Source organism: Massilia sp. CFBP 13721 (genome assembly GCF_014842025.1).
Lineage (GTDB): Bacteria > Pseudomonadota > Gammaproteobacteria > Burkholderiales > Burkholderiaceae_D > Telluria.
In genome coordinates this window covers 115,344-230,686 of record NZ_JACYUY010000006.1, presented here as the reverse complement: position 1 = coordinate 230,686, position 115,343 = coordinate 115,344, and the positions used below count along the sequence as shown (strand labels likewise).

Here is a 115,343-nt window from a genome sequence, read left to right as displayed (position 1 = left end):
TCGGCGCGATATGCCGCCTCGTCCTTGCGCTTCTTGCTGCTCGCCAGATTGGCGAAGGCACTTTGCTCATCCAGCTTGGCGATGCGCGTGGCGCTGGCTTGGAAGTTCAAGCGCAGCGGGCGCTCGACGGTGATCTTAACGAAGCCAAACTCGCGGTTATCGAAGAGCTTGCTGCAAATCCGACGCTCGGGCTTACCCGCCACCAGCACTTCACTGTCTGCATCGTGGTCGTGCTCGGCGTACAGGCGCACCAACTCTTTGATGTGGTCATCCGAAAGTTCATTGCGCTTGTTGCCCAGGCTCTTATCCATTTTCTTGAAATGGCGCGTGCCATCGATTAGCTGCACCTTGCCCTGGCGATGAACTGGCTTCTTGTTGGTAACGATCCAAACGTAGGTATAGATTCCGGTGTTGTAGAACATCTGGTCTGGCAGGGCCACGACAGCATCCAGCATGTCGCGCTCGATGATCCAGCGGCGGATATTGGACTCTCCTGACCCGGCGTCACCGGTGAACAGGGGTGAGCCATTGAACACGATGGCGATCTTGGAGCCGTCGCCACGGACGTTCTTGCCATCGATCATTTTGGGCGGCTGGTGCATTTTCGAAATCATGTGCTGCAGGAAAAGCAGTGATCCATCGTTGATGCGTGGCAGGCCCGCGCCAAAACGACCGGAGAAGCCTTGGCCTTCATACTCCTCGCGTACGAAATCTTCTTCGGGCTTCCACTCCACACCAAAGGGTGGGTTGGCCAGCATGTAGTGGAATTTCTTGTTAGGGTGGCCGTCATGCGGCACAAAGCCATTGGTCTTGTTCTTGGCGTCCTTGATGCCCAGGGTGTCGCCATAGATCAGGTTGTTGATCGGCTCGTCCTTGATGAGCAGGTCGGAGCAGCAGATGGCGTAGGACTCGGGGTTGTATTCCTGCCCAAACAACTCGATGTGTGCATCCGGGTTCAACCCGTGTGTGAAGCCGTCGCCACAGATAAACTTCTCCGATTCGGACAACATACCGCCGGTACCCGCTGTGGGGTCATACACACTACGGTAGATGCCTTTCTCGTAGATGCCGTCCTCTCCGGTGAACAGCAACTGCACCATCAGGCGAATGACTTCACGCGGGGTGAAGTGATCCCCGGCCTCTTCGTTGGCCTGCTCATTGAACTTACGAACCAGCTCTTCGAACAGGTAGCCCATCTGCAAATTGCTAATGGCCTTGGGCGAGAGGTTGATGTCTGCGGAGCAGAACTCTTTGATGATCAGGAAAAGCCGGTTCGCCTCGTCCAGCTTGGCGATCTCGGTTTCAAACTCGAATTTGTCGAAGATGTCGCGGGCACGCGGCGAGAAGCCCTGGATATAGGCGATCAAATTGCCAGCAATGTTGGGAGCATCGCCCAGCAGCTTCTCAAACGTGAAGCCGCTGGTGTTGAACAGCTCCTGCTTGCGATCGGTGGCGGCGATGCGGGACAGCGCCTTTTCCAGCGCAGGGCCGGTGATACCTTTGTCTTCCAGGCGCTTCTTTTCGTCCAGCACCTTCTGCTTGTTTTCGGCCAGCACCAGATCGAAGCGACGCAGAACAATCAGCGGCAGCATCACGCGGCGGTACTGCGGCGGACGGTAGGGGCCGCGTAGCTTGTTGGCGATGCTCCAGATGAAGCCGACTAGGTCTTGGTGTTGTATGTTTTGCATCAATAATTCCGAAAGCGATTTGGTTTCTTCGTTTGACCTTGCTCCCGTATGGCTGTACGCGAGCCTTACATTTTCGTGTCAATACCTGGTCCGTAAAGCGCTGAGAGCGAGGGTTTCCTTGAGGGTTTGATCATTCCCACGGTCTGTGTTCACACTCCTCTTAGAGCGCCTTGAAGTCTAGCAGACCAGCATTTTTGTGACCATGAGGAAATAGGACCGACAACTAATACTTCACGACGACATCAAAAAAATAGTGCTATAATGCAACTAAATTTACAGCATTTACTTCCACAAGAGAGCACTATGGACCAAGACTTAGTAAAGCCAGCGCTTGCACCAAGCGACCCAAGGGATGGAGTCTTCCCTGGCGATTGGGCAAAAACCCGAAAATGTAGTTCCCACGCGAGCCGATCCTGAATCTAGACAGATTTCGTGTATATATAATTTTGATGGTTGAACCCAGCCAAAGCCCAAGCCCTAAAAAGGTCTTGGGCTTTTTTCATTCTACAAAAAGGGAATCGCACTAATGATTAACATCACCGCAAAACCCACCTGGCAATGGTCAGGCAAGAACACCTCAGCACGTTCGCTCAGCGCACGAACCAGCAGCTCGAGCACCTCGGCCCTTAAGCACGCGTTGATGCCACGTAGCCTGGACCTGAACTTCTCGCTGAAGTATCGGCGCTAATCCAACTGCATATCCGCTACCGCTGACAGTGCCGCATAGGCGGCGCTTGCCCAGCTTCAGCCACAAAGGCCCATGACATCAACATGTCATGGGCCTTTTCTTATTCGTAGTAACTACATCGAACAACTGGAGAGAAAAATGAGCAAGAACACTCCCCCAAGTAAATTATCCGAGAGCGTCCAACCGTCCAGCCCCACAAGCGCGAGTGTCGAGGTCGCGCTTACTCCATTCTGGCTTCTCAATGCTGGAACGGCCAAGAAGCTGGGCCAGCACAGCGCTGGCGTTCTCAATTATCACGTCCTCGCGGACAACGACCGCCGTGGCCTCCTCATCGCAGTAACGCGAAACGAAGGTGGCGGCTACTTCAGTCGTGAACGGGTTCCCTTCCGCACCATCGTGACGTGCCTAGAAAAGTACAAGTCGGGCACGCCCTTCGTGTCAAAGGTACTGAAGGATGTCTTCGTATCAAAGTCGGCCAACAACTCAGGTTTCATGTCCGCCGTGTTGCACGCGCTCGGCTTGCTCGCATCGGCACCCCAGGCTAAGACTCAGCACGTCGTTACCGGCGACTGGGCCTCATGGGAACAGGCCATGCTCGCTGAAACTGGCACGTGCATCGAACTGCCAAGCGAACTTGATGGCACAAAACCGGTTGAGAGCGATGCCGTACTGGGAGATAAGCAACACAGGAAAACGCTCGAAATCGCCACGAAAAAGCCTCAATAATGGCAAGCGGTTTGGTGACTACAGGGCCGGATCTTGCCTCGCTCGCCGCTGCCGAACGGCTGCCACAAGGGCTGCTGCACTGGATGCTTGGCGTTCACGGCCTCTACATCTACGGGGGGCTGCTCAAGAGGATCATCGATCCGGCCTCCACCGTCCCCCTCGGTGACGTGGACGTGATCGCGCTCGACGCCAAGGTCATGGAGGTCATGACCGAACGGTTCGGTATCGTCTTCAGGCGGGTGAACACGACCATTACCCGCACGCCCTACTTCATCGGAAAGGCAGGGCACGGTGACGCCAAGATCGTTCACCTCGCACTGCTTCGCTCGCACGAGCAAGCGTTGCGATACGTGATGAACAATCAGCTGGATATCGATCGCCTCGCCTTGTCGAACCATCACATTTTCTATGATCCAAATTTTGACCTCGGCGCGCTGTGCGACGCGATCCGAGCGAAGCGCGCGACCCGCGTCCAGGGCACGCGCGACATGACCCTCTTTGCAAAAAACCGGCCGCAGATCGAGCATCACTACGAGGTACGCTTGCGACGCAAGGGGTACACCGTGATCGACTGATTTCCTCAACCACGATAACAAAACAGGAACCATCTTGCCCGCCACCATTTACGTTACCCCGGCGTCCCTTGCCACAATGCTCTTGATCGCCCCGCTCGACTACTACGACCGCTGCACCCTCTCGGACGACCCCGCAACCGATCCGACCCACCGGGAAGGATACTATCTCAAGGACCTTTCATTCCTGCCCGTTTCCGTCCTGCCCGACGCCGCGCACATCGCCTTGCGGCTCGATGCCGACGCTGCCGAAGTGACGTTCCCGACTGAGCTGCGCGGCTGCATATTCGAGCGCGCGCCGCACCTGCCTCCCGACTACCAGCGCATCATTGCGTATTGGTCTGGTTCACCGATCAACGCGAACTCGGACTGCGCCGTGTACTACCAATGCCCGGCCCAGCGCTACGAAGTGTCCCTCGCAGCGCTGAAAGCCAGTCCGGAGTTAATTGGCAGGCGGGACGGTACACCGCTTATCGACGCCCTCCTTTCCGAAGGCGTCGTGGTTTCCATCGCCGGTCTGGGCGCGCTGATTGTGGAGGCTGCGGACGACGATTTCGTCTCCGTCGAGCTGCCTATCGATGACGACCTGCTCGGGCTGGACAACGGCGGCTTCCTCGCTGAGAAGCCCTACGACGTGACCTCGGCGCGTGTCGAACGAATCTTCCTGCGAGTGGCCGACATTAGGCGTTCACCCAATCCGCAATGTCTTTACATTGACATCTTGCGCTACGAGGAATTGGACTATGGTTTTTATTACTAGCTTGGCAGATCAGCAACATCGCACACGCTGCGAACGTCGCGTCCCATGGCACCTCCCCATATCTTGGGGCAAGCAGGTGCTGAGCAAACTATCCGCATGGTACTTCCTTCAGGACGCTTCCAGCAGTACCGCACAGTCCTGACTGCACGTGCTAACGCCTTCACCCTCTGACGGACAGCACAGCGAGGCAATGGACGCACGGTCGCTTCGGACATCTTCTCAGCGGGCGGGAGGTTCGTTCAACAAATCAGGACAAAGTACCTCACGATCATGTGCAAGACCAAGGCTGACAAGATGAACACACTGCAACCGCTCCGACCGCTCTATAGTTGCCGCAGGGAATCTTAAATAATGCTAACATTCAGCTGCATTGCTTTCCAGAACCATTTCCAGGGATCGACCATGACGAAATCAAAAATTTGCATAACGCCTCAACGTTCTGTAAGCGGAACGCCAAGACCAGCACCGAGTAACGAAAGAGACGGCGTCTTCCCAGGCGATTGGGCTCCGGTCCGAAAAAAGTAACTCCAGCGGGCTGACCCGGAGTCGGGGGGATCATCTAACACATGGCATCTATACCTCAAAATCCCCATGATAGAGATGTCATGGGGATTTTCATTTGCGCTCCGAAGTCGGTACTGAAATTGAGCTTCCTACTATTGGCAATAGCGGCGCCGTAACCGATGCCGGACCGAAACTGCACCGCAACAAAACACTGTCGCGGCGACATGGCGACACGGCGACACGGCGACACGGCGACACGCCAGTCTCACCATGCCGCAGATCTGTGACCAATTAAGGTCGCCGTGTCGCCGTGTCGCCCGGTATTTCAACTACCGAAGGACGATCACCGGGCGATTTTTTGAAGTCCTCGTAAATCCACTTATGGAAACGTACCTCTCGCAATGAAAGACGCTCCAGCGCATAGTCATGCTTCATCAACCGTGTCTGAAAGGGAGACGGCGGCACTGTAGTCGTCCACTGTGACCGCGCGTGCCGTGCTTCGGCAGCTTCATGGAATTTCGTCAAGAGCGAATCCAATACCTGCTGGGCAGATTCCAGACGCGGCAAGGCGGTCGCTTTGTTGTGCCGCTTTACCAATTCAGACAACGTGGCTGTTAACGCAGTCGCGTTTGTCGTTCCGCACCATTCAATGAACGGATGCTCACCAGCAAGTGTGGAGTAGGGAATTATCTGGCTCGGAAGCTTAGTTCCGTAATTGCAAAGTACCTCGTTGTCGTCTGCGTCTTCCTTTTGCTTCCTGACGGTCACTTCGCCCGACGTCAAGGACAGCAGCGCTACTCCGCTTTTTGGCACCGAAAAACCCATCAGGTCATGCGTGAACAGGACACTTTGCAATGGCAGGCCGACCATACGACCACATTTCTCCACAAACGCGGCGACGGTCGTCGTTGGAAGCCTTGTACAGAGTTCAATGCCGTGGACATCTTCATGCTTTCCGGTCTCAACATCATTGCCTCGATAAACCTGAAAATTCAGCAGTTTCGAGCAGACTTCGTAGCCCACTAATATGATCAGCTGACGCTTCTTGCCTTCTCGCTTGTCGCGACTAAATTGGGTCACCAGCGACACAGCACGTAAGCGCAACTGGCACGCCATAGGATAGCTACCCATACGGCAATCTTGCGTCAATGTCTTTTCGCTCCCCCTCACCCACTCACCGCGCGCCAGATCCGAATAGAAGGTCTGGCGCGCGCGCACAGGTAGCCCCAACCCTTCGCCCCACTGGTAAAGGCATGAAGGCGTCTCACCCGTGAGTTCGGAAAGCTCCCTGGCAAACGCAACGACGAGATCGCGATTAATTTTTTCGTCTGAATTAGACGATTTCGTAACGCTCAAATCTATCCCCTGAACGACTTACCTGACGCATGCTAAGAGCCGCGATCATAGAATATAACTCACTGATTGTATTCATCTTTTTTCCAATGAAATACTTTACCATTGCCCTTAAAGTCCGTTTCACCAAGGCTTTTCTTGACACTAAATGGAGCGAAAAATGAATCGAAAGATGAGTATGAAGGAAGCGCTGGAAAAGAGCAAAGCACGGCGCGCCAATCAAGAACAGACCAATGCCAAAAACGAGACGAGCTGCGAACAGGACGCTGCGAACGATCCCAATGTCGATACTGCGAAAGATCAATCTGAAGATCATCTCTATGTCACCAAGAGCGATGCCGAAGTCCAGCCCGAAGCGTCGATAGCGAAGAAGAAATCGCTGACCATGAAGGAACTGCTGAATGCCAAAAACGCAAGCAAGCAGCACCGCGCAGTTGCGCTCGCGCGAACAGCGCAACACCGGGAACATCAGGATGAGCCTATCGAGGCTACCGAAGCGAAGGCCGAACAGTCGTCGCAACAGGACGAGGATGATGACGAACCCGCTGAGCCGATCGAAGAGATGGATATAGCAGAAACTCCGCACCGTTCCACCGGGAAAAAAGCGCCACGTCCAGCTGCTTCGACAGCAATCGCACCGGTTCAGAAAAAGCCCTTCCCCGTCGGCGCTTTCGGTAGCCTGGCCCCCGTAATCATGCTGATGGCGAGAGCAGTCCAGGTAAGCGCAGAGATGGTCGCCTCGGCAATGATTGGCGCGATTTCTGCGCTCGCCCAAGCCCTCATCAATGTCTCGCCAAAAAAATCTGGCGTGGGCTGCCCCGTTACGATCAATCTACTCATCATTGCCCTGTCGGCTGATCGTAAGTCCTCTACGATTTCCGCCGTCATCAAACCCATTCTGGCGGCGATCAGCCGTGCGACAGATTGCCGTCGCCACATGCTGATCCAAGACGTCACTGTCGATGGCATGGTCATCGGCCTTATCGATCGATGCCATTCCCAGTTGTTGATCGCTCCTGAGGGGGCCTCCCTCTTCGGCGGGCACGCAATGAGCCCTGACAATTTGGGCAGGTTTATGGGAAACGTGTCCTCCCTGTTCTCAGGTGAAGCGCTCACTCGTACGCGGGCTAAAGAACACAGCTATGCGGAAGATCGCCGTCTGAGCTTGCTGGTATTTGTCCAGCCAGTGATCGCTATGGACTTCTTGAGTTCGCCGTTGGTGATGCAGCAGGGTCTGGGAAATCGCTTTCTGTACAGCCAGCCGCAGTCACTGGTCGGGACACGCAAGTTTGATGATATCGAACTGGATGAGGAGCCAGTCTACAAGGAGTACTGCGAGAAAATCACGAAGCTGGCAAACCAGCAGTGGAAGATCAATCCGCACACCGGTGGTGTCGATGCTAGAACCGTGCGCTTGAGCGACGACGCTAAAGCCGCATGGGTCAAATACTACGATGAGATGGAATTGGCGATAGCGCCCGGTGGCGACATGGCGACACACGCCGGATACGCCGGTCGCTACTCGGAACAGATCTTGCGGCTGGCTGCCCTGCTCGCGATCGCGGACGATCCCAATGTAGTTACCATCGGCGAAGAAACCATGCTGAATGCGATTGAGATTGGTAGCTACTACATGGATTCCGCCATGAGCGCCTTCAACGTCGCGCCAGCCAACAAGGATGAACTGGATGCGGGCACCCTGCTGGACTGGATCCGCAGTAAGCAGGAAGAGCTCGGCATCGCTGGCATCCCAGTCCGCATGATGTACAGGGTTGGCCCTCGTTGCGCACGTCCTCAAAAGCGTACCAAGGCATTGCTGGACCTCCTTGAGTCCCGTGGTGAGATCAGCAAGTGCGACAAAACTATCGTGTACGGCTCGGATAACAAACGCTCGAACGAAAACTACGCCGTGACCGGACTGTAGCCGTCTTCCTCGAAATGACAAGGTTCCGCGTGGTCTAAATCCGGCACCTTGTCCCCCTAAGAGAATGCACCCCGGCGCCATCGCCAAAACACAAAATTTTGGGTTGATGTCGCCATGTCGCCAAGGTCGCCACACCGCACAGTGAGCGACTGAGGTCGGTAGCGCCGAAAGCCGGGTACGCGCCGTTTTGCACCGTAGTCCGACACTCTGGTCGCGCATCCAGCCTCCCCAGGGCCACCCAGGGCCAAGCTGCACACCTTCACTTTCTCCTATGAACCAACCGCAGCCATGCGCCATCGCAGGCCGACAGTCGCGGACCATATCCGAACGGCTTTGATCGCCCTACAAGCACCGACCACTTTCCCATGCTAGACAACACCAAAGCGAATCATGAATAAACCCACTTTACCCAAACCAGCATTGTTCCCCATGGGCCAACTCGCCGCCACGCCCGGCGCACTCAAGGTACTCGAAAAGCACGGCATCACGCCTTTGCGATTGCTGGCGCGGCATGCCATCGGGGACTGGGGTGATATCGGACTAGACGACGCCAAGACCAACGCCGATGCGTTGCGCTTTGGCGCGCGCCTTCTATCACGCTACCGGCTGACTGAAGGCGTCAGAATTTGGGTGATATCCGAGGCCGACCGCTCGGTCACGACCGTACTGCTCCCGTCGGACTATTAACCGGATCGCCGCCGAAAATGCGGCCTGCGCTTTTCGAGCGGCCAGCATTGTTGTCGCCGTGTCGCCGTGTCGCCAATTCCGCCACACGCCAAACCGCAGCTGGTTGGCATCACTCACCGACCCGATTAATTCCGAAGTGGCGACAGGCGACACGGCGACAAAGCCCGGGAATGGACCGAAACGTAAGCGCGACAGCCTCGGCCGCAAACACCTCACTTTGCATTGAACCACGCCAGCGCTAGAAGAATACAAGTTCAGCCCCGGCGAAACCTTGCCCGGTTCTAGGGACTTGGAAGACTAGGTTCGCCCGCCAAACCATCACCGACGTAATTTCTGCACGCAAAGTTAGACAAATTCGTAATGCGGCAATCGGTTTCGCAAGTGACTCTCCTGACCCAAATCCACAGCAATAGAAATCGACTTCAACCCATTGATTTCGTTAGTATTTTTTGGCCTGCACTATTCCACCCTAGCCCGTAAAGTCGGTCTCAGCAACACCTGATCGGCACTAATTCCTTACGAAAACGCATCCAGAAAGGCATCAACATGGCAGTATCCATCAAATGGACCAAGGCGGCACTGGAGAAGCTGGCAGCGCACGTCCAGGGCGCAAAGTCCAGCAACTACGAAATCACTGACCCGCAGACCGCAGGCCTGAAACTTCAAATCGGCACGACGGGTCGAAAGTTTTTCTGGTTCCGCTATACGTACCGTGGCGAAAAGCTTGCTGTACGCATTGGCGAGTTTGGTCCCATCAGTATCGAGCAAGCGCGTTCAGCGGCGCAGCAGCACCGCGCCACGCTTGATCTCGGCGGCAATCCTCAGGACGCCAGAATGCAGCAGAAATCTATGCCGCTCGTGCGCGAGTTCGCTGACGAGTATATCGAGCAGGCAAAACTGACCAAGATCACGTACAAGAACGATATCGCAAAGTTCCGCGACCACGTCCTGCCTGTGATTGGCGATCTCCGTCTTTCCGATGTCTCCCCCCGTGATATCCAACTGCTGCTGGGAGGCCTGAAGGGCAACCTATCGCCAGCGACCGTCAACCGCGTTCACGCGCTGCTGAGCGTATTCTTCAATCTGGCCGTGTCGTGGAAACGTATCGCGCATTCGCCCTGCGCCAATCTGAAAAAGCTCAAAGAGGCAAACCGTAAAGATCACTTCATGTCGCCGAGCGACATTCGGCGCATCCTGGCGGCGGCCCCCTTGGACATGAACCCAGTAGCCGCCAGTGCGATCTCCGCCTTGATTCTCACCGGCCTGCGTCGTGAAGAAATCCTGCAGAGCCGCCATGAGCACTTGGACTTGGAAAAGGGTTCCCTGTTTCTGCCCAAGACGAAGAATGGGCGCTCGCGCCATGTGGTCCTCAACGATGCTGCCATCGCCGTCTTTAAGAATGCGCCACGTGTGGCGGACTCGCCGTGGATCTTCCCAGGCAAGAACCCGGCGAAGCCACTCAACAATCCGACCAAGGCGTGGCATCGTATCCTTACTGCGGCGAAGGTTGAACGCTGCAGGCTGCACGACTGCCGTCATGCTTTTGCAAGCATGCTCGTGAACGAAGGTGCATCGTTGTATCAAGTGCAGTTGCTTTTAGGACATGCATCCAGCGCTACGACTCAGCGCTATGCCCACCTCGCGTCGAGCACGCTGCGTAATACGTCGCAGCTTGTCTCGAATCTCGTCAACGAAGCTTGATCTCCTTGAAAACCTAAAGGGCTGCGGCTAAATGCCGCAGCCCTTTTTTTATTGCTACTCAATCGTTGCGGGCCTCCTCGTGAAGATGAGGTGTTACCCGAAGACCTACCAAAGATTTTGCGCAATATGATTCAGTTGATTCTTGATCTTGTCCACAGACGGGTTCACATCAGTTTTAATTCGGTTTATACGCGCCGAGTCGCCTGGATTCATCAGTGCAATCGGTTTTGAAAGTGCCGACGACATGCGTCCCGATCCCAGGTAATCATCTGACAGCACGATGTGATTATCAGGATTCGCTGTCGTGAAATGAGCGATATTTCTGCTAACGATATCTCTAACTTCTTCCAAAAAGACTTTTGTCTGCTGATTTGGCTCGTTCCTAGCTCCTGCCCGTGTCGTCCAACCGCATCCCGTGAGTACAATCATCTGAATTTTGGGAGCATGCTGGTCTGCGGGCATCACCCGGCGGAACTCGCTAGAAGGATTGCTCAATGTCTTTAGCAACAGTGATAACGAGTTAATAGACTGCTTATCTGTCCTTACCGGAACCACTAATGCGTCAACCGCGTGCCACGCTAGATGTGTACAACCAGAAAAGAACGGTGAGGTATCGATGATAACTTTATCAGTGCCCGTTTCTTGCTTCTCACGCAATATTTCTGTTTTTAATGAATAAAGAAGCGTATCGATAACTGTTACTTTCTGGGGACCCGTCAATTGATTCGCCCCTGCTACAGCGTTCGCCATCTGCGACGGGAGCGTGTACAACTCGCTAGACGATGGCATGAAAAAGCTGTTTTTCCCTCTAAAAAATGGATTGGTAGCTGATATATTCTGTGCAACACGACTTGCCCTCCCAAGACCGTTAAAAAAATACGGGAGTAGCATATCGTTGACCGTAGTGGATACATTCTGGTAATAATTATTATCGTAAAAATACGATAAATTTCCTTGGGGGCACGTATCAACCGCTAGTAAATTATCGGTAAGAAATGAAATGTTGAAAGATAAAGATGTCTTACCGATGCCTCCGCGCAAGTTGCACATCGCATAGCTATCAAACTTCGGCAGGTTCAGAGCCACGGCATTACCGACAGAAATATCGTTCTGGCGCGCGATGATGGTGTTAATTTGCGATGTCATATGTTCCCTAAGAAGATTAGTTCTCCATATTCTACACCAATCATTGGACTTTTACATAAAAGTGGTGGAACTAATTTCTGATTTTGTCCGAAAACCAAGTTCTAGGTGCAAAAATGCATTTCGTAATCCGCAGCTCCGTGGATTTCACAGGAATCAAGGAATGAAAGGATGACTTGGCGGCGTTAGAATACTGGCCCGCGCTCCGGTTGCCTGTCTCCCACCTGTCCCGGTGCTGGATTCCTATGACCTGGCTGTCCTGTAGTCCGCCGTTGCCTGAACGAAGTCCGCCCAGCGCCCTTTTTCCGGTCCAAAACTTCGCCTGTCCATCTCCGGTCCGCCGGTCTAAAAAAACTCCGCCAGCCGTGGCATATCCGCGACGACGCAAAGTGTTGCGGCGCGGACTTATCGGACGGAACCTCCAAAGCCGATACTGTAAGGTTTTCCTTGACGCAGCTGCTCACCGGGCTCAGACTTAGTATCTACCTAACGGCCTAGGGCTCACGCTGATGCCTGAGGTAGAGCCGTGTTTTGAAAATCCTTGTGTCGGTGGTTCGATTCCGCCCCGGGCCACCAAGAATTCAGCAGTAAGCAAAACGCCACCTTCGGGTGGCGTTGTTATTTGCAGTTTCGAAATAAGCCAACAATGATCTTGCAAGGTCATGTTGTTGTTTTTCGCTTCTACAACGATATTCCTATCGCGCGAACACTCGGTCGCCGACAAATCATTCAAGCGGTCATTCCTTGACGGCGATCACTGGGAAACACAAGCTGATTTCCCCTATTGTAGGCTTCCAGGAAACGGTCAAGCCCATGCTCGCCACCGTTCACGGCACGCCTCGCCGCTTTCAGATCGTCGAGGAGAATTGCTTTTTGAATTTTCGTTCGCGCTTTTTTGATGAACGCTGCTAGGATGCGCGCTGCAATCTCAGGTTCAAGGGCCCTGTCGGGATTTGTCAACAGATCGGGAAGCGATAATAACTTGCTAAAATCAGTGTAATTTCCTTTTCCAGTTAACTGAATAAAACCGCGCCCTTTGTATTTCTCTCCATCGCCATGCGCATTATTCCCCAGACTCCCCCGATTCCGGTAATCGTATAAACCGAACTTATTGTCAAGGCGATATTGACTGACCAATGTAGTCATGACATTTCCGATATCGCGCAATTGTGAATCTGAAATATTTGACACATCGACGGGTCGTAAGGTGTTTAACCGGGACTCGTCTTCTTCAATCGGTCTAAAGCCTGCCGTCTCTGCACGGATAGTTGCGTAAGCGACCAATTTCATTTTTACGTCGATCAGTCCGGCATCATTCAACGCTTGCTCAACTAATGGGTAATACTTGACTACATTTTTTTGAGAACTGGATTCAGGAAACATTGCAAGGACAATCTGTAAACCCCACGGAATAAACTCCATCATCGTTCTCCTCTGAACTTGCTGGCTTCAAACAAGGTAGATGCACATCGAGCGGATACCGGCTTAATCTTCCATCGTTGCGGCATGGCAGACTTTAAGTGCAAAAGTTGGTAGCTGATGGTATGAAAGTTCATACCTGACATCAGTATTGTCCTGGCATACTAAGCTGTCAAGCACGTTTTACGCTTGGCGTCAAACAGCTTTTTTCAACATGAGCTCAAAAAATTTTATCCCGAAGGTCCGATTCTTACCCAGTCGCTAAGAACAGTAGCAAACAAAAAGCCCACACATATAGGTTGGCGCTTTGCTTCTAGAATCAAAATCTCGTGTTATTGAACGAGAAGAAGGAGGAGGCGATCATTACCAACAACCTGTTTCGGACAGCGTAGCGCAAGTACAGAGCACCGGTTTGGCAATGTCCGGCAACCGCCAGCCGAACAACCTCACTCCTTCTTTTCTGTAAAATCACCCTCGATCACCATGTCATCGCTACTTTTACGAGGACGTTGTCCACCCGTAAAATTGAACACAGACGATAGCATCCGATCGAATAGCGCCTTCCTCAGCCAGGGGAAAGTCAGCAGAAACACCGTAGCGAAACCTGTGAATAGCGCCGGCACGGTGTCGCCGCGCGACAGCAGGGTCACCAGGCAGAGTGCGAGCAGGCATAGGACGAGTGGTCGACGGGCAGGTTTCGGCAACAGGCCGACAAGGCGCAGCTTGCCATTGCGTACCGAGGGGAACCTGGCGAACACCATGCCGAGAAGCAAGCCGGCCGCGAACCGGCCTGTGCCGAGATAATCGGCCAGCACCCCGACGACCAGGAAGCCGACGTAGGTCAGCGTGCTGGCCAGGGCCGCCAGCACCAACAAGAAGACAGCGAGCGTCAGCTTTGGCTTGCCGGTTACCGCTCTGATCATAAAACGTAGAATTTGTGTACTCCTGCAAATGGCATTGGAAAGATGTCGCAAATTCTAACAGGACGCACCCCGCACAACTTCGCTCGACCAGTAGCGCCACGCTTTCCGCCCTCGCCTCCGTTCCCTGGGGCTGCCAACAACGGCGCCACCTTTGGGTGACCTTTTTCCTGGGCAGGACAAACACGCGCACGATATGAGGCGTTGTCCGACACGCGCGTTTCGTGTTTGGATTTGCTGTTAGATTATTAATAGCTCAACACTTACAACCCTTTATTGACCAGCGCATCACCATGAAAACCTTCCACTGCGACAAGTGCTCACACCAGATATTTTTTGAAAATACCCTCTGTTTCAACTGCCAGAGTACGCTCGGCTACCAGCCTGCCACGCGCAGCGTCAATGCCTTCGAGCAGACCGAAACGGGTCAATGGCGCAGCCTGCACCGCAACGCCGAGGGCAAGCTCTATAAACAGTGCGCCAATTATGTCCAGCACAACGTCTGCAACTGGATGCTGCCGGCGGACGACCCGCACGACTTGTGCGAGTCGTGCCAGCTGACCGTCGTCATTCCAGCGCTGACGTCGGAAAAAAACCACATCCTCTGGTCGCGCCTGGAAGCGGCCAAGCGCCGCCTGCTGTTTTCGCTGGCGACGCTGAACCTAACGCCGAAGTCGAAGGAAACAGAGCCGGAAACGGGCCTGGCCTTCCAGTTCCTGGAAGACGGCGTGTCGGACCAATGCGTCATGACCGGCCACGACAACGGCCTGATCACCCTGAACATTGCCGAAGCCGACCCGGCCGAGCGCGAACGCACGCGCGAGCAGATGCATGAGCGCTATCGCACGCTGCTGGGGCACTTCCGCCACGAAAGCGGGCATTATTATTTCGACCGGCTGGTGGCCGACAGCGAATGGATCGACGAATACCGCACCCTGTTCGGCGACGAGCGCGAGGATTACGGCGATGCCCTGCAGCGCCACTACAAGGAAGGTCCGCCAGCCGACTGGGAGTCGCGCTTCGTGAGCACCTACGCCAGTTCGCACTCGTGGGAAGACTGGGCCGAAACCTGGGCCCATTACCTGCACATGCTCGATACGCTGGAAACGGCGAATTCCTGCGGCCTGGCACTGCATCCACGCAAGAAGGATGAACCGGCGCTCGACAGCGTGACCCTGCCCACGAAAACCGATGCGCTGGACGACATCCTGAGCGACTGGTTTGCGCTGACCTACGTGCTCAATAGCCTGAACCGCAGCATCGGCATGCCGGACTCGTATCCGTTCACGCTCAGCACACCGGTGCTGGAGAAGCTGGGATTCGTGCACAAGATCGTGCGCGCGCAGATGAAGGCGCCGGCGGCAAAGTGAAGCAATCCGCCTGATGCCAGGCAGTTACATCACGTTTCAGCCGGAGAACGAAGCGCAAACCCGTAAGGTGGGCGGCTCCACCGCTTCAGTCATACGAACCAGTGACGTTTGCGCCGCCCACGCGTTCAACCAACCGGCGCTGGATCGCGACGTTTCAGCGTGCTGTTGAACGCGTGGGCGGCATCCAAGCAGCGGACAAGCATGCGCCCAGGTATAGCCGCCCACCTTACGGGTCTGCGCATTCTTCCTGGAAAAATCGGCTTGACTGACTGGTATTGGGCAATCAGCCTGGCGCTGCCTCGAGCAATTCGACCGTCACTTGCATCGCATGCGGCGCCAGTGCCGGCCCGAACTGGTTAAAAATCGCCACGTCGGCGGCATCGTGTCCATAGGCGACGGTCACGCGGCCGCCGCGCGGCGCGTCCTGGGTCGGGTCGAAAGTGTACCAGCGTCCGCCCACCCAGGCCTCGAACCAGGCATGCAGGTCCATCGGCGCCAATTCGTGCAGGTAACCCACCACCATGCGTGCCGGAATGCACAGGGCGCGGCACAGGGCGATGCCCAGGTGCGCCAGGTCGCGGCAGACGCCTTCGCGGCGCGCATTGATCTCGGTCGCCGCCATGTGGCCCTGGCTCGACGCGCAGTCAAAACGTACCTCACGCCGGACCCAGTCGCAGATCGCGGCGACCTGGTCGTATCCGGGGGCGGCGCTGGCGACGATGGCGCTGGCCATGTCCAAAAACCGCTCGGATTCGCAATAGCGGCTGGGCAGCAGATAGGTCAGTACCCCATCGGGCAGGTGCTGCACCTCGTCGAAGGGTGCGCCGGGGGCGACGTCGATGGCGTCCGCCGTCATCACGTCGGCCGAGGTGTGGATCGAGAATTCGCCCGGCGGCGCAACCAGGCGCTGGCACAGGTTGCCGTAGGCATCGGTGAATTCGAGCACCGGCACGCTCGGGCTCAGGGTATAGGTTTCGCGCCCCACCTATTGCTGCGCACCGCTGCGCGGACGCAGCATCAGGATGAACGGCGTCGGCCTGGGGACGGTAAACGTGAGCTTACAACTGGTACGCAGCCACATGGCAGGCTCGCTTTCCATGTCCGGGTAGGTGCACCACGCTGACGCACACGCGGCCGCCGTTCATCATTGCGGTGCGCTGCGCCATCGTTTGGTGCGTCGGCTGTTCAACCCGCCTGCACTTGCGTTTGGGTCTGGGTCTGGGTCTGGCTTTGCGTCTGAGTCTGAGCCTGAGATACGGCCGGCGCCGTTTCGACCGGTGCGGTGTCGGTCGATTCTTCAGGCAGTTCCGGCGCCACCGGCAGCAGGAAGTCACGGCCGATGCCATTGCCCAGTTCCGCAATCGAGGCCAGGAAGCGCGTCAGGAACTGATGCAGGCCCTCGCTGAGGATGTCCTCGATCTGCGCCGATTGCAGCCGCGCATACAGCTCCTCGGCGAGGCGCTCGGTCTCGTGCGACAGGTCGTTGCGCACTTCCTGCAGGTTGGAGACAACGCCGCACAGGCAGGCGACCAGCGAACGCGGCATCTTCGGGTCGAGGATCAGCAGCTCGGCCACCCGGTTCGGCGTGATGGCGTCCCGGTAGACCTTGCGATAAGTCTCGAATGCAGACACCGAGCGCAGCAGCGCGCCCAGGTAATAAAATTCGCCCTGCGCCTCATCCTGGAAGGTGCCGGAACCGAAGAACCGGAACTTCACGTCGAGGATGCGCGCCGTATTGTCGGCCCGTTCCAGGAAGGTGCCGAGGCGAATGAAGTTGAATGCTTCGTCCTGGAACATGGTGCCCAGCGTAACGCCGCGCGACATATGCGAGCGGTACTTGACCCATTCCAGGAACTGGCCCGGATTGTGTTCGAACGTACGGCTTTTCAGGTGCTGCTGCAGCGCCAGCCAGGTCGTGTTGACGATTTCCCACACTTCCGTGGTCAGGGTGCCGCGCACGGCGCGCGCATTCTCGCGCGCGGCGCGCAGGCAACTGGCGATCGAGGACGGGTTGTCCGGATCGCGCACCATGAAGTCGAGCACTTCCTTCTGGGTCAGCGAGGCATATTTGGCATCGAATTGCGACTGCAGTTCGGACACGCCCAGCATCGTGCGCCAGCCCTGCTGCTCGGCCTGTGCCGATTGCGGCATCAGCGAGTACTGGACGCGCACGTCGAGCATGCGCGCGGTGTTTTCGGCCCGTTCGGTATAGCGGGCCATCCAGAACAAATGATCTGCGGTGCGGCTCAACATACTAATTCTCCAATATCCAGGTATCTTTTGTCCCGCCGCCCTGGGACGAGTTGACCACCAGCGACCCTTCGTTCAGCGCCACCCGCGTCAGTCCACCCGGCACCATCGACACGGTCTTGCCCGACAAAACGAACGGGCGCAGGTCGATATGGCGCGGCGCGATGCCCGCTTCCACAAAGGTGGGGCACGCCGACAGCGCCAGCGTCGGCTGGGCGATATAGCCTTCCGGGTTGGCCAGCAGGCGCGCGCGGAAGGCCTCGATCTCGGCCTGGGTCGAGGCCGGGCCAATCAGCATGCCGTAGCCGCCGGCGCCGTGGACTTCCTTCACGACCAGTTCGGACAGGTTGGCCAGCGTATAGTCGAGCTGCTCCTTTTTCCTGCACTGGTAGGTCGGCACGTTGTTCAGGATCGGCTTTTCGCCCAGATAAAACTCGATCATGTCGGGTACGAACGGGTAGATCGACTTGTCGTCGGCGACGCCGGTGCCAATGGCATTGGCCAGGCCGACCCGGCCGGCCTGCACCGCGCGCAGCAGCCCCGGCACGCCCAGGGTGGATTCCGGACGGAAGGCTTGCGGATCGAGATAATCGTCGTCGATGCGGCGATAGATGACATCGACCCGCTGCGGTCCGCGCGTGGTGCGCATGTAGACGGTGTCGTCGTCGACGTACAAGTCCTGCCCCTGCACCAGCGCCACGCCCATCTGCTGGGCCAGGAAGGCGTGCTCGAAATAGGCCGAGTTGTACATGCCGGGCGTCAGGACGACCACGGTCGGATCGTCAATGCCTTGCGGCGCCGCCGAGCGCAGATTGTCGAGCAGCATGTCGGGATAGTGGTCGACCGGCGCCACGCGGTTGCGCGCGAACAGTTCGGGGAACAGGCGCATCATCATCTTGCGGTTTTCCAGCATGTAGGAGACGCCGGACGGCACGCGCAGATTGTCTTCCAGCACGTAGAACTCGCCCTCGCCCGCGCGCACGATATCGACCCCGGCGATGTGGGCGTAAATGTCGGACGGGACCTTGATGCCATGCATGGCGGGCCGGTACTGCGCATTGTTCAGCACCTGTTCGCGCGGGATGACGCCGGCCTTCAGGATGGCCTGGTCATGGTAGACGTCGTGCAGGAAGCGGTTCAGCGCAGTGACACGCTGCACCAGGCCGGCGCGCAGCTTGGCCCATTCGGCGGCGTTGATCACGCGCGGAATGATATCGAAGGGGATCAGGCGTTCCTTGCCGGCATTGTCGCCGTACACAGCGAACGTGATCCCGACGCGTTGGAAGTTCAGCTCGGCTTCCGCCCTTTTTTGTTCGATCAAATTCGGCGGCTGTTGCGCGAGCCACTTGGCAAACGCGGTGTAATGAGGCCGTACAGTTTCCCCATTGGAATACATTTCGTCGTAAAAGTTCGGCATCGTCTCCTCCATGGAGGAATAGTATCAAGAAACGTGCCAACCTATGGTCGAAATGGCAATTCAATCGGAACGCGGGTAATCATGTTTAAATAGCAGTATTACATCCTTACAATTGCTCCCACAAAATTGGGCCCGCACCGTTGGACCATTTATTGCTCTACCTGATTGCGCCCCTATCGAAAGGCAGTACCGCATGGCTATCCGTATCGCGCTCCATCACAAAACCAGCTACCGGTACGACCGGCAGGTCACGCTATCGCCGCATGAGGTACGCCTGCGCCCGGCACCGCATGCACGTACCCCGATCCTGTCGTATTCGCTGACGGTCGAGCCAGAGCAGCACTTCATCAACTGGCAGCAAGACCCGTACGGCAACTACATCGGCCGTTTCGTGTTCCCGGAAAAAGCGGACAAGCTCGAGTTCACGGTCGACCTGGTGGCCGACATGACGGTCATTAATCCCTTCGATTTCTTCGTCGAGGAATATGCGCAAACTTTTCCGTTCGGGTACCCAAAGCAACTCACGACGGAACTGAGCCCCTACCTGAAAATGGAGCCGCCCGGCCCGCTGCTCACCGAATGGGTGGCGGCGGCACGCCGTGATCTGCTCGAGTATTCGATGGGAACGAACGACTTCCTGGTGGCCATCAACCAGCGCCTGCAGCGCGACATCGGCTACCTGCTGCGCATGGAGCCGGGCGTACAGACGCCGGAAGAAACCTTGCAGTTGCGCTCGGGCTCCTGCCGCGACAGCGGCTGGCTGCTGGTGCAGATCCTGCGCGAATTCGGACTGGCGGCGCGCTTCGTGTCCGGTTACCTGATTCAATTGCGTGCCGACCAGGAAGCGCTCGACGGCCCCAGCGGCACCGCCGTCGATTTTACCGACCTGCATGCGTGGACCGAGGTGTACGTGCCCGGCGCCGGCTGGATCGGGCTCGACCCGACCTCGGGCATGCTGACCGGCGAAGGCCATATTCCGCTCGCCTGCACGGCGATGCCGTCGTCGGCGGCGCCGGTCACGGGCTACACCGACAAGGCCGAGGTCGAATTCTTCCACGAGATGACGGTCACCCGCATCCACGAAGACCCGCGTGTGACCAAGCCGTACACGGAAGAGGACTGGCAGAAAATCGACCGCCTCGGCCAGCAGGTCGACGCCGACCTGCAGCGCCAGGACGTGCGCCTGACCCAGGGCGGCGAGCCGACCTTCGTCTCGATCGACGATATGGACGGCCCCGAATGGAACACCCTCGCCCATGGCGACAAGAAGCGCGAGCTGGCCGGCAACCTGATGCACCGCCTGAAAAACCACTTCGCGCCGGGCGGCATGCTGCACTACGGCCAGGGAAAATGGTATCCGGGCGAGCCGCTGCCGCGCTGGGCGCTGAACATTTTCTGGCGTGTCGACGGCCAGCCGATGTGGTTCGACTCGAACCTGTTCTCGGACGAACACGTCGCCGACGGCTATGGCCCAGATGATGCCGGCCGCTTCATCACGGAACTGGTGAAAATGCTCGGCCTGCCCGACGGCAGCGCCATTCCCGCCTACGAGGACGTGCTGCAGCAGGCGCGGCGCGAAGAGGCGCTGCCACGCAACCTGGATCCTTTGCAGGCCGACCTGAAGGCGCCGGAAGAACGGCGCCGCCTGGCGCGCCTGCTCGGGCGTGGCCTGGGCACGGTGGCTGGCTACGTGCTGCCTTTGAAAGCCAAGGACTACGACCCGAGCGTCATGCTCGGCACCAACTGGCAAACCTCCACCTGGCCGATCCGGCGCGAGCACCTGTACCTGCTCGAGGGCGATTCGCCGATCGGCCTGCGCCTGCCGCTGTCCACGCTGCCCTGGGTGCTGCCGGAAGAACGCGATCCCGAGTTCGACGTCGACCCGTTCGCGCCGCGCGGCGCGCTGCCGGCCGCGGAAAAGANGGAGGAAGAGAAAAAGAACAGGCGCCCGGTCCTGGGCGTGGGCGGCAAGGCGGCGGCCAAGCCACCGGCCAACCCGGCGGCCGCCGCAGCGGCCGAGATGGCGGCCAAAGCAGCGACTAATGCAGCCAAAAGCGCAGTCGCCAAGGTGAAAGCACCCGTCGACCCGAGCGCGCGCGAAGTCATCCATACCGCGCTGTGCGCTGAAGTGCGCGCAGGCCGCCTGTACATCTTCATGCCGCCATTGAAACGCATCGAGGATTACCTGGCGCTGGTGACGGCGATCGAAAACACCGCCGCCAAGCTGCAGATGAAGCTGCGCCTCGAAGGCTATGCGCCGCCGCGCGACCCGCGCATCAAGCTGCTCAGCGTCACGCCCGACCCTGGCGTGATCGAGGTGAACATCCATCCGGCGGCGTCTTGGTCCGAGCTGGTCTCCAACATGACGACCCTGTACCAGGAGGCGCGCCTGACCCGCCTGGGCACCGAGAAATTCATGCACGATGGCCGCCATACCGGCACCGGCGGCGGCAACCACGCCACCCTGGGCGGCGCCACGCCCGAAGACAGCCCGATGCTGCGCCGGCCGGACCTCCTGAAAAGCCTGATCACCTACTGGCAGGTGCATCCGGCGCTGTCGTACCTGTTCTCGGGCACCTTCATCGGGCCGACCAGCCAGGCGCCGCGGGTCGACGAAGCGCGCGACGACAACCTGTACGAACTGGCGATCGCCTTTCAGCAAATGGACAAGGTGCTGCCGACCATGTACCCGGGCGACAAGCCGTGGATGGTCGATCGCCTGCTGCGCAACCTGCTGGTCGATCTGACCGGCAACACGCACCGCTCCGAGTTTTCGATCGACAAACTGTATTCGCCGGACGGCCCGACCGGCCGTCTTGGCCTGGTCGAATTCCGCGCCTTCGAGATGCCGCCGCACGAACGCATGAGCTTGCTACAAATGCTGCTGCTGCGCGCGCTGGTGGCGCGCTTCTGGAACCAGCCGTTCCAGGCCAAGCTGGTGCACTGGGGCACCGCGCTGCACGACCGCTGGATGCTGCCGCATTTCGTCGCCCAGGATATCCGCGACGTGGCCAAGGATTTACGTGCTGCCGGCTATGCCTTCGAGGACCACTGGTTCGAGCCCTTCATCGAATTCCGCTTCCCGCGTTTCGGCACCGTCGTCTACGAAGGCGTCGAGATGGAGCTGCGCCAGGCGATCGAGCCGTGGAACGTGCTCGGCGAGGAAGTCACCGGCGGCGGCACCGCGCGCTACGTCGATTCGTCGGTCGAACGAATGCAGTTGCGGGTGCGCGGGCTGACCGATGGCCGCCACGTCGTTGCCTGCAACGGCCGCATGCTGCCGCTGCATCCGACCGGCATCCCGGGCGAATACGTGGCCGGCGTGCGCTTCCGTGCCTGGAGCCCGTGGTCGGCCCTGCACCCGAGCATCGGCGTGCAGGCGCCGCTGGTGTTCGACCTGGTCGACACCTGGAACGGCCGTTCGATCGGCGGCTGCACCTACCACGTGGTGCATCCGGGCGGGCGCAACGAGACGGGTTCGCCGGTGAATGCGAATGCCGCCGAGGCACGCCGCTTCGCGCGTTTCTGGCCGCATGGCCATACGCCGGGTCCGATGACGGTGTACAAGGAAGAGCATAACCCGAGCTTCCCGATGACGCTCGATTTGCGCTGGCAGCCGTATTGACGTATCGTTCGGTTCCCACTGCCCAGCCGCGCTTCATGCTCAACCAACTACTCGCCCGCTATTTGGCCGCGCCGGATGGCTACGATGAAATGCTCGACGCGGCCAGGGTGCCGCGCGCGCACTGGCGCGCCCTGCTCGCCAGCCTGGAGCACGAAACGCCCGACGTGATGCGCCAGCGCACGGAGATGGTGCAGCGCCAGATCCGCGAAAACGGCGTGACCTACAACGTCCAGGTCGACGCCGTGGGCACGCAACGGCCGTGGGACCTGAACCCGCTGCCGCTGATCCTGCCGCATGAGGAGTGGAGCGGCATCGAGGCGGCCGTGATCCAGCGCGCCACCTTGCTTAATAAAATCCTCGGCGACGTCTATGGCAAGCAGGACATGCTGCGCGAAGGCTTGCTGCCGCCGGCGCTGATCCACGGCCACGCGGGCTTCCTGCGCCCCTGCCACGGCATGCGCCACCATGACGACGTCGCCCTGCATTTTTATGCGGTCGACCTGGCGCGTGCGCCCGACGGCCGCTGGTGGGTGGTGGCCGACCGCACCCAGGCGCCGTCGGGCGCCGGCTACGCCCTGGAAAACCGGTCGATCCTCACGCCGATCTTCCCCGACCTGCTGCGCGAACTGAAGGTGCGCTCGCCCGCCGGGTTCTTCCGCACCATGCACGACAGCCTGGTGCACTGGGGGCGCCTGTGCGCGGCCAGGGGCGACGCCCCGAGCCCGCTGCGCGAAGGAGAGATGCCGCTGATCGTGGTGCTGACCCCAGGCCCGAGTACCGAAACCTATTACGAACAGGCCTATCTGGCACGCTATCTCGGCTTGCCGCTGGTCGAAGGCGAGGACCTCACCGTGCGCGACGGCGTGGTCTACCTGAAGACCCTGGCTGGCCTGCACCGGGTCCACGTGATCATGCGCCGGGTCGACGACGAAGACTGCGATCCGTTGGAACTGCAAAGTTCGATGCTGGGCGTGGCCGGCCTGACCCAGGCCGCCCGGCGCGGCAATGTGCTGGTCGCCAACAGCCTCGGTTCGAGCCTGCTCGAATCGGGCGCGCTGTTCGGCTTCCTGCCGGCGCTGTCGCGGCGGCTGCTGGGCGAACCGCTGAAAATGCCGTCGGTGGCCACCTGGTGGTGCGGCGAGCCACCGGCACTGGAAGCGGTGATCGCCAGGCTGGACCGGCTGGTGATCAAGCCCAGCTTTTCCCAGCTGCGGCCGTTTTCCGTGTTCGGCCAGGATTTGACCGGCGATGCGCGCGCCGCCTTCATCGCCGACCTGCGCGCCAACCCGAACAATTACATCGCCCAGGAAGTGGTGCGGCTGTCGCAGGCGCCGGTGTGGACCGATGCTGCCGCATTGGGCACGGCGTCTGGCGCGTCACCTGGCGCGGGAACTGGTGTAGCACCGGGCCTGCAGGCGCGCGCCATCGGCCTGCGCGTGTTCGCCTGCGCCACCCCGAACGGCTATGTGGTGATGCCGGGCGGCCTGACCCGCGTTGCCACCGGGCCGGATGCGCGTGTGCTGACGATCCAGCGCGGCGGCGCCAGCAAGGATACCTGGGTCCAGGCGCGTGCCGGGGCCGAGCAGCAGCGCCTGCAAAAACACAGCATCCGCGGCGAAGACCTGGTACGCGAAGACACCAGCCTGTCGAGCCGGGTAGCGGAAGACCTGCTCTGGTTCGGGCGCCATACCGAACGCTGCGACAATATCTGCCGCCTGCTGCGGGTCGCGCTCACGATCCTGTTCAACGTGCCGGTCGACCAGCGCGGCGCGGAATGGGCGACGGTCGAGGCGCTGTGCGGCTGGTTCCAGCTTGTCGATACGGAGCCGGCGCCGGACGCGCCCGGCGCTCCGCCCGCCATCCCCCCGACCGATGCCGAGATCGAGTCGGCCCTGCTGCAGGCGGTGGTGTCCCCCGCCGTTCCCGGCCTGGCCAGGCAACAGCAGCAGTTGCACCGGATCGCCGGGCAGCTGCACGAACGCTTCTCGGCCGACAACTGGCGCGCACTGCACCGGATGGCGCAGCCCGCCGCCGCGCCAGGCAAGCGGCCGTCGCAGTCGGAAGTGATGACGATCCTCGACGACGCCGCCAGCGCGCTGATGACGCTGGCCGGGTTCGCGCTCGACGGGATGACGCGCGATCTCGGCTGGCGCTTCATGTCGCTCGGGCGCCGCCTGGAGCGCCTGCAATTCCAGTGCCTGGTGCTGCAGCGCGCGCTGGCCATGGACGCCAACGGCAGCCTCGACTGGCTGCTCGACCTGTCCGACAGCAGCATCACCTACCGCGTGCGTTACCGCGCCCAGCCCGAGTGGCTGCCGGTGCTCGACCTGCTGCTGTGCGACGAATCCAATCCGCGCTCGGTCCTGTTCCAGATGGGCGGCATCCTGGGGACCCTGAACAAGGTCGCACAAACCCACGGTCCCTGCGGCGAAGAACTACTAGCGCCGCTCAAGGAAGAGGTGCTCGCGCTACGGCCCGACGCCGACCTGAAGCATGGCAATGCCAGGCTGGGCGACTTGTTGAGCCGGATCGAGCTGGCCAGCGCGGCCCTGTCCGAGCAGATCAGCGTACAATTTTTCAGCTATACCGACCAGGGCCAGCAAAGGAAGCGCGCATCATGACCGATTTTGCGGCGGGCGCTGCAGTGTGCGCGCGCTATCGCGTGGTGCATGAAACACGCTACCACTACCAGAGCACGGTCAGCCTGTCGCAGCAATACCTGCACCTGGCGCCGCGCTCGTTCGCGTTCCAGCAGACCGAATCGCACCTGGTCTGGCTCGACCCGGCCGTCAACGAGAACAGGGAGGGCGTCGATTACTTCGGCAATGGCACCCGGCACGTGTCGATCACCGTGCCGCACGACAGCCTGCTGGTGCATGCCGAATCGACGGTCGCCCTGCGCGCGCGTCCCGGCCTGGCGCAGATCGCCGGGACGCTGCCGTGGGAAAGCGTGCGCGACATGATGGGCAAGGAAAAAAGCGCGGCCACGCTGGAAGCCTGCCGCTACCTGTACGCCTCGCCCCACGTCACCTGCTTCCCGGCGCTGCAAGCCTATGCGCGCCTGAGCTACACGCCCGGCCGGCCGCAACTCGACGCGGCGCTCGACCTGACACGGCGGATCTTCGACGACTTCGAATTCGACGACAAGGCGACCGACATCTCGACCCCGCTGGAACAGGTGCTGCGCATCCGGCGCGGCGTTTGCCAGGATTTCGCCCAGCTGATGATCGGCTGCCTGCGCAGCCTCGGCCTGCCGGCGCGCTACATCAGCGGCTACATCCTGACCCACCCGCCGGCCGGCAAGCCGCGCCTTGTCGGCGCCGACGCCTCGCACGCCTGGGTGTCGGTGTATTCCCCGGCGCTGGGCTGGGTCGATTTCGACCCGACCAACCGCTGCCTGGTGCAGCACGAACACATCACGCTGGGCTGGGGACGCGATTTCAGCGACGTCACGCCGATGCGCGGCATCGTGCTCGGCGGCGGCCAGCAGGAACTCGACGTGCAGGTGACGGTGACGCCGCTGCCGCTGCCCGGCGCGCTCTAAATCGCGTTACAGACTACAACCGCGCCAACAACTCGGCCTTCTTGGTCTCGAATTCCGCTTCGGTCAGGATGTTCCGGCTGCGCAGTTCGGCCAGCTTGTCGATCGTCGCGAAAATATCCATGTCGCCGACCATGCCCGGATTGGACGGCTGCGCGGCGGCAGCGGCCGGGGCTGGTGCTGGAGGTGTGGCCTGGCTCGCTTCCGGAACTTGCGCCACGCCGTCGACCGACACGACCGGCAGGCGCGCCACATCGATCAGCCCATATTGGCTATTAAAACTGAGCGAGCCGCCATACGATTGTTGCTGCGAAAAGCCGCCGATCTGGTGGTCTTGCGTGTCGTAAATTGTGACCCGGCCATTGACCTCAATCGCCAGGCGCCGCGCCTGGGCAAAGTACGCGTAGCGCACACCGTTTTGCGCGCCCGTGCTGTTCGGCCAGCGCAGATCGGGTCCCCACCAGTCGCCGCTGCCGGATGCCGGCGCGACGAACAGGCTCGCGCCGCTGCCGGACGCGCCGGTGTTCGGCGCACCACCCGAATAGTTGTTCTGCTGCTGGCCGCCCTGGCTTTGCGACTGAAAGCTGCCGCTCCGGATCAGGTCCGGTTGCGTCGCCACCAGCTGCGCCAGTTCGGAACACAGGTTGTTGATGGTGTTCTTGAGATTGTTGTTGAACATGTCCGACACCATCGTCATGCCGCCACGCATCCACTGGCCGGAGCCGGCAAATTCCGGATGGTTGAACTGCGCCATGCTGCCATTGCCGTTGATGACCGATTGCAGCATGCTCAGGACCGCCTCCGTGCTGTACCCATAGCGTTGGGCGATGCCGTCGATGATCTGCTGCCCGGCTGGGGAAAGTTGTTGCATGCTCGTCTTCCTGAAGTTGAATGTGCCGCCGCGGTGTGCCCGGCCCGATTGCCAGGCCCGCGAACCAAGGTGTTAACAAGATAGCACGCACCTTCAGTACGTGACGCAGCGCAGCACTCATCTCGTGATGTCGCCATACTTCCGCTTGACCTTCCCACGATGGGAATGTGTACGCTGGCAGTCAGTCGAACACATATACAGGATCGAAGCATGAGCGTCACAAGCAAACAGTTGCCAGGTACTGGTGGGCCAGCCCTGAGCCTGCCGATCGAGGGCATGACCTGCGCTTCCTGCGTCGGACGGGTGGAAGCGGCGCTTCGGAAAGTCGAGGGCGTTGGGAGCGTTACAGTCAACCTTGCAACAGAACGCGCCGAAGTCCGGCCGAGCGGGAACGGTACAGTCGACCGCGTGGCGCTGGTGCAGGCAATCGAGAAGGCCGGATATGATGTCCCCGCGCAGACGGTCGAGCTGTCTGTCGAAGGCATGACCTGCGCTTCTTGCGTCGGGCGGGTCGAGCGTGCGCTCCAGGCCGTCCCTGGCGTTGCCCAGGCCACGGTCAACCTGGCAACTGAACGCGCTACGGTTCGCGGCATGGCGGCGCCTGACGCGCTGCTGGCGGCAATCGACAAGGCCGGTTATGAAGCCCGGTTGCTCGACGCGGTTGCGGGCGCTCCTGAAGAGGACACCTCGGCAAGGAAGGATGCGGAGCGGCTGGCGCTCAAGCGCGATCTGCTGCTCGCAACGGCGCTGGCCCTGCCCGTCTTCATCCTCGAAATGGGCTCGCACCTGATTCCGGCCATGCACCACTGGGTGATGGACACCATCGGCAAAGGACCCAGCTGGACCATCCAGTTCGTCCTAACCACATTGGTGCTCCTGATTCCTGGCCGTCGCTTTTACACCAAGGGTTTCCCGGCACTGCTGCGGCTCGCGCCGGACATGAATTCGCTCGTCGCGGTCGGTACGCTGGCCGCATACGGGTACTCGGTCGTCGCCACCTTCGCCCCTCGCCTGCTGCCGGCAGGTACGGTCAACGTCTATTACGAGGCGGCCGCCGTGATCGTTGCGCTGATCCTGCTCGGACGCTTCCTGGAAGTCCAGGCGAAAGGCCGTACCTCACAAGCCATCCAAAGACTGGTGGGCCTGCAGGCCAAGGTAGCCCACGTGGTGCGCGATGGACGCACGAGCGATATCCCGATCGGCGATGTCGCTGCCGGCGACCTGGTCGAGGTGCGTCCGGGCGAGCGCATTCCGGTCGATGGCGAAGTGACGGAGGGGGACAGCTACGTCGACGAATCCATGATCAGCGGCGAACCGGTGCCGGTCAGGAAAAATCAGGGAAGCGCGGTCGTGGGCGGGACCGTCAACCAGAAAGGTGCGTTGACCCTGCGCGCCACGGCCGTCGGCGGGCAAACCGTCCTCGCCCAGATCATCCGCCTGGTCGAGCAAGCGCAGGGCTCGAAGCTGCCGATCCAGGCGGTCGTCGACAAGATCACCATGTGGTTCGTGCCGGCGGTGATGCTTGCCGCGCTCATCACTTTCCTGATTTGGCTCGTCTTCGGACCCTCGCCGGCGCTCAGCTTTGCCCTGGTCAATGCCGTAGCGGTGCTGATTATCGCCTGCCCCTGCGCGATGGGACTGGCGACGCCGACCTCGATCATGGTCGGGACCGGGCGCGGTGCGGAGCTCGGTGTGCTGTTCCGCAAAGGCGAAGCCCTGCAGCTCCTGAAGGACGCCCGGGTTGTGGCGGTCGACAAGACCGGTACCCTGACCGAGGGCCGGCCAGCGCTGACCGACCTGGAAGTGGCTGCTGGATTCGAACGCAGGCCGGTATTGGCAATGATTGCAGCGGCAGAGTCGCGTTCCGAGCATCCGATCGCCCGCGCAATCGTGCTGGCCGCCGAGCGGGAAGGCATCGATCTCCCTGCGATAACGGGATTCGACTCCGTGACGGGCATGGGTATTCGCGCCATCGTCGACGGCGCACGTGTGGAGGTGGGGGCTGACCGCTACATGCGCTCGCTGGGCATCGATGTCGATCGTTTCGGGCAAACGGCCGAGAAGCTGGGCCGGGAAGGCAAGTCTCCGCTGTATGCCGCGATCGATGGACGCTTGGCAGCGATCGTTGCCGTTGCCGATCCGATCAAGGCGACGACACCGGCCGCCATCGCTGCCCTCCACCAGCTGGGCTTGAAGGTGGCAATGATCACCGGCGATCACGAATGCACGGCGAAGGCAATCGCGGCCAGCCTCGGTATCGACGAGGTCGTCGCCGAGGTGCTGCCCGAGGGGAAAGTAAAGGCGATCCAGCGGCTCCGGGCCGAACATGGTGCCGTTGCGTTTGTCGGCGACGGCATCAATGACGCGCCGGCGCTGGCCGAGGCCGACGTTGGCCTGGCGATCGGCACCGGTACCGATATCGCGATGGAAGCAGCCGACGTGGTGCTAATGTCCGGCAACCTGCAGGGCGTCCCGAATGCGATCGCACTATCGAAGGCCACTATTGGCAACATCCGGCAAAACCTGTTCTGGGCCTTCGCCTACAACACGGCGCTCATCCCGGTCGCCGCCGGGGTGCTCTACCCGGCCTGGGGCCTGCTGATGTCGCCCGCTTTTGCTGCGGGCGCAATGGCGCTGTCCAGCGTATTCGTGCTTGGTAACGCACTGCGCCTGCGCGGCTTTGTACCCCCACCCAGTAGCTCATAAGGAGACCGGCATGAACATTGGTGAAGCATCGAAAGCGTCAGGCGTCTCGGCAAAGATGATTCGCTACTACGAGGACATCGCACTCATTCCGCCCGTGGCGCGCAGCGAATCGGGCTACCGCGCCTATGCCCGCAACGACGTGCATCGCTTGCGCTTCATCCGGCGCGCGCGCGACCTTGGGTTTTCGGTGGCGGAAATCAGTGAACTGCTTGGGTTGTGGGACGACCGGTCGCGCCAGAGCGCCGACGTCAAACGCCTGGCCCAGGCGCATATCGTTGAACTCGAGGACAGGATCCGGCATCTGCGCGAGATGGCGGATACCTTGCAAGAGCTGATCAGTTGTTGTGCCGGCGACGATCGGCCGGACTGCCCCATCCTGGCAACGCTGGAAGATCCTGCCAAGGAAGAGGCGGAGGAGACGGTGCAGGAAAAGGCCAAGGCCGGCATTCCGGCGCGCGACCGGCTGCGCGGCAAGGCATCGGCTCGCAAGTAGCCCATGCCTCGCCCCATCGTCTTGTAGGCGAAATCCGAGGCGGCGCGTGTCGTCGCGTCGATGCACATATGGCTCATGGCGCCAACGACCGTCACGAATCCGTGGATCTGGACGCCGTCCGTCCCTTGCGTAAAGAACGGCACGTCCGGATCCGCGGATTCGTGGCGGATGCTGACGACCATGTCGCCTTGGCTCTTGCGAGGAGCAAAGCCGGCCGCGATCATTGAAGCAATCCAAAAACGTTCAGAACTTCAGGATTTCCCCATCCGCCGGAATGCGTACGCGATCCCCGATGCCATGTTGTTTGACATGCTCCTTCAATTCCTTGCGGCTGAGCGTCATATGGTTGATGGCATCCATATGCGTGGCAACGATGATCGCCTCCGGCATGAGCTGGTACGCATGAAGTACATCGTCCTTTCCCATGATGATGGAACCTGCGTACCCGACCATGCGCGCATCCCCGGCATTCAGGATGATGACCTCGGGCTTGAACTTTGCCAGTGCCTGGTCGACGTCGCTACGCCAGACCGTATCGCCGACGACGTACATGGTTTTCGTCCCCGGTGCCCGGAAGACGATGCCCATGGCCTTGCCCAGCGCCTCGGCCAACGGTTTTTTCGCGTACATGTCATCGGTACCGTGCTGGCCGCCGGTCCGGGTCAGTTGCACACCGTCGAAGACGGTATTCTCATCCATGATGCGGACATTGGTGAAACCCTGGCCGCGAATGAGTTTGGCATCGGCTTCATGCTGTACGAACAAAGGAATCGCCTTCGGAATGAAGCGATGATCGCCACCGTCCCAATGGTCGAGGTGGGTATGGCTCACAATCACCGCATCCACGCCCTTGACGACTTCCTGCGCAGGCATTGGCAGTTCGATGAGCGGGTTGCGCAGTTGGCTGTTGAAAGTCCCCTCAAAGCCTGGATACGTGCCCTTTTTCGCCAGGAAGGGATCAAGAAGAAACGTCTTTCCTGCGTAGGCAATCTTCGCCGTCGCGTTGCGGATCTGTTGAACCTGGACCATGTGCTTCGTCGCCGCTGGACCGGCCAGGGGGGCCGCATGGGCCGGCAGGCTTGCTGCCCCCAGGGTCAGGGACAGGACGAGAACCAGCGCTTTCAGTCGTTGCATGTTGTTGCTCCATGAGTGTGGTTGGTAGCAGCATTGTGGCGGCGCAGCGCCCGCAGTAATATTGACCCGCATGCCAAATACCGATGCTTTCGGGCCACCACATGAGTTTGCAGCCATGAATACGAAACCACCAGTTGTCGCCCTGATCATGTATCCCAATTTCAGCCCGTTTCATTTCTCCGTGCCCTATCTGGTGTTCAGCATGGAAATGGCCGAAAACCGTTTATTCGACCTGAAGATTATTTCTCCAGGTGCCCAGCCCCTGACTGCCGAGCGTGCCATGACGGTACAGCCGGACGGTGGTCTGGAACTGGCGGAAACAGCGGATATCCTGGTTATCCCAGGGTGGCACGACCTGGACGCGCGCCCTGCTCCAGAGCTGGCGGCTGCGCTGACGCGCGCACATGCGAGGGGTGCCCACGTTGTCGGACTTTGCTACGGCGCCTATGTACTTGCCTATTCGGGATTACTCGACGACAAGCGCGCGTCCACCCATTGGATGGCCGAAAAAGATTTCTGCTTGCGTTTCCCGCGCGTGCGGCTCGATATGAACGCACTCTATGTCGACGAGGACCGCTTGATTACCTCGGCAGGCACGGGTGCGGGACTCGATTGTTGCTTGTATCTGGTACGTGCCTACCATGGGCCGAAGATCGCTAATAAAGTTGCGCGAACCATGGTTATTCCACCCCATCGCGAAGGTGGTCAGGCGCAGTTCATCGAACAACCCGTGGCCGCCTCCACGCAGGATTCGCAAGTCAACCGGCTGCTCGACTACTTGCGTGAAAATATCGGCAAGCAGCACAGCATCGATGACCTGGCGTCGAGGGCAGCAACGAGCCGACGCACATTTACGCGTCATTTTCACAAAGCGACGGGCATGACGCTGGTCGACTGGCTGGTGAACGAGCGCTTGCAGCAAACGCGCGAATTGCTTGAAACGACCTCGATACCAATCGAACGAATCTCGGAACTGACCGGCTTCCAGACGCCGCTGTCGTTGCGGCAGCACTTCAAAAAACGGTTCCAGGTGAGCCCGAGGGATTGGCGCAGGACCTTTGGACAAAAAACAGTCGCGTAGCCGGGCCAACATCGCCGGTCCTTCAAACGACCGCTGCATGCTGGCCCAGGCTTTTCGACTCAAGGCCCGGGATTCGGATTGTCCGGCAAGGAGGGAATCGCACGCAGGTATTCGTACATGGCGATCAGCTCCAGTTCCGTCTTCTTGCCATACGCCGGCCAGGGCATGACCTGGAGGATGGCGCCGGTCGGATCCCTGGGATTGCGCCCGGTGCGCATCAGCTGGATGAACTCGCTGCGTGTCAGCCCCGCCGGCCGTCCCGCATTGTCCGGGGTGATGTTCGGTGCCGTGATTTGCGGCCCGAACTGGCGGCCGCCGGACAGGTATTCTTCGGCATTGAGTCGTTCCGGTTCGCCGCGGAACGGGTCGCCGCCGGGTGAATAGGTCGGGCGGCTGTGGCAGTCGGCACAACCGTTGGTGTTGATGGCGTAGCTTCCCAGGCCCACCAGCTGGCGATCCTTGTCCGCCAGGTTCAACACGACTCCAGGCGGCACGATGGCGTAGCCGCGCTTGACGGGATTTTCGCTGTCGAGGAAATCGCGCAGGCTGTCGGCACCTGCCGTCACGGACAATGCGACCGATGCAATCAGCGCGGCCGCCAGCAAGACGCGCCGCTGCGTTCTCAAAGGATTTTTCATTGTTCACCCCTTAGCCGGACTGGAGATTACCCGCAAGCGATTGCAGGAATCGGTAACTCAGTCTAGTCGCGGCACGCAGCATCGCCGCGGCTTCGGGACAGGGTTTGAGATTTATCAATCGGGGCTGCTGCTGGACTACTCAAGATCAAGGTCCATTGACCACTTTGCACAGAAAGCGCGATCTTGCGCAGCCCTGGCTTCCTTCGGCGAACCTTGAGGGTGAGTTGGGCCTCTAATGGCGACATTCATGGCCCCTGGAGTGGCAATCCGGCCGTCCCGGCCGCCCGCCCGCGCTTTGAAGTCAATTATTTGCCACCCTGCGCCTGCGCCATCTCGAGCGCAGGCAAGGTCACCGTCAAAAAGGAGGATACTTGCCCGATCAGGTCGGCGGCCTGCTGGCGTACCTGCCCCATCTGCAGCATCGACAGCTCGGCCTGGCGCACCGCCTGCTGGATCAGCGTGCGACGCTGGACCAGCGCGTCGAGCAAGGCCGCATCGGGCGAATTACCGGCAAGTGTCGAGACGACGGCAAGCGCCACCAGATGCAGGTTCAGGTGCTGCGCCGACGCTTCCAGGTCACGCATGGCGACTTCGCTGTCGGCCAGCAGTTGCAGGAGCTGGGCGCGGCTTGCCGTCAGCGCCGGCTTGTGCTGGGCAGGCGACGTCGGGCGGCGCAGCAGCCGGCCGAACATGCCGCTCGGCGCCCTGGTGCTCTCGAGCGCGGCCTCGATCTGGGCGGGCACCCCCATTTGCGCGAATTTGAGGACCAGTTCCGTCACCGGCTGGAGCAGCGCGGCGTGCTGCGCCAACGGCTCCTCTCCCCATTGCGTGACCAGAGAGAGCTGCACCGGCAGGATGCGGCGGAACAGCGCGGCCAGGCGCCCTTCGGCCTGCGCGAACACGGCGGGATAGTCGGTGCGGACGGTGGCCAGCGCGTCGCGCACCGCTGGATGGTCTTCGCTGTCGAACAGCGCCGCGGGCGCGGCCTTGCGCATCAGGCTGGACGAGGCCGGCGCCGCCGGAAGGTCGTCGAACGACAGCGCCTTGGGCGGACCGGCGGGAGCAGGCGCCGCATCCTGCACGTCGCCGAAGTCGAACGCCTGCACGGCCGGAGGTTCGGCCGGAGCGGAGTCAGGCGCCGGCTCTTCGCCGAAGTCGAATGCCTTGGGCGTCATCGCTCACCCGGCGTCAAGGATGGTCCTCAGACGGTGCCGCCGAGCTTGCGGATGAACGTCGCCAGGTTCAACTTGAAACCGGCGCCGACGGCCTGGAAGCGCCATTCGCCATCCCTGCGGTACAGCGAGCCGAACTGCAGCGCGGTCTTGTCCGAGTAGTCGGCGTCGAGGTCGTATTCCGCGATCGTTTCGCCGGTGTCGTCGTTGTAGACCTTGATATAGGCGTCGTTCACGCTGCCGAAGGTCTGCTTGCGCACCTCGGCGTCGTGGATGGTGACCACGATCGGCATTTCGACAATCGTCGGATCGACCCGGGCCAGGTCGACGGTGATGACTTCGTCGTCGCCATCCTTGTCGCCGGTGCGGTTGTCGCCCGAGTGCACCACCGCGCCATCCGGAGACGTGGTGTGGTTGTAGTAGACGAAGTGGGCGTTGCTGAGCATGACCGGGTCGTCGTTCGCATCCTTCTTGCACAGGAAGACCGACGAATCGAGGTCGAAGGCCTGGCCCGCGGCCGCGTTGACCTTCCAGCCGAGGCCGATCCGAACGCGTTTCAGGCCCGGTGCGGTTTTTTCGAGGTTGATGCGGTGGCCGGTTTCAAGCGTCGTCGCCATGACTTTCCCTTTATGTTTACGATGGTGTGAATGCTTATTTTCGCTGATTAGGCCATGGTCGGCGAAAACCGCGTAATCAACTCGCGCTCGAGTTCCTGCAGCTTCGGCAGTTCATCCTTGCGGCGCTGCTGGCCTTCGTTCGAGATCTGTTCGAGCTTGTCGAAGGCGGTAATCAGCTGCGTCTGCACGTGCTGGGCGGTTTCCAGGCTGACCAGCGAACGCTGCTTGGCGCGCGCCACCGTCTCGGTATTTTCCAGCAGCATGTCGGCCTGGGCGCGGAAAGCGGCGTCGGTGGCGTCGTAGGCGGCATTCGCGACCGCCGCGCTCTGCTTGGCCTCCAGTTGCAGCAGGTACAGCGAAAACACGTTGCGCCAGGCCGGAATCGAGACGTTGACGATATCGGTAAACGTGTCGGTCAGGGCGCGCGCATTGTCTTGCGACAGGCGGATTTGCGGCACCATCTGCGTGGCCATCAGCATGGCGCGTTTCAGATCGTCGATGCGCTTTTCGAGGCGTTCGAGACGGCGCTTGAGTTCGGTCGCCTGCTGGGCCTCGAAAGCATTCGTCGGCGCGGCTTGCTGCGCCACCGCCTGGCGCAGTTTTTCCGCCCAGGCTTCGCCCTTCTGCACGTCGGCAGCGAGGCCCTGGTAGTAGCCTTCCAGGCCCTTGTACATTTCGTCGAAATCGTGGATGCGCGCCCGGTGCACGTTGGCATGGCGCGTCATTTCCGCCACCAGCGTGTCCATGCGCGACTCGACCACCTGGTACTGCGACAGCATCTTTTCCTTCACCGAGCCGAACATGTTGGTCACGCGCGACATCAGCCCGCCCGAGCGCAGCTTGGCCGGGTCCAGGCCCTTGGAGGTGGCGATCAGTTCGTTCAACTGGGTGCCGAACACGTCCGCATCCGACGCGCGCACGGTGCCGAGCAGCTTGGCCGAGACCTTGGCCACGCCGGCGCCGGTGTTGCCGCCAAGCGACTCGATCGCCTTGTCGTCGATACCGGAGATATCGACACGCACTTGCGGCGCCACGCTCGCCTCCGGACGCAAGGCAGGCAGCGCACCCTGCACAGGAGCAGGATTCAGGACAGGATCCAAGAGCGGCGGCAATGCCGGCGCAGGCGCCGCGGAAGTTGCCTTCGCTTCTTCGTCGGAGGAAAACAGCGGTTTCATAAGGTTCCTTCAAGTGTGAAGTGACAATATGAATAGCTTACCACCGGACAACTCGGCTGAGCTAGCTCCCCTTTCAGCCAGTGCTAGGCCGCAGCGGCCACGACCAGCACCGGAACCGGTACCGCCACCGCGACCGCCTGCTTGACCTCGGCGCCGGCTCCCTGCCCTTCAAACCGGTACCCGTCCGCATCATGCAGTTCCCATTCCCCTTCGCCCTTCAGGCGCAGCACGTGGGTATGGTGGCGCAGCACGGCGGCGCGATGGGCGATGCTGATCAAAGTGGTGCCGCTCGCACGCAGGCGCGCATACAGCGCCGTTTCGTTGGCGCTGTCGAGCGCGCTGGTCGCTTCGTCGAGGATGACGATGCGCGGCTGGTGCACCAGCACCCGGCCGAACGCCAGGCGCTGCTGCTCGCCGACCGACAGCAATTTTTCCCAGTCATGCACGGCATCGAGCCCGCCCACGCGCTCGGCCAGACGCGGCAGGTGGACTTGCGCGAGGATGTCGAGCAATTCGGCATCGCTCAAATCCGAGTGCGCGCTGGGGTAGATCAGCTGGCTGCGCAGCGTGCCGGACTGCAGGTAGGGTTGCTGCGGCAGGAAGAAGAAATGGTCTAGCGGCGGATGCTGGATCGTGCCGCTGCCGCGGTCCCACAAGCCCGCGATCGCGCGCAGCAGCGAACTCTTGCCGCAGCCGCTGTCGCCGGTGATCAATAGCGCATCACCCGGTTTCAGCACCAGGCTCAGTTCCTTGATCAGCACCCGCTCGGATTGCGGCGGGTACAAGGTCAGCGCTTCCAGTGCGAGATGGGCGCCGGGACGCGTCCGGATGCGCGGCGGCTGGCTGTCGGCACCCGCCTGCGGCGCATCCGGATCCGGCAGCAGCAGCGTCGACAAGCCTTGCAGGCGGTCGATGCCGGCCACGAAGCGGCTCAGGCTCTCGAAGTTATCGACAATCATCCCTACGGCGCCGAGCACCGCCGTGAATGCGCCGGCCGCCTGGATCGCGCGTCCCACTTCCAGCTGGCCCGACAGCACGCCGTCAGCCAGGATCACACCCGGCAGCACCAGCGTCAATTGGCTGAAGGTGCGCTGGAACAGGTTCAGCGAGCGCTGCTTGCGGATCAGCTTTGCATAGTTGCGGATCACCTTGCCGAACTTGTTGTCGATGTGCGCGCGCTCCTGCGCTTCGCCGCGGTAAAAGGCGATCGATTCGGCATTCTCGCGCAGGCGCATCAGGCTGAAGCGGAAATCGGCCTCGAGCCGCAGCTGCCAGAAATTCAGGTGGATCAATGGATTGCCGAAGACGTAGAGGGCAACCACGGTGCCGATAAAGGCGTACAGCGCCAGCACGCCGACCAGCACGCTCGAAATCGACCACAGCACGGCGCTGAAGGCGACCAGCTGCATCAGCGAACCCAGGAAAATCAGCAGGAAGTGGATCGACCTGCCCGTAAACGTGTTGATGTCTTCGCTGATGCGCTGGTCCGGGTTGTCGATCTCCTTGTCGGCGCCGAGCGCGTAGTACTTGCGCCCTTTCAGGTAACTGTCGAGGAAACGGCTGGTGAGCCAGCGCCGCCAGTGGTTGGCGAAGCGGTCGCGCATGTAGTAATAAAAGGCGTAGATCGGCACCGCGAAGGCGAGAATGAACAGGCAGGCGCGTACCGAGGTCCAGAAGCGGTCGCCGTTCTTGCCGGCCAGCGCCGAGGTCATTTCGCCGGCCTGGTCGTTGAGCATGACGGCGAACTTGGTCTCGGCCAGCATCAGCACGATCAGGAGCAGCAACAGCAGCCAGGCCTGCCGCTTTTCTTCCCCCAGCCAGTACGGCTTGGCGACATTCACGAACTGTTTCCAGGCGTCGAGCGACAAGGGCGCGGCGCGCGGTTTTTCGTCGGGGTCCGCCGGGACTGCATCGGTGGCGGCATTGGTGCTGGTGGCGGTGTTCATGGTCTTTCCCCGGGAAACTATGTTCAGTACGTACACCCCAGCATACGACGCGGCACCGGGCCGTTCAGTGCGGAAACAGACATAGCAGTGAGCGCAAACGCGCAGGGGACCGCTACAATCCTCGCATGAAAATGCGCAAGAAATCCGAGCTGCCAGTGAAACAGTGCGCGCACTGCACGCTGCCTTTTACGTGGCGCAAGAAGTGGGAACGCGACTGGGGAGGCGTGAAATACTGCTCGGAACGCTGCCGGCGCGCCGCCAGGCCGGCGGCGGGAGAAGGTGACGCAAGCTGAAAAGCGGACGATGTTGCTTCACAACAGGTGTGTTCCGAATCCACGACAAGCGCGTGTCAGTGCGATATAGTGATGCGTTGCAGCAATTTTAGATGCAAGTGAACAACATCACGCATCTGCTTCCAAAGGCATTGCGTGGCTCCCCTCACCGATATTGCGCACTGGCGCGCCCACATTTTCTCCCGTCTGCTGTCGATCGTGCTGGTGCTCGGCATCGGCACGGCGATTCCCAGCATGGCCCTCGCCTTCCAGGAGGGACTGTGGGCGCTGATCGCGGTCGACCTGGTCGCCATCGGCTGGCTGGTCGCGATCTGGCGACTGCGCGGCTGGTCCTACCGAACCCGCGTGTTCAATTTCATCGCGATCGTCTTCCTCGTCTCGACCGGCATGATCGTCAATGTCGGCCAGGTGGCGCAGATCTATTTGGTCGCGCCGCCCGTGTTCGCGGCGATCCTGCTCGGACGGCGGCCAGCGCTCGCCGCGCTTGGTCTTGCCGCCTTGCTGGTCTTCGGCCTCTCGCTCGCTGGCCACGTCAGGGCGGAACTCGGCGCCCTGCCAACCCGGGCGCTGGTGCCGTCGCTGATGGTTGCACTCAACTTCCTGTTCATCGGCGCCCTCATCACGGTGTCGTGCAGCACCCTGCTGCAGAAGCTGGCCACGTCGTTCGGCGAACTGCACGCGGTCGCGGAGTCGATGGAAGAAAGCAGGGACGCCATTCACCGCCTCGCCTACTACGACGTACTGACCGAGCTGCCGAACCGGCGCTACCTGCTCGAACGGCTCGACCTGCTGCTGGCCGAGGCGCGCGCGGCTACCGGCACGGCCCAGGGCGCGGACTGGGGCGCGGTCATCTTCATCGACCTCGACCATTTTAAATACGTCAACGACGCGCGCGGGCATGCCACCGGCGACGCCCTGCTGCGCAGCGTCGCGGCGCGCCTGTCGCACCTGATGCGCGACGGCGACACGGTGGCGCGCATCGGCGGCGACGAGTTCGTGGTGCTGCTGCCGCGCATCGGCCATGATCACGACAGCGCCGCCACGGCCGCCCTGGCCGGCGCCAACCGCCTGCGCCATGCGCTGCTCGATGCGGTCGAAGTGGACGGCAACCGGTACAAGGCCTCGGCCAGCCTGGGCGTGACGCTGCTGTCCCCAGGCGGGCAAAGCGCGCACGACCTGCTGCGCGAGGCCGACACCGCCATGTACCAGGCCAAGGCGCGCGGGCGTAACGGCGTGGCCCTGTTCGAAGCGACCATGCGCGCCGAGGTCGAACAGCGCCTGACCCTGGAGCGCGACCTGGCCGGCGCCATCGACCGCGGCGAACTGGCGCTGTACCTGCAGTTGCAATGCGACACCGCCGGCGTGCCGGTGGGCGCGGAAATGCTGATGCGCTGGCAGCGTGCCGACGGCAGCTTCGTGCCGCCGGACGTGTTCATTCCGATCGCCGAGGCAAGCGGCCTGATCGTGCCGCTGGGCCAATGGGCGCTGCACCAGACCTGCCTGGCCTGGCGCCGCCTGGACGCCGCCGGCCACCGAATGCCCCTGTCGGTAAATGTCAGCCCACTGCAGTTCGGCCAGGCCGATTTCGTCGAGCAGGTGCACGGCGTGCTGGCGCGTACCGGCGTGCCTGCCGATGGACTGATCCTGGAACTGACCGAGGGCCTGCTGATCCAGGACCGCGAGGGGACCATCGCGCGCATGCATGCGCTGGCCGCGACCGGCATCCGCTTTTCGATCGACGATTTCGGCACCGGCTACTCGAACCTGGGATACCTGAAGCGCATGCCGCTATATGAGCTGAAGATCGATAAAAGTTTTGTGCGCGACACACCGGACGGCGCCGACGGCGACGCCATCGTCTGCTCGATCCTGGCGATGGCCGCGCACCTGCGCCTGCGCGTGGTGGCCGAAGGCGTCGAGACGCGGGAACAAGCCGATTTCCTGGCCGCTAACGGCTGCCCGAGCATGCAGGGCTACCTGTTCGCGCGGCCGCAGCCGCTGGCGCAGGTGCTCGCCGGGCTGGACGTCCCGCTCGCGCTCGCCGCTTGAGCGCTGCGCATGGCGGGATGCAATAATGAGGTCCATTGCCCCTTCCAACCCAGCGGAGAATCCATGCCCCACATTGCCGGTCTCGACCACGTCCAGGTCGCCATTCCACCAGGCGCCGACGCCGCCGCGCGCGCCTTCTACGGCGGCGTGCTCGGCCTGGTGGAAATCCCGAAACCGGCGCCCTTGAACGCCTCCGGCGGCATGTGGTTCCTCACCGGCGCGACCCAGCTGCACATCGGCAGCCAGACCGACTTCGTGCCCGCAAAGAAGGCGCACCCCGCCTTCATCATCGACGACTTCGCCGGCTACTGCGCCTTGCTGCGTGCGTGCCAGGTCGCCGTGCGCGAGGAAGCCACGGTCGCGGGCCGGCGCCGTGCGGGCATCGAAGACCCGTTCGGCAACCGCATCGAACTGATCGCCCAGTCCTGACGCCTGTCGGCGCCTTTTACAGCTCATCCATTCCGGGTAGCGTAACTGACTGATTATTCAACAATGTAATTTTCAGGCACATGATTTGCTAAGTTCCATGTCGGCAGGCGCGCCCGCGCCTGCATGCCAACCACAACAGACTGGAGACGACATGCACATCCCCCGCAGCTTGCGCCGTTCAAGCGCCACCGTCCTCGCCGCCATTGCGCTGGGCGGCCTGGCCCTGCCGGCGTCGGCCACCACCATCCTTTTCGTCGGCAACAGCTTTACCTACGGCGACCCCGCCGGCGCCCAGCCGCCCCACGTCCAGAGTTACCGTCCCAACACGGTCACCGACCTGAACGGCTCGAACATCGGCGGCGTGCCGGCCCTGTTCAAGGCCATGACGCTGCAGGCTGGACTGAACTATGACGTCAGCCTGGAAACCCAGGGCGGCTCTGGCCTCGATTTCCACTACAACAACCGCTACAACACCATCGTCAAGCCCTTCGACATGGTGCTGCTGCAAAGCTACAGCACACTCGACGCCGCCAATCCGGGCAATCCGGCAACGCTGATCCGTTATTCCGGCCTGCTGGCCGACGCCTTGCGCGGACAGAACCCGAACGTCGACGTGCGCCTGACCGCCACCTGGTCGCGCGCCGACCTGACCTACCGGAATACCAGCAGCCCCTGGTACGGCGACTCGATCTACGCGATGGCGCAGGACGTGCGCGCGGGCTACGACGCGGCCGATGCGGCATCCGCCAACATCAGCGACGTCATCCCCGTCGGCGAAGCCTGGAATCGGGCGATCGCGGGCGGCCTGGCCGACGCCAACCCGTACGACGGCATTGGCCCCGGCCAGATCAACCTGTGGGCGCCGGATTCCTACCACGGCAGCGTGTATGGCTATTACCTGGAAGCGCTGACCATCTTCGGCAACGTGACCGGACTCGATCCGCGCTCGCTCGGCGGCAACGAGTACGTGGCACGCGACCTCGGCATCGACGCCGCCACCGCGATCGCCCTGCAAGGATTCGCCGCCGCGCAACTGCAGGCGGAAGTACCCGAGCCGGGCACGCTGGCCATGTTCGCGACGCTTGGCGGGCTGATGTTTGCGGTGCGCCGCCGCAAGGTGGGAGGAGTGGCAGGGGCGCGGATCTGACGGGGTTGAATACCATTCGGTGACGCTGAGTTTTCCAAGGAAGAATGCTCAGACCCGTAGGGTGGGCGGCTATACCTGAGCGCGTGCATTCTTGCTGCGTAAATGCCGTCCACGCGTTCAACTACACGCTGAAACTTCGCGACGAATCTCCGACTGGTTGAACGCGTGGGCGGCGCCAGCGCCGCTGGTTCGCAAACTGAAGAGGTGCAGCCGCCCACCTTACGGGTCTGCGCATCATTTTCGACGTGCGCCTCCGTATTAATTTCGTCCGACGCGCTAAGCCAGCACGATACGGTCGCGCCCCGCCTCCTTGGCCTGGTACAGCGCGTGGTCGGCGCGGCTGATGACCTCGGCAAACGGCTCGCCGGCGCGGCGCGTGGCCAGGCCGGCCGAGAAGCTGATGCGCTTGCCGTCGAGGCCCGGCACCACCATGGCGTGCACGCGCTCGGCCATGCGTTCCAGCACCGCGCGCGCATCGTGGGGGGCGGCGTCGGGCAGCAGCAACAGGAATTCCTCGCCACCCCAGCGCGCCAGCACGTCGTTGGCGCGCAGCGAGGTGCGCGCCGCCGCCGAGAAGCAGCGCAGCACGGCGTCGCCGGCGGCGTGGCCGTAACCGTCGTTGACCTGCTTGAAAAAGTCGATGTCGAGCAGGGCGATGCAGGTGGTTAGGGAACCAGTCTTGCGGCGCTCCTCGGCCGCGAGCACGTCGTTCATGTGGCGGCGGTTGACCAGCGAGGTGAGTTCGTCGACCGTCGCCAGCACGCGGATGGTCGCCAGTGCGTCGGACAATTCTTTCTTCTGGCGCTTCAGGCGCGCGCGCAGTTTATGCATTTCGCCGCTCAGGAGCGCGGTCGACATCAGCGCGCCGGCCAGGTAGCCGAAGGTCGCCAGTTCGGTCATCGGCGGAAAGCGCAGCGGATCGCGCGCCTGCAGCCACCACATGACCGCCCCCATGCCGACGATCGCGGCGGCCGACAGCATCAGGGTCTGGCGCGGACGCAGGGCGAACATGCAGAACACGATGATCACCACCGCCATGGCCAGCATGGCCGCACGCAAGGGTCCGGCAATGGCATAGGCCCAGACGCTGCAGACCAGCGAGAATACCGCCTGCGCCACCGCCAGCTGGTCAGGCGCCAGCCGGAGGCGCGCGTTAGCGCGGATCAGCACATAAAACACGCAGGCGCCGCAGGCGCCGAACACGATCAGGCCATGCGCCGCACCGGCATTGCTCAGGCCCTGCCCCACCTGCAGCAGCAACAGCAGGATGCAGACCACATACAGCACGCAGGTGGCGGCCCAGTACTGAAGCATGCGGTGCAGGCCGGCGTCGGACCCGCACAGCAGATCGGCAATCCGCCGCAGCATGCTCAAGCGGAGACCCCGGTGAAAGGGATGCGCATCTGCGGCAATGCATGCGTGGCGTCGTGAAAAGTCGGATACGTCATCGTGGTCGAAGTGTGGCCGCCGTCCCGGTGGAACTGGCGAAAGCATTGCAAACGGACGGGTCAAACTTTACCGAAGAGGAATATACAAGTCGATATATTTACATCGAGAAATGCATGAGTGAGGATTTTCGTTACCGCTCGACAACAAAGCCGATCGTTCTCTGCGCATGCGGCTGCGCGATCGCGCCGAAGATGCCGGGCACACTACTTCCTGCCCCAATCGTCCCGCGCCGCAGGCCATCGCCGGCGGACACGCCCATGCCTATCTTGCCGCTCGATTGCGCCGTCGATCGGACGTGAACAAATACAATGACGCACTTCTATTCGAAAGGAACTACATGGAATTGCTCGACAAATTGAAATGGCGCTATGCCACCAAGGCGATGGACCCGACGCGCAAGGTGCCGCAGGATAAGCTCGACCGCATCATCGAAGCGGCGCGCCTGGCGCCGACCTCGTCCGGCCTGCAGCCCTTTGAAATCCTGATCGTGAACAATCCGGCGCTGCGCGCCCAGATCCGCGAGGTCGCCTGGAACCAGGCGCAGGTCGTCGACGCCTCGCACCTGCTGGTGTTCGCCGCCTGGGACGACTACACGCCGGAGCGCATCAACCACATGTTCGACCTCACCAACGAGGTACGCGGTTTCCGCAACGAAGGCTGGGAAGCCTACCGCCAGCAATTGCTCGCGACCTACCCGAGCCGCGGCGCCCAGGTGAACTTCGAGCACGCTGCGCGTCAAGCCTATATCGGCTTCGGTGCGGCGGTCATCGCGGCCGCCTTCGAGGAAGTCGATTGCACGCCGATGGAAGGCTTCGATCCGGCCGCCGTCGACCGCATCCTGCACCTGGGCGAACGCGGCCTGCGCAGCGCGGTCATGCTGCCGCTGGGCTACCGCAAGTCCGAGCAGGATTGGCTGGTCGACCTGCCGAAAGTGCGCCGCCCGCTCGGGCAGTTCGTGAGCGAGATCGACTGATCGGGGTTTGCCGGAAACCGCTGGCCGGGATCGACGGCGCGCACGTGCCGCGCCATGGTCTCCGGCAGTTTCTCGCACACCGCCATCTCCTCGCAACTAGTGGCGGTCCGCGCTCCCGTTCTTTACTTTGCTGTTTGCGTACACCCACGTGTATTCAGCGCCGAACAGGAAAATTTGCGCAGAATAATAGAACCACGCGACCAGGATCACAAACGAGCCGGCGGCGCCAAAGCCCGAGTCCACGCTCGATTTCGCAAGGTACAAGCCGATCAACGATTTGCCTACGTTGAACAGCAAGGCTGTTACCGCGGCCCCCATCCAGACATCGTGCCAGGATATCTTTGCGGTTGGCATGAGCTTGTAGATCATCGCAAACAGCACTGTAAAGAGGGCGAACGACGCGATGAAATTCAACACGTTTGCCAAAACGCTTTCCGCTGCCCCGCCACCCAACCATTCGCTCGTCGCAGCGAGCGCTGCGCTGACGACGAGTGAAATCATCAGCATGAAAGCAAGTCCGAGAACCAGTCCGAACGATAATACGCGGCTGCGCAACCAACCCCACAGGCCAGACGGTTTCGCTTTCTCCGGCACCTCCCAAATACGATCCAGATCAGTTTGCAGCTCGGCGAAAATGGCAGTTGCGCCGAGCAGCAACAGAACACCGCCAACGATACTGGCGACAATCCCGGTGGACGGTTCACGCGCCGCTTGCAGCAAGTCCTGCACGGCCGTCGCTCCGTCCTCGCCCATGATGCCTTGAAGCTGCGCGATAATGGCTCCTTGCGCAGCATCCTGTCCGAATACCATCCCGGCAATCGCGATGATGAGCACCAGCAGCGGTGCCAATGAAAACAGCGTGTAATACGACAGCGCCGCCCCCATACTCGGCGCGTAATCGTCCATCCATGCGTTTGCCGCCGCCGAGATGATTTGCCATTGCCTGCCAATCCAGCTCGCCGAGGTGTGCTCGAACCGTGGACGCGGCGGCGCGCTCGTGGCAGTTTCCACTTTCTTCGCATCGGATTTGCCGTCCTCCGAACGCTTCGGAGGATAGGTTGTTCGTTCCTGGACCGGGGCGGGTGCGGCGGGTGCGGCGGGTGCGGCGACGCCGGCATTGCTCATGGCCGAGGCAAACGACGCCAGCAGGGGTAGAAGAAAACTACCCGTCTTCACGAGGTCGCCAGTACCGTCGCTGCGTTCTAGCGCTCTATAAGATATACCGGTCTTTTTAGCGGTCTTTTTGCGCCTGACGAGCGCATAGCCCGCCGCTGCGATGCCCAGTACAGCGGCGCCACGCACATACCGGGAAGAAAGCACGTCTGACGCTTTCGATGTGAACGCGTTGCATTGCGCATTCGTTCGCGACTCGGCAGCAGCTAGGTAGGTATCGGCTTCATGCTTTTCGTGAGCGGTAGCGGTCATGTTGTCCTCGTATGGTGGCATTCGTGCCGGGTTGCCTGGCGTGACGGCGTAATGGCGCATTCAGGTTCCTGTATGGCTCTCAGGTGATCCGACATGCGATCTCATTGAACCTTCACCATACGCCTTCTCTCAGGAAGGTTCAGTACGGTGACTCACGGTGCAAATCTCCATACCGCGGCAATCCGCATGGGTAATATGGACAGTGTTGTCCTACATCGCTGGCCGCCAAAGGACTATTCGTGCGCGCCAGGTCTAACATGGAGCCACATTTCATGGCAAGGGGACCAGCATGTCGATGCAAAATAAAGGCGCGGACGTCAAGGGGCCTGATGATCACCAGGGCGCTCGTACTGATACGGGTAGCGCCGATAGCGTCAGCACCGGCGACCCTGGCGCCATCGGGGGATCGGTTGCGGGCAAAGACGGCCAGCAGCCCGTTCAGCAGGACAGCCAGCAAGGCGCAATGCCCCCCAGCCAGACCGATGACGACCAGTACGACCAAGGCACCGTGCAGCGCGAGCCCTGAGCGCTCCCGGCTGGTTTGGTAACGGCACGCGCATGCAGGCGTAACCGCACTGGTTCAGCGCAAGCTGCTACAGGCACCGGGCGCTTGATTCCAATCGTGGCGGCTGGTGCGATCGGGTGGCATACGCAGCCGCCCTCACACCGCCGCCACTGCCCGCGCATCACGCATCATGCGCCGGATCGTCACGATATTCACCAGCGCAATCACCACCTCCAGGGCGGTGCCGCCGACCGAGCCCGCGATCACATTATTCACGATCCACAACCCGGTCCCGCACAGCATGGCCAGGCGCATACGCACACCCTCCATCAGGAACAGGGCCAGTGTGCCGATGCAGGACGCGCCCAGCGGCAGCCAGTCGGAGGCGCGTGTCGCCAGGGTCGCTCCCAAGGCCAGGTTGGCGGCGATGACGAGGAAGGCCACCCATGTCGAGCGCGTGTACAGCGCCAGCACCGAGCGCAGCAGCGACATGGTCGAGCTGGCGACGGCGGTCGGGCGGCCGAGCAGGTAGAAATGGACGATGTAGGCGAAACACTCGGCCGCCATATACAGTTTGAAGCGGCGATCATCCTTTTGCATGAAGGAACTTACGCCGAGCACGAAGGCGGCGTAGCCGACCAATTGCGCGGGAGAAAACCAGTCGATCGTCATTGAAACGGTTCTTTGAAAAGGCAGGCGAGCCCGAGGGCTGCATTGATTGGCCGGCGATTATACCGGGCACCTGCCGCGCGTTCGGGAACGCGCAGCTTTGCTAGAGTAGGCAAAACGCTCACCTCGCAAAGGAGGAACCGACATGAACATCCTGATGGTACTGACCTCGCACGACCGCCTCGGCGACACCGGCAAGAAGACCGGCTTCTGGCTGGAAGAGTTTGCCGCGCCCTACTACCTGCTCAAGGATGCGGGCGCGCAGCTGACGCTGGTCTCGCCCCAGGGTGGCCAGCCGCCGCTGGACCCGAAAAGCGACGCGCCCGATGCGCAAACGGAAGCGACGCAGCGCTTCAAGGCCGATCCCGCGGCGCAGGCGGTGCTGGCGGCCACCGGCAAGCTGGCCGACGTCGACGCCGCCAGCTTCGACGCCGTGTTTTATCCCGGCGGCCACGGTCCGCTCTGGGACCTGGCCGAGGACCGGGACTCGATCGCGCTGATCGAAGCGATGATCGCCGCCGGCAAACCGGTCGCGGCCGTCTGCCATGCGCCGGGCGTGCTGCGCCACGTAAAAGGCGCCGACGGCAAGCCGCTGGTGAATGGCAAGCGCGTGACCGGCTTCACCAATACCGAGGAAGAAGCGGTTGGATTGACCCAGGTCGTTCCCTTCCTGGTCGAAGACGTGCTGGAGGAAAGCGGCGGCCTCTATTCGAAAGTGGACGACTGGCAGCCCTACGCCATCACCGACGGCTTGCTGGTGACGGGCCAGAATCCGGCCTCGTCGGAAGCGGCGGCGCAGGCCTTGCTCAAGTTACTGGCGTAAGGGTGAAGCTCACGACAGCGACAGGCTGAGGATCGCCTGCAGGTCGTCCGCATCGAGGGTGGATGCCAGGCCGCCCTCGGGCGCCAGCAAGGCGTCGGCCAGGGCGCCCTTGCGGCGCTGCAGCTCCTGGATCTTTTCCTCGAGCGTGCCCCGTGCGATCAATTTATACACGAACACGGGCTGCGCCTGGCCGATGCGCCAGGCGCGGTCGGTGGCCTGGTTTTCGCTGGCCGGGTTCCACCACGGATCGTAATGGATGACGGTGTCGGCCGCCGTCAGGTTCAGGCCGACGCCGCCCGCCTTCAGGCTGATCAGGAATACCGCGACCTGGCCGCCCTGGAATGCCGCCACCGGCGCGGCGCGGTCGACCGTCGAGCCGGTCAGCAGCGCGTATTCGACGCCGCGCTTGCGCAATTCGTCTTCGACCAGCGCCAGCATGCTGGTGAACTGCGAAAACACCAGCACCTTGCGTCCCTCGCTGAGCAGGGTATCGAGCAGATCCATCAGCGTGTCCAGCTTGGCCGAGCCGGCTTCGCTGGACGGGCGCAGCAGGCGTGGATCGCAACAGACCTGGCGCAGCTTGAGCAAGGCCGAGAGGATCACGATCTGGCTGGCGGCCAGCCCCTTGCGGCCGATTTCGTCGCGCACCTTGCGGTCCATCGCCACCCGCACCGTCTCGTAGAAGTCGCGCTGGGTGCCGCCCAGGTCGATCGGCAACACGATCTCGGTTTTGGGCGGCAATTCGGTGGCGACCTTGTCCTTGGTGCGCCGTAACATGAACGGTTTCAGGCGCCGCGTCAGCAGGTTGGCGCGCGCGCTGTCGCCGTGCTTCTCGATCGGCTTGCGAAACTGCGTATTGAAGGCCTTTTCGTCGCCCAGCAACCCCGGCATGAGGAAATGGAATTGCGACCACAATTCGCCGAGGTGGTTCTGTACCGGGGTTCCGGTCAGGCACAGCCGGTGGCGGGCGGACAGCAAACACGCCACCTGCGCCGCCCGGGCGCGGCTGTTCTTGATGTACTGTGCTTCGTCCAGGATCAGCAAGTGGAAACGCTGCTTGCGCAGCGCCTCTTCGTCGCGGCACAGCAGGGCATAGCTGGTCAGCACCAGATCGGCGCCGGCAACCTGGTCGAACAGCGCCGCCCGCTCCTTGCCATGCAACAGCAGCACGCGCAAACCCGGTGCGAAGCGCGCCGCCTCGGCCTGCCAGTTGCCCATCAGGCTGGTCGGCGCCACCACCAGCGCCGGCGCGTCGAGCCGGCCGGCCTCCTTCTCCACCAGGATGTGCGCCAGGGTCTGGACGGTCTTGCCGAGCCCCATGTCGTCGGCTAGGATGCCTGCGAAGCCGTATTCGCGCAGGAACTGCATCCACGCCAGTCCATCCTGCTGGTAGGCGCGCAGCGTGGCCTGCAAGCCGGCCGGCGCCGCGACCGGCGTGATGCCGGCAAAACCATCGAGTTTGCGGCCCAGTTCGCGCAAGCGTTCGCCGCCCAGCCAGCGCAGCTGCGCCGCCTGTTCCAGCTCGGCCAGGCGCGCGGCGTCGGTGACGGGCAGGCGCAAGGCATTGCCGCAGTGTTCGCTGAAATACAATTCGCCCAGGGTGGCGAGGATCGGCTTGATCCGTTGCCAGGGCAAGGCAACGCGCGTCATGGCAGTCAAGTCGACGATGACTTCGCTATCGTCGGCGCGCGCGGCCAGCGTGGCCGGGCTGAAATCCCGCGGTGCATTGCGGATCATCTCCACCAGCAGGGGCAGCAGGGCATGGCGCCGGCCGTCGACCAGGATGCCGAGTTCGAGGGCGAACCAGGCGCCTTCGCCCTCCCCCTTGCCCTCGCCTTCTTCGTTCAATTCGGCATACCAGTCCTCGGCCTCGGCGACGTCGTAGCGATAATTACCGTCCTTTTCGATGCGCCAGCCGGCGGCCTCCAGGCGCGGCAGTTCGTGCCGTGCAAAGGCGAGCCAGGCCGCCTCATCAGGTAATACCAGCGTATCTTCCCACTCATCGAGGGCGGAGCCTGGCGCCGGCGTCGTAAAGCCGAGGCCGGCAAGCATGGCCATGGCCGCCGCTTCCGCGTGCATGTCGCGCTCGACCAGTTCGACCGTGTCGCCCACCATCCTGCGCAGCACCGCTTCGTCGCTGTCGCCGGTCTCCATACCGTCGTAATCGAAGCTCAGTACCACGTGATCGTGCCAGTGCCGGCCGCCATGGCGCAGGCGGGCCGGGTAGCTGTCGAGCAGCAGGCAGGGCGTCGGCGCGATGCCGGTGCGATGTTGCGTCGGTAGTGCTTGCGGCGGGGGCAGCAGCCGGTCCATGCCTGCCTCGACCATGCGGCGCGCGATCTCCCCGCGTTGCTCGGCACGCAGGTGCGGCGCCTGCGCCACCAGGCCCAGCAGCGCAGCCGGGGGCAAGGCTGCGAGCTGCGCGGGCAGCGTCAGTTCGCCCAGCATGTTTTCAGCGACATACAACACCGGTTCGGTCGGCAGCACATAATCGACCGGGTCGCCCTCGTCGAAGCACCAGCCCAGCGCCACCGACGCGCCGGCATCCTCCCGCGCATGCCAGTCGAGCCGGGCGCTGCGCGACGCGCCGGGACGCAGTTCAATGAAACGGCCGCGGTGCAGGTCGGGAGCGGCAGGTGACCACAGCAGCCGCTCGCTTGCGCACAATGCTTCCAGCAGGCGGGCGCCGAGGCGGCCTGCCGGCTTGACCTCGTTGATGTAGGTGCCTGTTCCCAGGCCAACCGCCATGCGCAGCAGCTCTTCCTCGTCAGGCCCGACATAGGCTAGGGGCACGACCAGCAGGGAAGCGATGTTGTCCACAGTGGCAAGGCCGCCGATACTGCCATCCTTGCGCAGGCGTGCCTTGCATACGAGCAGGCGCAGCAATCCGTCACGCGTGTCGGGAACGAGCGCGTAGCGCACGGCGACGCCCGCATCCGCCACCCGGACCGCACTCCCCGGCGCCAGCGCATTTACCTGCGCTACTCGCTCCAGCCAGCGCTCGGCCTGTGCGGGCAAGGTGCTTGCGGCCAGTGCGGACTGCTCTAGGCTGTGCAGCAGCACCGCCACGACATGCTTGCAGTTATGGTCCATCGGACAACTACAGTCGCCGTCGAACCTGACGCCACGGGCGCCGGCGACGAGATGGACGCGCTGCTGATAGACGCTGTGGCCGCTGCCGGCTACCCTGCCATCGATCCTGTCGCCCTCGCGGCGCACCCCGAGCACCATGCCATCGCGGTTATACGCCTCGCCCCGGGCGAAGGTTCCTGCATCAAACTGACGCGCGATATCCGTGAAGGAAAAATCCATGGTCGACAAGGCAAAAATCGAAATAAGGAATTATCGCCGATAGCGCGATTGCGTCCTCGTGCCAAGCCACGGCGCAGGACAAAGCCAGGCCGGTATGTCGATTTTCTTTACAACAAGTCACCACGCCCAGCAGTATTGACGCCAAGGTATTGATACTAAACAATATATTTCTCTGGCACAGCAATTGCTCATATGCAGGAATACAATCACACAGGGGTGTTCCATGTTTTCCTTCCAGGCTTCCAAATTCCTGAAACTCGCCATCGCGGGGATTGCACTCGCTTCCCAGGCCGCCTTCGCAGCGCCGGTATCGTTTTCCGGCGAACTGACCGCATCGGACCCCAAGTTCAACCGTCCGTTCACGACGAATGCTCTCAGCGGCGCCGGTACCAATGTGGCCTATGACTTGTACAGTTTTCATGTGAGCGCCAACGGTATCTATTCGATGGAAACGACCTCGTTCAACTCGTCCCCTTCCGATACCTTCCTGGCCTTGTACCAGGGTGCTTTCAACGCGGCGTCGCCGCTGGCCAACCTGCTGACCGTGGATGACGACAGCGGCGCCGGCTCGCTCTCGTTGATCAACCAGGCACTGCAAGCCAACAACCAGTACTTCCTGGTAGTGACCTCGTATAACAACAACCAGTTCGGCACCTATACCGGACGCTTCGATACGGTGAGCGGCGGCGGCCAGGTAACTCTCGGCGCGCTCGTCGTCAACCAGGTGCCGGAACCGGGCACGCTGGCGCTGCTGCCGCTGGCTGCGCTGGGCGCGGCCCTGGCGCGCCGCCGCAAGCGCGCTTGAGGCCGCACTCCGGAAGCGGAGTAAATTAACTCCGATTCTAGAGTAACTAAGCTAAACGATAATGCCACCGTCGGCTGGCGTTATCGCTTTAATGTTGCTCAGGTAAACATAGGACAGTATGTCGACTTTATTTACAAGAAGTCACATCGCCCAGCAGTATGTATGCCAAGGCATTGATACTAAACAATATATTTCTCTGGCACAGCAATTGCTCTAAGCTGAGAACACAATCACACGGGGGTACCATGTTTTCTTTCCAGATTTCCAAATTCCTGAAATTCGCCATTGCAGGCGTCGTACTGGCTTCCCAGGCTGCATTCGCAGCACCGGTAACGATTTCCGGTGAACTGACCGTATCGGACCCGAAGTTCAACCGTCCGCTCTCGGCGACTTTGCTCAGTGGCGTCGGCACCAACGTTGCCTACGACGTGTTTGGTTTCTACGTGAGCGCGAACGGTACCTATTCGATTGAATCGACCTCGTTCAGCGCCCAAGGTTCCGATACTTTCCTTTACGTGTACCAAGGCGCTTTCAATGCGTCCTCGCCCCTGACCAACCTGCTGGCCTACGACGACGACTCCGGCGTCGGCTCCCTGTCGCTGATCAACCAGGCACTGCAAGCCGGCAACCAGTATTTTCTGGTGTTTGCCGCGTATTACAACAATGATTTCGGCACCTATACCGGACGCTTCGATACGGTGAGCGGCGGCGGCCAAGTAAGCCTTGGCACGCTCGTCACCAACCAGGTGCCGGAACCGAGCACGCTGGCCCTGCTGCCGCTGGCTGCGCTGGGCGCGGCCCTGGCGCGCCGTCAGAAGCGTGCCTGAGGACATACTCCAGAATTGGAGTATGCTGACTCCGATTTCGGAGTGACCGAGCTTGAACGACAACGCCACCTTGCGGTGGCGTTGTTGTTTCGATCTGCCTGTGCAATTGCAGGTAATTGCCCAGGCCGTTCCTGCTAACGCAGCACTTGCAATTTGGTCTTCTTTCCCTTGCGATAGGTGTACAGCGTCAGCGCGGCATTTTTCAAATCGCCCTTCGGATCGAAGGCGATACTGCCGGTGACCCCCTCGTGTTTTACCGCGGCCAGCGCCGGCAGGTATTTCGCGGGGTCGCTCGAATTTGCCGCCGCCATCGCCTGCGCGAACACCATCACCGCATCGTAGGCGTAGGGCGCATAGGTCTGCACCGGCAGTTTGAAGCGCTGCTGGTAGCGCTGGTTAAATGCATTCAGGCCCGCTTCCTGCGCGGCATCGACCCCGCCTGCCACCACGCAAAACACCTTGTCGTCGACCAGCGCGTCGCCGGCCAGTAGCGGCATCTTTTCCGAGCAGACGCCGTCGCCCGACACCAGCTTCGCGCGCAGCCCGAGCGCCTTCATTTGTTTCAGCATCGGGCCAGCCACCGCATCCATGCCGCCATAAAAAATCACGTCCGGATCGCGCGCGCGGATCTGGGTAAGAATCGCATTGAAATCGGTTGCCTTGTCGTTCGTGAACTGGCGGCTGACGACCGTGGCCGCCGGTCCCGCCTTCTTGACGCCCTTGACGAATTCATCAGCCAGCCCTTGGCCAAAGGCGGTGCGGTCATCGATCACGGCGATCTTTTTCGCCTTCAATGTGCCGATCGCATACGTGGCCAGCGTGCGCCCTACCAAATTGTCATTGGCGACCACGCGGAAAGCCGTTTTAAAACCCTGGTTGGTGTACAGCGGCGTGGTGGCGGCCGGCGAAATTTGCGGGATGCCCGCGTTCGAATAAATCTTCGAGGCCGGCACCGTGGTGCCCGAATTCAGGTGCCCGACCACGGCCGCCACCTTCGCATCGACCAGCTTTTGCGCCACCGCCGCGCCGGTCTTCGGGTCGGCCGCATCGTCCTCGGGCTGCAGCACCCACTGCACCTTGCGGCCGCCCAGCACGATCCCCTTCGCGTTGAGCTCGTCGATCGCCATGCGCGCGCCGTTTTCGATGTCCTTGCCCTGGTGGGCGCCGGTGCCGGACAGCGGCGAAGCGGTGCCGATTTTGACTTGCAGGAGCTTGGCGGGTGGTTGGGCGTGGGATGCGGCAGCGAGGGCGAACAGGGAGGCGGCGGCGATGGCAGAGCGATGCATGGCGGGTTTTCCGTGGACGGTGCGGTTGATTGTACTGCCGGGCCGCTTGCGACCTCGCAGGCAATCGTGCGTCATTGTTTAATTAATCCCCGTTACTGAATATGCGGTCAAAAATATTCTGTTTTTTCTAAATTCTTTTGTGCAATAATTTATTTATAACAATTAGCTGGCGCCGCCGGCATTGACAAGGGGATGGAAATGAACAAAGAGAATATCGTACGCACTGCTTGTGTATTGGCGACGACCGCGCTATTGGCAAGCCTGACTGGTTGCGCTTCGATCGTCAGTGGCACCAACCAAGTCGTTTCTGTCGAAACAATCAGCCCTGCGGGAAAACTCGACGGCGCCACCTGCAAACTGCAAAATGACAAAGGCGTGTACTACGTTACTACGCCCGGTACGGTCACGGTGCATCGCGCTTACGGCGATATGAACGTTACCTGTGACAAGGCTGGCATGGGCTCGGGTGTGGCAAGCTTCAAATCCTCGACCAAAGGCATGATGGCCGGTAATCTCCTGTTCGGCGGCGTGATTGGCGCGGGGGTCGACGCTGCGTCCGGTGCAGCCTATGATTATCCAGCGCTGCTCCAGATCATGATGAACGACAGCATCAGCACTGCCGTTGCGACCGCATTGCCTGCGGCGGCGGTGACCGGCGGATCGAAATAAGCATTCCGGATTTCGCGAAGGACGCCCATTGCCCGGATTAGCATTTTCAACATCTGGACATAACCTCAACCGTACAGTTAGGAATGACGGCAAGAACCCTTGAGTCCACGGCTGACTTCAGGTAGTGCTATGGGCAGGTCTGAATGTTCGACCTGCCTTTTCTTTGGTTCTCCTTTGATAAAGCACCTCATTTGGCATCCCAGTGATGAATGACTTTACTCAGGCTGGGCCCGAAGCAGAATAGGCATGCCTGCTGGAATAGCGTGGTCCACAAAAATAATGTGAATATGAACTTCGCCATGATCGCCAAGTATCTGTGCTGGGACGACAAATCATTGGTGGCAGGCCTTTGGCGCTCTGTTGGTGTTGGCGCATGCACTGCGGCGTTACTTTCCCTGTTGTCTGCTCTGCTGTTTGCATTGATGGACCTCGCCAACATCGGCGGTCTGGCAGGAACTGGAATCTTCGAGGGTGGCTGGATATTCACCTTTTTTGCTGCGGTTATCTGGGCGCCACTTTGGGAAACATTGATAGCTCAACTGGTCCCGATCAGCCTTTTTATGAGGTTTGGTGCGCGGCCATCGATAGCGGTGTTAGGTAGCGCGGTGCTGTTTTCCGCCGGACATGTGGCTTATGGTGGGGGCATTGGACAGGGCTTAGTGACTTTCGTAGCAGGTCTGCTCATGGCCAGTTTATTTGCTGCAAATGCACGTCCGGGGCCGGGGCGCGCCTTTCTATTCACAGGAACTGCCCATGCGGCTAATAACGCGCTTGTCATACTGCTCTCGTTTGGACTCGGCTTCTAGTCAGGCTAGTCCGGCGAACAGCACTGCCAATACTGGTTTTGTTTTTCTGATCAGTATCATGGCATTGTTTGGGTCGTAAGCTGATACCAACTCGGCGATTATTGGACATTACAAAAAAAAACGCCAACCCTCGGGTTGGCGTTTTCATTGCTATCCGTTGGAAGCAGAGTCCGATCAAGCGACATTCACCGATTCCGCGTCACCCTCCACACCGTATTCGCCAGATCATCCGCCACAATCAGCGCCCCGCGCGGATCGACCGTTACACCGACCGGGCGCCCGCGCGTCTTGCCGTCGCCATCGCGGAAGCCGGTAACGAAATCGACTGGCTCGCCAGCAGGACGTCCATCGGCGAACGGTACGAAGATCACCTTGTAACCCACCGGATTGGAACGGTTCCAGCTGCCGTGCTCGCCGACGAAGGCACCATTGGCAAATTTGTCCCCCATGGCCGGCTGCGAGAAATGCAACCCAAGCGCGGCGACGTGCGAACCCAGGCTGTAGTCGGGCTTGATGGCGGACGCGACCTTTTTCGGATTCTCCGGTTTGACACGCGGATCGACGTTCTGGCCCCAATAGCTGTAAGGCCAGCCGTAGAAGCCGCCTTCGCGCACCGAGGTCAGATAGTCGGGCACCAGATCCGGGCCCAGTTCGTCGCGTTCGTTGACCACCGACCACAACTGTCCGGTTTGCGGATGCATCGCCAGCGCGGTCGGATTGCGGATGCCGGTCGCGTATGGCTTGTGCGCGCCGGTGGCCGCGTCGATTTGCCAGACCTCGGCGCGATTCAGTTCGGCTTCCATGCCGCGCTCGGTGATGTTGCTGTTCGAGCCGATACCGACGTACAGGAAGCGGCCATCGGGACTGACGGTCAGCGACTTGGTCCAGTGGTGATTGATTTCGGACGGCAGTTTGGCGATGCTGGTCGGCGCGCCGCCGGCTTTCGTTTGCCCTTCCTGGTAGTCGAAGCTGACCAGCTCATCCTGGTTGGCCACGTACAGTTTATTGTTCGCAAACGCCAGGCCGTAAGGAGCGTTCAGGTTCTCGGCAAACACGGTTTGCAGCTCGTACTTGCCGTCGCCGTCGGCATCGCGCAGCAAGGTCAGGCGGTTGCCGCTCTTGACCTTGGTGTTGCCCTTGGCCTTGATGTAGCCGGCGATCACGTCCTTCGGCTTGAGCTTGGCCGCGCTGCCGCCGCGCCCTTCCGCCACCAGGATGTCGCCATTCGGCAGCACCAGGGTCTGGCGCGGAATCAGCAGATCGGTCGCGATGGCCGTGACGCTGTAGCCTTCGGGGACGGTCGGCTTTTGATCGCCCCAGGCCGTCGGTTCGGCGATCTTCATGCTCGGCAGCAGGCCGCGTTGCGGTTCCGGCAGTTTGGGGTCGGGTCCGCGCGCCTGGATGGCGACGCCGTCTTCGCTGCACGCGCCGAGCAGCAGTGTCATGCCCAATAATGCCAATGTGGTCGAGCGCTTCATTGCACACCTCCCTTGCGGCCGCTCAGTCCCACCCAGGCCGACAGGCAGATCAGCAGGAAGACGATGGCGGACAACACCAGGCCCGACGGCATGACGGCCCAGGCATCCTTCGCATGTTGAAAAGCATTGACCAGGCCCAGCACCCAGGTCACCAGCAGCGCCAGGAAATAGGTCAGCGGCTGTCCCGCCTTGTGGCGGGCACGGATCAGGTTAACCAGCGCGAACAACAGCGCGAGCCCGCTGCAGAGTAAACCGCCGGCAATCAGCCAGGAAGCAAAATTGCTCCACTGGATCTGGTATGAGTCGTTATAGGCCATATCGCTCAGCAGGGCGCCAAGGAACAGGGGAACGGAGCCGCCAAGCAGGATCGCATGGAGCGGGCCTGGTGGGTTCCGGTAGGTCGGGTTGCCAATGGTGGCGGAAGACATGGAAAGGTCCTTGATGGTGGTTTGATATTTAAATCATAACGATCATCCGCGTGGCATGTCGCAGCGTTGGTTCCAGCGAAATAACGTCAATACATAAAAAACGCCAACCCTCGGGTTGGCGTTTTCCTTATTCCAGCTCAGGCTATTCAAGCCGCCTGGTCCAGCGTCGGATAATCGATATACCCTGCTGCGCCCGGCACATAGAACGTCTGCGGGTTCGGTGTATTGAATGGCGCATTCAGTTTCAGGCGCTGCACCAGGTCCGGGTTGGCGATATAGGCGCGGCCAAAGGCGACCGCATCGGCACGGCCCGATTCGACGGCATCAAGCGCCATCTCGCGGGTATAGCCATTGTTCGCGATATACGTACCCTTGAATGCCTGGCGCGCCCAGGCGAAATCGAAGCCGGGAATGTCGCGCGGGCCGCCGGTGGCGCCCTCGACGAAGTGGATAAAGGCGATGCCGCGCTTGTCCAATTCTTCGACCAGATAGCCGAACACGGCTTGCGGGTTGCTGTCCGCGAGATCGTTGGCGGGCGTGACCGGCGACAGGCGGATACCGACGCGGCCGGCGCCAATCTCGGCCACCACCGCGTCCACCACCTCCAACGCAAAGCGGGCGCGGTTCTCGATCGAGCCGCCGTATTCGTCGGTGCGCTGGTTGGCGCCGTCGCGCAGGAACTGGTCGATCAGGTAACCGTTGGCGCCATGCAGCTCGATGCCGTCGAAGCCGGCACGGATCGCATTCGCGGCGCCGCGGCGGTATTCGGCGACGATTTCCTTGATTTCCTCAGTCGCCAGGGCGCGCGGCTGCGGCGCCTCGACCTTGCCGGCGTGGGTGTAGGCGGTCACTTTCGGCGTCACGGCCGAGGGAGCAATCGGCTGCACGCCGCCGGTGAGATTCGGGTGCGTCACGCGGCCCACGTGCCAGATCTGGGCGACGATCTTCGAGCCGGCTTCGTGCACGGCCTGGGTGATCGGCTTCCAGCCTTCGACCTGCTCGTCGGAATAAATGCCGGGCGTGGCCATGTAGCCTTTGCCGAGCGGCGAGACTTGCGTGCCTTCGCTGATGATCAGGCCGGCGTTGCTGCGCTGGCGGTAGTACTCGACGTTCATCGGGCTGCCCGGGATGTCGCCGGCGGCTTCGTCGGCGCGGCTGCGGGTCAACGGGGCCATCACGACGCGGTTGGCAACTTCGATGTCGCCGATACGGGTGGGCTCGAAAAGTTTGTGGGTCATGATGGGTCCATTTCTGATTGGCATTATCGGGCCGCCGGTCGCTGAGCTTTCAATGAGCCATCGCCGGCGGCCACTACAGTTGCTACTATAGATATTCCTGGCACCTGCGGGTAGACCGCACGAATGATATGATTTATTCCTGACAGGAATAGAAAGGATCAACATGGACCGTTTGCGCTTGATGGAAACCTTTGTCCGGGTGGTCGAAACCGGCAACTTCTCAGCCGTCGCGCGCGAGGAGCGCAGCACGCAATCGGCCATCAGCAAGCAGGTGCAGGCGCTGGAAACCATGCTCGGCGCCAAACTGCTGGTGCGCTCGACGCGCAGCCATGCGCTCACTGAAGCGGGCAAGCGCTATTACGAGCGCTGCCGGCAAGTGCTTGACACGATCGAGGATGCGCGGGTCGAAGTGCAACGCACCGAAAACGAGATCTCGGGCGTGCTGCGCGTGGCGGCGCCGGTGTCGTTCGGGCGCCTGCACATCGTGCCGCGCCTGAACGCGTTTTTCGAGCGCTATCCACGGTTGAAAATCGACCTGCAGCTGGATGACAGTTTCGTCGACCTGGTCGTGGGCGGCATCGACGTCGCCTTCCGCGTTGGCGAACTGAAGGACAGCCGCCTGATCGCACGCCGCATCGGCACCGCCCACCGCGCCGCCCTCGCCGCGCCCGCCTACCTGGCGCGCCACGGCGAACCGCAGACGCCGGATGCGCTGCGCAATCACCAGTGCATCGTCTACACCGGTCTCGCCAACGTCAACGAGTGGAGTTTCCAGGACGAGGACGGCGCCCAGCACACGGTGCGCGTGGGCGGCCATTTGCAGTCGAACAGTTCGGAGGCGATCCGCCAGGCCGTGGTCGAAGGCCTGGGCATCTGCTACACGCCGCAATGGGTCTATGGCGACGATATCCGCGCCGGCCGCGTAAAACCGATCCTGACGCGCTACCGGCTACCGCCGCTGCCGCTGAACGTGGTGTTCCAACCTGCACGGCGGCCTTCCCTAAAAATCAGCCATTTCGTTTCGTTCTTCGCAGAAGAATTTGCGCGCGATCCGGACATTTCGCCGATGCTGGCGGCGGATGAGGCGCCGCACGATGCGCTGGGCAAGCTCAGTGCCGGCTATTCCGCACCATTTAAAACCTGACGTGCCCGAATCGACGCACGTGATGCCGTGACAGTCGTCCACAGTTGTCTACCACATGGGGCTTGCCATCACAACAATAATGCTTCTACACTGCTCGATGCGAATCAGCCGGAAAAATAGTCCGATCATCGACAAAAGCCAGGATCAATCAATCTCATGCGCCGACGCCTTCTTTTGTTAGCTTGCGCCTTGCGCGCCCTGTTCGTGTCCCGTCCTGCTTTGTCTTCGGAAGAGCCAAAGCCATCCGCCACACCGGCGCCGAAGAAATTCGCCTTGCCGGGCGAGGCGATCCGCGACCTCGTTCCCATGTTCGGTGGTGCACTCGCGACAGACAGAATCATGGTCGATGCGCAGAAAGTCGGCTATATGTACCGGGAAAAGCCGGCCAACCCGCAAGATACCGGCTGGCGCTTCTTTTCCGGCGATGAGGATCAGGCCTATCTCGACGACCTGCGCCATACCGGAATCTATGCCGTCAACACAGTGGCCAATTATGATCCCGACATCATTCCTTATGTTGCAACCGCTGCCCCATGCGCGTTCGAAAAGATTCCGGGAACGACAACATATCGGCGCGTAGAGTAGCCCGGACAGGTCCGGGCCTGCTCGTCACGCCAGCCACGGCGCGAAAATCAACACAGCACTTGCAAAGCGCCGCACATCGGCGCACGATTATTAAGCCAACCATACGAAGGAGACCAGCATGATCAAGGTGAGCGTGATGTATCCGAATGGCCCCGACGCCCGTTTCGACGAAGTGTATTACTGCGACCGGCACATGCCGATGGTGAAGGAGCTGATGGGCGAGCATTGCAAGTACTACACGGTCGACCGCGCGATCGCGTCCGGCACGCCGGATTCGAATGCACCCTACATCGCCATGGGCCACCTGTTCTGCGATTCGGTTGATGCCTTCCAGGCCGGCTTCGGTCCGCATACGAAGCAGATCATGGGCGACATTCCCAACTACACCAACCAGACGCCGGTGATCCAGATCAGCGACGTGCTGGTCGGGTAAGCGCACGGTCCGGCGGCGCCATGATCGCTCCCCTTGCCTGTGCGGTCCTGACGCTGCTGTTGCTTGGCTGGATGCTCCGCGTTAATTCGAAGGATCGCAAGATGCTGGAGAAGGAACTGGAAGACGCGTTCGCGGACGATCCCGGCGCGTAGTCCGCAGCGCATCAAGTTGTTAGCAATGGCAACCGGGACTGCACGTGTTCCGGCGCGCGGGGTATGCTGTCGCGAATCGACTTTCCGCCATGCCGCTGATGCTTCGCCTCCATTTCACGTCCCTCCTCGCCGCTGCCGCCCTGCTCCCTGGCGGCGGCGCCCACGCCCAGAACGAACCCCGCCTGATTGCCCTGGTCAACGCCTACCGCGCGGCGCCCGGCGACTGCGGCGGCGCCCGTGACGCGCCCGTGCCGGGCCTGAAGGAAGATGCGGCGCTGGGACGGGTGCGCATCGGCACCGGCTCGTTTCCCGAATACGAACTCGAACGCGTGGGCTACGACGCGGCCCAGGTCGAGATCATCCATACCCGCGGCGCGCCGGATGCGGCCAGCGTGATGGAGACGATCCGCCAGCCCTACTGCCGCGTGCTGGCCAGCGCCGCCTGGCGCGACATCGGCGCCAGCCGCCAGGGCGACGAATGGACCATCGTGCTGGCACGGCCGCTGCTGCCGATTAACCTGCCCGAGCAGGAGGTGGTGGGGCGCGCGATCCTGGACGCCGTCAACGCCGCGCGTGCCGTCGTGCGCACCTGCGGTGAATCTACCTACGGCGCCGCGCCGCCGCTTGCCTGGGACAAGGCGCTGGGCGCGGCCGCGCTGGCGCACAGCCGCGACATGGCGGCGCGGCGCCACATGGCGCACGAAGGATCGGACGGCAGCCAGGCAGCCACGCGCGCCACGCGCGCCGGCTACAACTGGCGCCTGGTCGGCGAGAACATCGCCGCCGGACAGACCTCGGCCCAGGAAGCGGTCGATGGCTGGATCGAAAGTCCGGGCCACTGCGCCAACCTGATGAATCCGCGCTTTACCGAGATGGGCGCGGGCTATGCGATCAGCCGCGCGAAAATGCCGGGGTTTGTGTATTGGACCCAGGTGTTCGGGGTGCGCAAGTAGGATGGGGCATTCTTCGTTCAAGAACAACGCACAGACCTGTAAGGTGGGCGGCTCCACCTCTTCAGTTTGCGGGCCAATGGCGTTTGCGCCGCCCACGCGTTCAACCATCTGATGATTTGTCGCGAGGTTTCAGCGTGCGGTTGAACGCGTGGGCGGCGTCCAGGCAGCGGGCAGGCAGGCTCGCAGGTATAGCCGCCCACCTTACGTGTGTGCTCATCTGTCTCGAAACGAAGGCATGTAGGGTGGGGCCGCAATGACGAGCCCACGCGTGAACGATGAGCAGACGCGGCTCTCGATAGGGCCAACGTAGTGCATACGTCACGCGTGGGCACAGGGGCGCCCACCCTACGCCTTTACCAGAAAATCACACGCTCTTCCGGCTTCAGGTACATCTTGTCGCCGGCCTTGACGTCGTAGGCTTCATAAAAACCCGGGTGGTTGCGCATGCTGCCGTTGACGCGGAATTCCGACGGCGAGTGCGGGTCCGACTTCACTTGCGAGATCAGGGCGGCGTCGCGCGCCTTGCCGCGCCGGGCCTGGGCCAGGCCCATGAACAGGCGCTGTTCGGCGGTGAAGCCGTCGATCACCGGCGCCGGTTTGCCGTTCAGCGAAATGGCATAGGCGCGGCTGGCCATGATGGCGCCGGCATTGTCGGCGATGTTCTCGCCCAGCGTCAGTTCGCCGTTCACGTTGTAGCCGGCCAGCGGGCTGTAGGCGCCGTACTGGGCCACCAGCACCTTGCCGCGCGCGGCGAATTTTTCCGCGTCCTCTTTGGTCCACCAGTTGCGCAGGTTGCCGTCGCCGTCGAACTGCGAACCCTTGTCGTCGAACGCGTGGCTGATCTCGTGGCCGATCGAAATGCCGACCGCGCCATAATTGATGGCCGGTTCGGCATTCGCGTCGTACAGCGGATACTGCAGGCGCGCGGCCGGGAACACGACTTCGTTCAGAGTCGGGCTGTAATACGCGTTCACCGTCTGCGGCGACATGCTCCAGGCGAGGCGATCCACCGGTTTGCCCAGCTTGTCGATGCCATACTGGTGGCCAAATTCGCGCGCGCGCATGACGTTGCCGACCAGGTCGCCCTTGGCGATCTTCAGCGACGAGTAATCGCGCCACTTGTCCGGATAACCGATCTTGGCATTCATCTTCGACAGTTTCACTTGCGCCTGCTTCTTGGTCTCCGGGCTCATCCAGTCGAGTGTCTCGATCCCTTCGCGGAAGGCGATCACGAAATTCTTCACCATCGTTTCGACCTGCTGCTTGCGCTCGGCCGGGAAGTGGCGCGCGACGTATTCCTTGCCGACGATTTCGGCGAGGTCGCGGTTGACCTGGGCGATGGCCAGCTTGTCGATGGCGCGGTTTTCCTTGGTCCCGGCCAGCACGGCGCCGCGGAAGGCGAAGCTTTCGTCGACAAACGGCTTCGAGAGATACGGCGCGTAGCTGCTCAGCAGGCGGAATTCGAAGTAGGGTTTCCAGACTTCGAGCGGCGTGCCGGCGATGAGTTTATCCAGCCCGGCCAGGTAGCTCGGCTGGCTGACGATCAGCGAGTCGACCTTGCCCTGCACGCCGGTGCCCTTCATCCAGGCGCTCCAGTCGAAGCCCGGCATCAGCTCCTTCAACTCGGCCAGCGAGCGCTTGTTGTAGCGCTTGACCGGATCGCGGTTCTCGACCGCGCTCCACTGCACGCGCGCGATCTCCGTTTCCAGGGCCACGACCTGGGCCGCCTTGGCGGCGGCGTCGGTATGGCCGGCCAGCGCCAGCATCTTTTCGACGTGGACCTGGTACTTGTCGCGGATATCCTTCAGGCGCGCTTCATCCTGCAGGTAGTAGTCGCGGTTCGGCAGGCCCAGGCCCGACTGGCTGACCGAGACCACCAGGCGGGTCGAGTCGCGGTTGTCCTGGCCCACGTACATGTCGAGCGGAGCGCCGGCGCCGATGCGCGAGAAGTGCGCCGCCAGCGATGCGATGCCGCGCTTGTCCTTTAACGCTTTGACGCGCGCCAGTTCGGCGTTCAGCGGCTGGATGCCGAGCGCGTCGCGGCGCGCTTGGTCGACATAGCTGGCGTAGTAGTCGCCCATCTTCTGCGCGCCCGAGCCGGCTTTCGCCTTCTTGTCCGCCGCGGCGCCCGCGATGATGTCTTGCACCTGGCCCTCGACCTTGTCCTGGGCGTCGTTGAAGGCGCCCCAGCTGGCGCGGTCGGCCGGGATCTCGACATCCTTGAGCCACTTGCCCTGGCTGTAACGGAAGAAGTCGTCCTGTGCGCGCACGCCGTTGTCGATCGCCTTGACGTCGACGCCCGACGCGGCCGCGGTGGCAGCGGCTGCGGCTGCCTTCGGATGATCGTCGGCGGCCCCCGCGTGGGAGGCGACGGCGAACAGCCCCGCGATCAAAGTGCTGCACAGGGTGCGCTTCATAGTTGCTCCGTATTTCAGTGTTGTAATCAAACGATCCTAAAGGAAAAGACGGACCCTGCCAAGGGATGGCCGGAGCAATCGCATATGCATGGGTAGTTCGTACAACGCCTGTCAGTACAGGCGCTATCGATAATGGACGCGATCCGCAGCCAACGTATTGACGGCATGATCGCCACTGGCCGCGACTTCAGCCATAATGACGAGCATGAAACCGACCTCGCGCGTCTCCCGCCTGTACGAAGTCATGGACCTGATGCTCGACTCGGTGGGCGACCCGCTGGCCCTGAAAAACCTGGCCGCCTCGGCAAGCTATTCGTCGTTTCACTTCGACCGCATCTTCCGCGAGCTCACCGGTTTCTCGGCCGTCGAGTACCAGCGAAAACGTCGCCTGCGCCGCGCCGCCCACCTGCTGCGCCACGAACCGGACGTGTCGATCCTGCGCATCGCCCAGGATTGCGGCTTCCCCTCGAATGCCGCCTTCGCCAAGGCGTTCAAGCAGCAATTCGCGATGTCGGCCAAGGTCTGGCGCGAAGGCGGCTGGCGCACCTACATGGACCAGCAAGTCGGGCGCGAGAGCGACGTCAGCTTTTTCGTGGCCGAGCCGGACAACCTGGCGGTGATCCTCGCGCCCTACTGCCCGCCCGAGCCGGGCAGCGTCGCTGCACGCATCCGGGTGCAGGTGCTGCCGGCGCTGAACCTGCGCTACCAGCGCTTCTTCGGCCAGTCCGGCGCTGCCCTGTCGATCGCCTGCAACCTGTTCTTGTGCGAGCGCGAGCGCTGCGGCGACACGAATGCCGCCACGCCCTGGTACGGCGTGTTCGACGAAGACCCGGGTTTTACCGGCGAACGGGAATATTGTTACGACTTCGGTTTTGCCGGCGATGCCACACCCGACCCCGGCCTGGGCTTGCGCCTGCTCCCCGCCGGCACCTATGGCGTGCTCGATTTCTGCGGCGAGTGGCCGCGCTTTCGCTCGATGTACGAGGATTGGCTCGACCGCCAGGCCGCCTGGCGCCTCGACAGCACGCGCCCGCACATCCAGATGGTCGAACGCGGACCGGATGGGCGCTGGCGCGGCTGGCTGGCGCTGCCGGTCAAGAAGCGCTAGCCGTAGTCTTGGACTCCATGCGGATGAAGCAGCTCAGCACCAGCACCGGCAGCGCGCACGCCAGCACCCACAGGAAAAACGCGCGGTAGCCCAACGCCTGCTGGATGTCGCCGCTGACCACCTTGAACAGCACGAAGCCGAGCTGCATGAAGCCGGTGCCGAGCGCATAGTGGGCGGTCTGGTACCTGCCGCTGGCGACCACCTGCATGATGAACAGGATGATGCCGACGAAGCCGAAGCCATAGCCGAACATCTCGACACCGAGCGCGCCGGCGATGAGCGGCAGCGAATCGGGCTGCGCCGCGCTGAGGTAGTAAAAGACCAGGTTGGGCAGGTTCATCGCCAGGATCAGGAGCGGCATCGCGCGTTTCAAGCCGGCCCAGGCTGTGAAATAGCCGCCGGCGATGGAACCGGCCAGGAAGGCGACCGTGCCCGCGGTGCCGTACACGGCGCCCACCTCCGCCGTGCTCAGTCCCAGGCCGCCGACGGCGCGCGCGTCGCGCAGGAACAGCGGGCCGATGGTCTGGATCTGCCCTTCGGCGGCGCGAAACAGGATGATGAACAGGATCGCGGTCCAGATGCCCTCTTTCGCAAAGAAGGCTTTGATGACGTCGGCCAGGGTACGTGCGACGCCGCGCGCGGTGACCGTCGTGGAAGCCACGTTGAGGGTGCCCGGCAGCGCCCAGCCGTGGTACAGCCCCAGCCCGGCCAGCCCTGCCCCGAGCAGCGCGAACACCACGGTCCAGGCGCCGGCGGTGCCGATGCGCGCTTCCAGGAAGCCGGCCAGGATCACCAGGCCGCCGAGCGAAAGGAATTTGGCGGCATTGAAAAACGCGCCCTGCCAGCCTGCATACGCCGCCTGCTGGCGCGCCGACAGGCTGGCGATATACAGGCCGTCGGCGGCGATGTCGTGCGTGCTCGAGGCCAGCGCCACCACGGCCAGCAGCGCAAGCGCGAGCGTGAACCAGGCGGGCAGCTGCAGCGCCAGCGCGACCGCGGCCAGCGCGCCGCCGCCGACCAGCTGGAAGGTTACGACTAAGCGCTTCTTGCTGGGCGCCAGTTCCAGGAAGGGGCTCCACAGCGCCTTGAACACCCAGGCCAGGCCGAGCACCCCGGTCCAGCGCGCGATCTGCTCGTTCGGCACGCCCATGCTCTTGAACATCAGCCCAGCCACCAGCGCCACCGCATAGAACGGCAATCCCTGCGCCAGGTACAGGGTCGGCACCCAGGCCAACGGATGGCGCGTGACGACGAGCGGCGCGGTGGTGACGGGTGCAGAAGCGGAGACATCATGCATCGGTTCCATCCTTCAGGTCGAGGGTAATCACGCGGCTGCTGCGTCCGCGCGTGTCGAAACTGGCGATGGTGAAGCTCGCCCCACCCGATGGTAGCGCCAGCGGCACGCCATAGCGAGGACTGTCGGCGTCGGGCGCAGCGCCATCGAGGCGGTAGCGCAGCACCAGTCCGGGCAGCGCCACGTTCGCGTGGATGCGGCCGGCGTGCAGCAGCACGCCCGGTGGCGGCAGGCGGTAGCCATAGGCCAGGGCGCGGTCGAGCTGGGGCAGCGCATGGCGCCCGAGGCGGTTGGCGAATTCGTTCCAGTCGGCGTCGATGCGGCGTGCGCGTTCGGCTTCGTCAGCGAGAGCGGACCAGCACGGGTCCGGGCTCCAGGCCCGTTCCGCCAGCGCCAACAGGCGCGGCGCGGCGAGATATTCGATGCGCGCGCGAGAAATCGCATTCTCTCCCCACAGCTGCCCTTGCAGGCCAAGGATGCGCGCCGGCGCCGCCAAGCGCACCAGCCGCGCCGCGGCATCCGCGCCTAGCGGGCGTCCCATCTGGTCGCGGCCGGGCACCGTCTCCAGGTCGAGCGGGCAAAAGGTGAATGCGGTGCGGGTGTCGATGAAACCGGCCCAGTAATAGCCCGGCTCCTGCGGGTCCTTGGCGTGGGCGAGATCGAAATACAGGTGCGCGGCATTCGCCAGCACGACGTCGTAGCCGGCATTCGCCAGGCGCCAGGCGCAATCCTCCTGGCCGGAGCCGGTGGCATTGTTCCAGACGTAGACCTGGAAGCCCGGCCCCACGAAGCGCGGATCGGCATGCACGCCCTCCCCGCTTGCCACCAGGGCGTTGTCGTCCCAGCCGGCAAAGGCCAGGCCATGGCGCGCCAGGATCGCGCGGCAGCGCGCGGTGAAATCGGCACGCAGTTCGTGCACGCTCGTCCAGCCATGGCGCGCCATGCGTGCGCGGCAGATGGGTGAGCCGAGCCAGGCGCCGGCCGGGACTTCGTCGCCGCCCAGGTGGACCGTGCGGAGCAGCACCCCGGCCTGGCGGAACAGCGCCGCCACTTCGGCCACGACCGTGTCGACAAAGCGGTCGGCCGAATCGCGCGCGATGCAGATCACGTTGTCGTGCCAGAGCTGCACCGATTCGTAGACGGAGGCGTCATCCGGATCGTCGAGGCGGCAGGCGTCGGCGCCCGCGGTATCGCCGGCCGCCAGCAGGCGCGCGTGGCGCACCCGCATCGCCTGCACCGCGGCGCGCGCGTGGCCCGGCATGTTGAACTCGGGGATCACCTCGATGTGGCGCGCCTGCGCATGGCGCAGGATGGCGATGAAATCGTCGTGGCTGTAATGGCCGCTGCCGGCGGAAGCATCGACGCGTGCGCCGGAACCGAACGACGGCGGCAGGCACGCATTGCCATCACCGTCGCCGTCGTCCGGCACGCCGCGCCGGGCGCCGACCTCGGTCAGTTCGGGCAGCGCCGTGATCGGCAGGCGCCAGCCTTCGTCGTCGGTGAGATGAAAGTGGAAGCGGTTCAGCTTATACAGGGCCATGCAGTCGAGCAGGCGCAGCACCGTGTCCACATCGGCGAAATGGCGCGCGGCGTCGAGCATCATGCCGCGGTAGGCGAAGCGCGGCGCATCGCGCACATGCCCGCACGGCAGGCTGCCTGCGAGGCCCGCCAGTTGGCGCAGGGTCTGGATGCCGTTGAAGACGCCGTGCGCCGAGGCGCCGCGCAAACGCACCCGTTCCGGATCGATCTCGAGCAGGTAGGCCTCCAGGGGGGCCGGCGTGCCGGCGTCGACCGCGCCAAGCTCCAGCACGATCGTGGTGGCCCCGTGCGCCGGTGGCAAGGTGGCCAGCAGTGCCCGCAGCGAGGCGGCTTCGTTCTCAAGGCCGGGCGCAGCATGGAACAGCGTATCGGCGCCGATGCGGCAGCGCTCCTCCGTAAAGCCGGCGGCGAGTGGACGCGGCGTGATGCGCCCGACCGCCTCCGGCGGCAGCAGGAACACGGCGCCGTTCTCGGCAAAGCGGCGCGCCGCATCCATCGGCGGCACCTGGTCATCGCGCCGGCGCTGCAACTGGGCCGGCCGTATAAAAGGCAGGATGTGCGGGTCGCCCAGGTCGCGCGCCTGGCCGTCCGCCGTGACCAGGTAGAAGCCCAGCGGCGCATCGGTGCGGCTGATTGCCCAGAAGCGCGACTGGTACGTGATCTCGTAGGTGTCGCCCGGCGGCCATGGCGCGGCCGCCGCAGCGCGCAGGCGAAACAGGTCGCCATTCACATGCGCCATCGCGAAACCGGCGCTGACCGTCTCCGGCACGACCTTGCGGCAGGTGTTGAAGTACAGCGTCCAGCCGGGCGCGATGACCATGTCCGACACATTGCGCAGCACCAGCCTGGCGGCGAAACGTTCGTCGTCGAGGCCGTTGGCCAGGCATTCCCATTCGATCGCGACTGGCGTTGTCGGCATCGTCATCCTCAGTTACGCGTAAAAATGTCCAGGAAAGAAGCGCAGATATGTAAGGTGGGCGGCTACACCTGGCCGTATGCCTGGCGGCTGCCTGGATGCCGCCCACGCGTTCAACCACACTCTGAACTTCGCGACGAATCACCGGCTGGCTGAACGCGTAGGCGGCTTAAACGTCGCTGACCCGCAATCTGAAGAGGTACAGCCGCCCACCTTACGCGTCAGTACATCGCTCTCGAAACGAAGACCTGCATCACAGCTTGCCGCGCAACCCCACATAAAACGTGCGGCCATTCGAGTAGAACGCGCGTGGCCGGTCCTTGTTTTCGGCGTACATCTTGATGGTCTCGTTCGTCAAATTGAGGGCGTCGAAGGTCAGCGTCAGCTGGTCGGTGAGCTTGACGTTGACCGAGGCCGCCAGCGACGGCATGTCGTCGACGAACTGGCTGGCGCCGCGGTCCACGCCCGCTTTGTAGGCCGAGCGGAAGTTATAGGCCAGGCGCGCGCTGAAGCGCTCGTTCTCGAAGTAGCCGGTCAGGTTCCAGGTGCGCTGCGAGGAGTTCAGCAAGTCGCCGCCGTCATCCAGTTCGCCGTCGGCGAAGGTGTAGTTGGCGAGGAAGCCGAAGTTGTCCATCAGCGGCTGCTGCCAGCTCAACTCGACGCCCTTGTTGCTGCCGGTGGTGTTGTAAGGCGAGGTGATCTGGTAGACGGCGGGGGCACTGCGCTTGTTGTTGTAGTAGGTGCCGGTGCTGGTGCCCTGCGCCACGATCGAGCGCAGGTCCATGTAGAACAGGCCGGCCGAAAGCAGCGCCTTGGGTGCGAAATACCATTCGGCCGAGACGTCGACGTTGGTCGAGCGCACCGGGTCGAGATTGACGTTGCCGCCGCTGCCGCTGAGGGCGTCGTCGTTGAGCGAGACCGAGCCGCCCAGCGCCGAGTAGTCGGGACGGGCGATGGTCTTCGCCACCGCGGCGCGCAGCACCAGGTCGTCGCGCGCATCGAACTTGACGTTCACGCTCGGCAGGTAATCGCGGTAGGTGCGTTTAAAGGTGGTCGGCGTATAGGGGCCGAAGGCGGAGCCGGTGATCGGGTTCGGTCCGCCCGGCAGGTTCACCACCGTGGTCTGGCGCGTTTCCACCGCGCGCACACCGAGGTTGCCGCTCCAGCGTTCGCCGCCGGCTTTGATCATGCCGTACAGGGCCGAGGTCTTTTCGCCGACCCGGAATTCGTCCATCCAGTTGTGGCGCACCGTGTAGTCGAGCAGGCGGTTGCCCGGCAGCGCGCCCCAGGCGCCGAGCGCCGCGCCGTCGTATTTGAAATAATTCGACGACAGGTTGCCGCCCAAATCATTGGCGAAGTCGGACGGGTACATCTGCCCGCTCCAGACCGGGCCAGGGTTGCTGAAGCCGAGCGGACCGGGGCGCGTCTCCAGCGGGTGTTCCGCCGTGCGCCGGTGGTCGGTGAAGCGCGCGCCGAAGCGCAACGCGGTGACCAGAGAATCGCGCACGCGCCAGTCGGCATCGACTTGCGCATACTTTTCCTGGTCGACCGACTGCGCTTCGCCGCCGCCGGCCCAGGCGGTGCTGCCGGGCGCGGTGGTGTTACCGCCGGGGTAGCTGACGCTGGCCGGCGACAAGCCATTCAGGGCATACACCATGCCGCCATCGACGTTGTTCTGGTAAAAAACGTCGTCGCGGTCGTAGCCGACGCCATGGGTCTTGCCGAGCTTGCCCGACACGGTCAGGTCGTCGTTGACCTTGAACTTGCCGTTGAAGTCGAGGTACCAGGATTCGCCGCCGGCGTTGGGGCGATAGATGTTGTCGACTTCGCCGTTGTTGACGGCGAAGCCGGCGCCGACCAGGGTGTTATTGCGCACCACCGGATTTTGCGGCACCTGGTTGGCGCTGTTGATCGAGTTGGCGGGCGCGGCGAGCCAGTTGGTGTTCTGGTGCGGCGCCTTGAGTTCGGAATAGAAGCCGTTGAGGTCGAGGCTCAGGCCGCGCATCGGCCGTACCTCGACGTCGAAGGCGCCGCCGCTGCGCTTCTTGGTCTGCTCGAACAGGGTGGCGCCGATGAAGGTCGGCACCAGCACGCCGGCCAGCGACGGATTGGCCAGCGCCGCGGCGCTGCCGGCGTTGATCGGCGTGTAGCCGAGGATTTCCTGGCCGTCGCGGCGCACGGCCGCCTTTTCGGAAAAGCCCTGCAGCAGGAAGCCGACCGTACTGGCCGGGTTCTTCCAGGCCACCAGGCCGGACAGATGCGGCTCGGTCTTGCCGGACAAGTCGTTGTAATTGGCCTGGATCGAGCCTTCGACCGTCAGCGCCTGGCGAAAGTCGAGCGGGCGGCGCGTGATGACGTTGATGGCGCCGGAGACGCCGCCTTCGACCAAATCCGCGGTCGGGCTTTTCTGGACCACGATCGAGCCCACCAGTTCGGACGGCAGCAGGGAGAAGCTGCTGGAGCGGCCGACGTTGCCGCCGATCTGGTTCAGCAGGAACCAGTCGCCGGTGCTGATGGCGTGGCCGTTGAACAGGGTCTGCTGCAGGCTGGGACTGGTGCCGCGCAGGCTGACGCGGTCGTTCTCGCCGAAGCCGCCCTCGCCGCCGGCCGAAGATTGCGTGTTCACGCCCGGCAGGCGCTGGATGGCGTCGGCCACGTTTTTATCGGGCATCTTGCCGATGTCTTCGGCGGTGACGACCTCGACGACCGCATCGGCATTCCTCTTCTGGCGCAGCGACTGCTCGAGCGCGGCGCGCACGCCGGTGACGACCACCTGCTGCATGCCGGCGCCGTCCACGTCCGCGGCCTGCTGGGCGCGCACGTCGGGCGCCGTGGTCATCGTCAGCACCGTCACCGCCGCGGCAATCGCCGTCACCCGGTATCCCTGCCCTGCCATCGATTGGTTCATGTCGTCTCCATTGTGGTTCGGGTTCGAATCCATGGGTGCTGGCGGCACCTCTCTGTTCGTATGCAGCGCATTGTGTTGTTATTTTTGTGGCCATGTTTGTCAAATCTTGCTGAGCGTAGGCGCGCGTTGCGTTTCCCGCACGCGGACGAAAACCTCCGCAAACAGGGTGCGCACGGGGCATGCATGGGGTGCGGCGGGGTAGCGAACCCCGGTGCTATACTGAATTTACGCGACGATCGAATGCAGATGGATCGGGTCGCGCTGATTGGGAATCCGTGTTCCGCCCTCCTTCACGGCGGCCGGCCGATGGTGTGCGTAGTGCCCAGGACGGGCGTGCGCAGGCATCGGCGGACCCCGACAAGGCTCATCTGTATGCGATCGCCGGTCTTTCGCGTTTGCGCCCGGGCCGGGCCGAACATCGCCTGGCTGCGGGATCTCACATCATCCACGATTCATTATTGACAGGGGGTAGCATGCCAACAACCTGGATTATCACGGCCAACGCCGGCCGCGCACGCTTCTTCTCCGAGGCAGGTCCATCGGAGCCGCTGCAGGAATTGGAAGACATGGTCAACAACGGCGCGCGCTTGCGCGACGTGGACGTCAACACCGACCGCGCCGGCATCCTGGCAGCGGGCAAGACCGGCCACGCCATCGGTGGCGCACAAGGCAGTCCGGCGCAGCATAACGCCGCTGCCGGCGCACCGAACAGCCAGTACGAACCGAACCAGACGCCGGCCGAGCACGAAACCGAACTGTTCGCCAAGGACCTGTCGCAATACCTGCTCAAGGCGCAGCAGGAAGGCCGCTACCAGCACCTGGTGATCTCGGCCTCGCCACAATTCCTCGGCACGCTGCGCAATAACCTCGACTCGCACGTCAAGGCGGTGATCAAGCAGGAATTCAACAAGGACTACACGCAAGTGCCCGTCCACCAGCTGCGCGAACAGCTGCAGGCGGCACACGCCAAGTCCGTAGAATAAGGCGCTTATCGCCTTGATGCGTGTCACGCCAACCCTTCGCGGTTGGCGTTTTTTTTATGCGCTCCCATCTGTGCGGCCAAATTCTCGCTTGCGCCCTACCATGACGGTATCGACGAACGAGGACACTCCATGAACAAGCGCTTGACCCCAACCCTGATCAAGGGAACGCTGCTGGCCTCCGTGGTCCTGGTCGGCATGAAGGCCTGGGCGGCCAGCAACGAGGCCAACCCGCGCAGCGACCTGGCGACGATTCCCGCGCTCGACCTGCCGCGCTACCTGGGCGAATGGTACGAGATTGCCAAATTCCCCAACCGCTTCCAGCGCAAGTGCACCGGCAACACGAAGGCGATCTACAGCGCCCTGCCCGATAACCGGGTGCAGGTGGAAAACCGCTGCCGGCTCGCAGATGGCAGCGACAATGTGGTGGTCGGGGTAGCGCGCCAGATCGGCGCCGCCGATTCGCCGCGGCTCAAGGTGCGCTTTGCGCCCGCCATCGTGTCGTTCATCCCGATGGTCTGGGGCGACTATTGGGTGATTGACCTCGACCGTGATTACAGCCTGGTGGCCGTCAGCGAACCGAAGCGCGAGTACCTCTGGATCCTGTCGCGCACGCCGACGGTCAGCAAACCCGCCTACGACGCGCTGGTGGCGCGCCTGTCGGGCCAGGGATTCGATGTACGCAAACTGGTGCGCACGCCGCAGGAATGAGGCACCATTATTCATCGCCGTGTTAATTTGGAGATAAGCATTCACATTGTTAATAACCGCAATCGGGAATGTGAATTGGGCATTTTTCAATGCAGGCGCCAGAATGGCCAGCATGAATCTCCCGATCGCACGCGTCCCTGATACCTCACCCGGAGGCGCGTCATGATCGTGCGCGACCGCCCCAACGGCCTGCGCCTGTTCCTGACCATGCGCGGCTCGGTCCTGCCGAGCATCTGGAAAAGCCTCGCCATCACCACGCTGCTGGCGGTGGTCGTCACCTGGAGCCATGGCCAGCTGTGGCACACCAAGATCCAGTTGACCATCATTCCGTTCACGCTGATGGGATTGCCGCTGGCGATCTTTCTCGGCTTTCGCAACAACTCCGCCTACGACCGCTTCTGGGAAGGCCGCAAGCTGTGGGGCGAACTCGTGCTGCGCAACCGGAACTTCGCGCGCCAGTGCCTGAGCCTGATTGACGACGATCCATCCACATCCACCGCCGACCACCTGCGCACGCGCATGATCCGGCGCGCCATCGCGTTTTCGCATGCGCTGCGCCACCAGCTGCGCCGCAGCGACGCCGCCGCCGACGTCGGCGCGCACCTGCAGCCGATCGAATGGGCCGCGCTGCAGGGCCGCGTCAACCTGAGCCAGGCGCTGATGCTGGAAATGGGCGCCGACCTGGCGCGCTGCCGCAAGGCCGGCCTGGTCGACAGCGTGCGCGCCACCGCCCTCGACAACACCATGTGCGCGATGGTCGCCACCGCCGCGTCCTGCGAGCGCATCAAGAACACGCCGATCCCGTTTTCGTACACGCTGCTGCTGCACCGTACCGCCTACCTGTACTGCTTCCTGCTGCCCTTTGGCCTGGTCGATGCGATCGGTTTCATGACGCCGCTGGTGGTGGCCATCGTCGCCTACACGTTTTATGGCCTCGACGCGCTCGGCGACGAGATCGAGGAACCGTTCGGCCTGTCGCCCAACGACTTGCCGCTCGACGCCATCTGCCGCGCCATCGAGATCGACCTGCGCGACGCACTCGGCGAAACCGACCTGCCGCCACCACTCCTCCCCGTCAATTACTGGCTGCGCTGACGCGGCCGCAACCCCGGGCCCGCGCGGCCCACAGAAGCGAATCGAACCATGACTACTGAAAGCTACCAGGACCGCATCGGCTGCGCGCAGCTGCGCGACCGTGTCACCAGCGCCGCCGAGGCGGCATCCCTGATCCGCGACGGCATGACCGTCGGCATGAGCGGCTTTACCCGCGCCGGCGATGTCAAGCTGGTGCCGGCCGCGCTGGCCGAACGGGCGCGGCGCGAACCGCTGCGCATCACCCTCGTCACCGGCGCCTCGCTCGGCAACGACACCGACAAGCTGCTCACCGAAGCGAACGCCCTGGCGCGGCGCATGCCCTTCCAGGTCGATCCGGTGCTACGCGCGGCCATCAACCGCGGCGAGGTGATGTACATCGACCAGCATCTGTCCGAAACCGTCGAAGTGCTGCGCGCCGGCCACATGAAACCGGTCGACATCGCCGTCATCGAGGCGGTGCGCATTACCGAGACCGGCGCCATCGTGCCCACCACCTCGGTCGGTAACAGCGCCAGCTTCGCCATCCTGGCCGACAAGGTGATCGTCGAGATCAACCTGGCGCAGGTGCGCGCGCTCGAGGGCGTGCACGACATCTGGATCCCGAAGAAGCGCCCGATGCGCGAACCGATCCCGCTGATGTCGGCCGAGGGCCGGGTCGGCACCGTCGCGATCGAGATCCCGCCGGAGAAAATCGCGGCCATCGTCATTACCGACCAGCCCGACAGCACTTCGTCGATCCTGCCGCCGGACGAGGACACCGCCGCCATCGCCGCCCACCTGGTGCGCTTCTTCGAAGGAGAAATCGAAGCCGGCCGCCTGACGCGGCGCCTGCTGCCGCTGCAGGCGGGCATCGGCACGATCGCGAATGCCGTCATGGCCGGCTTTTGCGACAGCCCGTTTGCGGGCCTGACGATGTATTCGGAAGTGCTGCAGGACTCGACCTTCGACCTGTTCGACGCCGGCAAGCTCGATTTCGCCTCGGGCTCCTCGATCACGCTCTCGCCCGAAAAGAGCGCGCAGGTGTTCGGCGATTTCGGCCGCTACAAGCAACGCCTGGTGCTGCGCCCGCAAGAGGTATCGAACCATCCGGAAGTGATCCGCCGCCTCGGCATCATCGCCATCAATACCGCGCTCGAAGCCGACATCTACGGCAATGTGAATTCGACCCACGTCAGCGGCACCCACATGATGAACGGTATCGGCGGCTCAGGCGATTTCGCGCGCAACGCGTATTTGTCGATCTTCGCCACCAAGGCGACCGCCAAGAGCGGCAAGGTATCGTCGATCGTGCCGATGGTGACCCACGTCGACCACACCGAGCACGACGTCGACATCATCGTCACTGAGCACGGCCTGGCCGACCTGCGCGCGCTGGCCCCGCGCGAACGCGCCGAGGTCATCATCGCCAACTGCGTGGCCGCGCCCTACCAGGACATGCTGCGCGCCTACGTGCGCGCGGCGCAGGAGCGCGGCGGGCAGACGCCGCACGTGCTGGAAGAGGCGTTTGCCTGGCATGCGCGTTATCGCCGGACGGGATCGATGCTGGAGGATGGCGCGTAAAGATACATCGGGTCTCCCGCTGCCTGTCGGGTGGCGGGAGGCCGTGCCGCCTCGGTGCCATATCCCGAAAACCGTGCGTCTCACGCCACAGAAGACGAAAAAGGTTTTAGAAGAAATATAAGTATAGGAGTTGTCCTACAGAAATTCTGCGAAAATGAGTTATTTCCGAACGGCAATACCGTTTGCTCGCATGGCTGTCCTTTTCCAGATCTTTCTACACTCATGAAATTCGATAACCTCAAGATACGCACGCTCCTCCTGGCCGGCTTCGGCATGATCCTGACGGTGATGGTATTGCTGGTTGCCCTCGCCCTGGGCCAGATGCACAAGGCGGACGTGCTCACCGCAAAGCTCACCAGCGAAAGCTTCCACCGCGCATCGATGCTGCAGGAATGGCAGGCGATCATCGAAACCAATGCGGCGCGCACCCTGGCCGCCATCAAGGTGGCCGACCCCGGCGACGAGAAATTCTTCCTCGATGCGATCGCCACCGCGTCCAAGCGTTCCGACGTGCTGCACAAGGCGATCAAGGAGAGCATCGCGGGCGACGGGCAGGCCATGACGCTGTTCGAGGCCGTCAACCAGCAGCGCGAAGCCTATCGCAGCGCGCGCAAGGCCGTGATGGCGAAAAAGGCCGCCGGAGACCTGGAAGGCGTGCGCAAGTTCCTCGACACCGAGATGGTGCCGCGCGTGCAGTCCTATAACGAAGCGGTCGGCGCGATGGTGAGCTACCAGCAAGGCGCCGTGGCCAAGGATGCGACCCTGCTGCAAGACGAATTCGCCGCCAGCAAGCGCCTGCAGATCGCGTTGACCGTCGCGGCGCTGCTGGCCGGCGTCGGCTTCGCATGGTGGATCGGCCGCCGCATCAGCGCGCCGCTGACGCAAGCGGTGTCGGTCGCGCAGACCGTCGCCCGCGGCGATCTCACCAGCCGCATCGAGGTACAGGGCGCCAACGAAACCGGCGCGCTGATGGGCGCATTGCGCGACATGAACGCCAACCTGGTCGACATCGTCAGCCAGGTGCGCAGCGGTACCGGCGCCATCGCCGAAGCAGCCGACCAGATTTCGGCCGGCAACCTGGAACTGTCGGCGCGTACCGAACAGCAGGCCGGTTCGCTCGAAGAAACCGCCTCCTCAATGGAAGAGTTGACCTCGACCGTGCGCCAGAACGCGGACAATGCGCGCGAAGCGAACGCCCTGGCGCAGTCGGCCTCGCAGGTCGCCGGCCGCGGCGGCGACACCGTCGGCCGCGTGGTCGACACGATGGAAGCGATTACGCAATCGTCGAAGAAGATCGCCGACATCATCGGCGTCATCGACGGCATCGCATTCCAGACCAACATCCTGGCCCTGAACGCGGCGGTCGAGGCGGCACGTGCCGGCGAACAGGGACGCGGCTTTGCCGTCGTCGCCTCCGAGGTGCGCAACCTGGCGCAGCGTTCGGCCGGCGCCGCCAAGGAAATCAAGGAACTGATCGGCGACTCGGTCGGCAAGGTCGAGGAAGGCAGCCGCCTGGTCGCCAGCGCCGGCGCCACGATGCACGAGATCGTCGACAGCATCGGCCGCGTGACCACGATCATGGCGCAGATCGCCCTGGCCAGCCAGGAGCAATCGGCCGGCATCGAGCAGGTGAATGGCGCCATTGCGCAGATGGACCAGGTGACCCAGCAGAACGCCGCCCTGGTCGAGGAAGCGGCGGCGGCGTCGGACGCCATGCGCGAACAGGCGCAGGCGCTGGCGCAGGTGGTGTCGACGTTCCGCTTCGATGAGCGTGCGGTGCGGCCGGCGGTGCCGGCGGCGCGTCATCTGGCGTTGCAGCACGCGGCCTGAGCTGAGGTGGTGTGCGCAGGGTACGTAACGCGTGGGCTCGGGAGCCCACCCTACGGTGCACCTCCGCCGCGTGATTGAACCTGCAAACGCTGTGTAACGTAGGGTGGGCTCTCGAGCCCACGCGGATCACCTGTTGAACATCGGCGCCGCGAATTGTGGCCCGTACCGGTATACTCCACGGTTTCGTCGGAGTCCGCCATGTCCCTTCCTCCCTGCCCCACCTGCCACTCCACCTACACCTACGAAGACGGCGCCAACCTGGTCTGTCCCGAATGCGGCCACGAATGGTCGGCGCAAGCGGCCGCCGCCGAGACGGCGCGCGTCTACCGCGACGCGTCCGGCACCATCCTGCAGGACGGCGATACCGTCACCGTCATCAAGGACCTGAAACCGAAGGGTTCCGGCGGCGTCATCAAGCAGGGAACCAAGGTCAAGAACATCCGCCTGGTCGACAGCGACCACGACATCGATTGCAAGATCGACGGCTTCGGGGCGATGAGCCTCAAGACGGAGTTCGTGCGCAAGGTCTGATTCGGCGCTTTAAAACCCTCCTTCGCGCCGCAGCAGCGCCGCCGCGCTGCGCACGAAGCGCGCGCCCGGCGCTTCCCAGCGTCCATCGACCACCACCTTGCCGCGCCAGGCGCGCCCGGCCAGCGCGCCGGCCGGCTCGTCGACCGAGAAACTGACGCGGTACACGGCCTGCTCCGGATACCAGGCGCCATTTTTCTCGCGTGCCTGCACCGTCCCGCCCTGGGGCGCGGCCCACTGGCCGCCCGGCAGCACGCGGGTGGCGTCGCGGTCGATGCCGCTCACACGCAGGCGCAGCACCGGACCCGACTGCCCGTCTGGATAGAAGCGCGCGCTGTCGCCGACGGCGACGCGGCGCACCGTCTCTTCATCGAGGTAGCTGCCCGCTTCGTGGGCATTCTCGCCCACCAGCACCGCCACCTTCTCGTTCTTGCCGACCCAGACGCCGGGCGCCAGTTCCGGCTCGACGTCGCGCAGCACGCCGGCGAAGGGCGCGCGCGGATGGTAGCGCGCCTCTTCCTCCGTCAACAGCGCCAGTTGCGCTTCCAGCGTGGCCAGCTGCTCGCGCAGCACCCCGCTCTGGGCGCGCTGTTCGGCGTCGAAGCCGGAGGCGCCCAGCTGCCAGCGCAGCCGTTCCGCTTGCGCCTGCACGGCTTCGCGGCGGCTGCCGATATCCAGCGAGGCGAATTCCACCAACGGCGCCCCCGCGGCCACGCGCTGGCCCTCGCGCAGCGGCACCGCGGTCACCTGCGCATGTTCGGGCGCGTGCACCGGGAATACCTGGCTCGGGCGCAGCATGGCGCCGGACTGGACCCGCGTCGGCCAGGGCACGACGCACAGCACCAGCAGCACCAGGGCGAGGCCGGCGCTGCGGCGCGCGCGCCGGCTGCGTTTGAGGCGTGGCCCCAGGCTGCGCCAGGCTTGCAGCTCGGCGCGGATCGGACGGAGGACGAACCAGCTCATTTCGACACAGAATAAAAGAATGCCAACCAGTTTAATGAAGAAGTGGTACACGAGGACCGCGATACCGAGGAACAGCACCAGGCGGTAGATCCACACTGCCCAGGCGAACAGGATCAGGCCCCAGTGGCGACGGCGCGGAAAATATTCCGGCGGCGGGTCGCCCAGGGCGAACAGCCGCTCGCGCAAATCCCAGCGCGCCAGCGCAAAGGCGCGCGCGTGCAGGTTCGGCATCTCGAGCCAGTCCGACAGCACGAAATAGCCGTCGAAGCGCATGAACGGGCTGGCGTTGATCGCCAGCGTCGCGATCCAGGTCGTGGTCGCCAATGGAAAAGCCATCGAGCGCAGCAGGCCGTCGGGCAGCAGGGTCCAGGCCAGCGTGGCCCACACCGCGATCAGGAGTTCGGTGCGCACCCCGGCCGCGGCCACCGCCAGGCGCCGGCGGCGGTCGGCCAGGCGCCAGACGTCGTTGGTGTCGGTGTAGGGCACCGGCCACAGGACCAGAAAGGCCAGGCCCATGGTCGGCACCCGGCAACCGAAGCGCTTCGCGGTGAGCGCATGCCCGAGTTCGTGCGCGCATTTCACGAAGGTCAGCGCCAGCGCATACGCCAGCATGCCGCCCGGCGTGAACGAGTCGGCCAGCGTGGTGCGGAACGCGTCCCACTGGCGCCAGACCAGGGTCGCGCCCAGCAGCAGCGCGAGCAGCGTCAGGCGCAGGAAGCCGCGCCCGAACAGCCATTCGAACGCGGGAGCCACGCGCGTCAGCCAGGCATCGGGTTTCACTAGCGGGATACGAAAGAACAGGTAATGGTGCAGCAGGCGCGTGGTGAACGAGCCGGCGGCGGCCTTGTGGCGCGCCGCCAGTGCGCGGTTCGAGGCCAGCGGATCGGGACGCACCAGCTGGTTCTCCTGCAGGAAGCGCAGCACCGCGCCGACGTCTTCGCCGCCCGCGTCCAGCGGCGTGGCGGCGTTCACCGCGCGCGCCACGGCCTCGGGCGTGCCGAGGGTCCAGCGGCGCAGGATCTCGAAGGTCATCCAGTCGATGCGGAAGAACTGGTTACGCACCGGGTCTTCGAGCGTCCAGCTGGGTTCACCGCTGGCGAGCGCGGGACCGGCATGCAGGCCGAGTTCCTCGCGCAGGGCCGGCAAGGCAGGGTGTAACTGCGGGGATGGCTGTGCCGCCATCGTCACCAGCCGAGCGTCTGGCGGATCGCCGCCAGCGGCCGGCGCAGCATCCAGTAAGCCATCGGCACCCAGGGGCCGGACAGTTTCGCCGTGCCCTTCAGGCCGACGCGGGCCTGGGAGGCGCCGTCCAGCCTGGCGCGCACGCGGTAGGCGTAGCTGCCGTCGGGCCGCTGCTGCGCTTCGTAGCCGACATAGCGCACCGCCGCCGTCACCGGCGCCAGCGGGTCCGAGGCCAGGTACAGCGTGACGCCGGCGCCCGGCGTCAGCGGAATGGCGTCGCCCAGCGGCAGCCAGGCTTCGATCTCGACGTCGCCCGGCGCGGCGATGCGCATCACGCGCTCGCCGGTGGCGACCGGGCGGCCGATCCATTCGCTGGGGTCGTCGAACAGGGCGATGCCGTCACGTGGCGCCAGCACGCGGGCGCGCTCTTCCTGGCCGCGCAAGAAACCGGTTTCGGCGCGCCGTTCCTCGATCTTGCCCTGCAGGGTGGCGAGCATGCCCTTCGATTTGCCGTCGTTCAGGGCTTGCTGCAGCGCTTGGCGGTATTCGGCTTCGGCCGTCGCCAGCGCTTGCGCGGCCACCGCCGCCCGGCTGGCCAGCTGCGCCTGGTCGAAATCGAACAGTGGATCGCCGGCCTTGACCGCCTGGTTCGGGCGCACGTGGAAGCGTTCGATCACACCTTCGAGTGGGGCGCGCACGGCGGCCGGATTGGCCGGCACCAGTTCGCCCGGCGCCAGGATCGTCAGGCGCACCGGACAGCACAACAGCAGCAAGGCCGCCACGCCGGCCTGCACCATGCGCCGGCGCCACCAGGGCAGGCGCGCGGCGCGTTCGTGGGCGCGGCGCAGGCGCAGGCGCGCCAGCAGTGCGCCCGGCGTGTAGCGCGGCGCCGGCGGACGGATCAGCCAGGCGTGGCGCAGGATGTCGGCCCATTCGGCCAGCAAGGCTTGTTCGTCGGCGCTCCACGGCTGTTCGCGCGCCAGCAGCAGGCCGCCGGCGGCCGCCTGCTGCCCGGCCACGGCCGCCAGCGGCAGCCACAGCGCGTGCGCCGGCAGCCACTCGGCCCATTCGGCGCCGAAGCCGTCCGGCGCATCGAGCGCGCTCACCTGCGCCGGACCCGCATCGCCTAAAGCTTTGCACAGCTTCTCGAGCCATTGGACATAGGGGGCGTTCGCTTCGATCTGCACCACGCCCGAGAGCGCGCACACGCCGCGGTCGGCGAACCACAGCGCCGCCTGCCGGTACGGCGCCAGCGCGTGGCTGCCGTTCACGGCCAGGAAGTCGAGTTCGACCGGATCGGCGACGTGGCGCGCGCGCTGGGCCAGGTCGAGCAGGGTCGCGAGCGGGTCGTGCGCCTTGCCTGTGCCGGTGTCGATATCCACGTCTGTCTTCATTCCTTGTTCTCGTTACGGACGGCCGCGCAGGGCCGCCGACTTGCCGCCCTGGCCGGCCTGGCCCAGGCGTTCGCTCAGGCCGGCCTTGCCGGTGGCGACCGCCTTGCCTGCATCGGCTCCCCCTGCCTCGCCGCGCACTTGTCCCACGTTGAGGCGGAACAAGGCTACCGCTTCGCGGCCGTTCAGGTCGCGCGCAATGAGCTTGATCTTGAGTTCGCCCGCGAGACCCTTCGGCACGTCACCGCTGAACTGGCCGGTCTGGCCATTGAAGGTGACCCAGCCCGGCAGCGGACGGCCGTCCTGCAGCACGGCGGCCAGGCGCACGGTGGCTTTCGGCTGCGTGTGCACGAAGGCGTCGGCCGGCATCGTCACCGCCAGGCGCGCGCCGCTGTCGACGAACTGGTCGGGCACGCCCTGGAACAGCACCAGCGCCGGCTCGTCGGCCTTGGCGACCACGGTGCGGAAGCCTTCCGAACGGGTGTACACGTCCGACAGTTCGGCGCCGCGCAGCACGTTGGCGAAGTCCATCGAACCGGCGCGGGTGCCGAAGCCGCTGCTCAGCACCAGCGTATCGCCGCCGACCACGCTGCCCGGCACGACGCTCTCGCGCACGGCCGGCAACGGCGCCGGCGCGGCCACAGGCGAGGCCGCCAATGGCGCCGGCTCGGGCGCCGCCACCACAGGCGCGGGCGCCGCGGCCGGGGCCGGGGCCAGCACCGGTGCGCTGATGCTGACGCGGCCGGCGCTGGCGCCGCTGCGGCTGTTGCCGGCGGTGTCGGTGACGGTGGCGACCACGTCGTAGGTCTGGCCCGGCACCAGCGGCGCGGCCGGATCGGCCACGGCCAGGTCGAGCGACCAGCGCCCGTCCTGCGCCGCCACCGTGTAGGTCTTGCCGTTCACGCTGACGCGCAGCGTCTCGCCCGGCGCGACCGTCGCGGTGCCGGTCAATACGGGTGCGGTGCTGCCGGTATTGATGTCGTCGGCGGTGGGCGCGGCCGGCGCTTCGCGGTCGAGGACGACGGCGCGCACCGCCTCGGGACCGGACAGGCCGGCGACGCTGTTGGTCACGCGCGCGGCGATGGTCCAGCCGCTATCGTGCGCGTTGCTGTCGAGCGCGCGCCAGCCGGCGCCGTCGACGCTGGCCGCCTGCCAGCTGGCGCCGCCGTCGAACGACACTTGCACGATTTCGTTACGCCCCAGCGGCGCGCTGAGCGTACCGCTGACGCTGCGTCCGGCGCCGCCGTCGGCAGTGATGAAATCGGTCGCCGAACTGCCGCTGTCGCGCGTCATGGCGTCGATCGTCAGGCGCTGGCCGGGCGTGGCCGGATTGCCGATGGCGAGCGTCACGCCGGTCGTGGCCGTGAGTGCGCCGTCGGTGCCGGCAACAACAATCTCCAGGCGGCCGAGGCTGCCCGCAGGCGGCGTGCCGGTCAGGGTCAAGGTGGCCGGATCGAAGCGCAGCCAGGCCGGCAATTCGGCGCCACCGGCCAGCGTGGCGCTGTAGCCGATGCTGGCGCTGTCGATATCGGTAAATGGCGCCACTGCCAGCGGCGCCATCGGTTCGCCGAGCGTGGCGGTGCCGCTGGCGCCGCCGCTGGCGACCGGCGCATCGTTCACCGGCGTGACCGTGACATCGACCGTATAGGCGTTGCTGCCGCCCTTGCCGTCGGCCACGGTGTAGCCGAAGCGGTCGGCGCCGTTGTAATCGGCGTCCGGAGTATAGGTATAAGCACCATCGGCGCCGATGCGTACGCTGCCGTGCGCCGGCCCATCGGCCAGCGCATACGTGACGGCGTCGCCGTCGATGTCCTGCGCCTGCGGCAGGCTGCCGCTGACCGCCGCGTCTTCGCGTGTGGTGACGCTGGCGTTGGCGGCAACAGGCGCATCGTTGACGGGTGTGACGGTGACGTTCACCGTGTACAGGTTGGCGCCGCCCTGGCCGTCGCTGATTTGATAGGTGAAGCTGTCGGCGCCATTGAAGTCGGCGGCCGGCGTGTAGACATAGCCGCCGTCGGCCGTAATGCTGACCTGGCCGTGCGACGGACCGGTCGCCAGTTCGTAAGCCACGGCGTCGCCGTCGACGTCGGATGCAACCGGCAGCTGGCCGGCGTGGGCCGTGTCTTCACGGGTGTCGATGGCCATGTTGGCGGCAACCGGGTTGTCGTTGACCGCCCCAACACCGATCGTCACGGTATAGACCGTGCCGGTGCTGCCGTCGCCGACGCGATAGGTAAAGCTGTCGGCGCCGTGGTAATCGGCATCCGGCGTATAGGTGAAGCGGCCATCGGTGTCGATGCGCACGCTGCCATGGGTTGGTGCTTCGGCCAGTGCGTAGACGACCGCGTCGCCATCGATATCGTGCGCCTGCGGCAGGCTGCCGCTGACGGCTTCGTCCTCGCGCGTCGCGATGACGGTATCGGCGGCAGTCGGGGCATCGTTGACCGGGGTGACGGTGACCTGCACGGTGTACAGGTTCGCACCGCCCTGCCCGTCGCTGATTTCATACGTGAAGCTGTCCGCACCGTTGAAGTCGGCGACCGGCGTGTAGACGTAACTGCCGTCCGCATGAATCGCGACCTGGCCGTGGGCCGGGCCGGTGGCCAGCGCATAGGCGACGGCATCGCCATCGACGTCGGATGCGCCCGGCAGCTGGCCGGCGTGGGCCGTGTCCTCTGCGGTGACGATGGCAGTGTTGGCGGCAACCGGGTTGTCGTTGACCGATGCAATGCCGATCGTCACCGTATAGGTCGTGCCGGCGCTACCGTCGCCGACGCGATACGTAAAGCTGTCGGCGCCATGGTAGTCGGCATTCGGCGTGTAGGTATAGCGGCCGTCGACCTCGATCACGACGCTGCCGTGCGCCGGCGTGGCGTCCAGCGTATAGACGACCGCATCGCCGTCGATGTCGTGCGCCTGCGGCAGCGAGCCGCCGACGGCTTCGTCCTCGCGCGTTGAAATCGTGGAGTCGCCGGCCGTCGGGGCGTCGTTGACCGGGGTGACGGTGACATTCACCGTGTGCAGGTTCGACCCGCCCTGGCCATCACTGACGCGGTAGACGAAGCTGTCGGCGCCGTTGAAATCGGCGGCCGGCGTATAGACATAGCTGCCGTCGGCGGCGATGGCGACCTGGCCGTGGGCCGGACCGCTGGCCAGCGCGTAGGCGACAGCGTCGCCGTCGGCGTCGACCGCGGCCGGCAGCTGGCCGGTATGGACCGTGTCCTCGCGCGTCACGATGGCGGCGTCGGCGGCGACCGGGTTGTCGTTGCTGGCTGCGACCTCGATCGTCACGGTGTGGGTCGTGCCCGCGCCGCCGTCGCTGACGACATAGGTAAAACTGTCGCTGCCGTGGAAGTCGGGGAGCGGGGTGTAGGTGTAGCGGCCGTCGGTGCCGAGCACCAGGTTGCCGTGGGCCGGGCCGGTGCCAAGCACGTAGTGGACCGGTTGGCCTTCGGCGTCGCGCGCGGCCGGCAAGTTGCCGCTGACCGGCGTGTCCTCGACCGTGCCGACCGTGACGTCGGCGGCGACCGGCGCGTCGTTGACAGGCGTGACGGTGACGTCGACACGGTACAGGTTACGGCCGCCGTGGCCATCCTCGATCGCATAGGTAAAACTGTCGCTGCCGAAGTAGTCGGCGGCCGGGGTGTAGGTATAGCTGCCGTCGGTGGCCACCTGCACGCTGCCGTGCAGCGGCTGCGCCACGGCGTAATAGGCGGCGCTGTCGCCATCGGGGTCGGCATAAGCCGGCAGCTGGCCGCTGAGCGGCGTGTCTTCAGGCGTGACGACGGCGGCATGCGCCGCGGTCGGCGCTTCGTTGACATTGGCGACGATGATGTTCAGCGTCTGCAGCGTGGCGTTGCCGGCGCTGTCGAGGGCTTGCACCTGCACCTGGTAGACGTTGTCGGCGCCGGCATCGCGGGGTTGCTCGTAATCGGGCGCGGCATTGAAGCGCAGGTTGCCGAGCGCGTCGATGCGGAACTGCGCCGCATCGGCGCCGCCGGCGATCGACCAGGTCACGGGCTGGTCGGCGCTGAAGCCGAATACTGCCGTCTGGTTTTCGGGGACGGTGATTGCGTTGCCGGGGCCGGTGATGACGGGCGCGGCGGTGTCGATGTTCAGGCTCAGCGCGGCGCCGACGGCATTGTCGTTGCCGGCAAGGTCGCGCACCCTGCCCGGCGCGACGCCGATCTCGACACTGCCGGTAAAGCCGGCGGCCGGGGTATAGCGCGCCGTGTACTGGGTGGCGTTCACGCGCACCAGGCTGTCGACCGTGCCGCTGGCGGCCACGACGTCGTCCAGCGTGAAGCTGGCGCCGATGTCTTCGCTGAACGTGAACGACAGCACGACGTGCTCGCCCGCCTTGACGGCCGCGCGGTCGCCGCCGATCGTCACCTGCGGTGCGATTTCGTCGAGATCGGTCACGGCGACGGTGACGGCCTGCACGCTTGCATTGGCGCTGGCATCGGTGGCGATGACGGTGAAGCTGTAGCTGCGTTTGGTCTCGAAGTCGAGCGTGCCCGTGGCCAGGCGCACGGCGCCGGTAGTGCTGTCGATGTGCAGCAGGCCGGCGTCGCCGCTCGCCTGCAGTGCATAGTGAACGACGCGGTCGGTGTAGTCGACGCTGTCGTTCGCCTGGGCCGTGTACAGCAAGGCCTGGTTTTCAAGCACGGGGGCGCCGGCGCCGGAGGTGAAGACCGGCGCGGTGTCGTCGAGGTTGGTGACGTTCAGGGTGACGTTCTGCGCCGTCGACCAGTTGCCGGCGGCGTCGCCGGCCTGCACGCCGTAGATAAAGGCGTTCGGCGCCGTCTCGTAATCGTTGCTGGCGCCAAGGGCGCCGGCGGCCGTCAGGCGGATCGCGCCGTCCGCGCCGATGGCGAAGCGGCCGTCGGCGCTGGTACCGTTGGCGGTCGCGGCGAAACGGAAACCGGTCACGCCGCCCGCGTCGCTGGCACTGACGGTGCCGACCAGCGTACCGGCGGCGCTGTTCTCGGCATAGTTGAATGCCTGGCCTGCGCCCAGCACCGGCGCCGTCGTGTCGTTGATGAAGTCGAGCACCAGATCGCCGCGCGCGGCGCCAGTCACCGCGCCGGCGTTGTTGCTGGCGAACGCGGCGTTGGCGAACGTCACGCCGAAGTTCGTGACGTCGTCCGCGTTGGTGTGTGCGAGTGCGGCGCCGCTGAAACGCAATTCGGCCGTGTTGGCGCTGATGCGCACGACGCTGGCGCTCAGGCCTGCCGGCAGCCTGGCGAAGCTGACGCCGGACAGCGTCTGACCATCGGCGCCGCTGAAGCTGCCATTGTCCAGGGTGATGGTCGAGGTGGCCGTGATGCTGCCGTCGTTCGCGGCTGCTTCGGTGAAGGTGGTCGTGCTGTAGCGCAGGCCCGGCGCGGGGCTGCCGATGATGTTGGTTTCGCCTTGCCAGGCGCGGAACTTGAATTCGAGCGCGAAGTGCGCGGCGGCGTCGGTGAAGGTGCCGTTGTTGTAGCCGTTGGCGCCGCTGCGGATCTGGATCGAGCTGGCCGAATCGTAGTACACCTGCACGCGGTAGGGGTCGGTGTAGAGGTCGCCCTGGTAGTTGGTGGAGACGGCGGCGTTGTACTGGAAGGTCACCGAGCCGTCCTCGCGCACATCGGCCTTGAGCTGCGTGCTCTTGGCCAGTTCGTAGCGCGCGAAGCCCTTGAATTCCTGGAACTGGCGATCGACCTTGTTGTCGCCCGAGCTGTCGATGTCGTACGAATTGACGACGAAATTCTGCAGCGTGACTTGGGTCGTTGTGCCGGACAGGACGAAATCGAAACGGAAGCTGGCGCTGCCGCCGGCGCTGCGGACGGTGGTGAGCGGCTGGAAGAACTTGGCCGCTTCCGGCGTGGCGCCGGGCTGGTTGGGCGAGTCGTAGGTATTGATGGTCAGGCGATCGGTGGCGGTGGTCACGATCGCATCGATTTTCTGGCCGTCGATCTCGATGATGTTCGTGAACCGCATCACGTCGCCATTGTTGATGCCGGTGGCGGTCGATGCCGGGTTCTCCTTGACCGCGCCCGAGAAGCTCAGCTGGCGCTGCTGGGCATCGAACACGGTCGTCACCATCGCGCCTTGCCAGCCGGCGGTATCGAGCCGCTGCACGTCGGTGTCGATGCTGCCGCTGGCCTCTTCCAGCGTCCAGTTGCCGAAGCCGGCCGAGCCGGTGGTGTCGGTCGAAGCGGCGACGTCGGCGCCGGTCAGCTGCGCCAGGCGCGCGACGAACTGTTCGCCGGCGCCGCCGGCGACGTCGCAGCCATACAGCAGCAGGTCGCCGCCGGCGGCGAGCGATTGCCCCAGCTGCGCCAGCTGGGCGGCGGCGGCATCCACGTTGGTGACCGACAGGCGTTGGCTGCCGAGGTCGATCTGGCCGTTGGCGCCGTGGGTCACCAGGTGGATGGCATCGACTTCGCGCCCTTGCAGGGCCGCGATTATTTGCTGCAGGCCGTCGCCGGTATGGTCGAGCACGACGACTTCGGCGCCGGCGGAAGCACCCGCGGCCAGGCGCAGGTAGTCGGGTAGGTTGTCTTCGACGAAGACGATCTCGCGGCGCGCATCGGCGTGGATGGCGCGCGCGGCCGGGGCCAGCGCCACCGGCGTATGAACGGTGGCATCCTCGCCGCCGCGCGTGGCGGTGTCGGCGCCCGCGGCAGCTGAGGCAGCGGCGGCGGCATCCATCGCGCCGCGCACGACCGCATCGACCGCCGCGCCGTCGAACATCACGCGCTGTTCCAGCGCCAGCGGCGCCGGTGCACGCCGTTGCAGGCGGCGTTGGCGCTGAACCGGCGCCGGCGCCGCCTCATGCTGAAGGTTCGAGTCGAGGATGGCGGCGGGCAGGCGTGGATTGTTCATGAATCGGTTCGATTGAATTGTTCTGGGATGCTGCTGATGGCTTGTTGATCTACCCTGCTACTGGCCGGCCGGCGGCGCCAGGAAGACCCGGCCGCTCATGCCGGCGATCAGTTCGGGGAAGCTGCCGGCGATCGCGCCGGACAGCTTGACCGACTGGCTGACCGGGTCGACGCGCGCGCCGATGCGCTGCACCTTGGCCGGGTAGGTCTTGCCGGTCTCGTCGATCTGGACCTGGAAGGCGTAGCCGGCTTTCAGCCAGGCCAGCCAGCGCGAGGGAACGATGAACTCGAGTTCGAGGACGGAATCGTCGAGGATGTCTAGCAGCGCCTGGCCCGGCTGCACGAACTGCTGCTCGCGCACCTTTTGTTCGGCCACACGGCCGGAGAACGGCGCGGCGATCGCGCATTTCGACAGCAGCACGCCGTTGGCGGCGAGTTCGGCCTTGGCCTTGGCGACTTCGGCTTCCGACACCTCCAGTTCGACCTTGCCGACTGAACGCAATTCCTCGAGGCGCTTGTTGGCGCTGAAGGTGCGTTCGGCGCCGGACAAGACGGCCTTCGCCTTTTGGAGTTGCGCCTGCTGCAGCGAGCAATCGAAAGCGACCAGGGTCTGGCCAGCCCGGAAACGCGCGCCTTCGGCCACCGTCACGCGGCTGACCTTGGCGCCGATTTCGGCACCGATGGTGGTGAAGCGGCGCGGCGACAGCTGGGCGCGGATGTCCTGCTTTTCCAAGGCGGCGCGGGCCGGCGCCGGGGCCGGGGCGGCGCCCGCGGTGGCGCTGGCGGCCAGCAGCGCGCCGAGCGCGAACAGGCGGGTCATGAGGTGCATTGCATTCTCCGGGTGGGTCATTTGGCGGCGGGTGCGGCCGCTGGTGCAGCCGACTCGGCCGGCTGGTTGAGCGCCTTGTTCCAGTTGCGCAGCGAGGTGCCGACTTCGCGCGTGAGCTGCTCGAGCGAGAGTTCGGTCACGCTGCCGAGCGTCGGCTCGAGGCCGATCGTCGCCTGCATGCGGCTGCCCGCGCCCTGCAGCTGGGCCAGCGACTGGTAGCGGCGCAGCAGAGAGAGGATCGCGGTGGTGCTGTTGGCCACCTGTTCGAGCTTGCTCTGGGCTTCGGCCGCTTCGCGGTTCTTGACGTGCTCGGCGATTTTGGCGTCGGCCTGCCAGATCTGGTCGGCGCGCAGGTACTGGCGGTAGGCGATCTGGTACTGCAGGCGCGACAGATGCACCTGGGTCACGACGGTCATCTGGGCGGCGACGCGGCGCTGGTCGGCCAGCTTCACGCCGGCGTCGGCCAGGCGCTTGGCGGCTGGACCCGTAAACAGGTTCATCAGGTTGTACGACAGATGCAGCCCGGCCTCGTTCCAGTGGTTGTTGATCAGGTATTTGTCGGCGTCGTAGCGCAGGTCGTAGTTGAACGACAGGTTCGGAAACAAGCGCGCCATCGTGCGCCGGGTTTCATCGAGCGCGATGCGGGTGTTGTAGAAATGCTCGCGCAGGTCGGCGTTCCGCGTCACCGCCATTTCTTCGAGCTGCTGGCCGGTCACTTCGAGCAGGCTCGGATCGGCGCTGTCGGCCGGCTCCTGCACCTCGAACTGCGCGTCCTGGGGCACGTTGATCAGCGCGGCCAGTTCGACCCGGCCGCTGGCCAGTTCCTGTTCGATGCTCTCGAGCAGGCGCAGGTTTTCCAGCAGCTGGCGCTGGTAGCGCAGCGTGTCGACGGGCGAGCGCAGGCGTTCGGCTTCGACCTTGCGCGCGTCGCTCAGGGCCGCCTCGGCCAGCGCGATGGTGCTGCGCACGTCGTCGCGCAGCGTCTGCGCGCTGACCGTGCGCCAGAAGGCCGAGCGCACGTCCTGGATCAGTACGTGCATCGCCTTGCGGCGGCGTTCGGCGGCGATGCCGACGCGGCTGGCCGACTGCTTGGCGCCGTAGTACGACAGGCCGAAGTCGAGCAGGTTCCAGGTGGTGCCGAGGTTATACGCCGGACGGCTGCGCTCGGACGAAATGTACGGATTGGCGAGCGAAGGCTGGCCGGTAACGGAATCGACGCTGCGGGTGATCAGGTCGGAATCGCGCCAGGTGTAGCCGGCATTGGCCATCACGCGCGGCAGCATGTCGAGGTTGGCCGTGTCGAGCTGGTTCATCGCCAGCGCTTCTTCCATCAGGCGCGTGCGGCGGTCCAGGTTGTACTTCAGGGCGCGCGCGACGGCTTCGTCCATCGTCAGCTTGCCGGTCACCGGCGGGACGTTGGCAAAGGCGGCCTGGCGGTCGAGCGCCGCCTGCTGGCGCACCTCGGTGTCGGTCAGCGGCTGCACCTTGACGGTACCGCAGGCACTGAGCAGCATGGCCGCCGCCGCAATGGCGCTCAATGTGGTCAGTTTTCGGGAGGCGGACGAAGTACGAGGGAGGCTGGACATGTCGTATAAAAAAAGGCAACACCGAGCCCGGGCGCTGGCAACAGCCGCACCGGCCTGGTTGGGAAAGTGGGGGAACGCACAGAAGAACAGGCTCGGATTCTACGGGATGCCTGTCGCAAACTGAAGATACCTTACGGAAACTTTTGGTGTGTGTGACTGGGAAACCACAGGTCTTGGCAGAAAAACAAATAGAACGGGCTGGCTATGTCATGGGGTGCCCATGAACGACAACACCAGCGCGCGCGCTGGTGTTGTCTGGTGCCATGCACTGATTCGTGCATGACCGTGGTGCCGAATGAATCAGCGGCCGGTGGTGCCGGTGGTGGTTGTGCCGGTGCCGGTGCCCGAGCTGCCAGAGGTGCCGTTACCCATTGAGCCGCTCGTACCCGAGGTGCCCGAGGTCCCGGTGCCCATCGAGCCGCTGGTGCCCGAGGTCCCGCTGGTGCCGGTGCCCATCGAACCGCTCGTGCCCGAGGAGCCGCTGATGCCGGTGCCCATCGAACCGCTGGTGCCCGAGGTGCCGCTGGCGCCGCTGCCCATCGAACCGCTGGTGCCGGTGGCGCCCGTCGTGCCCCTGTCCATCGAACCGCTCGAACCCGAGGTACCGCTGGTGCCGGAGCTGCCGCTGGTGCTGCCCGAACCCGAGGTGCCGCTGCTGCTGCCCGAGCCGCCGGTGGTGCCGCTGCCGCTGGTGCCGCTGGCGCTGCCGCTACCGCTGGTACCCATCGAGCCGGTGCTCGATGCGCCGCTCGAGCCGCTGGTGCCGCTGCTGCTGTGCGATTTCTTGTCTTTCTTCTGCTTCTTGCTGGAGCTGCTGGTGCTGCCGCTGGTCGAGCTGCCGGAGGTCTGGTCGCTCGCCTGCGAACCGCTTTGGGAGCCGGACTGGCCCGAGGAACCGGAGGTTTGTGCAGTCGCGTTGACCGACATTGCCATTGCAGCAGCAACCGAGGCGCCCAGCAGGCCTTTCAACAGTTTATGCATTGTCATGTTTATCTCCTATGATTGGGGGCTCTAGAAAAGCTCAACAATATCAATGACATATTGAGTGATTCGAGGTGCCCAAGTGTAGAGAGGTCATTTTGAATGCAGCGCACGTTAGCCTGCCGGAAAGATATCGGACACGGTTTAATGCTTGTTTGCCACCGGATTCGACCCCGCATTTGCTTCCACCCCAGCGGCCCGCGCGGCCAGCGTGCCCAGCTCGGAATACAGCGCCAGCACATTGGCCTTGTCGTCCGGATACACCCGGTTCGACAGCAGCACATAGAAGCTGCGCGTGCGGGGATCGATCCACAGCACGCAGCCGGTAAAGCCCGTGTGGCCGTAGCTGCCGAGCGGAAACAGGCTGCCGCGTGGACGCTGGGCAAACGGCGAATCGATGTCCATGCCGAGGCCGCGCAGTGCGACAATGCCGGGCGGACTCTGCACGGTGGTCAGCAGGCGCACGCTGTCAGGAGACAGCACCTGCACGCCCTCCAACTGGCCGCCGCCGAGCAGCATGCGCGCATAGCGGGCAATGTCGGCGGCGGTGCTGAACACGCCCGCCGAACCCGCCACGCCGCCGATGCGGCGCACGGTCGGATCGTGGACCACGCCTTGCAGCAATTCGCCTGGGCCGCCGTCGGTGCCGGCGGGTACCAGATGGGTCGGCGCAATCGCTGTCGCTGCCATGCGCCGCAGCGGTAAATAACCGGTGTCCTTCATGCCCAGCGGCATAAAAATGCGCTGGCGGGCAAAAGCGTCGAGCTCCATGCCCGACAACTTGCGCACCAGCTGGCCGAGCAGGATGTAGTTGATGTCGGAATAGCGGAAGAAGGTCCCCGGCACGTGGGTCACCGTCTGCGCGCAGGCTTTATCGTGGGCGGTCGCATCGCCCTCCCAGGCCGGTTTCCCGGCCAGTCCGGCGGCCAGCCCCGAGGTATGGGTCAGCAGGTGGCGAACCGTGATCGCGTCCTTGCCGCCGCCGGCGCATTCCGGGAAATAATCGACCAGCCTGCCTTCCAGGTCGAGCTTGCCGTTCTCGGCCAGCAGCAGGATCGACGGCGCCGTTGCCAGCACCTTGGTGAGCGAGGCGACGTCAAAAACAGTGGCTGTCGTGACCGACGCGGCGTCGGCGTCGTAGCTAAAGCGGCCATGAGCGCGCGCGAATTCGGCGCCATCCCGCTCTAGGTGGAACACCGCGCCCGGCAGGCGCCGCTCAGCAATCGCGCGTTCGAGCGCGGCGTCGATGGGCGTGAACTGCGCACTGTCGAGGGCGGGTTTGTGCGGTGTTGGCAGCGCGCCGCAACCGGCCAACAGGCCGAGGCAGGCGGCGCCGAGCGCACCCTGGCGTTTCAGACGGTGGAACAAGTTTGGTTGCATGGAAAATCCGGACAGAAGGAGATGGCGGACGGTCTGGATACGGCCGGGCCGGCCATGATAGACAGGCAATTTTTGACGGTCAATCTTTACGGCTGCACTCCGGCGCGCACCGAAAACCGGGCGCGGCCAGCGAAAAAAAATCCTTCGGCGTATCATGAAAACCATGATTCCATTCTCCATACTCGACCTGTCGCCCATTGCCGAAGGCAGCGACGCACGTGCTTCTTTCCACCATTCCCTCGACCTCGCCCAGCATGGCGAACGCTGGGGTTTCAACCGTTTCTGGCTGGCCGAACACCACGGCATGCCGGGCATCGCCAGCGCCGCCACCTCGGTGCTGATGGGCTATGTCGCGGCCGGCACCTCGACCATCCGGGTCGGCGCCGGCGGCATCATGCTGCCGAACCACTCGCCGCTGGTCATTGCCGAACAGTTCGGCACACTGGAGTCGCTGTTCCCGGGCCGCATCGACCTGGGCCTGGGCCGCGCGCCCGGTTCCGACCACGTCACCGCGCGCGCCCTGCACCGCAACCTGGCGTCGGATGCCGACGAATTCCCGCAGGACGTGCTCGAGCTGCAGGATTATTTCGCCGACTCGCCGCGGCGCCAGGTGCGCGCCGTTCCCGGCGCCGGCCTGAACGTGCCCCTGTGGATTCTCGGTTCCAGCCTGTTCGGCGCCCAGCTCGCGGCCCACCTCGGCCTGCCGTATGCGTTCGCATCGCACTTCGCGCCGCAGATGATGATGCAGGCGATCGAACTGTACCGTGCCAATTTCAAGCCGTCGGCACAATTGGACAAGCCCTACGTCATGCTCGGCTTTAACGTGTTCGCCGCCGACACCGACGAGGAAGCGCAGTTCCAGGCGACCTCGATGCAGCAGGCGTTCGTGAACCTGCGCAGCGGCCGCCCGACGCGCCTGCAGCCGCCGGTACGCGGCTACCTGGAGGCGCTGGCGCCGTCGGAGCGGATGATGCTCGACGCGGTGCTGTCGTGCTCGGCGATCGGTTCGCCCGCGACGGTGGCGGCGCAACTGAAGGCCTTTATTGCGCACACGCGCCCGGACGAGCTGATGATCACGTCGCAGATTTTCGATCACGCGGCCAGGTTGCGCTCGTACGAAATTACGGCGCAGGTGCGAGAAGCGGCGTAAACAACGGGTTGGCGGTCGTGTTCGGGCATGCGCGCGCACGTACGGTGGGCATGCCCGCCGTGCATCGCCGGAACAAACGCGGCATCACTTCATGGACGCGCCCTACGCCTCGCCAGTCCCCGCCTGCAAGGCATCGATCAACTGCGCCGTCTTGCGCACCCGCCCCATCACCCTGAACGTGTTCGTGCACGCAAAATCATGCGCCTCGGCCGTGATCCCGCTCATCGCGTCCTCGGCAAACACCAGGCTGTATCCAAGGTCATATGCCGCGCGCGCGGTCGACTCGACGCCGATATTCGTGACAATGCCGCCCAACACCAGCGTCCGGATGCCCCGGCGCCGTAGCAATTGGTCGAGCTCGGTGCCATAAAACGCCCCCCATTGGCGTTTGACGATCACGACGTCGGTTGCTTCCACGCCGGCGTCCGGTGCGAACTGCGAGGCGTCCGGCGGCGGTGGCGGCGCGCCCGGTGCGCGCAGCGGGGCGTCCGCGGGCGGCGACTGCAATTCGTTCAGCAGTACGCGAACGAACACCACCATGCCGCCGCGGTTGCGCATCTCCTGTGCCAGCGAAACGCAGTTGCCGAGTACGCTCTCGGCGGAATACGGCGCCAACTCGCGCGCCATATTGCCATTTTGTAGGTCAATCAGCACGAGGGCCGTGCCGGCCAGATCGATCGAAAAGTCGTCCATTGCATCCTCCTTTCGAGCGAGTATCGGCGAAACGCCGGCGCTGCGGCGCACGGCCGCGGCAGGCCAGCAATCGGCGACGATTTATCCGGAACAATCCGCAGGATGTGCGAATTGCCCTCGTCGGTCAGCACATACAGCTGCCCGTCCGGCCCCTGGCGTACGACCTTGCCCTCCTTGTCGAGTTCGACGCGGCGCAGGTCCATGCCGGCCAGGCTGCCCCTGACAGCAACGCAAGAGTTAACGATACGCACTGCTGTTGACTGAATTGCATGCAAACCTCCGCTAAAAGTTGTTAATTAACCGTCATCGTGGCGCAAAAACAGCGCATTCACTGCAAAGATAGCGAAATCGGCGTATCATCTTTGTTTGTGACCTTGCCTAAGGATGTTCATGAACCAGCGACGCTCTTTCCTCAAAAGCTCTGTTGTGCTCGCATCCGCCATCGGCATGCCGGCGCTGGCAAAAGCTGCGCAGCCCGCTCCTGCCGAACGTACCCTGCGCCTGTACAACACCCATACTGGTGAAAGCCTGCGCAGCGTGTTCTGGGCTGAAGGCCAGTTCATTCCCGATGCACTGAAAGACATCAATAAACTGCTGCGCGACCACCGCAACGACAAGATCGCCGAGATGGATCCGAAGCTGATCGTCCTGCTCAACGACGTCAGCGACAAATTCGGCGACAACCAGGTGCTGCACATCATTTCCGGCTACCGCTCGCCGGAATCGAACGCCAAGCTGGCTGCCGCGTCGAACGGCGTGGCCAAGCACAGCATGCACATGGACGGCAAGGCGATCGACATCCGCATGCCGGGCAAGAACCTGGCCCAGCTGCACAAGGCCGCCATGTCGATGAAGGCCGGCGGTGTCGGTTACTACCCCGACTCGCAGTTCGTGCACATGGATACCGGCCGGGTCCGTTACTGGTAAGCTATTCAGCATGCGCCGCTTCCTGCCCCTGCTCCCCCTCGTCTTCGCCGTCCTGGCGGCAGCGGGTGGGGTAGCGGCGCAGGAGCCAATTGCTAAGGTCAATGTCTCGACGACACGCGACCCGGTCGACAAGTCCTACCGCAAGATGATCCAAGGCATGGATCGCTTCGAACGCGAGCATGCCTTCGCCCCGCAGGCGCCGCTGCGCTTCCAGCTGCTGCCGCGCACCCCCGACGTCAGGATGGATGGCATCACCTTGCGGGTGGCCGGCGACACGGTGTCGGTGCCGGTACCGATCGGCCCCGACAACAGTTTTATCCTCCCCCGCAACGAGCAGGCCCTGCGCGAAGACGCCGCCGTGCTCGCCAATCGCAAGACGGTCAGCATGACCTGGCGCGCCCTGATCCGCACGCCGGGCTTGCCGCCCGATACGCGCCGCCTCGGCGACCTGCGCCTCGAATGCCGCGTCGGCACCGAAGCCGGGCTGGTGTCGAACAATTCGCAAATGTTTGCCTGGCTCTCGAATGCGCTGCTGAGCGCCGAGCACGTCTGCAACAGCCCGGAGGGTAACTACCTGTTCTTTGCCGACCGGCCGCTGTTCGGCGTGCGCCTGCGCGCTGGCGACCGCGTCGAGGACCTTCCTTTCAAGATGCTGTATGCCGGCGGCGACCAGACGCCCGAGATGCTGCGCTTCTGCGACTGCCAGGTGCTGCTCGACCGCACTTATTATGCGCCGCTGTGGGACAAGACCTGGCCCGACGATACCCTGGTCGAATTCGCGTACATGACGGATGCGGCTCCGGCCGCGCAGGCGCTTCCATGACGATTCGTGCCCTCCTTCTGACGACCCTTCTCCTGGCCGGCTGCGCCACCGTCCCCGCCACGCCCGGCACCCAGGTGGCCGCCGAGCGCCTGGCCGCCGCGATCGTGCCCGGCCGCACGACCAAGGCCGAGCTGCTCGCGGCCTTCGGCAAGACCAAGAGCGTCGTCTTCGACAGCGGTTATGAGGCCTGGCTCTACCAGTCGCCCGCGGGTGGCGGCCGCTTCGCCGAATTCGTCGTCCTGATCGACCCGTCCGGGGTCGTCGCCAAGACGCGCCAGCGCGCACCGGCCGCACCCTGAGCCAGGGCGGTCAATAAAGCCTTTGTTCCCATGGAAGAATGCTGAGACCCGTAAGGTGGGCGGCCATACCCGGGCGCGTGTTTGCTTGCTGCCTGAACGCCGCCCACGCGTTCAACTGCTCCCTGAAACTTCGCGACCAATCACCTGCCGCTTGAACGCGTGGGCGGCGCAAACGCCGGCGGTCTGCAAACTGACGAGGTGGAGCCGCTCACCCTACGGGTCTGTGCATCTTCTCGACATGAAGCCTGGGCTTGGCTTACCGGGAACAGGCAGGAGTCCGGCACCCGCGCGCAAGCGTGCGCGGCCCGTTCAACAAGACTGGCAGAATCCGCTACACAGTCTGCTGTACAGACGTTCCGTTTCCTGTGGGGGCCCACCATGCTGGTCGATCGCGTACGGAGTTTCGTTCTTTCCCTGCTGCTGCTTCCCCTGATGCTCGCCGGTTGCGGCGGCGGTGGCGGCGATCCCGGCACGCCGGCACCGCCCGCCCCGCCCGCAGTTACGACCGGCTCGCTGCAAGTCACGGTCAACGCCGTGCCGGCTGGCGTGAACGCCAGTGTGCGCGTCACCGGGCCCAACAATTTTTCGCAAGACCTGACCGGCTCGCAAACACTCGGCAATCTCGCGCCCGGCAGCTATACCGTCACCGCCACTACCGTTACCTCAGGGAACACCACCTACACCCCGACGCCGGCCACCCAGAGCGTGACGGTCACGGCCGGCGCCACCATTACGGCCACGATTGCCTATGCGAGCTCCACGTTCACGCTGGCGCTGGCCGATATCGGGCCGACCTTCACCAACCCTACTTTTGTTACCGCCCCGCCAGGCGACGACCGCCTGTTCGTGCTCGAGCGGCGCGGCGTGATCCGCGTCGTGCGCAACGGCGTGACGCTGACCCAGCCCTGGCTCGACATCAGCGCGAACGTGTTCACCGGCGGCGAGGGCGGCCTGCTGTCGATGGCCTTCGATCCGAATTTCGCCACCAATGGCTATTTCTACGTGTATTACACGGACCCCTCGCAGAACATCGTCGTCGAGCGTTATGGCCGTTCGCCCACGCCGGACGTGGCTGACGGAACCTCGAGCCTGCCCATCCTGCGCATTCCGCACCCGCAATTCACCAACCATTTCGGCGGCCTGGTCACGTTCGGGCCGGACGGCATGCTGTATGCGGGCACGGGCGATGGCGGCGGCGCCGGCGATCCGGCCGGCAATGCCCAGAACCCGAATTCCCTGCTTGGCAAACTGCTGCGCGTCGACGTGCGCACGGCAACGCCACTGCGGCCGTACACGATTCCGCCGACCAATCCCTACGAGATCCGGCCGGGCGCCGGCCTGCCCGAAATCTGGGCCCTGGGCCTGCGCAACCCATGGCGCTTTGCCTTCGATGGCGAGCAGCTGTATATCGCCGACGTCGGCCAGGGTGCGCGCGAGGAAGTCAACCTGGCCGGCACCGGCCAGGGCGGGCTCAACTACGGCTGGGACATCATGGAAGGCACCGCCTGCTACGATGCGGCCACCTGCAACCGCACCGGGCTGACCTTGCCCGTGTTCGAATACGAGCACGGCGCCAGCAACGTCAATGGCTGCTCGATCACGGGCGGCTATGTGTACCGCGGCACGGCCATGCCGGAACTGGCCGGCCGCTATTTCTACTCCGATTACTGCCGCGGCTTCGTGAAAAGCCTGGTCGCCAGCCAATCGGCCATTACCGAGCAGCGCGACTGGAACCTGGGCAACGTGGGCCAGATCCTGTCGTTCGGACGCGATGGCGCGGGCGAACTGTATGTGGTCAGCGCCACGGGACGCATTCATAAATTGGTGCGGGGCAATGTCCGCTGACCCGACCTCTGGAATCGTCGCGCAGCAGGGTTCCAGAGGTCCGGGTTAGAATAAAAGGATGGCACGCCTACACCTCCACTTCCCTGAAGACCAGTACTACTATTCCACGCCCCTGACGGTGCGCGTGACCGACATCAACGGTGCAAACCACCTCGGCAACGACTCGATGATCTCGATGATCTCCGAGGCGCGCGCCCGTTTCCTGTTCGAGTTCGGCGTCGCCGAAACCGAGCGCGACGGCACCGGCATCATCGTCACCGACCTGGCCACGACTTACCGCGCCGAAGCGCACGCGCGCGACCAGCTGCTGTTCGAAGTGGGCGTCATGGATTTCAACAAGTACGGCGGCGACATCACCTTCCGCATCACGCGCCCGAAAGACAAGGCCCTGGTCGCCATGGCCAAGTCCGGCTTCGTGTTCTACAACTACAAGACCAGCCAGGTCGTGGCCATGTCCGACGAGTTCCGGAATAAATTCGACCGGGTGAACTGGATCGACTAAGTTAGTCCACTGCGCAGCCGGCCATCCACAGGCTGCAAAAAATAGCTGGAACTTTCCAGGGCTCCCGGCGGAATATGGTTGAGAGCCGACCATGACCATCACCCCGACCACTTCCGACGACGAGTTACTGCGCCGCATGCGCGCCGGCGAGGCGCAAGCCTTTGCGGCGCTCTACCGGCGCCACCAGGGCCCGCTCTACCGCTTCGCCCTGCTACGCTGCGGTTCGCCCGACACCGCCGCCGACACGGTGCAGGAAGCGTTCATGGGTTTATTAAGCGGGCGCCTCGCCTTCGATCCCCTGCGCGGTTCGCTGCCGAATTTCCTGTTCGGCGTGGTGCGCCTGCTGATCCTGAAACACGAGGCGCCGCGCCGGCGCGAGTCGCCCTTGCCGGAAGCCGACGACGACGCGCCCGCGCTTTGCTGCGACGACGCCTGCCCCTTGACCCGCGTGCTGGCCGACGAAGCGGCCGAAGACGTGCGGCGCGCACTGGCCCGCCTGGCGCCGCATTACCGCGACGCCGTCATCCTGTATGAAATGCACGACCTGTCCTATGGCGAGATCGCCACCATCTGCGCGGTCGACATCGGCACCGTGCGCTCGCGCCTGTCCCGTGGGCGCGCCGCACTGGCCAAGTTCTTGCGCACCCATGCACTGGACGCCAACTGAGATGGACACGACCATGCACGACGACCTTCCCGACCTCCCCGAGCTTGATCAGCGCCTGGCGCAGCTGCGTATGGCGACCACGCACCTTGACGCCCCGCGCTGCGTGGAAAAGGAACTGATGCAGGCGTTTGCCAGCCAGTTCGCGCGCCGCCGGCCCTCGCATCGGCCTTGGTACCGGCGCCTCGGCCTCCTCGAGTGGAGCGCGGCCGGCGTCTGCGCCGCGCTGACCGCCGGCGTACTCGGACTGCTGCTGGTGCCGCCGCACCTGGTCGATGGCTTGCCCGAGACGGGTGCGCTGGTGCGCATCGACAATGGCGCCGCATTCATCGCGCTCGATTCCTTCGAGCGCATCGAAGCGGAACCGGCGCCGCGCCTGGTCGAAACCGCCGTGCCGCGCACGATGCTGGCCGCGTTCGGCCTGCCGCTGACGCCAGAAAACGCCGGCGGCGACGTGCGCGCCGAAATGCTCGTCGGCGCAGGCGGCGAACCGCTTGCGCTACGCCTGAGTTCCATCGATTGACCGATTCGCCACCCACCACGAGGACACCATGAAACCGAACCGCCTGCTGCTCGCCGCCCTGCTCGCCTGCCTGTTGCCTCCCGCCCTGGCCGAGGAAGCGCCGGCGCCGGCACCCGAACCTGCGCCTGCCCCGCGCATCGCCATGCACCACGACCTCGAAGGCTTGCGCATCATCCACGGCGGCCACAACCAGCCGGTGAAAAATGCGCCCTACAGCGCCCAGGCCGTCACCGAACGGCTGCAGCAACTGGCGGACGGCAACCAGATCGAGCGGCGCACGCGCTCGGCCAGCTACCGCGACAGCGCAGGCCGCACGCGCCATGAGGTGCGCAACGACAAGGGAGAATTGCGTACCGTGACCATCGACGACCCGGTGGCAGGCCAGGTCTGGATCCTCAATCCGCAGGAACGCAGCGCCCGGCGCCTGCCGTCGCGCGTGGACGTCGAACGCATCGCCCGCACTGCACGCGAAACTGCGCGCGTGCAGATCGAGCGCATGCGCAAGGAGGGCCGCCTGCCCGCGCTGGAACGCCAGGGCGGCGACCGGGTGCTGGTCGACGTGGAACGCGAGAATGGCCGTCTGCGCGATGGCCAGCGCACGAATGTGCGTGAAACCGTGCGCGTGATCCGGGCGCCGCGCGGACCGGACGCCGACCGCGGCGCCATCGGTCCGGGTCCGCAGATGGGTCCCATGATCGCCGGCGCGGTCAGCAACGCCTTTGCCGACGTGAAGTGGTCCCATAAATCGGTCAGCCGCGATCTCGGTACGCGCGAGTTCGACGGCGTCAAGGCGGAAGGAAAATTGCGCAGCTACGACATCCCGGCAGGCGAAGTGGGCAACCGCAACCCGATCGTGGTGGCCGACGAAACCTGGTATGCGCCGGAGCTGCAGGTCACGGTGTATTCGAAACACAGCGACCCGCGCAGCGGCGACTACGTCTACCGCCTGGAAGGCATCAAACGCGGCGAACCGGATGCGGCGCTGTTCGCCGTGCCGCCGGACTACCAGGTGCGCGAGATCGGCAAGCGCGCGCCTGGCCGGAATGCGGAATAAACGGAACCCGAAAAAAATGCCGGCGGCTGCCGGCATTGGAAGGACTTGATGCGCGCGATCAGCGCTGGGCGGCGCGCTCGCGCGGCATGATCTCCGAATAGAACCAGTCGTCGATCATGCGCTTTTCGAAGCGCAGGAAATCGCTGCCGGTCGAGCGGTTGCTGCGGTCCATGAAGCTCATGTCGCGCAGCTGCGCGTCGCCGCTGCGCACGACCTGGCCATTGCTTTCGATCGTGTAACGCAGGTCGATGCGCGGCCACTCGGCACCATTCTTGACGATGCGCAGGTCACGCGCGCCGCGGCCCGGATACTCGCGTCCGGCCAGGTCGACGTCGCGCACGTCGATGCGCAGATTCTGGCCCGGCGGCAGCTTCGCGCCGAGTTTGGCGAAATGTCCGGTCAGTTCCTTCAACACGCTCTCGCGTTCCCATGGGGTAAAAGGCAGGTCGGAGAAGCGTTCCTGTTCGATGTAGTTGACGGTCACGTCGGCTGAAGCGCTACCCGCCGCCAATGCCAGCAGGCCGCTGACGGCCAGTGTGCGAATCACGTTCTTCATGATGTTTCCTCTCTATTCGTTATCCTGATTTTTACCGTTCAAATATACGCTCCTTTGTAAAACAGCGACGTCTACGGTAAGTAAATTCTGTATCCGATTGTTAGTCCCCGCACAGCCGTTCTCGGGCGGCAAGCGCACACTTGCCGGCAAGGAGGATCGACCGTGCCCGAAGGACCATCGCTTTTCATTTTGAAAGAAGAAACGGCCCGCTTCGTCGGCCAGCAGATCGTCGAGGCCGGTGGCAACGTACGCGCCATCGATCCCACGCGCCTGCTCGGCCAGAGCATCGTCTCGCTGCGCACCTGGGGCAAGCACTTCCTTATCGAATTGCCGAACATGGCGATCCGCATCCATTTTTTGCTGTTCGGCACCTATCGCGTCAACGAGGAGCGCGAGGGCAAGACGCCGCGCCTGTACCTGCGTACCGCGACGGGAGATGTATTGAATTTTTATGCCTGCGCGGTGCGCGAGATCGATCCCGACCTCGACAGCCAGTACGACTGGAGCGCCGACGTGATGAGCGAAGCCTGGAACCCGGCGCAGGCACGCAAGAAGCTGCGCGCCTGTCCCGACATGCTGGCCTGCGACGCCCTGCTGGACCAGGACATCTTTTCGGGCGTCGGCAACATCATCAAGAACGAGGTGCTGTTCCGCATTCGCGTCCATCCCGCCTCGACGGTCGGCGCCCTGCCCGCGCCAAAGCTGCGCGCGCTGGTCGAGGAAGCGCGCCAATACAGTTTCGATTTCTTGGAATGGAAACGGCAGTACGTCCTCAAGCAGCACTGGCTGGCGCACGCCAAGAAGATCTGTCCGCGCTGCGACATCCCGTTTACCAAGGCCCATCTTGGCCGCACCAACCGGCGCAGTTTCTTTTGCGAGCGCTGCCAGAAACGCTATACCAACGAAGGCTGACGCATCCGCCGGATAGCCTTTGTCCGCTGCGTTACGCCCAAATGTATTGCTTGTTGTTAATGTTGCGTGCCCGTACTACAATCGCTTTCAAGCATGAAGATTAAGTGCTTCATTTCGCCTGGATCGACTCCCTAGGGTATTTAAGCAGCATGTCTTTTCTTTCTCCGGCCACACCCAAGATTGCGCACCCGCAAGTGGCCGGATGGAGGGCACGCGTGAATTACCGGGTACTCGCGCCCCTTGTGCTGGCCTGGTGCGCGCTGCCGGCGGCGGCGCAACAGTTGCCGCCGCCATCACGCACGATGTACAAATGCACGGACAATAACGTCGTCTCGTACTCGGACAAGCCTTGCCTGGGTGCGGAACGGCTCGTTGTCGTACCGACGCGCGGAGTGAACAAGCTCAGCGGTAAGGAAAGGATCGGGCGTGACGTGCAGCAAGAGCACCACCGTGAGCAGTTCGCGGAAGCACTGCGGCCAATCAGCGGTATGAAAGCAGCGCAATTTGAAGTCTACAGTCGCCGCATTCGTCTCAGCTCGGCAGCCCAGAACGAGTGCCGCCATCTCGATCCGGTGCTAATGCAGACCGAAGCGCTGGAAGCAGCAGCTGACAAAGCAGGCAAGCCGGCGGTGCAGCGTGACCTGTTCGTGCTGCGCACGCGTTACGTCGCGCTGGGCTGCTAGTTCCGGGACAGGGCACGCATGACGCGTGCACGTGCGACACGCCTCAGCCGCGCGGCGCCTTGAATTCGTTCTCGATCCAGGCCTGCGCCGTACTTGGCGTAAGCTTGAAGTTCGCGGATACACGCACTTGCGCCACCTGCTCGCTCATCTGGTCGGTCGCGGTGAGGATCGCGTAGGGGTCGTCGTCGTCGGGCTTGATGTCGAGCGTTACCTTCAGTTCGCCGGTGCCTTCGGTCCAGACGTACAGGCTTTTATGCAGGATCGCGTGCAGGTGCTGCTCGTGGCGGCGGATGACTTCCGAAGCCGTCTTGATCAGCGTGTTGAAGGCGTTCACGTCAAGCGGCTTGGGATTCTTCTTGTCGCGGCCCATCGTCCACGGACCGACCAGCGCCGGTTCCGGTTCGCCATCCTTGTACATGGCGACGGCCCAGCCTTCGTCGTCATCGTTCTTGATCACGCGTGCGGTCCAGCCATTGCCTTGCCACAGGCGCGGTTCCTGCACCGGGCCATCTTCGTCGCCCGATTCCAGGTCGTTTACGTCGTCGTTCATCGCTCTCTAGTTCCTCTGCCAGGCTTTCGCCCAAAGACAAGATCATAGAGGAAATAGCAGGGACGATGCGATAGCAAACGAATAAAACCGGGCATTGTTTTGCACGATTGCGCCGCCGGCTTCAGATGCGCATGCCTGGCAGCCCTGGCGGGCGCACTGGCGGTGGCGGCGGCGTGCGGAACGGGTCGATGATCCGCTGTTTCGGTGCTTCCCGATTGAACGGGTTGATGATGATGGGCGGGATGGTAGGCGGGGCCGATGGCGGACCCTTCGGTCCTCCCCCCGCCAGGACTGGCGGCGCAGTGCGATGCACCTTCATCGTTGAGCTGACGATATGCATGAGGATCCCTCCTACAACAGAGCAGGCTGTCAGTATAGGCGGCGCTCTGCGCTTTGCAAGGTTAAAGAACCTATCCCAATGGGGATGAGTCGTTGCTGACGCGCCTGACAAGCGGGTGCTGCGTTGCTCGTCGTTGCGTGGCGCCGCCACGCGGCCTCCTCGCGCCTTGCCCCCACTTGCCATGCATCGCCTACGCGCATGTCGCCATCAACTTCCTCCTCCCCACTGGGATAGGTTCTCGCGCGATGTTCGTCGGCGTCCTCTGCGCTCCGGCCCGTCAAAAACGCCGCCCGTCGCAGAGCGCTGGCCCGGCACGCTTCACCTACCTACAGTGAAGCCATCCCATCCCACTTCAGAGGAAGCTGCCATGAAAAAGATCGTTCCCTACCTCGTTTTATTCCTGTGCGCCCTGCTGCTGTGGGACATGCTGTTCAGCTTTGGGGACGCCAGCTTCCACATCGACGGCGAGGAATTCGATGGTCCGCTCGGCGCCCTGTTCGGCCTCCTGCTGGCCGGCGGCGGCACGCTGATCGGCTTGCTGGTGACGGTGGTGGTGGGCGCGGTGCTGGCGGTGGTGCTGACCGGCGTCGGGGTCGTCATCGTCGGTGCGCTGGCGATTGCCGGCCTGGCCGTGACGGCGACGATCGTGCCCTTCCTGCTGCCGCTGCTGTTGCCGCTGGCCCTGGTCTGGTACCTGGTCAGCCGTGCACGGCGCAACCGCACCGTACACAAGGTAGCCGTTTAAGCGGTCTTCTCTGCGGCGAACTGGGCGTAGCCACGGGCGCGCAGTTCGCAGGCCGGGCAGCTGCCGCAGCCATAGCCCCAGTCGTGGCGTTCTCCGCGCTCGCCCAGGTAGCAGGTGTGGGTCTCGAAACGCACCAGGTCGACCAGCGCCGTGCCGCCGGCCTGTTCGGCCAGTTGCCAGGTCTGTTTCTTGTCGATCCACATCAGCGGCGTTTCGACTTTCAGGCGCGTCGCCATGCCCAGGTTCAGGGCCACTTGCAGCGCCTTCATCGTATCGTCGCGGCAATCCGGATAGCCCGAGAAATCGGTCTCGCACATGCCGCCCACCAGCACGGTCAGGCCGCGCCGGTAAGCCACCGTCGCCGCCACCATCATGAACATCAAATTGCGCCCTGGCACGAAGGTGTTTGGTAAACCATTCGCCTGCATTTCGATGGCGACATTGCTGGTCAGCGCCGTATCGGAAATACGGCCGAGCAGCGACAGGTCGATCATGTGGTCCTCGCCCAGGCGCGTGTCCCATTCGGGCGACAAGCCGCGCATTTTCTCGAGCACGGTTGGCCGCACTGCCAGCTCGATCGCATGGCGCTGGCCATAATCGAAGCCGATGGTTTCGACGCGCGCATAACGCTGCAGCGCCCAGGCCAGGCAGGTGGTCGAATCCTGTCCTCCACTGAAGAGAACGAGGGCGGTATCGGGAAGGTGCATGTGTTGTATTCCGGAAGTTAAACGTCCGCCACCATTTTTGCAATTCCGTTAAGATTTGCTCAGCTTTTACACTGAGACGGAGACCCATGGTTCTCGCACCATCCAACCGGAGCGCGCAGGCGGCGCCAAGGCAATCACGGATTTTGGCACAAATCATGCTATCCGTGTATGCCGTACTGGGCGCGCAAGGCGCGTATGCCCAGGAAGCAGAGGCAGGCGTGCCGGCGCCGAATGCCCCAGAGGCCCAAGCGGCCCAAGGGATCAAGTACACGGTCCGCATCGATGCGCCGGGCAAGCTTGACGATTTGCTTGAAGACAACCTCGACCTGCTGCGCTGGCGCGGCAACCCGCGCGTCGACCTCGACCAGCTGCAGCGCCTGGTCAAGGCGGCGCCGGAAGAGGCACGCACCCTGATCGCCACCGAGGGCTATTATTCGCCCAAGATTACCGCCGGGCTGGACACCAGCGGCGGCACGCCCGTGGCGCGCATCGTCGTCGATCCCGGCCAGCCGACGCTGGTAAGCGACCTCGACCTCGTGCTGCAGGGTTTCGTTCCCTTCGAACAAGGCGGGGCGCCATATGACGCGTCCGCGCTGCGCAACCGCTGGTCGCTGCCGGTCGGCGCGCGTTTCCGCCAGGGCGACTGGGAAGCGGCCAAGCGCGACTTGCTGCGCGAAGTGATGCAGTCGCGCTTCCCCCGTGCCCAGCTGGTCGAAACCAGCGCCACGGTCGACCCCGAGGCCAACAAGGCGTCCCTGCGCGTGGTAATCGACAGCGGTCCGGAAATGCGTTTCGGCGAACTGCGCATCCGCGGCCTGAAACGCTATCCGCGCGAAGTGATTACGAACCTGAACAAGATCAAGCCGGGCGACATGTACACCGAAGCCGCGCTCCAGGCTTTACAGGCGCGGCTGCAGGAAACCGGCTATTTCGCCACCGTCGAAGTCAGCGCCGACATGCGCGCCGTGCTCGCCGCCGAGATCCAGGAACTCAAGGACGACGAAGATGCCCCGGCCGGCCAGGACGGCACGGCGCCACCCGCGCCTGCGGCCGCCACTGCGCAAGCCGCCACCGGAGACGCCGTTGCGGGCGCGGCCACCACCGGCGTCAAGCCGCCCACCGCGCCCGGCCCGACCGTCTTGCCGGTGCTGGTGCGCGTTACCGAAAACAAGCAGAAAAACGTCGAGGTCGGTGTCGGTTTCTCGACCAATACCGGCGGCCGTGCGTCGCTCAGCTACGACGACCTGAACGTGTTCGGCAAGCGCATGAAGAGCGACCTGATCTACGAACAGAAGCACCAGCTGGCGCGTGCCGATTTCTATTGGCCGACCACGCCGAACGGCTACAACGACAGCGTCGGCGGCGGCTTCGAACGTACCGACCTGCGCGGCGAAATCACGACCACCGCCAGCGTCAGCGCACGCCGCTCCTGGGGCACGCCGGAACTCGAGCGCAGCGTGAATATCGAGGCCCTGGCCGAACGGCGCCAGGTCGCGGGCGGCATCGACACCGAATACAGCAAGAGTATTCCCGTCACCTACAGCGTCACCCGCCGCAAGCTCGACGACCTGCTGCAGCCGACCCGCGGCTATGCGCTCAACTGGCAGCTGGGCATCGCGCCGCTGCCCCTGTTCACCGACGAAAAATTCATCCGCGGCTATTCGCGCGGCGTGTATTACCGCCCGGTGGGCAGCAGCGGCACCCTGATCCTGAAGGCCGAAGCCGGCGCCGTGTTCTCGAAAGACAAGGTCGGCGTGCCGAGCAGCTTCCTGTTCCGTGCCGGCGGCGACCAGTCGGTGCGCGGCTACGGCTACCAGCAGCTGGGCGTGCGCGAAGGTGAAGCGATCGTCGGCGCGCGCTACCTGCTGACCGGCGGCGCCGAGTACCAGTACTGGTTCCGGCCGCCATGGGGCGTCGCCTTCTTCGTCGATGCGGGTAACGCCGCCGACAAATTCAAGGACCTCAAACCCGAATACGGCTACGGCGTCGGCGCGCGCTGGCGCAGCCCGGTCGGCCCGATCAACGTCGACCTCGCCTATGGCCAGGCGGTGCGCAAGGCGCGCCTGCACTTCTCACTTGGATTCACGTTCTGATGGACGACCATACCTCTACCCCCTCCGCAGCGGCCGACAAGCCGCCGAAAGTGCGGCGCTGGCCGCGCCGCGTCGCCATCGGCCTGGCCATCACCGGCGTCGTCGTCGGCGGCACCGCCTGGTACCTGGGCCGCGAAACGACGCTGCAAATGATCGCCGAGCGCGTTGCCCGTTCCACCGGCGGCAAGCTCACCTTGACCGGTGTGCGCGGCTCGATCTATGGCGCCATGCACATCGACCGCATCGTCTGGCGCACCGACGAGCAGCTGGCGATCGCCACCAACATCGACCTCGAATGGTCGCCGCGCCAGCTGCTCTCGAGAGGCATCGAGGTCAACAAGCTGCACGCGGCCGACCTGCGCCTGGAAACGCTGAAGGAAAGCGAGGAAAAGACCACGATGCCGGCCTCGCTCGCCCCGCCCTTCAAAATTGCGCTGGACGATGCACGGCTGGCGAAAGCGACCTTTGTCAATAAAGGCGCCAGCACTGAGATCACCAACATCCGCATGCGCCTGCTGGGCGACAAGGTGCAATGGCAGCTGCGCGACGCGGCGGCGACCACCCCCTGGGGCCAGGTCGCGGCCGACGGCCAGATCGGCTCCCAGAAACCCTTCAAACTGGCGGCGAACGCCAGCCTGTCGCAGGGCAAGGTCGGTCCGGGCGCCACGCCCGCGGCCCTGACACTGCGCGCCGGCGGCGACCTGAACGTGACCACGCTGGACGCGACCGGCAACGCCGGCCGCGCCGGCGGCGAAGCGCGCATGACCCTGTCGCCGTTTGCAGAAATCCCGCTGCGCACGATGGACCTGAAGGCGCGCAACATCGATCCCGGCTTCTTCAATCCTTCGCTGCCGACGGCCGACCTGAGCCTGACGATTGCCGCCAAACTCGACGACGCGCGCGCCATTTCCGGCAACGTCAACCTGGTCAACGACGGCCCGGCCGGTACCATCGACCAGCAACGCCTGCCGCTGCGCGCCTTCCGCGGCCAGCTCGGCGGCAACCTCGATGCCATGCGCATCAGCGATGTGCTGCTCGACTTCGGCGCCGCCGGCCGCTTCACCGGCAGCGGCAGCGTGCAGCGCGGCGGCGACAAGGACAACGTCAAGGAGCAAAGCGACGAGGGCCTGGGCACCGCCAACTTCGCCCTGCATACCGACAGTTTCGACTTGAAAGGCATCCACGGCAGCATGAAGCCGACCAAGATCGCCGGCGACATCGCGGTGGCGAATGTCGGCAAGGTGCAGACGCTCGACGTGCGCCTGGTGGAGAGCGGCCTGCGCCTGACGGCCAAGGCCAAACTCGAAGACAACGTCGTCGACGTGCAGGATGCGCGCCTGGCCGCCGGCAAGGGCACGGTGGTCGTCAACGGCAACATGAAACTCGATGGCGACAAGGACTTTAAAGTCAGCGCGAATGCCAGCCGCTTCAATCCGGCGGCGCTGGGTGACTATCCGCAGGCCGACATCAACGCCCTCGTCAATGCCAGCGGCGTGCTGGCGCCAACCTGGCGCGTGAACACCGACTTCGCGCTGCGCCCGAGCCGCCTGTTCGACCAGCCGCTGTCCGGCAAGGGCAAGCTGATGGCCGACGCCAAGCATGTCAGCGGCGTCGACGCCAGCCTGGCGCTGGGCCAGAACACGGTCAACCTGAACGGCGCCTTTGGCGCCCCGGGCGAACGCATGGCCTGGCGCGTCGAAGGACGCAACCTGGCCACGTTGAAGAGCGACCTGTATGGCGCGGTCAGCGCGAATGGCGTCGTCACCGGCACCATGGCCAACCCGCGCACCACGTTCAACGCGGACGCGAATGGCCTCGGCTGGGTCGCGGCCCAGCGCAAGGCCAACAACAGCAACCTGCACGTCAGCGGCGAAGCCTGGCTGGCCGGCGCCGACGGCGCGCGCTTTGTCGAAGCCAAGGGCAGCGGCAACATGGCGCGCTTCAATCCGGCCGCTTTCGGCAGCCCGCTGCCGGGCTCGATCAACGGCGCCTTTGACGCCAGCGGCCGCTCCGGCGCCGACTGGCGTGGCGCGCTCAACCTGCGGCTGGCGGAATCGACGCTGGCCAAGTCGCCGTTCTGGGGCCATGCGCGCCTGGCGGCCGATAAACGCCACGTCTCCGGCGCCGACGTCGACCTGCACATCGGCGCCAACGTGCTGGCAGCAAAAGGCAGCTTCGGCGCCGGCGGCGACCGCCTCGACTGGCGCATCGATGCGCCGCAACTGGCGGCGCTCGGCCCCGACTTCGGCGGCGCCCTGCGCGGCGCCGGCAGCGTCAGCGGCACGATGCAAACGCCGTCGCTCGCCGCCAACCTGGAAGGCCAGAACCTGCGCCTGCTCGGCACCCATAACGTGAAGTCCTTGCGCGCCAACGCGAATCTCGGTTCGGGCCGCGGCGGCGCCGATCCGCTGGTGGCCGACATCCAGGTGGCCGAGTATTCCAATGGCGACACCCGCATCGCCGCCGCCAGCCTGCAAAGCAGCGGCACGCGCGCGTCGCACACGCTGCGCGCGGCGGCACGCAGCGACGACTTCGACGCCTTCACCGAGGTGCGCGGCGGCTGGAGCGGCAACGCCTGGGCCGGCACCCTGGCCGCGCTGCAGAACAAGGGACGCTATGCGATGACCCTGGCGCAGCCGGTACCGCTGCGCATCGGCGTCGCGCCCGGCGCGGGCGTGGCCGGCCTGGCCAAACCCGAATCGCTCGCCTTTAACGGCGCGCTGATCCGCCTGCCTTCGGGCACGGTGCGCATCGATACGCTGACCAAGACGGGTTCGCGCTGGAACAGCCGCGGCGCCGCCGCCGGCGTGCCGCTGAACTATCTCGGCCAGTTCTCGGAAGCGCTGCGCGACAACGTGCAGGGCAACCTGACCCTCGGCGCCGACTGGAGCCTGGACATGCGCATGGTCACCGGCGGCGCCCCTGCCCTGGCCGGCAGCGTGCACGTATTCCGCGAAGGCGGCGACGCCCTGGTCGGCGCGAATACGCCGGTCGCACTCGGCCTGCGTACCTTCGACGTGCGCGCCGACGTGCAGGGCAGTTCGCTGCGCACCCAGCTGGCGCTCGATGGCGCCCGTACCGGCACCGCGCGCGTCGACGGCACCGTCCAGATGATCGGCGGTAAGGTCAACCGCGACAGCCCGCTGCGCATGACGGCGAATGCCGACATGGCCTCGATCGCATGGCTGGCGCCACTGGCCGGCCAGCGCGACCTCGAACTGGGCGGCAGCATGAAGCTGGCGATCACCGCAGGCGGCACCATCGGCACGCCTTCCCTGAACGGCACCGTGAACGGCGACGCGATTGCCGTGCGCTGGCCGGAACAGGGCGTGCGCCTGCAGGGCGGCCAGCTGCGCGCCCAGCTCGCGGGCGACCGCCTGGTGCTGCAGCGCCTGTATTTGCAGGGCAGGACGGGCAGCGCCACCGCCGACGGTTCGATCCGCTTCGGCGACACCCCGGCCATGCAGCTGAACCTGGTGGCGGACAAGCTCGAAGCGCTGTCGCGCCCGGACCGCACCGTGATCGTGTCGGGCAATGCGGCGTTGGTGCGCGATGCGACGCGCTTCTCGCTCGAGGGCCGTTTCAAGGCTGACCGCGCGCTGATCGAGTTCGCGCCGCAGGGCCGGCCGACGATCTCCGACGATGTCATCGTGCTCGGCCGCGGTAAACCGATGCCGCCGCAGAAAAAGGAAAAGGAAGTGCCCTTGATGATCGACCTCGCGGCCGACCTGGGCGACAACTTCCACCTGCGCGGCCTCGGCATCGACGCCATGCTCGAAGGCAGTGCGCGCGTGCGCATGACCGGCAATGCCGCCCCGCGCGTGAATGGCACGATCCGGGTCGCCAGCGGCAACTACGCCGCCTACGGCCAGAAGCTGGCGATCGATCGTGGCGTCATCACCTTTGCCGGCCCCTACGACAATCCGACGCTGGACGTGCTGGCGGTGCGCAAGCAGCCCGAAGGCACGCAGCTGAGCGAGACCAACGTCGAAGCCGGCGTACAGGTGCGCGGCACGGCGCGCGCGCCGCAAGCGAAACTGGTGTCGACGCCGAACGTGCCGGACAGCGAAAAGCTGTCCTGGCTGGTGCTGGGCCACGGCATGGAAGGCACCAGCGGCAACGAGAAGGATGTTCTGAGCGCCGCCGCCGGCGCCCTGCTGGGCGGCAAAGGCGGTACCGGCGGCATCCAGTCGAAGCTGGCCAATTCGCTCGGCGTGGACGAACTGGGCATCGGCCAGGGCCGCAACGGCGACGCCGAGGGCCTGGCCAATACGGTGGTCACGATCGGCAAGCGCATTTCCTCGCGCGCCTACATCAGTTTCGAACAGGGTGCGTCGTCGGCTTCGAGCCTGGTGAACCTGCGTTATAAACTGACGCCGAAGTTCACGCTGCAGTTCCAGGCGGGGACGAATACGGCGCTCGACGTGCTGTACTCGTGGGCGTGGGATTAATCGTCAGTAAAGCGTAAAAAAGAGAGGTCCCCGCGGGGACCTCTCTTTTTTAATGCAGGCTCGGCTTCGGATCGGGCACCGGGTCTTCGTTTTGCGGCGTATGCAGCGGCGCATGGTGCGGGTGTGGCGTGTCGAACGGTTCCGGCAGCGGATCGTCGGCCGGTACCGGGTCGGGCGCGCGGTGCGCTCGCACCGGCAATGGAATGGCTGGGAACATGTTCTGGTCTCCTGAAAGCGGTGTTGTCACCTTACCATGAGCCGTGCGCATCCGACGCCCGGTTACAATGCCCGCTCCGACCCATCCACGCATTCGACTTCGATGACCATCACCACTCTCGCCCTGCTCCTGCTGACGCCGATCCTCGTCTGGCGCGTTTATACGCGCCTGAAAACGCAGATGGCGCGCCAGCGCTCGATCATGTCGCGCCACTACACCGGCGTGCTGGTGTTTGCCGGGATGGTGCTGGTGTCGCTGTCGGAAGTGATGACGCGGCCCTACGCCCTTGGTGCGCTCGCCGCCGGCACCGCGCTGGGCGTGTTCTGGGGCGTGTTCGCGCTCAAGCGCACGGTGTACGAAGACACCGAGCTCGGTTATTTTTTCACGCCGCCGATGCGGCTCGGGATCGTGATGGCGATGGTGCTGGTGGCGCGCGTGCTGTACCTCGGCGTCGAGATCTACGCCAGCCAGCAAGGCAACGGCGCAGCGGCGCCGCGGTTCACGGACAGTCCGTTGACCATGCTGTGCGTGGGCCTGACCGGTGCGTATTTCGCGGCGTATTCGGTGGGGCTGCTGCTGTGGCGCAGGCGCCTTCGTCAAGCGATCGAGAAGGCGTGATGTTTCGATCGAGTTAGTTCGTAGGGTGGACTCCTGAGTCCACGCGGTGCAACGCTTCCCGATCGAAAATGTATTTCGACTTGCACACTCTGTACCGCGTGGACTCAGGAGTCCACCCTACGTATAGAAAATTCATCCGTAGGTTTGAAAGGACACGGCCAATAAAAACGGGACCCTGAGGTCCCTTTGCTTTACGCGGCTTGCGCCTCTTCCTTCCGCCGCTGCAGCACGAAAATCGGCTGCGCCCACTGCGTGTCCTTCTTCTTCTTGCTCGTGATGAGCGTCAGTTCCGAAGGGTCGTAGACGTCGGTGTTGTGCGTCAGCGGCGTCGTCATCAGGTATTGGGCGTCGGTGTTCTTGAGGAACTCGCCGACCAGCTGGATGTTGCGGATGTCCAGGTGCGCGAACGGTTCGTCGATGAACACAAAGCCGCCGGAACCCTCTTCCGATTTCAACAGCCCGATCAACAGCACCAGCGACTTCATCACCTGCTGGCCGCCCGAGGCTTCGCCGTCGTTCATGCCGATCTGGTCCTTGCCGTCGAACTTGAAACGCACGTGCAGGCCGGCCTGCGCCAGTTGCACGTCGTCGTTCTCGAGGCGCACCGGGTCGGCTTGCACGTCGATGCCGGCCAGTTCTCCCAAGTCCTTGATGTTCTTCGAATAGGTCTTGATCGTGTAGCGCAGGCGCTCGATGTAGGCGCCGCGCGCGTTGCCCGTCGCCTCGATCGCGCGGTTGTTCTGGTAGCGGCGTTCCTCGGTCTCGACCTGGCGCCCGGAGAGCTGGTCGTTCAGGCGCGCGTACTGGTCGATCACCGTGGCGTCGAGTTCCCAGTCGTCGCGCGCCAGCGCGTGTTCGAGCGAAGAGATGCGCAGGTTGACCTGGTGCGCGTTCTGGTGCTGCGACACCAGCGCCGCACGGCGCG

Annotated in this window: 91 protein-coding genes and 2 pseudogenes (2 of these 93 cut by a window edge); 52 read left to right on the top strand and 41 right to left on the bottom strand. The window is 63.7% G+C overall.

Going from position 1 to position 115,343, the window contains the following annotated elements:
- Positions 1-1,688 carry the 5' portion of a type I restriction-modification system subunit M gene (locus tag IFT60_RS08245; RefSeq protein ID WP_192051474.1) on the bottom strand. It extends 550 nt beyond the left edge of the window, so the window shows 1,688 of its 2,238 coding nt (coding positions 1-1,688); its start codon is at positions 1,686-1,688; its stop codon lies beyond the left edge, outside the window.
- A gap of 826 nt (positions 1,689-2,514) precedes the next feature.
- On the opposite strand from IFT60_RS08245, the gene IFT60_RS08240 reads away from it, so the two are divergent.
- The 3 genes from IFT60_RS08240 to IFT60_RS08230 are packed head-to-tail and all read left to right on the top strand — an operon-like array spanning position 2,515 to position 4,434.
- Complete coding sequence (locus IFT60_RS08240; RefSeq protein ID WP_192051473.1) at positions 2,515-3,102, top strand: hypothetical protein; 588 nt, start codon at positions 2,515-2,517, stop codon at positions 3,100-3,102.
- Positions 3,102-3,677, top strand: a complete 576-nt coding sequence (locus IFT60_RS08235; protein WP_192051472.1) for a hypothetical protein — start codon at positions 3,102-3,104, stop codon at positions 3,675-3,677. The genes IFT60_RS08240 and IFT60_RS08235 overlap by 1 nt, the downstream gene beginning before the upstream one ends.
- Positions 3,678-3,711: 34 nt before the next feature.
- On the top strand, positions 3,712-4,434 hold the full coding sequence (locus tag IFT60_RS08230) for a hypothetical protein (RefSeq protein WP_192051471.1): 723 nt from the start codon (positions 3,712-3,714) through the stop codon (positions 4,432-4,434).
- A 795-nt stretch (positions 4,435-5,229) separates the two neighbouring features.
- On the opposite strand, the gene IFT60_RS08225 is transcribed toward IFT60_RS08230, so the two are convergent.
- On the bottom strand, positions 5,230-6,294 hold the full coding sequence (locus tag IFT60_RS08225; RefSeq protein ID WP_192051470.1) for a hypothetical protein: 1,065 nt from the start codon (positions 6,292-6,294) through the stop codon (positions 5,230-5,232).
- A gap of 157 nt (positions 6,295-6,451) precedes the next feature.
- Here IFT60_RS08225 and IFT60_RS08220 point away from each other — a divergent pair, with 157 nt between their 5' ends.
- The 3 genes from IFT60_RS08220 to IFT60_RS08210 all read left to right on the top strand — a co-directional run bounded on the left by IFT60_RS08220 (position 6,452) and on the right by IFT60_RS08210 (position 10,603).
- The gene (locus tag IFT60_RS08220; protein WP_192051469.1) at positions 6,452-8,215 is read left to right on the top strand and encodes a DUF3987 domain-containing protein; all 1,764 of its coding nucleotides are present in this window, start codon (positions 6,452-6,454) and stop codon (positions 8,213-8,215) included.
- Positions 8,216-8,605: 390 nt separating this feature from the next.
- Positions 8,606-8,902 (top strand): hypothetical protein, encoded by a 297-nt coding sequence (locus tag IFT60_RS08215; protein ID WP_192051468.1) that lies wholly within the window; start codon positions 8,606-8,608, stop codon positions 8,900-8,902.
- 546 nt (positions 8,903-9,448) lie between these two features.
- A complete protein-coding gene (locus IFT60_RS08210; protein ID WP_192051467.1) occupies positions 9,449-10,603 on the top strand; it encodes a site-specific integrase in 1,155 nt (384 codons plus the stop codon).
- A gap of 105 nt (positions 10,604-10,708) precedes the next feature.
- On the opposite strand, the gene IFT60_RS08205 is transcribed toward IFT60_RS08210, so the two are convergent.
- The 3 genes from IFT60_RS08205 to IFT60_RS08195 form a co-directional block, all read right to left on the bottom strand.
- Positions 10,709-11,749: a ParA family protein gene (locus IFT60_RS08205; protein WP_192051466.1), complete on the bottom strand. Its 1,041-nt coding sequence runs from the start codon at positions 11,747-11,749 to the stop codon at positions 10,709-10,711.
- Positions 11,750-12,475: 726 nt separating this feature from the next.
- Entirely contained in the window at positions 12,476-13,171 is a 696-nt protein-coding gene (locus IFT60_RS08200; protein WP_192051465.1) for a glycoside hydrolase family 19 protein, read from the bottom strand.
- A 440-nt stretch (positions 13,172-13,611) separates the two neighbouring features.
- Positions 13,612-14,088 (bottom strand): hypothetical protein, encoded by a 477-nt coding sequence (locus tag IFT60_RS08195; protein ID WP_192051464.1) that lies wholly within the window; start codon positions 14,086-14,088, stop codon positions 13,612-13,614.
- A gap of 290 nt (positions 14,089-14,378) precedes the next feature.
- Between IFT60_RS08195 and IFT60_RS08190 the strand changes: the two genes are divergently transcribed.
- Positions 14,379-15,455, top strand: a complete 1,077-nt coding sequence (locus IFT60_RS08190) for a zinc-binding metallopeptidase family protein (protein ID WP_192051463.1) — start codon at positions 14,379-14,381, stop codon at positions 15,453-15,455.
- Positions 15,456-15,738: 283 nt separating this feature from the next.
- On the opposite strand, the gene IFT60_RS27035 is transcribed toward IFT60_RS08190, so the two are convergent.
- The 3 genes from IFT60_RS27035 to IFT60_RS08175 form a co-directional block, all read right to left on the bottom strand.
- Positions 15,739-16,440: a transglutaminase-like domain-containing protein gene (locus IFT60_RS27035; RefSeq protein WP_374000591.1), complete on the bottom strand. Its 702-nt coding sequence runs from the start codon at positions 16,438-16,440 to the stop codon at positions 15,739-15,741.
- A gap of 200 nt (positions 16,441-16,640) precedes the next feature.
- Entirely contained in the window at positions 16,641-17,708 is a 1,068-nt protein-coding gene (locus tag IFT60_RS08180) for an alpha-E domain-containing protein (RefSeq protein WP_192051462.1), read from the bottom strand.
- Position 17,709: 1 nt separating this feature from the next.
- On the bottom strand, positions 17,710-19,122 hold the full coding sequence (locus tag IFT60_RS08175; RefSeq protein WP_192051461.1) for a circularly permuted type 2 ATP-grasp protein: 1,413 nt from the start codon (positions 19,120-19,122) through the stop codon (positions 17,710-17,712).
- 193 nt (positions 19,123-19,315) lie between these two features.
- Here IFT60_RS08175 and IFT60_RS26465 point away from each other — a divergent pair.
- From IFT60_RS26465 to IFT60_RS08160, 4 genes and pseudogenes are all read left to right on the top strand, one after another.
- A pseudogene (locus IFT60_RS26465) lies at positions 19,316-21,044 on the top strand (transglutaminase family protein); the annotation flags it as partial.
- A 1-nt stretch (position 21,045) separates the two neighbouring features.
- Positions 21,046-22,747 (top strand): transglutaminase family protein (locus IFT60_RS26460; protein ID WP_229510734.1); only part of this gene is annotated, 1,702 nt, incomplete at its 5' end.
- 35 nt (positions 22,748-22,782) lie between these two features.
- On the top strand, positions 22,783-25,368 hold the full coding sequence (locus tag IFT60_RS08165; protein WP_192051459.1) for a circularly permuted type 2 ATP-grasp protein: 2,586 nt from the start codon (positions 22,783-22,785) through the stop codon (positions 25,366-25,368).
- Positions 25,365-26,291: a transglutaminase family protein gene (locus IFT60_RS08160; protein WP_192051458.1), complete on the top strand. Its 927-nt coding sequence runs from the start codon at positions 25,365-25,367 to the stop codon at positions 26,289-26,291. The genes IFT60_RS08165 and IFT60_RS08160 overlap by 4 nt, the downstream gene beginning before the upstream one ends.
- Before the next feature lie 13 nt (positions 26,292-26,304).
- Here the strand turns inward: IFT60_RS08160 and IFT60_RS08155 are convergent, their stop codons facing one another.
- Positions 26,305-27,159, bottom strand: a complete 855-nt coding sequence (locus IFT60_RS08155) for an SHOCT domain-containing protein (protein WP_192051457.1) — start codon at positions 27,157-27,159, stop codon at positions 26,305-26,307.
- A 210-nt stretch (positions 27,160-27,369) separates the two neighbouring features.
- Here IFT60_RS08155 and IFT60_RS08150 point away from each other — a divergent pair, with 210 nt between their 5' ends.
- Together IFT60_RS08150 and cueR are read left to right on the top strand one after the other, a co-directional pair.
- A complete protein-coding gene (locus IFT60_RS08150) occupies positions 27,370-29,865 on the top strand; it encodes a heavy metal translocating P-type ATPase (RefSeq protein WP_192051456.1) in 2,496 nt (831 codons plus the stop codon).
- Between the two features lie 10 nt (positions 29,866-29,875).
- A pseudogene (gene cueR / locus IFT60_RS08145) lies at positions 29,876-30,253 on the top strand (Cu(I)-responsive transcriptional regulator); the annotation flags it as partial.
- Between the two features lie 348 nt (positions 30,254-30,601).
- On the opposite strand, the gene IFT60_RS08140 reads toward cueR, so the two are convergent.
- Positions 30,602-31,492: an MBL fold metallo-hydrolase gene (locus IFT60_RS08140; protein WP_192051454.1), complete on the bottom strand. Its 891-nt coding sequence runs from the start codon at positions 31,490-31,492 to the stop codon at positions 30,602-30,604.
- Between the two features lie 115 nt (positions 31,493-31,607).
- Between IFT60_RS08140 and IFT60_RS08135 the strand changes: the two genes are divergently transcribed.
- The gene (locus IFT60_RS08135; RefSeq protein ID WP_192051453.1) at positions 31,608-32,573 is read left to right on the top strand and encodes a GlxA family transcriptional regulator; all 966 of its coding nucleotides are present in this window, start codon (positions 31,608-31,610) and stop codon (positions 32,571-32,573) included.
- A 59-nt stretch (positions 32,574-32,632) separates the two neighbouring features.
- On the opposite strand, the gene IFT60_RS08130 is transcribed toward IFT60_RS08135, so the two are convergent.
- From IFT60_RS08130 to IFT60_RS08110, 5 genes are all read right to left on the bottom strand, one after another.
- Entirely contained in the window at positions 32,633-33,211 is a 579-nt protein-coding gene (locus tag IFT60_RS08130; protein ID WP_192051452.1) for a cytochrome C, read from the bottom strand.
- 305 nt (positions 33,212-33,516) lie between these two features.
- Positions 33,517-34,386 (bottom strand): hypothetical protein, encoded by an 870-nt coding sequence (locus IFT60_RS08125; RefSeq protein ID WP_192051451.1) that lies wholly within the window; start codon positions 34,384-34,386, stop codon positions 33,517-33,519.
- A gap of 26 nt (positions 34,387-34,412) precedes the next feature.
- On the bottom strand, positions 34,413-35,000 hold the full coding sequence (locus IFT60_RS08120; protein ID WP_192051450.1) for a TerD family protein: 588 nt from the start codon (positions 34,998-35,000) through the stop codon (positions 34,413-34,415).
- A gap of 47 nt (positions 35,001-35,047) precedes the next feature.
- A complete protein-coding gene (locus tag IFT60_RS08115; protein ID WP_192051449.1) occupies positions 35,048-36,175 on the bottom strand; it encodes a toxic anion resistance protein in 1,128 nt (375 codons plus the stop codon).
- An 83-nt stretch (positions 36,176-36,258) separates the two neighbouring features.
- Positions 36,259-38,121, bottom strand: coding sequence for an ABC transporter ATP-binding protein/permease (locus IFT60_RS08110; RefSeq protein WP_192051448.1), 1,863 nt, complete (start codon positions 38,119-38,121; stop codon positions 36,259-36,261).
- A gap of 125 nt (positions 38,122-38,246) precedes the next feature.
- Between IFT60_RS08110 and IFT60_RS08105 the strand changes: the two genes are divergently transcribed.
- From IFT60_RS08105 to IFT60_RS08090, 4 genes are all read left to right on the top strand, one after another.
- A complete protein-coding gene (locus tag IFT60_RS08105; RefSeq protein ID WP_192051447.1) occupies positions 38,247-38,414 on the top strand; it encodes a DUF2256 domain-containing protein in 168 nt (55 codons plus the stop codon).
- Between the two features lie 135 nt (positions 38,415-38,549).
- Positions 38,550-40,463, top strand: a complete 1,914-nt coding sequence (locus IFT60_RS08100) for a putative bifunctional diguanylate cyclase/phosphodiesterase (RefSeq protein WP_192051446.1) — start codon at positions 38,550-38,552, stop codon at positions 40,461-40,463.
- Between the two features lie 63 nt (positions 40,464-40,526).
- The gene (locus tag IFT60_RS08095; RefSeq protein ID WP_192051445.1) at positions 40,527-40,892 is read left to right on the top strand and encodes a VOC family protein; all 366 of its coding nucleotides are present in this window, start codon (positions 40,527-40,529) and stop codon (positions 40,890-40,892) included.
- Between the two features lie 151 nt (positions 40,893-41,043).
- Positions 41,044-42,039 (top strand): PEP-CTERM sorting domain-containing protein, encoded by a 996-nt coding sequence (locus IFT60_RS08090; RefSeq protein ID WP_192051444.1) that lies wholly within the window; start codon positions 41,044-41,046, stop codon positions 42,037-42,039.
- Between the two features lie 276 nt (positions 42,040-42,315).
- Here the strand turns inward: IFT60_RS08090 and IFT60_RS08085 are convergent, their stop codons facing one another.
- On the bottom strand, positions 42,316-43,407 hold the full coding sequence (locus tag IFT60_RS08085) for a GGDEF domain-containing protein (RefSeq protein ID WP_229510745.1): 1,092 nt from the start codon (positions 43,405-43,407) through the stop codon (positions 42,316-42,318).
- Between the two features lie 418 nt (positions 43,408-43,825).
- On the opposite strand from IFT60_RS08085, the gene IFT60_RS08080 reads away from it, so the two are divergent.
- Positions 43,826-44,461 (top strand): NAD(P)H-dependent oxidoreductase, encoded by a 636-nt coding sequence (locus tag IFT60_RS08080; RefSeq protein WP_192051442.1) that lies wholly within the window; start codon positions 43,826-43,828, stop codon positions 44,459-44,461.
- Between the two features lie 96 nt (positions 44,462-44,557).
- Here the strand turns inward: IFT60_RS08080 and IFT60_RS26455 are convergent, their stop codons facing one another.
- Positions 44,558-45,946: a YihY/virulence factor BrkB family protein gene (locus IFT60_RS26455; protein WP_229510733.1), complete on the bottom strand. Its 1,389-nt coding sequence runs from the start codon at positions 45,944-45,946 to the stop codon at positions 44,558-44,560.
- A gap of 229 nt (positions 45,947-46,175) precedes the next feature.
- On the opposite strand from IFT60_RS26455, the gene IFT60_RS08070 reads away from it, so the two are divergent.
- On the top strand, positions 46,176-46,412 hold the full coding sequence (locus tag IFT60_RS08070) for a hypothetical protein (protein WP_192051441.1): 237 nt from the start codon (positions 46,176-46,178) through the stop codon (positions 46,410-46,412).
- 135 nt (positions 46,413-46,547) lie between these two features.
- On the opposite strand, the gene IFT60_RS08065 is transcribed toward IFT60_RS08070, so the two are convergent.
- The gene (locus IFT60_RS08065; RefSeq protein ID WP_197986252.1) at positions 46,548-47,063 is read right to left on the bottom strand and encodes a YgjV family protein; all 516 of its coding nucleotides are present in this window, start codon (positions 47,061-47,063) and stop codon (positions 46,548-46,550) included.
- 142 nt (positions 47,064-47,205) lie between these two features.
- Between IFT60_RS08065 and IFT60_RS08060 the strand changes: the two genes are divergently transcribed.
- Entirely contained in the window at positions 47,206-47,883 is a 678-nt protein-coding gene (locus IFT60_RS08060; RefSeq protein WP_192051440.1) for a type 1 glutamine amidotransferase domain-containing protein, read from the top strand.
- A gap of 9 nt (positions 47,884-47,892) precedes the next feature.
- Here IFT60_RS08060 and IFT60_RS08055 read toward each other — a convergent pair whose 3' ends face one another.
- Positions 47,893-51,195 (bottom strand): DEAD/DEAH box helicase, encoded by a 3,303-nt coding sequence (locus IFT60_RS08055; protein ID WP_229510744.1) that lies wholly within the window; start codon positions 51,193-51,195, stop codon positions 47,893-47,895.
- Positions 51,196-51,418: 223 nt separating this feature from the next.
- Between IFT60_RS08055 and IFT60_RS08050 the strand changes: the two genes are divergently transcribed.
- Complete coding sequence (locus tag IFT60_RS08050; RefSeq protein WP_192051439.1) at positions 51,419-52,000, top strand: PEP-CTERM sorting domain-containing protein; 582 nt, start codon at positions 51,419-51,421, stop codon at positions 51,998-52,000.
- Between the two features lie 245 nt (positions 52,001-52,245).
- Positions 52,246-52,827 carry a PEP-CTERM sorting domain-containing protein gene (locus tag IFT60_RS08045; protein WP_192051438.1) on the top strand — a complete coding sequence of 194 codons (582 nt, stop codon included), beginning with the start codon at positions 52,246-52,248 and terminating at the stop codon, positions 52,825-52,827.
- A 134-nt stretch (positions 52,828-52,961) separates the two neighbouring features.
- Here the strand turns inward: IFT60_RS08045 and IFT60_RS08040 are convergent, their stop codons facing one another.
- Positions 52,962-54,113 carry a branched-chain amino acid ABC transporter substrate-binding protein gene (locus IFT60_RS08040; RefSeq protein WP_192051437.1) on the bottom strand — a complete coding sequence of 384 codons (1,152 nt, stop codon included), beginning with the start codon at positions 54,111-54,113 and terminating at the stop codon, positions 52,962-52,964.
- A gap of 198 nt (positions 54,114-54,311) precedes the next feature.
- Between IFT60_RS08040 and IFT60_RS08035 the strand changes: the two genes are divergently transcribed.
- Both IFT60_RS08035 and IFT60_RS26925 read left to right on the top strand, forming a co-directional pair.
- Positions 54,312-54,782, top strand: coding sequence for a hypothetical protein (locus tag IFT60_RS08035; RefSeq protein ID WP_192051436.1), 471 nt, complete (start codon positions 54,312-54,314; stop codon positions 54,780-54,782).
- Positions 54,783-55,045: 263 nt separating this feature from the next.
- The gene (locus tag IFT60_RS26925; protein WP_192087939.1) at positions 55,046-55,588 is read left to right on the top strand and encodes a CPBP family glutamic-type intramembrane protease; all 543 of its coding nucleotides are present in this window, start codon (positions 55,046-55,048) and stop codon (positions 55,586-55,588) included.
- Positions 55,589-55,773: 185 nt separating this feature from the next.
- On the opposite strand, the gene IFT60_RS08025 is transcribed toward IFT60_RS26925, so the two are convergent.
- The 3 genes from IFT60_RS08025 to IFT60_RS08015 all read right to left on the bottom strand — a co-directional run bounded on the left by IFT60_RS08025 (position 55,774) and on the right by IFT60_RS08015 (position 58,732).
- Positions 55,774-57,033, bottom strand: coding sequence for a PQQ-dependent sugar dehydrogenase (locus tag IFT60_RS08025; protein WP_524537863.1), 1,260 nt, complete (start codon positions 57,031-57,033; stop codon positions 55,774-55,776).
- A 29-nt stretch (positions 57,034-57,062) separates the two neighbouring features.
- Positions 57,063-57,494, bottom strand: coding sequence for a DUF2231 domain-containing protein (locus IFT60_RS08020; protein WP_192051433.1), 432 nt, complete (start codon positions 57,492-57,494; stop codon positions 57,063-57,065).
- Between the two features lie 146 nt (positions 57,495-57,640).
- Positions 57,641-58,732 carry an alkene reductase gene (locus tag IFT60_RS08015; protein WP_192051432.1) on the bottom strand — a complete coding sequence of 364 codons (1,092 nt, stop codon included), beginning with the start codon at positions 58,730-58,732 and terminating at the stop codon, positions 57,641-57,643.
- Positions 58,733-58,895: 163 nt separating this feature from the next.
- On the opposite strand from IFT60_RS08015, the gene IFT60_RS08010 reads away from it, so the two are divergent.
- The 5 genes from IFT60_RS08010 (at position 58,896) to IFT60_RS07995 (ending at position 61,999) form a co-directional block, all read left to right on the top strand.
- Positions 58,896-59,876 (top strand): LysR family transcriptional regulator, encoded by a 981-nt coding sequence (locus tag IFT60_RS08010; protein WP_192051431.1) that lies wholly within the window; start codon positions 58,896-58,898, stop codon positions 59,874-59,876.
- 156 nt (positions 59,877-60,032) lie between these two features.
- On the top strand, positions 60,033-60,461 hold the full coding sequence (locus IFT60_RS08005; RefSeq protein ID WP_192051430.1) for a DUF2185 domain-containing protein: 429 nt from the start codon (positions 60,033-60,035) through the stop codon (positions 60,459-60,461).
- Between the two features lie 118 nt (positions 60,462-60,579).
- Entirely contained in the window at positions 60,580-60,894 is a 315-nt protein-coding gene (locus IFT60_RS08000) for an EthD family reductase (protein ID WP_192051429.1), read from the top strand.
- A gap of 20 nt (positions 60,895-60,914) precedes the next feature.
- Complete coding sequence (locus IFT60_RS26780; RefSeq protein WP_267874574.1) at positions 60,915-61,046, top strand: hypothetical protein; 132 nt, start codon at positions 60,915-60,917, stop codon at positions 61,044-61,046.
- A gap of 89 nt (positions 61,047-61,135) precedes the next feature.
- Entirely contained in the window at positions 61,136-61,999 is an 864-nt protein-coding gene (locus IFT60_RS07995) for a CAP domain-containing protein (protein WP_192051428.1), read from the top strand.
- A gap of 353 nt (positions 62,000-62,352) precedes the next feature.
- On the opposite strand, the gene IFT60_RS07990 is transcribed toward IFT60_RS07995, so the two are convergent.
- Positions 62,353-64,416: a M13 family metallopeptidase gene (locus IFT60_RS07990; protein ID WP_192051427.1), complete on the bottom strand. Its 2,064-nt coding sequence runs from the start codon at positions 64,414-64,416 to the stop codon at positions 62,353-62,355.
- 205 nt (positions 64,417-64,621) lie between these two features.
- Here IFT60_RS07990 and IFT60_RS07985 point away from each other — a divergent pair, with 205 nt between their 5' ends.
- Positions 64,622-65,524, top strand: a complete 903-nt coding sequence (locus IFT60_RS07985) for a helix-turn-helix domain-containing protein (RefSeq protein ID WP_229510732.1) — start codon at positions 64,622-64,624, stop codon at positions 65,522-65,524.
- Here the strand turns inward: IFT60_RS07985 and IFT60_RS07980 are convergent.
- The 3 genes from IFT60_RS07980 to IFT60_RS07970 form a co-directional block, all read right to left on the bottom strand.
- Positions 65,511-66,821: an MFS transporter gene (locus IFT60_RS07980; RefSeq protein ID WP_192051425.1), complete on the bottom strand. Its 1,311-nt coding sequence runs from the start codon at positions 66,819-66,821 to the stop codon at positions 65,511-65,513. The two genes, IFT60_RS07985 and IFT60_RS07980, sit on opposite strands and share 14 nt — an antisense overlap.
- The gene (locus tag IFT60_RS07975) at positions 66,814-69,276 is read right to left on the bottom strand and encodes a family 20 glycosylhydrolase (protein ID WP_229510731.1); all 2,463 of its coding nucleotides are present in this window, start codon (positions 69,274-69,276) and stop codon (positions 66,814-66,816) included. The genes IFT60_RS07980 and IFT60_RS07975 overlap by 8 nt, the downstream gene beginning before the upstream one ends.
- 250 nt (positions 69,277-69,526) lie before the next feature.
- Complete coding sequence (locus IFT60_RS07970; RefSeq protein WP_229510730.1) at positions 69,527-72,181, bottom strand: TonB-dependent receptor; 2,655 nt, start codon at positions 72,179-72,181, stop codon at positions 69,527-69,529.
- Between the two features lie 473 nt (positions 72,182-72,654).
- On the opposite strand from IFT60_RS07970, the gene IFT60_RS07965 reads away from it, so the two are divergent.
- From IFT60_RS07965 to IFT60_RS07940, 6 genes are all read left to right on the top strand, one after another.
- Entirely contained in the window at positions 72,655-73,164 is a 510-nt protein-coding gene (locus tag IFT60_RS07965) for a host attachment protein (protein ID WP_192051423.1), read from the top strand.
- 129 nt (positions 73,165-73,293) lie between these two features.
- Positions 73,294-73,872: a lipocalin family protein gene (locus IFT60_RS07960; RefSeq protein WP_229510729.1), complete on the top strand. Its 579-nt coding sequence runs from the start codon at positions 73,294-73,296 to the stop codon at positions 73,870-73,872.
- Positions 73,873-74,034: 162 nt separating this feature from the next.
- A complete protein-coding gene (locus IFT60_RS07955) occupies positions 74,035-74,967 on the top strand; it encodes a bestrophin family protein (RefSeq protein WP_192051422.1) in 933 nt (310 codons plus the stop codon).
- A 48-nt stretch (positions 74,968-75,015) separates the two neighbouring features.
- A complete protein-coding gene (scpC, locus tag IFT60_RS07950; RefSeq protein WP_192051421.1) occupies positions 75,016-76,527 on the top strand; it encodes a succinyl-CoA:acetate CoA-transferase ScpC in 1,512 nt (503 codons plus the stop codon).
- A 222-nt stretch (positions 76,528-76,749) separates the two neighbouring features.
- A complete protein-coding gene (locus IFT60_RS26920) occupies positions 76,750-78,357 on the top strand; it encodes a methyl-accepting chemotaxis protein (protein WP_192051420.1) in 1,608 nt (535 codons plus the stop codon).
- Between the two features lie 198 nt (positions 78,358-78,555).
- A complete protein-coding gene (locus IFT60_RS07940; protein WP_192051419.1) occupies positions 78,556-78,888 on the top strand; it encodes a zinc ribbon domain-containing protein YjdM in 333 nt (110 codons plus the stop codon).
- 9 nt (positions 78,889-78,897) lie between these two features.
- Here the strand turns inward: IFT60_RS07940 and IFT60_RS07935 are convergent, their stop codons facing one another.
- From IFT60_RS07935 to IFT60_RS07905, 7 genes are all read right to left on the bottom strand, one after another.
- Entirely contained in the window at positions 78,898-81,030 is a 2,133-nt protein-coding gene (locus IFT60_RS07935; protein WP_192051418.1) for a site-2 protease family protein, read from the bottom strand.
- A gap of 2 nt (positions 81,031-81,032) precedes the next feature.
- The gene (locus IFT60_RS07930) at positions 81,033-82,424 is read right to left on the bottom strand and encodes an efflux RND transporter periplasmic adaptor subunit (RefSeq protein WP_192051416.1); all 1,392 of its coding nucleotides are present in this window, start codon (positions 82,422-82,424) and stop codon (positions 81,033-81,035) included.
- A 12-nt stretch (positions 82,425-82,436) separates the two neighbouring features.
- Complete coding sequence (locus IFT60_RS07925) at positions 82,437-89,291, bottom strand: tandem-95 repeat protein (RefSeq protein WP_192051414.1); 6,855 nt, start codon at positions 89,289-89,291, stop codon at positions 82,437-82,439.
- 57 nt (positions 89,292-89,348) lie between these two features.
- Positions 89,349-90,119, bottom strand: a complete 771-nt coding sequence (locus tag IFT60_RS07920; RefSeq protein ID WP_192051412.1) for an efflux RND transporter periplasmic adaptor subunit — start codon at positions 90,117-90,119, stop codon at positions 89,349-89,351.
- A gap of 17 nt (positions 90,120-90,136) precedes the next feature.
- Positions 90,137-91,657, bottom strand: a complete 1,521-nt coding sequence (locus IFT60_RS07915) for a TolC family protein (protein ID WP_307729671.1) — start codon at positions 91,655-91,657, stop codon at positions 90,137-90,139.
- 348 nt (positions 91,658-92,005) lie between these two features.
- The gene (locus tag IFT60_RS07910; RefSeq protein ID WP_192051407.1) at positions 92,006-92,692 is read right to left on the bottom strand and encodes a hypothetical protein; all 687 of its coding nucleotides are present in this window, start codon (positions 92,690-92,692) and stop codon (positions 92,006-92,008) included.
- Between the two features lie 138 nt (positions 92,693-92,830).
- Positions 92,831-94,066, bottom strand: a complete 1,236-nt coding sequence (locus IFT60_RS07905) for a serine hydrolase domain-containing protein (RefSeq protein WP_192051405.1) — start codon at positions 94,064-94,066, stop codon at positions 92,831-92,833.
- Positions 94,067-94,229: 163 nt separating this feature from the next.
- On the opposite strand from IFT60_RS07905, the gene IFT60_RS07900 reads away from it, so the two are divergent.
- Positions 94,230-95,216 (top strand): LLM class flavin-dependent oxidoreductase, encoded by a 987-nt coding sequence (locus IFT60_RS07900; protein WP_192051402.1) that lies wholly within the window; start codon positions 94,230-94,232, stop codon positions 95,214-95,216.
- 102 nt (positions 95,217-95,318) lie between these two features.
- On the opposite strand, the gene IFT60_RS07895 is transcribed toward IFT60_RS07900, so the two are convergent.
- Together IFT60_RS07895 and IFT60_RS07890 are read right to left on the bottom strand one after the other, a co-directional pair.
- Entirely contained in the window at positions 95,319-95,909 is a 591-nt protein-coding gene (locus tag IFT60_RS07895) for an isochorismatase family protein (RefSeq protein WP_192051399.1), read from the bottom strand.
- Positions 95,864-96,112, bottom strand: a complete 249-nt coding sequence (locus tag IFT60_RS07890; RefSeq protein ID WP_192051397.1) for a hypothetical protein — start codon at positions 96,110-96,112, stop codon at positions 95,864-95,866. The genes IFT60_RS07895 and IFT60_RS07890 overlap by 46 nt, the downstream gene beginning before the upstream one ends.
- A 187-nt stretch (positions 96,113-96,299) precedes the next feature.
- On the opposite strand from IFT60_RS07890, the gene mepK reads away from it, so the two are divergent.
- From mepK to IFT60_RS07850, 8 genes are all read left to right on the top strand, one after another.
- On the top strand, positions 96,300-96,836 hold the full coding sequence (mepK, locus tag IFT60_RS07885; protein ID WP_192051395.1) for a peptidoglycan L,D-endopeptidase MepK: 537 nt from the start codon (positions 96,300-96,302) through the stop codon (positions 96,834-96,836).
- 10 nt (positions 96,837-96,846) lie between these two features.
- Complete coding sequence (locus tag IFT60_RS07880) at positions 96,847-97,659, top strand: hypothetical protein (RefSeq protein ID WP_192051393.1); 813 nt, start codon at positions 96,847-96,849, stop codon at positions 97,657-97,659.
- Positions 97,656-97,958 carry a hypothetical protein gene (locus IFT60_RS07875; protein ID WP_192051391.1) on the top strand — a complete coding sequence of 101 codons (303 nt, stop codon included), beginning with the start codon at positions 97,656-97,658 and terminating at the stop codon, positions 97,956-97,958. The genes IFT60_RS07880 and IFT60_RS07875 overlap by 4 nt, the downstream gene beginning before the upstream one ends.
- A 378-nt stretch (positions 97,959-98,336) precedes the next feature.
- Positions 98,337-99,803 (top strand): PQQ-dependent sugar dehydrogenase, encoded by a 1,467-nt coding sequence (locus IFT60_RS07870; protein WP_192051388.1) that lies wholly within the window; start codon positions 98,337-98,339, stop codon positions 99,801-99,803.
- A 58-nt stretch (positions 99,804-99,861) separates the two neighbouring features.
- Positions 99,862-100,305, top strand: coding sequence for a thioesterase family protein (locus IFT60_RS07865; RefSeq protein ID WP_192051386.1), 444 nt, complete (start codon positions 99,862-99,864; stop codon positions 100,303-100,305).
- A 91-nt stretch (positions 100,306-100,396) separates the two neighbouring features.
- The gene (locus IFT60_RS07860) at positions 100,397-100,972 is read left to right on the top strand and encodes an RNA polymerase sigma factor (protein ID WP_192051383.1); all 576 of its coding nucleotides are present in this window, start codon (positions 100,397-100,399) and stop codon (positions 100,970-100,972) included.
- Between the two features lie 13 nt (positions 100,973-100,985).
- The gene (locus tag IFT60_RS07855) at positions 100,986-101,492 is read left to right on the top strand and encodes a hypothetical protein (RefSeq protein ID WP_192051381.1); all 507 of its coding nucleotides are present in this window, start codon (positions 100,986-100,988) and stop codon (positions 101,490-101,492) included.
- 28 nt (positions 101,493-101,520) lie between these two features.
- Positions 101,521-102,546, top strand: coding sequence for a hypothetical protein (locus IFT60_RS07850; RefSeq protein ID WP_192051379.1), 1,026 nt, complete (start codon positions 101,521-101,523; stop codon positions 102,544-102,546).
- A 58-nt stretch (positions 102,547-102,604) separates the two neighbouring features.
- On the opposite strand, the gene IFT60_RS07845 is transcribed toward IFT60_RS07850, so the two are convergent.
- A complete protein-coding gene (locus tag IFT60_RS07845) occupies positions 102,605-103,102 on the bottom strand; it encodes a DUF3016 domain-containing protein (protein WP_192051377.1) in 498 nt (165 codons plus the stop codon).
- A 162-nt stretch (positions 103,103-103,264) separates the two neighbouring features.
- Between IFT60_RS07845 and IFT60_RS07840 the strand changes: the two genes are divergently transcribed.
- Positions 103,265-104,014 (top strand): DNA-formamidopyrimidine glycosylase family protein, encoded by a 750-nt coding sequence (locus tag IFT60_RS07840; RefSeq protein WP_192051375.1) that lies wholly within the window; start codon positions 103,265-103,267, stop codon positions 104,012-104,014.
- A gap of 215 nt (positions 104,015-104,229) precedes the next feature.
- Positions 104,230-104,697: a DUF4124 domain-containing protein gene (locus tag IFT60_RS07835; RefSeq protein WP_192087941.1), complete on the top strand. Its 468-nt coding sequence runs from the start codon at positions 104,230-104,232 to the stop codon at positions 104,695-104,697.
- A 43-nt stretch (positions 104,698-104,740) separates the two neighbouring features.
- Here IFT60_RS07835 and IFT60_RS07830 read toward each other — a convergent pair whose 3' ends face one another.
- Positions 104,741-105,247: a hypothetical protein gene (locus IFT60_RS07830; protein ID WP_192051370.1), complete on the bottom strand. Its 507-nt coding sequence runs from the start codon at positions 105,245-105,247 to the stop codon at positions 104,741-104,743.
- 707 nt (positions 105,248-105,954) lie between these two features.
- On the opposite strand from IFT60_RS07830, the gene IFT60_RS07825 reads away from it, so the two are divergent.
- Positions 105,955-106,332 carry a hypothetical protein gene (locus IFT60_RS07825; protein ID WP_192051368.1) on the top strand — a complete coding sequence of 126 codons (378 nt, stop codon included), beginning with the start codon at positions 105,955-105,957 and terminating at the stop codon, positions 106,330-106,332.
- Here the strand turns inward: IFT60_RS07825 and queC are convergent.
- On the bottom strand, positions 106,329-107,039 hold the full coding sequence (gene queC, locus IFT60_RS07820) for a 7-cyano-7-deazaguanine synthase QueC (RefSeq protein WP_192051365.1): 711 nt from the start codon (positions 107,037-107,039) through the stop codon (positions 106,329-106,331). The two genes, IFT60_RS07825 and queC, sit on opposite strands and share 4 nt — an antisense overlap.
- A gap of 155 nt (positions 107,040-107,194) precedes the next feature.
- Between queC and IFT60_RS07815 the strand changes: the two genes are divergently transcribed.
- Both IFT60_RS07815 and IFT60_RS07810 read left to right on the top strand, forming a co-directional pair.
- A complete protein-coding gene (locus IFT60_RS07815; RefSeq protein ID WP_192051363.1) occupies positions 107,195-109,132 on the top strand; it encodes an autotransporter assembly complex protein TamA in 1,938 nt (645 codons plus the stop codon).
- A complete protein-coding gene (locus tag IFT60_RS07810; RefSeq protein WP_192051361.1) occupies positions 109,132-113,583 on the top strand; it encodes a translocation/assembly module TamB domain-containing protein in 4,452 nt (1,483 codons plus the stop codon). Before IFT60_RS07815 ends, IFT60_RS07810 begins: the two co-directional genes overlap by 1 nt.
- A gap of 49 nt (positions 113,584-113,632) precedes the next feature.
- Here IFT60_RS07810 and IFT60_RS07805 read toward each other — a convergent pair whose 3' ends face one another.
- Positions 113,633-113,800: a hypothetical protein gene (locus IFT60_RS07805; RefSeq protein ID WP_192051358.1), complete on the bottom strand. Its 168-nt coding sequence runs from the start codon at positions 113,798-113,800 to the stop codon at positions 113,633-113,635.
- Positions 113,801-113,902: 102 nt separating this feature from the next.
- Here IFT60_RS07805 and IFT60_RS07800 point away from each other — a divergent pair, with 102 nt between their 5' ends.
- Complete coding sequence (locus IFT60_RS07800) at positions 113,903-114,418, top strand: hypothetical protein (protein ID WP_192051356.1); 516 nt, start codon at positions 113,903-113,905, stop codon at positions 114,416-114,418.
- Positions 114,419-114,609: 191 nt separating this feature from the next.
- Here IFT60_RS07800 and IFT60_RS07795 read toward each other — a convergent pair whose 3' ends face one another.
- Positions 114,610-115,343, bottom strand: partial view of an ATP-binding protein gene (locus IFT60_RS07795; protein WP_192051354.1) — the 3' portion only. Its footprint extends 2,089 nt past the window's final position; only the last 734 of its 2,823 coding nucleotides appear in the window; its start codon lies beyond the right edge, outside the window; the stop codon is at positions 114,610-114,612.

Coding starts and splice junctions, on each gene's coding strand:
- IFT60_RS08105 (WP_192051447.1), top strand. CDS start 38,247: ATGAAAATGCGCAAGAAATCCGAGCTGCCAGTGAAACAGTGCGCGCAC.
- queC (WP_192051365.1), bottom strand. CDS start 107,039: ATGCACCTTCCCGATACCGCCCTCGTTCTCTTCAGTGGAGGACAGGAT.
- IFT60_RS07925 (WP_192051414.1), bottom strand. CDS start 89,291: ATGAACAATCCACGCCTGCCCGCCGCCATCCTCGACTCGAACCTTCAG.
- IFT60_RS08005 (WP_192051430.1), top strand. CDS start 60,033: ATGCGCCGACGCCTTCTTTTGTTAGCTTGCGCCTTGCGCGCCCTGTTC.
- IFT60_RS08065 (WP_197986252.1), bottom strand. CDS start 47,063: ATGACGATCGACTGGTTTTCTCCCGCGCAATTGGTCGGCTACGCCGCC.
- IFT60_RS07965 (WP_192051423.1), top strand. CDS start 72,655: ATGCCAACAACCTGGATTATCACGGCCAACGCCGGCCGCGCACGCTTC.
- IFT60_RS08175 (WP_192051461.1), bottom strand. CDS start 19,122: ATGCCGAACTTTTACGACGAAATGTATTCCAATGGGGAAACTGTACGG.
- IFT60_RS07815 (WP_192051363.1), top strand. CDS start 107,195: ATGCTATCCGTGTATGCCGTACTGGGCGCGCAAGGCGCGTATGCCCAG.
- IFT60_RS07975 (WP_229510731.1), bottom strand. CDS start 69,276: ATGCCGACAACGCCAGTCGCGATCGAATGGGAATGCCTGGCCAACGGC.
- IFT60_RS08215 (WP_192051468.1), top strand. CDS start 8,606: ATGAATAAACCCACTTTACCCAAACCAGCATTGTTCCCCATGGGCCAA.
- IFT60_RS26920 (WP_192051420.1), top strand. CDS start 76,750: ATGAAATTCGATAACCTCAAGATACGCACGCTCCTCCTGGCCGGCTTC.
- IFT60_RS07970 (WP_229510730.1), bottom strand. CDS start 72,181: ATGAACCAATCGATGGCAGGGCAGGGATACCGGGTGACGGCGATTGCC.
- IFT60_RS08035 (WP_192051436.1), top strand. CDS start 54,312: ATGAACAAAGAGAATATCGTACGCACTGCTTGTGTATTGGCGACGACC.
- IFT60_RS07860 (WP_192051383.1), top strand. CDS start 100,397: ATGACCATCACCCCGACCACTTCCGACGACGAGTTACTGCGCCGCATG.
- IFT60_RS07935 (WP_192051418.1), bottom strand. CDS start 81,030: ATGGCGGCACAGCCATCCCCGCAGTTACACCCTGCCTTGCCGGCCCTG.
- IFT60_RS07955 (WP_192051422.1), top strand. CDS start 74,035: ATGATCGTGCGCGACCGCCCCAACGGCCTGCGCCTGTTCCTGACCATG.
- IFT60_RS08040 (WP_192051437.1), bottom strand. CDS start 54,113: ATGCATCGCTCTGCCATCGCCGCCGCCTCCCTGTTCGCCCTCGCTGCC.
- IFT60_RS07990 (WP_192051427.1), bottom strand. CDS start 64,416: ATGAAGCGCACCCTGTGCAGCACTTTGATCGCGGGGCTGTTCGCCGTC.
- IFT60_RS08160 (WP_192051458.1), top strand. CDS start 25,365: ATGACCGATTTTGCGGCGGGCGCTGCAGTGTGCGCGCGCTATCGCGTG.
- IFT60_RS08205 (WP_192051466.1), bottom strand. CDS start 11,749: ATGACATCGCAAATTAACACCATCATCGCGCGCCAGAACGATATTTCT.
- IFT60_RS08110 (WP_192051448.1), bottom strand. CDS start 38,121: ATGAACACCGCCACCAGCACCAATGCCGCCACCGATGCAGTCCCGGCG.
- IFT60_RS07855 (WP_192051381.1), top strand. CDS start 100,986: ATGCACGACGACCTTCCCGACCTCCCCGAGCTTGATCAGCGCCTGGCG.
- IFT60_RS08025 (WP_524537863.1), bottom strand. CDS start 57,033: ATGACACTGCTGCTCGGCGCGTGCAGCGAAGACGGCGTCGCCATCCAG.
- IFT60_RS08125 (WP_192051451.1), bottom strand. CDS start 34,386: ATGACGCCCAAGGCATTCGACTTCGGCGAAGAGCCGGCGCCTGACTCC.
- IFT60_RS08010 (WP_192051431.1), top strand. CDS start 58,896: ATGGACCGTTTGCGCTTGATGGAAACCTTTGTCCGGGTGGTCGAAACC.
- IFT60_RS07850 (WP_192051379.1), top strand. CDS start 101,521: ATGAAACCGAACCGCCTGCTGCTCGCCGCCCTGCTCGCCTGCCTGTTG.
- IFT60_RS08095 (WP_192051445.1), top strand. CDS start 40,527: ATGCCCCACATTGCCGGTCTCGACCACGTCCAGGTCGCCATTCCACCA.
- IFT60_RS07845 (WP_192051377.1), bottom strand. CDS start 103,102: ATGAAGAACGTGATTCGCACACTGGCCGTCAGCGGCCTGCTGGCATTG.
- IFT60_RS07800 (WP_192051356.1), top strand. CDS start 113,903: ATGACCATCACCACTCTCGCCCTGCTCCTGCTGACGCCGATCCTCGTC.
- mepK (WP_192051395.1), top strand. CDS start 96,300: ATGAACCAGCGACGCTCTTTCCTCAAAAGCTCTGTTGTGCTCGCATCC.
- IFT60_RS08210 (WP_192051467.1), top strand. CDS start 9,449: ATGGCAGTATCCATCAAATGGACCAAGGCGGCACTGGAGAAGCTGGCA.
- IFT60_RS08165 (WP_192051459.1), top strand. CDS start 22,783: ATGCTCAACCAACTACTCGCCCGCTATTTGGCCGCGCCGGATGGCTAC.
- IFT60_RS07875 (WP_192051391.1), top strand. CDS start 97,656: ATGACGATTCGTGCCCTCCTTCTGACGACCCTTCTCCTGGCCGGCTGC.
- IFT60_RS07830 (WP_192051370.1), bottom strand. CDS start 105,247: ATGAACGACGACGTAAACGACCTGGAATCGGGCGACGAAGATGGCCCG.
- IFT60_RS08150 (WP_192051456.1), top strand. CDS start 27,370: ATGAGCGTCACAAGCAAACAGTTGCCAGGTACTGGTGGGCCAGCCCTG.
- IFT60_RS08195 (WP_192051464.1), bottom strand. CDS start 14,088: ATGATCAGAGCGGTAACCGGCAAGCCAAAGCTGACGCTCGCTGTCTTC.
- IFT60_RS08155 (WP_192051457.1), bottom strand. CDS start 27,159: ATGCAACAACTTTCCCCAGCCGGGCAGCAGATCATCGACGGCATCGCC.
- IFT60_RS07960 (WP_229510729.1), top strand. CDS start 73,294: ATGAACAAGCGCTTGACCCCAACCCTGATCAAGGGAACGCTGCTGGCC.
- IFT60_RS07880 (WP_192051393.1), top strand. CDS start 96,847: ATGCGCCGCTTCCTGCCCCTGCTCCCCCTCGTCTTCGCCGTCCTGGCG.
- IFT60_RS07890 (WP_192051397.1), bottom strand. CDS start 96,112: ATGGACCTGCGCCGCGTCGAACTCGACAAGGAGGGCAAGGTCGTACGC.
- IFT60_RS08080 (WP_192051442.1), top strand. CDS start 43,826: ATGGAATTGCTCGACAAATTGAAATGGCGCTATGCCACCAAGGCGATG.
- IFT60_RS08015 (WP_192051432.1), bottom strand. CDS start 58,732: ATGACCCACAAACTTTTCGAGCCCACCCGTATCGGCGACATCGAAGTT.
- IFT60_RS07980 (WP_192051425.1), bottom strand. CDS start 66,821: ATGCATGATGTCTCCGCTTCTGCACCCGTCACCACCGCGCCGCTCGTC.
- IFT60_RS07940 (WP_192051419.1), top strand. CDS start 78,556: ATGTCCCTTCCTCCCTGCCCCACCTGCCACTCCACCTACACCTACGAA.
- IFT60_RS07930 (WP_192051416.1), bottom strand. CDS start 82,424: ATGAAGACAGACGTGGATATCGACACCGGCACAGGCAAGGCGCACGAC.
- IFT60_RS08235 (WP_192051472.1), top strand. CDS start 3,102: ATGGCAAGCGGTTTGGTGACTACAGGGCCGGATCTTGCCTCGCTCGCC.
- IFT60_RS08020 (WP_192051433.1), bottom strand. CDS start 57,494: ATGTCTTCCGCCACCATTGGCAACCCGACCTACCGGAACCCACCAGGC.
- IFT60_RS08140 (WP_192051454.1), bottom strand. CDS start 31,492: ATGCAACGACTGAAAGCGCTGGTTCTCGTCCTGTCCCTGACCCTGGGG.
- IFT60_RS08060 (WP_192051440.1), top strand. CDS start 47,206: ATGAACATCCTGATGGTACTGACCTCGCACGACCGCCTCGGCGACACC.
- IFT60_RS08115 (WP_192051449.1), bottom strand. CDS start 36,175: ATGAAACCGCTGTTTTCCTCCGACGAAGAAGCGAAGGCAACTTCCGCG.
- IFT60_RS08085 (WP_229510745.1), bottom strand. CDS start 43,407: ATGCTGCGGCGGATTGCCGATCTGCTGTGCGGGTCCGACGCCGGCCTG.
- IFT60_RS26455 (WP_229510733.1), bottom strand. CDS start 45,946: ATGCGCCATTACGCCGTCACGCCAGGCAACCCGGCACGAATGCCACCA.
- IFT60_RS07805 (WP_192051358.1), bottom strand. CDS start 113,800: ATGTTCCCAGCCATTCCATTGCCGGTGCGAGCGCACCGCGCGCCCGAC.
- IFT60_RS08070 (WP_192051441.1), top strand. CDS start 46,176: ATGTCGATGCAAAATAAAGGCGCGGACGTCAAGGGGCCTGATGATCAC.
- IFT60_RS07905 (WP_192051405.1), bottom strand. CDS start 94,066: ATGCAACCAAACTTGTTCCACCGTCTGAAACGCCAGGGTGCGCTCGGC.
- IFT60_RS07895 (WP_192051399.1), bottom strand. CDS start 95,909: ATGGACGACTTTTCGATCGATCTGGCCGGCACGGCCCTCGTGCTGATT.
- IFT60_RS07995 (WP_192051428.1), top strand. CDS start 61,136: ATGCCGCTGATGCTTCGCCTCCATTTCACGTCCCTCCTCGCCGCTGCC.
- IFT60_RS07825 (WP_192051368.1), top strand. CDS start 105,955: ATGAAAAAGATCGTTCCCTACCTCGTTTTATTCCTGTGCGCCCTGCTG.
- IFT60_RS08000 (WP_192051429.1), top strand. CDS start 60,580: ATGATCAAGGTGAGCGTGATGTATCCGAATGGCCCCGACGCCCGTTTC.
- IFT60_RS07810 (WP_192051361.1), top strand. CDS start 109,132: ATGGACGACCATACCTCTACCCCCTCCGCAGCGGCCGACAAGCCGCCG.
- IFT60_RS07910 (WP_192051407.1), bottom strand. CDS start 92,692: ATGACAATGCATAAACTGTTGAAAGGCCTGCTGGGCGCCTCGGTTGCT.
- IFT60_RS07985 (WP_229510732.1), top strand. CDS start 64,622: ATGAAACCGACCTCGCGCGTCTCCCGCCTGTACGAAGTCATGGACCTG.
- IFT60_RS07900 (WP_192051402.1), top strand. CDS start 94,230: ATGATTCCATTCTCCATACTCGACCTGTCGCCCATTGCCGAAGGCAGC.
- IFT60_RS08200 (WP_192051465.1), bottom strand. CDS start 13,171: ATGATGGAGTTTATTCCGTGGGGTTTACAGATTGTCCTTGCAATGTTT.
- scpC (WP_192051421.1), top strand. CDS start 75,016: ATGACTACTGAAAGCTACCAGGACCGCATCGGCTGCGCGCAGCTGCGC.
- IFT60_RS08055 (WP_229510744.1), bottom strand. CDS start 51,195: ATGGATTTTTCCTTCACGGATATCGCGCGTCAGTTTGATGCAGGAACC.
- IFT60_RS07865 (WP_192051386.1), top strand. CDS start 99,862: ATGGCACGCCTACACCTCCACTTCCCTGAAGACCAGTACTACTATTCC.
- IFT60_RS08180 (WP_192051462.1), bottom strand. CDS start 17,708: ATGTTGAGCCGCACCGCAGATCATTTGTTCTGGATGGCCCGCTATACC.
- IFT60_RS08240 (WP_192051473.1), top strand. CDS start 2,515: ATGAGCAAGAACACTCCCCCAAGTAAATTATCCGAGAGCGTCCAACCG.
- IFT60_RS08045 (WP_192051438.1), top strand. CDS start 52,246: ATGTTTTCTTTCCAGATTTCCAAATTCCTGAAATTCGCCATTGCAGGC.
- IFT60_RS08120 (WP_192051450.1), bottom strand. CDS start 35,000: ATGGCGACGACGCTTGAAACCGGCCACCGCATCAACCTCGAAAAAACC.
- IFT60_RS07920 (WP_192051412.1), bottom strand. CDS start 90,119: ATGCACCTCATGACCCGCCTGTTCGCGCTCGGCGCGCTGCTGGCCGCC.
- IFT60_RS26780 (WP_267874574.1), top strand. CDS start 60,915: ATGATCGCTCCCCTTGCCTGTGCGGTCCTGACGCTGCTGTTGCTTGGC.
- IFT60_RS08220 (WP_192051469.1), top strand. CDS start 6,452: ATGAATCGAAAGATGAGTATGAAGGAAGCGCTGGAAAAGAGCAAAGCA.
- IFT60_RS08050 (WP_192051439.1), top strand. CDS start 51,419: ATGTTTTCCTTCCAGGCTTCCAAATTCCTGAAACTCGCCATCGCGGGG.
- IFT60_RS08135 (WP_192051453.1), top strand. CDS start 31,608: ATGAATACGAAACCACCAGTTGTCGCCCTGATCATGTATCCCAATTTC.
- IFT60_RS07870 (WP_192051388.1), top strand. CDS start 98,337: ATGCTGGTCGATCGCGTACGGAGTTTCGTTCTTTCCCTGCTGCTGCTT.
- IFT60_RS08130 (WP_192051452.1), bottom strand. CDS start 33,211: ATGAAAAATCCTTTGAGAACGCAGCGGCGCGTCTTGCTGGCGGCCGCG.
- IFT60_RS08090 (WP_192051444.1), top strand. CDS start 41,044: ATGCACATCCCCCGCAGCTTGCGCCGTTCAAGCGCCACCGTCCTCGCC.
- IFT60_RS08190 (WP_192051463.1), top strand. CDS start 14,379: ATGAAAACCTTCCACTGCGACAAGTGCTCACACCAGATATTTTTTGAA.